General features: G+C 46.9%; 74 protein-coding genes (2 of these 74 cut by a window edge). 34 read left to right on the plus strand and 40 right to left on the minus strand.

The window, feature by feature from the left end; all coding sequences use genetic code 11:
* A protein-coding gene (locus K9M52_RS03850) for an IclR family transcriptional regulator (RefSeq protein WP_224070744.1) crosses the window boundary here: on the minus strand, positions 1-334 show its start. 533 nt of this gene lie to the left of the window's left edge; the window shows 334 of its 867 coding nt (coding positions 1-334); its start codon is at positions 332-334; its stop codon lies off the left edge, out of view.
* 54 nt (positions 335-388) lie between these two features.
* Between K9M52_RS03850 and K9M52_RS03855 the strand changes: the two genes are divergently transcribed.
* The 14 genes from K9M52_RS03855 to K9M52_RS03920 all read left to right on the plus strand — a co-directional run bounded on the left by K9M52_RS03855 (position 389) and on the right by K9M52_RS03920 (position 15,968).
* On the plus strand, positions 389-1,528 hold the full coding sequence (locus tag K9M52_RS03855) for an ABC transporter substrate-binding protein (RefSeq protein ID WP_224070745.1): 1,140 nt from the start codon (positions 389-391) through the stop codon (positions 1,526-1,528).
* Positions 1,528-2,661 carry a CaiB/BaiF CoA transferase family protein gene (locus tag K9M52_RS03860; protein ID WP_224070746.1) on the plus strand — a complete coding sequence of 378 codons (1,134 nt, stop codon included), beginning with the start codon at positions 1,528-1,530 and terminating at the stop codon, positions 2,659-2,661. Before K9M52_RS03855 ends, K9M52_RS03860 begins: the two co-directional genes overlap by 1 nt.
* A gap of 30 nt (positions 2,662-2,691) precedes the next feature.
* Positions 2,692-3,861, plus strand: a complete 1,170-nt coding sequence (locus K9M52_RS03865) for a CaiB/BaiF CoA transferase family protein (protein WP_224070747.1) — start codon at positions 2,692-2,694, stop codon at positions 3,859-3,861.
* A 6-nt stretch (positions 3,862-3,867) separates the two neighbouring features.
* Complete coding sequence (locus K9M52_RS03870) at positions 3,868-5,112, plus strand: extracellular solute-binding protein (RefSeq protein ID WP_224070748.1); 1,245 nt, start codon at positions 3,868-3,870, stop codon at positions 5,110-5,112.
* The gene (locus K9M52_RS03875; protein WP_224070749.1) at positions 5,113-6,237 is read left to right on the plus strand and encodes a Gfo/Idh/MocA family protein; all 1,125 of its coding nucleotides are present in this window, start codon (positions 5,113-5,115) and stop codon (positions 6,235-6,237) included.
* 22 nt (positions 6,238-6,259) lie between these two features.
* Positions 6,260-6,718: a MaoC family dehydratase gene (locus tag K9M52_RS03880; protein WP_224070750.1), complete on the plus strand. Its 459-nt coding sequence runs from the start codon at positions 6,260-6,262 to the stop codon at positions 6,716-6,718.
* A gap of 3 nt (positions 6,719-6,721) precedes the next feature.
* Complete coding sequence (locus K9M52_RS03885; RefSeq protein ID WP_224070751.1) at positions 6,722-7,798, plus strand: L-rhamnose/proton symporter RhaT; 1,077 nt, start codon at positions 6,722-6,724, stop codon at positions 7,796-7,798.
* A 595-nt stretch (positions 7,799-8,393) separates the two neighbouring features.
* On the plus strand, positions 8,394-8,816 hold the full coding sequence (locus tag K9M52_RS03890; RefSeq protein WP_224070752.1) for a hypothetical protein: 423 nt from the start codon (positions 8,394-8,396) through the stop codon (positions 8,814-8,816).
* A gap of 26 nt (positions 8,817-8,842) precedes the next feature.
* Positions 8,843-10,816 carry a GMC family oxidoreductase gene (locus K9M52_RS03895; protein ID WP_224070753.1) on the plus strand — a complete coding sequence of 658 codons (1,974 nt, stop codon included), beginning with the start codon at positions 8,843-8,845 and terminating at the stop codon, positions 10,814-10,816.
* 5 nt (positions 10,817-10,821) lie between these two features.
* Complete coding sequence (locus K9M52_RS03900; RefSeq protein WP_224070754.1) at positions 10,822-12,057, plus strand: ferritin-like domain-containing protein; 1,236 nt, start codon at positions 10,822-10,824, stop codon at positions 12,055-12,057.
* Between the two features lie 94 nt (positions 12,058-12,151).
* On the plus strand, positions 12,152-13,150 hold the full coding sequence (locus K9M52_RS03905) for a heme-binding protein (protein WP_224070755.1): 999 nt from the start codon (positions 12,152-12,154) through the stop codon (positions 13,148-13,150).
* A 25-nt stretch (positions 13,151-13,175) separates the two neighbouring features.
* A complete protein-coding gene (locus K9M52_RS03910) occupies positions 13,176-13,907 on the plus strand; it encodes a Dabb family protein (protein ID WP_224070756.1) in 732 nt (243 codons plus the stop codon).
* A 49-nt stretch (positions 13,908-13,956) separates the two neighbouring features.
* The gene (locus K9M52_RS03915) at positions 13,957-15,429 is read left to right on the plus strand and encodes an FAD-binding oxidoreductase (protein WP_224070757.1); all 1,473 of its coding nucleotides are present in this window, start codon (positions 13,957-13,959) and stop codon (positions 15,427-15,429) included.
* 20 nt (positions 15,430-15,449) lie between these two features.
* A complete protein-coding gene (locus tag K9M52_RS03920; RefSeq protein WP_224070758.1) occupies positions 15,450-15,968 on the plus strand; it encodes a cupin domain-containing protein in 519 nt (172 codons plus the stop codon).
* A 64-nt stretch (positions 15,969-16,032) separates the two neighbouring features.
* Here K9M52_RS03920 and K9M52_RS03925 read toward each other — a convergent pair whose 3' ends face one another.
* Together K9M52_RS03925 and K9M52_RS03930 are read right to left on the minus strand one after the other, a co-directional pair.
* Positions 16,033-18,126 (minus strand): aceric acid hydrolase, encoded by a 2,094-nt coding sequence (locus K9M52_RS03925; protein ID WP_224070759.1) that lies wholly within the window; start codon positions 18,124-18,126, stop codon positions 16,033-16,035.
* A gap of 68 nt (positions 18,127-18,194) precedes the next feature.
* On the minus strand, positions 18,195-21,797 hold the full coding sequence (locus K9M52_RS03930; protein ID WP_224070760.1) for a glycosyl hydrolase: 3,603 nt from the start codon (positions 21,795-21,797) through the stop codon (positions 18,195-18,197).
* A 405-nt stretch (positions 21,798-22,202) separates the two neighbouring features.
* Between K9M52_RS03930 and K9M52_RS03935 the strand changes: the two genes are divergently transcribed.
* Positions 22,203-23,078, plus strand: coding sequence for an AraC family transcriptional regulator (locus K9M52_RS03935; RefSeq protein WP_224070761.1), 876 nt, complete (start codon positions 22,203-22,205; stop codon positions 23,076-23,078).
* Between the two features lie 109 nt (positions 23,079-23,187).
* Here K9M52_RS03935 and K9M52_RS03940 read toward each other — a convergent pair whose 3' ends face one another.
* The 30 genes from K9M52_RS03940 to K9M52_RS04085 all read right to left on the minus strand — a co-directional run bounded on the left by K9M52_RS03940 (position 23,188) and on the right by K9M52_RS04085 (position 90,194).
* On the minus strand, positions 23,188-26,637 hold the full coding sequence (locus K9M52_RS03940; protein ID WP_224070762.1) for a glycoside hydrolase family 2 TIM barrel-domain containing protein: 3,450 nt from the start codon (positions 26,635-26,637) through the stop codon (positions 23,188-23,190).
* A 23-nt stretch (positions 26,638-26,660) separates the two neighbouring features.
* A complete protein-coding gene (locus tag K9M52_RS03945) occupies positions 26,661-29,219 on the minus strand; it encodes a glycoside hydrolase family 2 TIM barrel-domain containing protein (RefSeq protein WP_224070763.1) in 2,559 nt (852 codons plus the stop codon).
* A 30-nt stretch (positions 29,220-29,249) separates the two neighbouring features.
* On the minus strand, positions 29,250-30,425 hold the full coding sequence (locus K9M52_RS03950; RefSeq protein WP_224070764.1) for a glycoside hydrolase family protein: 1,176 nt from the start codon (positions 30,423-30,425) through the stop codon (positions 29,250-29,252).
* Between the two features lie 65 nt (positions 30,426-30,490).
* On the minus strand, positions 30,491-33,532 hold the full coding sequence (locus K9M52_RS03955; RefSeq protein WP_224070765.1) for a family 78 glycoside hydrolase catalytic domain: 3,042 nt from the start codon (positions 33,530-33,532) through the stop codon (positions 30,491-30,493).
* A gap of 58 nt (positions 33,533-33,590) precedes the next feature.
* Positions 33,591-35,849 (minus strand): alpha-L-rhamnosidase-related protein, encoded by a 2,259-nt coding sequence (locus tag K9M52_RS03960; protein ID WP_224070766.1) that lies wholly within the window; start codon positions 35,847-35,849, stop codon positions 33,591-33,593.
* Between the two features lie 9 nt (positions 35,850-35,858).
* Complete coding sequence (locus K9M52_RS03965) at positions 35,859-37,457, minus strand: sodium:solute symporter family transporter (protein ID WP_224070767.1); 1,599 nt, start codon at positions 37,455-37,457, stop codon at positions 35,859-35,861.
* A gap of 31 nt (positions 37,458-37,488) precedes the next feature.
* Positions 37,489-38,571, minus strand: a complete 1,083-nt coding sequence (locus tag K9M52_RS03970; protein WP_224070768.1) for a Gfo/Idh/MocA family protein — start codon at positions 38,569-38,571, stop codon at positions 37,489-37,491.
* Positions 38,572-38,575: 4 nt separating this feature from the next.
* Positions 38,576-40,672, minus strand: a complete 2,097-nt coding sequence (locus K9M52_RS03975; RefSeq protein WP_224070769.1) for a right-handed parallel beta-helix repeat-containing protein — start codon at positions 40,670-40,672, stop codon at positions 38,576-38,578.
* Between the two features lie 21 nt (positions 40,673-40,693).
* Positions 40,694-42,223: an acetylxylan esterase gene (locus tag K9M52_RS03980; protein ID WP_224070770.1), complete on the minus strand. Its 1,530-nt coding sequence runs from the start codon at positions 42,221-42,223 to the stop codon at positions 40,694-40,696.
* Positions 42,224-42,279: 56 nt separating this feature from the next.
* Positions 42,280-43,470, minus strand: a complete 1,191-nt coding sequence (locus K9M52_RS03985) for a sialidase family protein (protein ID WP_224070771.1) — start codon at positions 43,468-43,470, stop codon at positions 42,280-42,282.
* A 55-nt stretch (positions 43,471-43,525) separates the two neighbouring features.
* Positions 43,526-44,257: a DUF3826 domain-containing protein gene (locus K9M52_RS03990; protein ID WP_224070772.1), complete on the minus strand. Its 732-nt coding sequence runs from the start codon at positions 44,255-44,257 to the stop codon at positions 43,526-43,528.
* A 24-nt stretch (positions 44,258-44,281) separates the two neighbouring features.
* Positions 44,282-47,161, minus strand: coding sequence for an alpha-L-rhamnosidase (locus K9M52_RS03995; RefSeq protein WP_224070773.1), 2,880 nt, complete (start codon positions 47,159-47,161; stop codon positions 44,282-44,284).
* A 19-nt stretch (positions 47,162-47,180) separates the two neighbouring features.
* On the minus strand, positions 47,181-50,207 hold the full coding sequence (locus K9M52_RS04000; RefSeq protein ID WP_224070774.1) for a glycoside hydrolase family 2 TIM barrel-domain containing protein: 3,027 nt from the start codon (positions 50,205-50,207) through the stop codon (positions 47,181-47,183).
* A 42-nt stretch (positions 50,208-50,249) separates the two neighbouring features.
* Positions 50,250-51,749 carry a sialate O-acetylesterase gene (locus K9M52_RS04005; protein ID WP_224070775.1) on the minus strand — a complete coding sequence of 500 codons (1,500 nt, stop codon included), beginning with the start codon at positions 51,747-51,749 and terminating at the stop codon, positions 50,250-50,252.
* Positions 51,749-53,596: an exo-alpha-sialidase gene (locus K9M52_RS04010; protein WP_224070776.1), complete on the minus strand. Its 1,848-nt coding sequence runs from the start codon at positions 53,594-53,596 to the stop codon at positions 51,749-51,751. Before K9M52_RS04010 ends, K9M52_RS04005 begins: the two co-directional genes overlap by 1 nt.
* A gap of 41 nt (positions 53,597-53,637) precedes the next feature.
* Positions 53,638-54,666: a glycoside hydrolase family 43 protein gene (locus K9M52_RS04015; protein WP_224070777.1), complete on the minus strand. Its 1,029-nt coding sequence runs from the start codon at positions 54,664-54,666 to the stop codon at positions 53,638-53,640.
* 336 nt (positions 54,667-55,002) lie between these two features.
* Complete coding sequence (locus K9M52_RS04020; RefSeq protein WP_224070778.1) at positions 55,003-56,475, minus strand: glycoside hydrolase family 140 protein; 1,473 nt, start codon at positions 56,473-56,475, stop codon at positions 55,003-55,005.
* Positions 56,476-56,540: 65 nt separating this feature from the next.
* Complete coding sequence (locus K9M52_RS04025) at positions 56,541-59,798, minus strand: DUF6298 domain-containing protein (protein ID WP_224070779.1); 3,258 nt, start codon at positions 59,796-59,798, stop codon at positions 56,541-56,543.
* A gap of 55 nt (positions 59,799-59,853) precedes the next feature.
* Positions 59,854-61,533 carry a pectate lyase family protein gene (locus K9M52_RS04030; protein ID WP_317197280.1) on the minus strand — a complete coding sequence of 560 codons (1,680 nt, stop codon included), beginning with the start codon at positions 61,531-61,533 and terminating at the stop codon, positions 59,854-59,856.
* A 211-nt stretch (positions 61,534-61,744) separates the two neighbouring features.
* Complete coding sequence (locus tag K9M52_RS04035) at positions 61,745-63,418, minus strand: pectate lyase family protein (protein ID WP_224070780.1); 1,674 nt, start codon at positions 63,416-63,418, stop codon at positions 61,745-61,747.
* 308 nt (positions 63,419-63,726) lie between these two features.
* The gene (locus K9M52_RS04040; RefSeq protein WP_224070781.1) at positions 63,727-64,404 is read right to left on the minus strand and encodes a DUF3826 domain-containing protein; all 678 of its coding nucleotides are present in this window, start codon (positions 64,402-64,404) and stop codon (positions 63,727-63,729) included.
* A 522-nt stretch (positions 64,405-64,926) separates the two neighbouring features.
* Positions 64,927-66,396, minus strand: coding sequence for a RagB/SusD family nutrient uptake outer membrane protein (locus K9M52_RS04045; protein ID WP_224070782.1), 1,470 nt, complete (start codon positions 66,394-66,396; stop codon positions 64,927-64,929).
* Between the two features lie 21 nt (positions 66,397-66,417).
* A complete protein-coding gene (locus K9M52_RS04050; protein WP_224070783.1) occupies positions 66,418-69,690 on the minus strand; it encodes a SusC/RagA family TonB-linked outer membrane protein in 3,273 nt (1,090 codons plus the stop codon).
* A 706-nt stretch (positions 69,691-70,396) separates the two neighbouring features.
* A complete protein-coding gene (locus K9M52_RS04055) occupies positions 70,397-74,173 on the minus strand; it encodes a malectin domain-containing carbohydrate-binding protein (RefSeq protein WP_224070784.1) in 3,777 nt (1,258 codons plus the stop codon).
* Between the two features lie 29 nt (positions 74,174-74,202).
* Positions 74,203-77,199 carry a glycoside hydrolase family 95 protein gene (locus tag K9M52_RS04060; RefSeq protein ID WP_224070785.1) on the minus strand — a complete coding sequence of 999 codons (2,997 nt, stop codon included), beginning with the start codon at positions 77,197-77,199 and terminating at the stop codon, positions 74,203-74,205.
* 50 nt (positions 77,200-77,249) lie between these two features.
* Positions 77,250-78,860: an MGH1-like glycoside hydrolase domain-containing protein gene (locus K9M52_RS04065; protein ID WP_224070786.1), complete on the minus strand. Its 1,611-nt coding sequence runs from the start codon at positions 78,858-78,860 to the stop codon at positions 77,250-77,252.
* A 57-nt stretch (positions 78,861-78,917) separates the two neighbouring features.
* On the minus strand, positions 78,918-81,845 hold the full coding sequence (locus K9M52_RS04070) for an alpha-d-galacturonidase (RefSeq protein ID WP_224070787.1): 2,928 nt from the start codon (positions 81,843-81,845) through the stop codon (positions 78,918-78,920).
* A gap of 280 nt (positions 81,846-82,125) precedes the next feature.
* Positions 82,126-84,672, minus strand: coding sequence for an Ig-like domain-containing protein (locus K9M52_RS04075; RefSeq protein ID WP_224070788.1), 2,547 nt, complete (start codon positions 84,670-84,672; stop codon positions 82,126-82,128).
* A gap of 190 nt (positions 84,673-84,862) precedes the next feature.
* On the minus strand, positions 84,863-86,827 hold the full coding sequence (locus K9M52_RS04080; RefSeq protein WP_224070789.1) for a RagB/SusD family nutrient uptake outer membrane protein: 1,965 nt from the start codon (positions 86,825-86,827) through the stop codon (positions 84,863-84,865).
* 31 nt (positions 86,828-86,858) lie between these two features.
* Positions 86,859-90,194, minus strand: coding sequence for a SusC/RagA family TonB-linked outer membrane protein (locus K9M52_RS04085; protein WP_224070790.1), 3,336 nt, complete (start codon positions 90,192-90,194; stop codon positions 86,859-86,861).
* A gap of 677 nt (positions 90,195-90,871) precedes the next feature.
* Here K9M52_RS04085 and K9M52_RS04090 point away from each other — a divergent pair.
* Genes K9M52_RS04090 through K9M52_RS04100 form a run of 3 tightly spaced genes read left to right on the plus strand, consistent with a single transcriptional unit; the run spans position 90,872 to position 93,339 of the window.
* The gene (locus K9M52_RS04090) at positions 90,872-91,549 is read left to right on the plus strand and encodes a response regulator transcription factor (RefSeq protein ID WP_224070791.1); all 678 of its coding nucleotides are present in this window, start codon (positions 90,872-90,874) and stop codon (positions 91,547-91,549) included.
* Positions 91,546-92,832: a sensor histidine kinase gene (locus K9M52_RS04095; protein WP_224070792.1), complete on the plus strand. Its 1,287-nt coding sequence runs from the start codon at positions 91,546-91,548 to the stop codon at positions 92,830-92,832. The genes K9M52_RS04090 and K9M52_RS04095 overlap by 4 nt, the downstream gene beginning before the upstream one ends.
* Positions 92,833-92,892: 60 nt before the next feature.
* Positions 92,893-93,339: a PepSY-like domain-containing protein gene (locus K9M52_RS04100; RefSeq protein ID WP_224070793.1), complete on the plus strand. Its 447-nt coding sequence runs from the start codon at positions 92,893-92,895 to the stop codon at positions 93,337-93,339.
* A 99-nt stretch (positions 93,340-93,438) separates the two neighbouring features.
* On the opposite strand, the gene K9M52_RS04105 is transcribed toward K9M52_RS04100, so the two are convergent.
* Complete coding sequence (locus K9M52_RS04105; RefSeq protein WP_224070794.1) at positions 93,439-94,023, minus strand: 5' nucleotidase, NT5C type; 585 nt, start codon at positions 94,021-94,023, stop codon at positions 93,439-93,441.
* Between the two features lie 68 nt (positions 94,024-94,091).
* Between K9M52_RS04105 and K9M52_RS04110 the strand changes: the two genes are divergently transcribed.
* The 3 genes from K9M52_RS04110 to K9M52_RS04120 all read left to right on the plus strand — a co-directional run bounded on the left by K9M52_RS04110 (position 94,092) and on the right by K9M52_RS04120 (position 97,920).
* Positions 94,092-94,841, plus strand: a complete 750-nt coding sequence (locus K9M52_RS04110) for a DeoR/GlpR family DNA-binding transcription regulator (protein ID WP_224070795.1) — start codon at positions 94,092-94,094, stop codon at positions 94,839-94,841.
* A gap of 331 nt (positions 94,842-95,172) precedes the next feature.
* Positions 95,173-96,771 (plus strand): glycoside hydrolase family 28 protein, encoded by a 1,599-nt coding sequence (locus tag K9M52_RS04115; protein ID WP_224070796.1) that lies wholly within the window; start codon positions 95,173-95,175, stop codon positions 96,769-96,771.
* A gap of 30 nt (positions 96,772-96,801) precedes the next feature.
* Positions 96,802-97,920 (plus strand): glycoside hydrolase family protein, encoded by a 1,119-nt coding sequence (locus tag K9M52_RS04120; RefSeq protein WP_224070797.1) that lies wholly within the window; start codon positions 96,802-96,804, stop codon positions 97,918-97,920.
* A 20-nt stretch (positions 97,921-97,940) separates the two neighbouring features.
* Here K9M52_RS04120 and K9M52_RS04125 read toward each other — a convergent pair whose 3' ends face one another.
* Positions 97,941-98,924 (minus strand): GlxA family transcriptional regulator, encoded by a 984-nt coding sequence (locus K9M52_RS04125; protein WP_224070798.1) that lies wholly within the window; start codon positions 98,922-98,924, stop codon positions 97,941-97,943.
* A gap of 178 nt (positions 98,925-99,102) precedes the next feature.
* Here K9M52_RS04125 and K9M52_RS04130 point away from each other — a divergent pair, with 178 nt between their 5' ends.
* Positions 99,103-100,020 (plus strand): SRPBCC family protein, encoded by a 918-nt coding sequence (locus tag K9M52_RS04130; protein WP_224070799.1) that lies wholly within the window; start codon positions 99,103-99,105, stop codon positions 100,018-100,020.
* Positions 100,021-100,075: 55 nt separating this feature from the next.
* On the opposite strand, the gene K9M52_RS04135 is transcribed toward K9M52_RS04130, so the two are convergent.
* Both K9M52_RS04135 and K9M52_RS04140 read right to left on the minus strand, forming a co-directional pair.
* Positions 100,076-101,227, minus strand: coding sequence for a hypothetical protein (locus tag K9M52_RS04135; protein WP_224070800.1), 1,152 nt, complete (start codon positions 101,225-101,227; stop codon positions 100,076-100,078).
* Positions 101,228-101,251: 24 nt separating this feature from the next.
* Positions 101,252-103,198 carry a beta-N-acetylhexosaminidase gene (locus K9M52_RS04140; RefSeq protein ID WP_224070801.1) on the minus strand — a complete coding sequence of 649 codons (1,947 nt, stop codon included), beginning with the start codon at positions 103,196-103,198 and terminating at the stop codon, positions 101,252-101,254.
* Between the two features lie 625 nt (positions 103,199-103,823).
* Here K9M52_RS04140 and K9M52_RS04145 point away from each other — a divergent pair.
* From K9M52_RS04145 to K9M52_RS04155, 3 genes are all read left to right on the plus strand, one after another.
* Entirely contained in the window at positions 103,824-105,170 is a 1,347-nt protein-coding gene (locus K9M52_RS04145) for an alkaline phosphatase family protein (protein WP_224070802.1), read from the plus strand.
* A 33-nt stretch (positions 105,171-105,203) separates the two neighbouring features.
* Positions 105,204-107,054: a cytochrome-c peroxidase gene (locus K9M52_RS04150; RefSeq protein ID WP_224070803.1), complete on the plus strand. Its 1,851-nt coding sequence runs from the start codon at positions 105,204-105,206 to the stop codon at positions 107,052-107,054.
* A gap of 93 nt (positions 107,055-107,147) precedes the next feature.
* Positions 107,148-108,854, plus strand: a complete 1,707-nt coding sequence (locus tag K9M52_RS04155) for a Calx-beta domain-containing protein (RefSeq protein WP_224070804.1) — start codon at positions 107,148-107,150, stop codon at positions 108,852-108,854.
* Between the two features lie 272 nt (positions 108,855-109,126).
* Here the strand turns inward: K9M52_RS04155 and K9M52_RS04160 are convergent, their stop codons facing one another.
* Positions 109,127-109,561, minus strand: a complete 435-nt coding sequence (locus K9M52_RS04160) for a VOC family protein (protein WP_224070805.1) — start codon at positions 109,559-109,561, stop codon at positions 109,127-109,129.
* Between the two features lie 1,144 nt (positions 109,562-110,705).
* Here K9M52_RS04160 and K9M52_RS04165 point away from each other — a divergent pair.
* The 3 genes from K9M52_RS04165 to rhuM all read left to right on the plus strand — a co-directional run bounded on the left by K9M52_RS04165 (position 110,706) and on the right by rhuM (position 111,971).
* Complete coding sequence (locus K9M52_RS04165; protein ID WP_224070806.1) at positions 110,706-111,224, plus strand: hypothetical protein; 519 nt, start codon at positions 110,706-110,708, stop codon at positions 111,222-111,224.
* Positions 111,225-111,306: 82 nt separating this feature from the next.
* Positions 111,307-111,534, plus strand: coding sequence for a hypothetical protein (locus tag K9M52_RS04170; RefSeq protein ID WP_224070807.1), 228 nt, complete (start codon positions 111,307-111,309; stop codon positions 111,532-111,534).
* Positions 111,535-111,641: 107 nt separating this feature from the next.
* On the plus strand, positions 111,642-111,971 hold the full coding sequence (rhuM, locus tag K9M52_RS04175; protein ID WP_224070808.1) for a RhuM family protein: 330 nt from the start codon (positions 111,642-111,644) through the stop codon (positions 111,969-111,971).
* A gap of 231 nt (positions 111,972-112,202) precedes the next feature.
* On the opposite strand, the gene K9M52_RS04180 is transcribed toward rhuM, so the two are convergent.
* Together K9M52_RS04180 and K9M52_RS04185 are read right to left on the minus strand one after the other, a co-directional pair.
* Positions 112,203-113,006 carry a hypothetical protein gene (locus K9M52_RS04180; RefSeq protein ID WP_224070809.1) on the minus strand — a complete coding sequence of 268 codons (804 nt, stop codon included), beginning with the start codon at positions 113,004-113,006 and terminating at the stop codon, positions 112,203-112,205.
* A gap of 157 nt (positions 113,007-113,163) precedes the next feature.
* The gene (locus K9M52_RS04185) at positions 113,164-113,559 is read right to left on the minus strand and encodes a hypothetical protein (protein ID WP_224070810.1); all 396 of its coding nucleotides are present in this window, start codon (positions 113,557-113,559) and stop codon (positions 113,164-113,166) included.
* A gap of 100 nt (positions 113,560-113,659) precedes the next feature.
* On the opposite strand from K9M52_RS04185, the gene K9M52_RS04190 reads away from it, so the two are divergent.
* From K9M52_RS04190 to K9M52_RS04210, 6 genes are all read left to right on the plus strand, one after another.
* Entirely contained in the window at positions 113,660-113,866 is a 207-nt protein-coding gene (locus K9M52_RS04190) for a hypothetical protein (RefSeq protein ID WP_224070811.1), read from the plus strand.
* Positions 113,867-113,875: 9 nt separating this feature from the next.
* Complete coding sequence (locus K9M52_RS04195; protein ID WP_224070812.1) at positions 113,876-114,097, plus strand: hypothetical protein; 222 nt, start codon at positions 113,876-113,878, stop codon at positions 114,095-114,097.
* 34 nt (positions 114,098-114,131) lie between these two features.
* The gene (locus K9M52_RS04200) at positions 114,132-114,383 is read left to right on the plus strand and encodes a hypothetical protein (protein ID WP_224070813.1); all 252 of its coding nucleotides are present in this window, start codon (positions 114,132-114,134) and stop codon (positions 114,381-114,383) included.
* A 30-nt stretch (positions 114,384-114,413) separates the two neighbouring features.
* Positions 114,414-114,539: a hypothetical protein gene (locus tag K9M52_RS19025; RefSeq protein WP_262902424.1), complete on the plus strand. Its 126-nt coding sequence runs from the start codon at positions 114,414-114,416 to the stop codon at positions 114,537-114,539.
* A gap of 79 nt (positions 114,540-114,618) precedes the next feature.
* The gene (locus K9M52_RS04205) at positions 114,619-115,161 is read left to right on the plus strand and encodes a hypothetical protein (RefSeq protein WP_224070814.1); all 543 of its coding nucleotides are present in this window, start codon (positions 114,619-114,621) and stop codon (positions 115,159-115,161) included.
* A protein-coding gene (locus K9M52_RS04210; RefSeq protein ID WP_224070815.1) for a hypothetical protein crosses the window boundary here: on the plus strand, positions 115,161-115,343 show its 5' portion. It continues 66 nt past the right edge of the window; only the first 183 of its 249 coding nucleotides appear in the window; it begins with the start codon at positions 115,161-115,163; its stop codon lies off the right edge, out of view. The genes K9M52_RS04205 and K9M52_RS04210 overlap by 1 nt, the downstream gene beginning before the upstream one ends.

Genomic DNA, 115,343 nt, shown 5'->3' on the forward strand with positions numbered 1-115,343 from the left:
GGTGTGATAAATTAAATAATTTCAGGGACTGTTTGTATTTGCCGGATATTTCGTCCCGCAGCAAATATCCCCGTTGCTCCAGGCAAACCAGCATTCGATAGATCTCACTGGGGTTCTTATCGATTCCCTGGGCGATATCTGCCTGAGAAAGCGGTCTGCCTTCTGCAGATATAAATTCCAGAATATCAAGCCCCTTTTCCAGGGCGGGTGCGTGATATTTCACTTCAGCTTCGTCGACAGTCTTCTTTTTTACCATTCTTTCTATCAGTTGTTCGTATATAAATTGTGAATTTACGCCAATAAGGGCGAACAAAAATAATATTTTTAAGGCCATTTTTGTTTATTTGTGAATATTATATTTATATTTGAATAATTAAACTCAGAAAACTTGGCTCAGATTTTATTAAAAGGGATTACCTGGGATCATAGTCGGGGATATACGCCGCTTGTTGCTACTGCTCAGCGGTTTATGGAACGGCATAAAGAAGTAGAAATTATTTGGAGCAAACGTAGCTTGCAGGATTTTGCCGACAAACCGATTGGCGGGTTGGCGGAGGAGTATGATTTACTCATCGTTGATTATCCATGGATTGGATACAGTGCCGAAGAGAAGCAATTTCTTCCCCTAAATACCTATTTACCGGGCAGTTTTTTAAAAGATCAGCTGCAGGGCAGCGTGGGCGCCTCTTATGAGAGCTACACCTATTCAGGGCAGACCTGGGCAATACCTATGGATGCGGCTACACCTGTAGCCAGTTACCGGCCGGATATTTTTCAGAAAAATAACTGGGCGATGCCCAAAAACTATGAAGACGTTTTGGATCTGGCAGCCCGGGGACAAGTCATATTGCCCGGCATTCCGGTAGACACATTGATGAACTTCTACATGTTTTGTTGCTCACTCGGTGAAGCGCCTTTTCAAATGGACAACAAAGTCATCAGTGAAGCCACCGGATTACAGGCGCTCACTTTATATAAATCACTTACAGACAAAGTTGACCCGGTTTGCTTTACACTCAACCCCATCAAAGTCTACGAACAACTTTCTACAACGGACGCGTACAGTTATTGCCCCTTCGCCTATGGCTACTCCAACTATGCCCGACCGGGGTTTTCGGACCATGTGCTTCATTTTGCCGATTTAGTCAACCTGAATGGCCAACCGCTGATCTCGACAATCGGCGGTACGGGGCTGGCAGTTTCCCAGCACTGTCAATATAAATCAATTGCGGTCAAATACCTGGAATACGCCACTCACCCTGAGACGCAGGCACATCTCTATTTTGAGGCCGGTGGACAGCCTGCGCATTTAAGTGCCTGGACATCCCGCGCCAATAATGCGGCCACACATCAGTTTTTTCAACGCACTTTACCCACACTCAGGCGCGCCTATCTGCGGCCGCGATATAAGGGTTATATCCACTTTCAGGATAATGCCGGAGATATCATCCGGTCATATCTTATGAGCGGCGGCAATCCAAAAAATGTATTATCTCAGTTAGATCAACTCTTAAATCATTCCCATTAATGGCTCCATTAGAAAATCTGATTGTACTGGAATTCTGTCAATATATGTCTGGTCCGTCTGCCGGACTGAGAATGGCAGACCTGGGAGCAACTGTCATTAAAATAGAAAGACCGGGCAGCGGGGAAGGCGGCAGGCAATTAGCGATAAAAAACCTGTTTGCCGGTAATAACAGCGTACTGTTCCATACTATAAACCGCAATAAACAATCGTACAGTGCCAATCTAAAAAACCCGGAAGATCTGGAGAGGATCAAAAAGCTGATCGGGAAGGCTGATGTACTCATCCATAATTTTCGGCCCGGTGTCATGGAAAAACTGGGACTGGGCTATAAAGAGGCAGCAGCCCTGAATGCACGGCTTATATACGGAGAGATCAGTGGTTACGGGAAGCAAGGTAAATGGAAACATAAACCGGGACAAGATCTGCTATTGCAGTCTGTATCAGGATTAACCTGGCTTTCAGGCAACAAGAATGATCCGCCCATCCCGTTCGGATTATCTATCGCTGATTATATGTGCGGTACGCATCTGGTTCAGGGCGTTCTCGCTGCGCTCGTCGCAAGAGCAAAAACAAATAAAGGCATGTTGGTAGAAGTCAATTTACTGGCTTCGCTTATAGATTTCCAGTTCGAAGTGATCACGACCCATTTAAACGACGGCGGCAGGTTACCTGACAGAGCCGCGTGGGGCAATGCGCATGCCTATCTGAGTGCTCCTTACGGTGTCTATGCTACCAAAGACGGCTATCTGGCCATGGCTATGGAGAATCTGGAATATTTAACGAGGGCGCTGGCGATCCCCCACATTAAGCCGTTAATCAAAGACGGCTTTGCCCATCGGGAGGAGATCATGGAAGCTATTGCAGGCGCCCTGAAAAAGCAAACGACTAAGCAGTGGCTGGCCATCTTTGAACCGCAGGATATCTGGTGTGCAGAAGTGCAAAATTATCATCAATTTACAGGGCACCCCGGTTACCAGGCCATGCGCCTGGAGCAGGAGATCCAGCTTCCTGACGGAATGATGCTGACAACGACGCGCTGCCCGATCCGCATTGACGGAGAATTATTTACCAGCATGCGCCCTGGCCCTGAAGTCGGAGCGCATAACAGGATAGTGGAAACAAACTTATTATAATATTAAAACCCTTATTTAACCTAGCAGCAGATGAATAAACCCTTGGACGATATATTGGTAGTGGATTTCAGCCAATTTCTTTCTGGTCCTTCAGCCAGCCTCCGGCTCGCTGACCTGGGCGCCAGGGTAATAAAGATAGAAAGACCTGTAACAGGTGATATCTCCAGACACATGTATATTTCCGATGTAGACATGAATGGAGCTTCCTCTGTCTTTCATGCGATTAACCGTAACAAAGAAAGTTATTCGGCCGATCTCAAAAACCCGGATGACCTGGCCAGGATTTTATCGCTGGTTCAAAAAGCAGATATCGTGATGCACAATTTCCGGCCGGGCGTCATGGAACGATTAGGGTTGGATTATGCCACCGTAAAAAATATCAACAACTCCGTTATCTATGGAGAGATCAGCGGTTATGGCACTGAAGGCCCCTGGAAAGACAAGCCCGGGCAGGATCTGCTCTTGCAGGCACTCTCAGGCATGTGCTATCTGAGTGGCAATGGCGATATGGCACCGGTTCCAATGGGAATATCTCTTGTCGATATAGCCACTGGCGGGCATCTGGTACAAGGTATTCTGGCCTGTCTGGTGCGCCGGGCCGTTACCGGCCAGGGAGGCCTGGTGCAGGTCAGTATGCTGGAATCCGCCTGCGACCTTCAGTTTGAATCAATTACCTGTTATTTGAACGATGGACGTGAACTTCCCGAGCGAGGATTAAAAAATAATGCCAATGCATACTTGGGAGCGCCTTATGGTATCTACAAAACAGCTGACGGGTATTTAGCGCTCGCCATGACGGCTGTGGACCAGCTGGGCGCACTGATTAATTGTAAAGAATTATGTAAATACACCGACACACAGCAATGGTTTACGCTTCGTGAGGAAATAAAAGCTATATTGAGTGCGCATTTACTTACAGCCGTAACGCGCCATTGGCTGGACATACTGGAGCCTGCCGATATCTGGTGCGCAGAAGTATTAAACTGGCGGGACCTGTTGGCAGATACGGCGTTAAACAATAATAAAATCACTCAGTCAGTGACCATGCAGGATGGCTACACTTTTCAGACGACACGTTGTCCGATCAATTTAAACGGAGAGGCACTACTGTCAGACAAAGGCACACCGGCACTCGGTCAGGACAACCAGATAATTGACGGCACCCTCCTTAAGGAAAATATGAAGGGCCTATTAAAATAATTTACTATGCGGGCAGACCAGTTTCATTTTGCGATACGAAAATTCGAGCCATTTGAAACCTTTCTCAAATTGCGCTGGGAGGAATACTGCCAATTGAGCGGCTGCAAACTGCAGTTAATCGCTGAGGCGATGGACCTGCCAGAGTTACACGCGAGCCTGCTGACAGAAAATGGGCTCAAAAACGGCAAATGGGATCTTGCGCTGGTCAGCTCTGACTGGATGAGTGAAGCCTGTGACCGCGAAGCGGTACGCCCCGTAGAATCGTTGATATCCGACAAGGATTTTTTTAATGCCTGGCCCTCCTCTTTACTCAGGTCACAAAAACATCAGAACAAACACTATGGCGTGCCATTTCACGATGGCCCGGAATGTCTGATCTACCGTAAAGACCTTTTTGAAGATCCGGCACACTGCACGGCATTTCTTGCTCGTTACGGTTACATATTAGAACCGCCCAAAAACTGGCAGAGCTTTCATGATGTGGCCCGTTATTTCCAGCAGGCTGATACAAATCTATATGGTACCGCGCTGGCGGCCTTTCCCGATGGCCATAATGCGGTCTATGATTTTTGCATTCAGGCGTGGACAAGATCAGGAGAGTTTATGCAACCGGACGGCAATGTGAATTTTCAATGCACCGCCATTGAGGATGGCCTGTCTTTTTACAGAAAACTGAGTCACGATAGCTCAGCCTTACATAGAGATTCACGGGAGATGGATTCCGTAAAACTGGGCATGGCCTTTACCCGTGGCGAGCTGGCTATGATGATCAACTGGTTTGGATTTGCGACCTATGCTGCGCTTCTTAAGAACAGTCCGGTAGCCGGGAAAATAGGTATTGCACCTATCCCCCATCAACCCAATGCACAGCCCGTAGCACCGAATTCCTACTGGGTATACGCAGTCGGCAGCGGCAGCACACATGCGGCCGTTGCGATGGATTTTATCCAGTTTGCGACACAACCGTTAAATGATGTAGCGCTGACGCTTGGCGGTGGTATCGGATGTAGAAAATCCACCTGGAGTGATGACAGCGTCAATGAACAAATACCTTTTTTTAACGACCTCGAGTCATTACATGATCATGCCAGGGAACTACCGGATCTGGCCCAGTGGCCTGCCATTGCGGGGATCATTGATGAGATCATGATCAAAGTAGCTAGTACCACACAGCCGATAGCGGAAATCCTTTTGGCCGCACAGTCAGCGGTAGAAGAACTTCAAAAAAATACACAGCCAAAAACAGTTTAGATGCAAATCGACAACCATTCAAATATAGAACTAAGCATAACAGACCAGGTGAAGGTAAAACTAAGAACCTCCCCTCCCGAGCAGCCGGTACCTATCATCATTATCGGTGCCGGCGGCATCGTCCGGGATGCCCATCTGCCTGCCTACAAGGCGGCAGGGCTGCCCGTATTTGGCATTGTTAACCGTACAGTGGCAAAGGCGCAGGGTCTGGCTGCTGATTTTGATGTACCTAACGTATTTGCAACGATTGAGGAAGCTGTTGCTAAAGCACCTGAACAGGTCGTATATGATATCGCGCTGATGCCGGACCAGTATATGCATACCCTCGCTGCATTACCGGACGGCGCTACAGTACTTATTCAAAAACCAATGGGCGAAACACTCGCAGAGGCAAGTGCACTGCTTACGCTGTGCCGGCAAAAAAAATTCAAGGCAGCCATCAATTGTCAGCTCCGATATGCGCCTTATGTACACGTAGCGCGCCAAATGATCGAACAAGGATTGCTTGGTGATATCTATGATATGGAAGTCCGCCTGACAACCTATACACCCTGGGAAATATTTCCGCATGTAGCGGTCAATAAAAGACTGGAAATACTCTATCACTCTATTCATTACATGGACCTGATCCGAAGTTTTCTGGGGGAACCGGCCAGTATTGTCAGTAAAACTTTCGGCCATCCCAAGAAACAATTTTCTTCTACAAGAACAACCACCATCCTGGAATATGGCCCTAATAAACGAGCGGTCATCAATACGAACCACGATCATAATTTTGGCCCGGACCAGCAGGAAAGTTTTATCAAATGGGAAGGCACCCGAGGTGTCATAAAGGCCAAAATGGGCTTATTGCTGGACTACCCCAAAGGCACTGCCGATCAGTTTGACTACTGTCTTCTAGAGGAAGGACATCCGCCGGCCTGGCAACAACTGGATCTCAAAGAGACCTGGTTTCCGGATGCATTCAGAAATATTATGTTCGCGCTTCAAAGGTTCCGGGAAGGCAGCGACCATTTTCTTTCTAATCATGTTGAAGACGTCTATCACACGATGGAACTGGTGGAAGCCGCCTATCAGTCCAACAGGCTGGATGGGCGCCATGTGCCGGTTTCCGCGCTGATTTAAATCATTTTAACCCATTAATTCTATGCATATACATCAACAGTTCTACGAAGATTACCATATCGGCGATAGCCGGACCAGTCTGGGACGGACGATAACGGAAACAGATATAGTATTACATGCCGGACAGACAGGCGACTTCTTCCCGCACCATATGGATGCGGAGTGGTGCCAAACGCAGCCCTTCGGCAAAAGGATCGCGCATGGCACACTTATCTTTAGTGTTGCAATCGGGCAAACAGCTACCCAGATCAATCCGGAAGCGTTTTCCAAAGGCTACGACCGTTTACGCTTTATCAAACCCGTGTTTATCGGAGATACCATTCATACCAAAGTGACCATCACAGAAGCCGCCCAGGATAAAAAACCCGGTTATGGTAAGATAGTAGAACACGTGGAGGTATTTAATCAGCATAATATACTGGTTATGGTTTGTGACCACATATTGCTGGCCAGACAAAAAACAATCACTTCAAATTCATAAATTATGATGGCACCTAATCCGATTGAAGGCATTGGCTTGCACGCCATTGGCGCCACTTCTGCCTCGACCTGTTATCTGCCTTTTCATAAGACCCGTAAATGGTCCTGGGTTTCTTACTGGCTGGTCCAGTCATTATTTGCCTGGATTCTGACGCCGCTTATTCTTGCATTAGTTACGATTCCTGATTTCTTCGGCATTATCAGTCAGGCGCCATCCGGCGTGCTTTGGTTAACCTTTTTGTTTGGCGGCTTGTATGGATTTGGCGGCATGTCCTTTGGCTTCGCCACGCGCTATATAGGCTACTCCCTTACCTATGCCATTTCAATTGGAATTTCCGCGGTACTGGGCACGATCCTGCCACTGCTGATGGAGGGAACAATTGGAGCCTACTTCCGTCAGCCAGGCGGCCAGACGATCGGCATCGGCATGATGATCGCTATTATCGGTGTCGGACTTTGTGGCTGGGCTGGATTTAGAAAAGAACAGGAAATTAAAACGAAGACCCCGGCCGCACAGACCCAATCATTCAATATGCGGATCGGGCTATTGCTGGCAATCGCTGCCGGCATTCTCTCCGGCATATTCAATATCGCCCTCGAATATGGCCAACCCATATCTGATATGGCTGCCAAAAAAGGCGCCGGCATTTTTGAGGGAAATGCCAAGCTAATTATCGCTACCAGTGGTTGCTTTGTCGTAAATTTTATCTGGTTTACCGTTCTCGGCCTAAAACAAAAACGATTTAAAGAATTCTCCGCAGAAAACTACAAGCCGGAAGTTGAGGCGGCCCGACGCCCAAGTGGCGTCCCGCAATTAATTAAAAATCTTTTGTGGTCTTCTCTGGGCGGCATTCTGTGGTGCATGCAATTCTTCTTCTATGGGCTAGGTCACGTTAAAATGGGAAAACTTCAATTCGCCAGCTGGGTCATACATATGTCTATGCTGATATTCTTTAGCTTTCTGGTGGGACTTGCAATGAAAGAGTGGAAAAATGTCTCACGCAAAACCTATGCTACACTTCTGACAGCCCTCGTTACCCTGGCCATCTCTTTTGTTATCATGAGCTATGCCGGCATGTAACAACTCGTATTAATTTTCGATTGTATATCCCACACTTTAAACACCTGAAATGCCCTGTTTATACGCCTCAGACGGTTATATAAGTGGCGCATCATTGCCTGTTAACGCCACGAACAATGACAGTTTTTGTCAATGCGTTTTAAATTTCCCTACCTAAATGAATAATAATTACAATAGTTTAAAAACTATTCTCTAATTTTATTAAAAATATTTAAGCTGTCATACAGGTATGAGTAGCTTGACCTTGTGACAAAACAGGCAGTACTAAATATTGGAATGCTATTTTCTCTGCTGTAAGTGAATTGTGATTGATCGGTGGTAAATTATTTACCCACATCTTCTTGTTTTTTTTGCGCAATTATCCATAGGATACGGATGACAGCACACAGCCACCCATTCAAGTTGGATTCGCTGATGTGATGCTATGTGCCCGATGGTGGCTTCAATACGAAACTGAACCGTAAAAGACTGTGTTCAATACCCATCCGGATTATCAGACCAGCACGCTGTTTATGCATCGTCTGCAAATCTGGAATAGTATCTTAAAATACCTATTTAAATAATATTACAATTAATCTCATCTAAAATTCCTCCCATGAAATCAATTGACAATGGCATAGCGATATTCCGGGACATTTCTGTCCACTTAACGGGTTTCACCTCTATGGAGTTAACAGGGACCGGGATGCTGGAGACCTATTATCACGTCATGGTGAATAAAAATAACCTGGGCGTCGTGGAAGATTTTCTGGCAGCTGCTGCAAAGATCCTGGCTGAAAACAGCAAGGATCCGGCAAAGCTAAGATCAGCGATCCTAAACAATCTCATGCCTGACGGGCTGTATAGCGGACTCGCCCAAAATATCATTACCATGTGGTATTTAGGCAGCTGGGTAAATGAAATCATCAGTCCTCAATCATACGTGCAGGGAATGATCTGGTCTGTTGCCAACGCGCACCCGCCCGGAGCCAAACAGCCCGGCTTTGCTTCCTGGAACGTAGCCCCTCCCCAGCTATAATCATCCATTTTCAAAATAATTAAACAATGACGCAGAACAAGACTTACGATGTAGTCATCGTCGGATCTGGTATATCAGGCGCTGTTATTGCCAAAACCCTGACGCAGGCAGGTAAGCGTGTTTTATTGCTGGAAGCCGGATTAACGGCAGGCATGAATTTAGACCGCAATGGCAATTACCTCAATTATGTAGACTACCTGAATACCTTTTATCAGGCCGAGATAAAAGTACCGAATTCACCCTATCCCAATATAAAAGACGCACCTTCAATCAATGTAATAGACATGCAGCCCATCACTGCAACCAATAGTCCAAGTACGACGGGCTATCTCGTTCAGGCCGGGCCACTGCCATTTGCGAGTGATTGTTTGCGCGGCCCCGGCGGCACTACCCTGCATTGGCTGGGATCCACTCCCCGGATGCTGCCCAATGATTTTAAAATGAAAAGCCTTTATGGAGTTGGGGTGGACTGGCCGATCAGTTATGAGGACCTGATGCCTTACTATGAAATGGCGGAATTTGAAATAGGCGTCTCAGGCAATGTCGACCAGATCAAATGGCCGGAAGCTAGCACAGAAAAGCAGCAAGTAGCACTAAAAAACAAATATTACGGAAAAAACTATGTCTTTCCGATGCAGGAGATCCCGACCAGTTACCTGGATAGTATATTCACCGGGCTGGTCAAAGAAATCAACAACAACGATCCGGTAAAGTTCAACGGAAAGAAAGCGACCATAGGTTTCTCTACAACGCCCCAAGGCAGAAATTCTGTGCCTAACCCGCAATATCCCTATCGGGACATCCTGTGGAACCCCAAGAAGAAAAAACTGGAGTTCCAGACGAAAAAGCGCTGGAATATTCAACTAAACGGTGTCGTAGATATCCCCGAGGATGAAAAATACGAGTATCTGCCGGTGGGATCCACCTGGGATCCCAACACGGGCCTGAGATGTGAAGGCAATGCCAGTTGTGTGCCCATATGCCCTGTACAGGCTAAATACAATGCTTTAAAAACACTATTCAAGGCTGACCGTACAAAAACAACCATCAAGACACAGTCTGTTGCTTCCAAAGTGCTGTATGATGAAAAGACAAAAGAAATCACGGGTATCGAATACAAGACCTATAATACGGCCAATTCACTCACCTATGAGACGCATGTAGCCAAAGGTAAGATATATGTTCTGGCCGCAAGTGCTATAGAGAATGCAAAAATATTACTTGCATCGGGCATTGCTAATTCCAGCGATCAGGTCGGGCGCAATTTAATGGACCATTTATGCCTTTTGACCTGGGGATTACTGCCGGAGAAAGGCTATCCGTACCGCGGTCCGGGCTCAACTACCAATATGTCTTCATTCAGAGACGGGCCTTTCCGCAAAGAGCATGCCGCCTGGATCTGCCCCATAGACAACTGGGGCTGGGCCTGGCCCGTTTTTTCACCGGGATCTGATCTGGCCGTCGCCTTAAGTAAAAACATATTTGGTCAGGAACTGCGGGCGCTGCTTGCCGATTCAATACCCAGACAATTATTACTTCATTATGAATGTGAGCAGGCACCAGAGCCTGGTAACCGGGTCACCATCGATCCTAACTACCGTGATGCGATCGGCAATTACCGGCCCGTGATTCATTACGACGCATCTGATTATATGAAAAAAGCGTTCAAGGCTGCAAAAGACCTGAACAACCAGATATTCAAGGACGCCGGCATTCAGGACTATACGGTCTACAGCCCGACCATTGCCCAGGACTATGTAGGGTATGAAGGGCAAGGATATAATTTCTGGGGAGCCGGTCATATTGTCGGCACGCACCGGATGGGGAGCTCTAAAAAAGATTCCGTGGTGAATGCGGACTGCAGAACCTGGGATCATGACAACCTCTACCTGGTCGGCTGCGGTAACATGCCTACGCTCGGTACTTCCAATCCGACACTTACCACAACCGCACTTACTTTTAAAGCGGCTGAAGCTATTCTTAAACAATTAGAAAAATAATTTAAATGACTACTCCATTCAAGCAACCCAATGATTCAAAGCGCCAGAAGCTAATACCGGACAATGCATTTCCTGAATTGCAGGCAAAAGCAGTTATGGCCGTCAATAGTATAGAAAGCGAAGTCGTCGCGGCCGACGATGATACGATATTTGATGCAAAACTGGCGGAGCTAAAACGCATGTTGCAAACAGCACTGGAATTAGAGCATTCAACCATCCCTCCTTATCTGTGTGCTCTATACTCTATAAAGCCAGGCACCAACCTGACGGCTACCGAAATCATAAAAAGTGTCGTTTTGGAAGAGATGCTACATATGATCATGGTGGCCAATCTGATCAATGCTGTTAATGGCAAGCCATGTATCGGCGCCAAAGAAACGGATAACGACGGAAATTTCATTCCTGATTATCCTACCCCTTTACCCGGCAATGTAGACCCTAAGCTCAATGTCAGCCTCGCCTGCTTTTCAAAAGAGTCGATCAGGACATTCTGGAAAATCGAACATCCCGAGGGCGGGTTTGCCATCCCGGAAGAACTGTTGCAGAAAGGTGAGAAGAGCTACCCCTCTATCGGCGCATTTTATGAAGCATTGGTAAAAGATATCACGGCGCTGGAAACCATGGCCAGTCAAAAAGGCAAGACCATCTTCACCGGCGACCCCGCCAGACAAGTCCCTTCCGAACATTATTACGGAGCCGGAGGCAAAATCATTACCGTATTTAACCTTGAAGATGCTAAAAACGTAATCGGAGAAATAGTCGGCCAGGGGGAAGGTACGCTCGGCTCTATCTTCTCCGAACCATTTAATCCCGGAGATGAAAGATACCTTATGTTTGGCCCCACCGTTGAAGAGTATGCCCATTACTTTAGGTTCAAGGAGGTGCACTATGAGCGCTACTACGCGCCCACCGATTCGGCACACAGGGACAGTCCCAACCACGGCCTGCCTACCGGAAAGAAGTTCGAAGTCGACTGGGAAGCGGTCTGTAAGATGAAACCGAATCCCAAAATGTCGGATTATCCCAAAGGCAGCCCACTGTATGAAAAAACATACGATTTTAATAAAACCTATTCTGCCCTGCTGGATAATATTAACGAGGCCTGCAACGGCAGACCGGCCGCGCTGAGAGACGGCATCATGTTAATGTATGATCTGAAATATAAAGCGATCGAATTAATGAATATCCCCCGCGAAGACGGTTTAATGGCAGGGCCGAGTTTTGAATATGTAAAAAGCTAGTTGAGTGTCCGTCCAAAACATTACCAATAGTATCCTACGCTTTGCTTAACAGATGACAAGCATAAATGATCACATCACCATTAAAAATTAGAAAATGCCTGATAAAAATCCATTAGATTTACTAAACCTTGGCGGTTTAGATAAAATAGAAGAAAAAATAGATAAAGCCGCCTTGAGCAAGGCCACCACCGAACCTACCTTGGGCAATATCGCCACATTGCCGGGCACTTGGGTGGGAACAGGTTTTAACATCATTGAAGTGCCCAACATGAATCAGGCTAAACCCGGCCCTCCGCCACCTGACAAATTCAAGGTCATACTTAATGCAACTTCCGAAACATTAATATTCAGCCCGATTTCGGGAGACATTATAAACCGGGGCAACGCGCAACAAGATATCAGTTTTCTGGGGCTGCACTACCTGCAGAATGTATCTGACGTAAATCTTCCCGCAGGCAATAACGGGATTCATCTGGAGACCGGACTATTTCTCAACCTTGTAGCCTCCAAGGACCCCTTACAGGGGCCAACGATTACGCGGCTTGGCTCCATTCCACACGGGGATTCCATATTGGCGCAGGGCAAATCCTTTGTCGTGGATGGGGGGGGGCCGCAGTTTGATATAGCGGATCCGACTCCGTTTACCATCGTGGACGGAAAGCGGGTCAATGATACGAGCGAAAACTACCTTAGTATTCTCAAGAACACCCCGCCGCCGCCTGGCATTTCTCCTGAAATAGTCATGAACCCTAACCTACTTTTATCAGAGGCCATCAAAGGACAGAACATTATCAAGACGGTGGTGATTTTGCTGGATGCCAATCCGATAGATGGTGTCAGTAATGTCCCTGCGTCTGATCCGGTGGGCGGCATCACGAATATCCCCTTTGTCAACGTAAATGCAAATGCCAGCACGGTCTCCGCGATATTTTGGATAGAAACAGTACAAAATGCCGATGGCAGCACTTTTCTTCAATTGCAATACACGCAAACGGTGATCCTCGACTTCCCGGTATTCGGGGCAGATCCCAGCCAGGTGGTCAATATTAAATGGCCTCATATTTCCGTGGCGACGCTTCTGTTACAACCCTAACCTTTTACTTTTAAAATTGGGGACCATGGAAACTGCAATGCCTATGCTGATGCATAGCACTTATTTTAACCTGGGCGTCAATAATACGCCCGATATTACTTCCGCGTATATGGCGGAAGCCCTTGAATATTTGTCCATCTCACCCGGGCTGGTCAGCTTTTGGATCGGTACCCGGGCTGTGGATATGGACCGCCCGGAAAATGACCTGGCCTTTGATATTGCCATGCATCAGATATTCAGGGACGAGACTTCTTTTAACCTCTATAATTCAAACGATACCAGTCATCAACAGTTTGTAACGGATGTGGACCGCTGGGTACCTAGTACGACCAGACGGGTGATGGACACGTACCTGACTCATCTGACATTCGGCGGCAACACGTCAGCTATACAGGATGTTGCCCGGGACAGGAATTTTCCGCAGAGCCTGTTTCACAGTATTTACTTTTCTCTGACAGACAAATCTGCCGGAAGCATTGCCGCATTTACGCAACTTTGTATAAAATATCTCTCAGCACATCCCGGTATTCAGCAATGTTCAACAGGCGGGCTTACTGACATCAAAAGAGACGTCTCTGTGCGGAATTTTGACGTGGGCATGGATCTTATTTTCGAAAGCCGAAAGGCCTATGATGAATACCTGTTAAGCCCGGGGCACGCGGCTTTCCTTTCAGCCACCAGGCCAATGATCAAACAAACCTATATTTTTGATTCCTACTTGAAGTACCAGTCCAAGACATATAGCCTTACAAAGTAATGATGCCAGCCATAGGCATATCTCATTAAAATTATAAAATAATTAAATTATGCTCTCATCAGCCATCAGTCAGCTAAGCCGTGAACTAAGCGGTTATATTTTACAGCCGGGCGAAGCGGAATACGAAGCCGCCATACGCATCGACAACGGTAGAATCCAATTCAGGCCACGCCTGATTATTTTCCCCGCGGTCATAGAAGATGTCAGGCTGGGATTCAAATTTGCAGTCACACACAATCTGCCGTTCTCCGTTAAAGGAGGTGGTCATAGCGCTGCCGGCTATTGTATGAATGAAGGAGGCGTTGTCATGGCTATGAAGAATCTTAATAAAATCACTTTCAATCCGAAAAATGAAAGCGTTACCGCAGAAATGGGCGTCATCTGGTATGATGTATATAAGTTCATGCAGGAGACCGGCACCGGCCTTGTTCCTGTTGGCGGCGGCTGCCCCACGGTTGCCCCGCCCGGTTTTATGCTGGGGGGCGGTTATAGCTTTGTCTCCAGATCTTATGGCATGAGCATCGACAATCTGCTAAGTTTGAAAATTATAACACCGGACGGGGAGTTAAGACATATCGGCGTCCACAGTAGCGCGCAAGATGATATTGATCTGTTCTGGGCCTGCCGCGGGGGCGGTGGCGGCAATTTTGGCATCGTTACGGAAATGGAAATGCGGGTCAGGAAACCCAATAGCGAGAAAATGCTCGTGGGCCAGATCAGATATCCCCTGGAGCAGGCTGAGGAGGTGCTGGGCTATTATAATGACTGGGTGGAAGGCCTGCCGGACGCTATGGCTGTCTACGGTTATATGGGCAACCAAAAAGATCTTATAGACAAGACCACCAATATCAAGGTCATAGGTCTGACACCGGTTTTCAACGGCGACTGTAAAGAAGGCGTAGATCTACTGCAAGGCTTACTCAAACTAAAACCCATCAATGCGGATCTATATAATATGACGCTGCCAGAGTGGGAGTTTTACAATGGATACACCACCATTGTCGACGGCAGAAGCTCCTATATACGTTCCTCCGTCCTGCCACCGAAGGGTATGAACAACAAAGTCGCCAAAGTCATACAGGACGCCATGAAACACGCACCCTCTCCCGACAGCTTTGCGGTCTGGACGCATGCGGGTGGCGCTATTGAGAAGGTACCGGCTGACGGCACCGCCTATGTCCATCGGCAGAGCCGCTTCATTCCGGAAATAAAATCTATCTGGGACTTAAACAAACCCGGAGATACGCTGGAAAATGTTGAGTGGGCCTATTCTTTCTTTGAGGCGCTAAGCAAGGCCGGCAATGCTACCGGGGCCTATGTCAATTACATCGACCCGCTATTGCATGACTGGCAGCAACAGTATTATGGCAGTAATTACAAGCGGCTCATGAATATCAAAAAAACAATAGACCCCAATAATTATTTCCATTTTCAGCAAAGCGTCGGATCTCCTTTCAATCCATCAAAGAAGCTGACAGACCTGAGTCCCCTAAACCGGACGCAGCTTATCCCAGATGCATAAACAATATAAAACACCGTCCTATGACTCCACAAGAAATTATCGACCTGTTACACCTCAAACCTAATCCGGAAGAAGGCGGCTATTATGCTGACACCTATACGGCGGCCATAAAGATCCCCAACAGAGATCTGCCCGGATTTGCGCCCACCAGGGAAGAGCGTGCTATATGCAGTGCTATATACTATTTTCTGGAGCAAAACGACTTCTCGGCCATGCACAAAGTTACCGGAGATATGCTCTACCATTTTTACAACGGAGATCCCGTTGAAATGCTCCTGCTATATCCCGAGGGCTTTGCCAAAAAATCGGAAACCTGTATATTCAGCGGTGACCTGCGTATCTGCAATAACCCGATGAAACTGATCCCCGGCGGTACCTGGTTAGGGTCGCGTTTGTTACCAAAAGGTTCATATGCCTTAATGGGTGTTACCATGTCTCCGGGATTTAATCCCGCCGACTACACGATTGGGAACCGGCAGGAACTCATCCGGCAGTACCCGGAACAAGCGCAACTGATCACAGCGCTGACACGGGACTAATCAGGGGAATAACAATCTTTTGCACCTGATAAATATAACAGCTAAATACCGCTGCCACACGGCCCTATTTGGCCGCAAGTGGCAACCATACTTCCATATCCGCACGGCCTCTGTTTTCCCAGCTGTAGTACGGAATCAGGCGAACCTTAACCGGCCTGCTGGCTTTATTTGTCAGGGGATAATAAAGCGCATTTTTATTTTTTGCTTCGGGCTTCAGATAAGCTGTTGTTTCCAGCGTGGTAATCTGCTGTGGCCCGATCTGTATCTGTCTGGTTACCCACTCGCTGTTTTTATCGATGGTAACATCCGTAATATCCGTACCAGCCGGTAAGTCTTTAGATTCCAGGCAATATACAATGGGGCCACGTTGAATGGCCACCTGCCCCCTATTGGCTTCTACCAGCGGGTTAGCCGCCATTAGTTTTACTTCCATCGGTAATTCAAGCTCAATTGTATCTCCGGATTTCCATTTTCTTGTAAGAGGAAAATAACTGCCGGCAACGATATCACCTGTCACTTCTTTACCGTTTACGCGAATACTGGCCTCATGGGCCCAGCCCGGGATTCTGAGATGCACAGTAAACAGTCCCTCAGGCATCTTTTTAAGCGCCAGCATAATATTTCCATTCCAGGGATAGTTCGTCACTTCATGAATGGAGATCGTTTCACCGTCCGCAGTTTTTGTGGACAACTGATTAGCGCCATAGAGATGTAAATACAAGCCATCTTTTCCTATGCCGTACAAATAATCGCTGGCTTCCGCAATCGTCCTTACGACGTTGGGCGGGCAGCAAAAGGAATAGCCGATATAGGGATCACGGGGCAGTTCAGACCAGCGGAGCGTGAAAGGCTGACTGCGGTTATAGGCCAATGGATTGGCATATAAAAATGTTTTACCGTCCAGGCTAATGCCGGATAATACACTGTTATACAAAGTCCGCTCTAACACATCCGCATATTTTTCATCTGCCGTTATCTGTAACATACGCCAATTCCAGAGCATATTGCCGATATTCGCGCAAGTCTCATCGTGGGCCGTATAATTGGGCAATTGATAGGGTCTGCCATAGGCCTGTGCCACCTGCTGAATTTCTGAGGGGTGATAGGAGGTGCCGTCCGGTGATACGCCGTCATAAAGTGCCCCGCAACCACCGGTTATATACATTTTTCGATTCACCACATCCTGCCAAATGGCCCCCAATGGCTTTATCAGACTACTGTCCCCTGTTTCCAGAAAAACATCGGCAGCACCCGCATAAAGATAGTTCGCCCTGACGGCATGACCTACAGCCGTCTTTTGTTGTCTGAATGGGATACGGTCCTGATTCTGGTCAGTTCCGTTGGTCACGCCGTCACGAAGGTCCATCAGCTTTTGAGCTAATTCCAGGTATTTTTTCTTGCCTGTGGTCCGATACAGCTCAATCACACCCATATAATGCGCCGGACAAATAGCACTCCTGGCAAGTGTCGGCGAAGAGTGAGTATAATACTGCTGTAGAAAACCTGCCGCTTTCTCCGCCACATTCAACAGTGTTGTTTTGCCGGTCGCCCGGTAATACACACAGGCCGTTGTCATGAGGTGACCCAGATTATAGGCCTCGAAACTGAGGGTATCGCCAAAGACTTTTAAAGAGTCAGGATGTTCCCGGGCCGTAATCTGTACCTGTGTTCCCAGATAACCGTCCGGGCGCTGCGCTTTTGCGATCACACGGATAATACCATCCATAAGCTTACCCAGCTCGGGAGATTTTGTGTGTGCATATACCGCCGCGGCCCCTTCCAGCCATTTCAGGAAGTCTCCATCCATAAACGGAGGACCGATATGAATACCCGTATCCAGTCCTGCAGCGATCTTAAAATTTTTATACCCGTGGCTAAGCGTATCATTATTAAACAAATGCCACATATTGGGAATCATAGAAGTATCACAGACCTTAAACCAATCCGCCCAAAAACCGCTGGTCCATTGCACATCCTGCATGGGTACACCTTCCAATTTAGCAAAAGGGCTATTTTTCGTATCTGTGATCCCTGCTTTCTGATCTAATCCCTGACTCCTGGCTGTGGAGGTAAACAGTAGGAGAAGCATCAGGCATGCATAGATTACAAATGTACTTCTTACATTTATTCTGACCGACCCAAATTTTGACTTCTTCATTAGAGAACATTAAATTATATAAATATTAAAATGGTTTAATTATCAGTGATCAATCCTACAGATCCCTTCTATTGATCTTTAGGATAAACATCTTCCACGATCAAACGGACCGGTCCCAATAAACCTGCCGGCAGCGGGCCACGTTTTTCCAGATTGAATGGTGCGGTAGTCCAGGTCTGCCTTTCGGATGCAGGCAATTTCTGATCGGCGATAATACGGTTGGACCATGTATTGGCCACTTTTATTTCCAGATGATTGTTGCCTACTTTCAGCGCTTTTGTAATATCTACCTGATAGGGCGCCGTCCAGGCTACGCCACAGTCTATGCCATTTAGACGAATACCGGCGATATTATTGACCTTTCCGAGTGTCAGAAAGGCTATTTTATGACTCAGTGAGCCGCCACCGGCTGCACCTTTCCAGTTAAAGTTCAACAAATAAGTAGCTACACCTGAATAGTGGCGGATACTCTCCAAAGCGTTCTGTGTCCAATCCGTTAAACGGTCAAACAGGACCGGCTCTGCCGGCCCGCCACGCCTCGGATCAAACTGCACCTTCCAGGCACCGGACAATTCCAGTGTTTGCCTTGATTCATTAACTTCTTCAACGCTTTTACCCGTGGCGCCGGCTGGCACGGTCTTGCTTTTTTTCAATAAAACAAATACCGACCCGTTTGCTGGCAGTTGCAGGCCTACCGTTGTTTTTTCCTTATCGGTTTTCCAACGGCTGACAGGTAAATAACGGGCCTGTACCGGATCATACAGCAACGGCACCTTCGCCCCTTCTCTTAAGGTTATTTGAAATCGTCTGGCAGTGTCTGTCTGATTGGCGACAAAATAAAGGTCTGTTGCGCCCACAGAATCCAGATTGGGCACATCGCTATTACTTTTCAAAGTCGTTTTATCTACATGATCCAGCTGCCGGTGATTCCAGGCAATGCCTTTTAGCGGCAGGCCTTTCTCCCCTGTCGCCTGAAAATCTCTTTCAATACCTATCCCATTAAAATCCTTTCTGGTATAAGGACCATATAATACCTCACCCTTTCCTACTTTTCTGACATAACCGGAAGAGGAATGATCATCAAAAAAACGTCTGGTTCCGATCAGTTCCTTTATCAACGCTCTGAGCGTATCGCCTGAATATATACCTTCCGCCTGTCCTTGCGGAAACCTCGGATACCGGTCCACCAAAATACGGGCGCCTGCCTTGACAAGTTGCAATAGTTTTCTGGCCACCACTACGCTCATATACTGGTGATTGGGATCCATCTTATCCAGTCTTGGCAAAACAAGTATTCCATAACTGGCACCTCCGGGAAGTACAATGCGCCCCGACCGAACGGTCGCCAGACGCAAAAGCGCATCACGGTTGATCGCATCGTATTTATAGCCATGTAGTGGATCCACCCAATCCTTGGCTGTTGTAATCCCGGCAGAAGAAGTCACTTTTTCCGGAATATGCTGCATGGGGTTCCCTTCGTTAGTCAATCTTTTTCTTTCTTGCGACAATCGCTCGTCGCTGAAAATTCCGGGCAACGTGGATACCAGCCTATCGGGCAAGACAGCTCTTGAAGGAAGCTCTTCCCCGTTGAAAACAACGACATCTGTTACCGGAACACCCTGTTGTAACAAGGCCTGACACCTTCTCGTATAGTCCATCCAACCATGGGCCATGGGCCACCAGGTCTGGTTGCGCTGAAAATACAGGCCGACGCCGCCGAGTGTCATTCCCGGTTCCCTGTTCAGCCATGGATTTTCTCCGAAAACATGAAACACCAGACGGTTGACTCCCAAAGCATAATGGTGGTCCTGCAAAGTCTTTAACATAGCCGGATACTCATCCCATTTATTCCTGAGTTCAGTAAAAGCCTCCGCCTGAATAATTCTCCTTCCATAGATATGGCCTCCCGAAATCGCATCCCGTATATCATTAGGCTTATCATGTGTCGGGCTTCGCAACCAGAATTCCCCCATCGGAAAATCAACCTGATCAAAATGCCGGATCCCATCGGCAACCATAATAGGTGCGGTGCATTCAGCAGCCACTTTATATCCTTTGGAATGTGCCAGATCCGCCAGCGTCGTAAAATAATTTTCGTTCAGTAAATCAGCAATGGTCAGCCGTATATCATGTAAAAAATCTTCTGATTTCCGGGCCGACCCCACGGGATAACCCGCCATAACCGGCAGATAATCGAGCGGGTCATAGCCGCGCTTTTCCTTAAACGCCTTTCGAAATACCGGCGACCAGTTCTGGGAGCCGCATTCCCAGCTATCCATATAGAAGACTTTCAATACCCGGGACGATAAGTCCGGTCCCAGTCGCCGAATGACTTTACCAAACCAATTGTCAAACTGTAATTGTACCGCTACCGGATTGAGCTTATCACATTCCAGCCCCTGGCCACCGCCGGCGGTGGCATTCTTCATACCGGTAGAACTGTGACCCATCCTTAAAATGGTCCATTGCCCTGCAGGGACTTTCCAGCGAAGTCGGCCATCCGGCTGCAGCGCATCTGTAATATTCAGCAACCGGGGCCGCGCAATACAGTCATTATCGGGAATCAGTACTGAATCCGCCCTATCGGAAATCCGCCACACCGCACCTGATTTACCCTCGAAGTGGGGTATTTGAGAACGGGAACCTAATCTAAGGCCCGTCAGCTTTAAACTGGGACTCCATTTTGCATCATCCAGATCCTCGCTGCCGGGTTCTGTTCCGGCAGGATCATATACGAACCGAAAATATCTTGACCTTACAGCCGGGATCGTATAATGCACCGGATAGGTATAGTCTTGCCATCCGCTGCGGGCTGGTTTCAGCCTTGTAAAAAACCGGTAGTTTTGACCGTCGTCGCTAATCCATATGCTCAGCCTTTTTGCCTGAAAAGTAACGCCCTTGGTTGTTATATCCACCGTCCTGCAGGTAAAAGGTTCCTTAAAGCGGTATTCAATCCAACAAGGTTTCTTATAGGAAAAGTTCTCAGTATTGCCCGGAACGACCAGCTTACCGGCATCCTGCCCTTCAGCGTTAGTTCTTACTTCAGGTCTGATGTTATCGGTTGAGCTGTCTCCCCCCCTCAAAGCGGGAAAGGCATATACCGCGATATCCTCATAGTAATTTTCACGAATATTTTTAGGCCGGGGCAATACTAACGGTTGGGTACTGCCACCTTCGATTGTTGTGTCTGCCCAAACCACTCTTTGCATGGATAATTCCGGGGTGATCCAGGGGCCCCCGGCAGTAGCAAACCCGTCTCCCACATGCATTCCTAATTTAAGACCCAGGCTATCGGCGATCTGGAAGGTCTTTTTGATCTTTGTCCACCAGACCGGTGTTAATTGCACAACAGGCGGATCTATCAATAAAGAATCCGCCTTACCCCTTATACATACCAGATAGGCACCTGCAATGCCTTGCTCTTTCATCGCGATCAGGTCTGCCCTGATCCCCGCTTCAGAAACGCTGGCATCCATCCAATACCACAACACCCAGGGCTTTGCCGGATTATAATTCTCGCCTGCCGGGATGACGGCAAAATGTTGCTTACGTAAAGCAGGTTGCCCGCTTAATTCACGTACCGAACAAAGGCTGGCAGGCAAAAGCAATATAAAAAGCCATTGAAAGTATTTTCTCCTTACATAATTACTGTGCATACTAAATTTGATCAAAATGATCCCGGGTTTTATTTTAAGTGATATTACCTGTCCGTATTTAAGAAAAATAAGGGTTGTTTCGTATGTCCTTAAAACGCTGAACGATTCGTGTAAATTTACAGATTCGACACCGAAAAAACCTTTAATTTATTAGCATTTTTTATAGGATAATTTATCCATTTATTGGCGAATTTACTCATATTCAGCTCTTTAATATCCCGGCATCGATTGCATAGATTCCAGGCGGGATTAGGCATATCTTTCATAAATTTGTTAATGACATTTAGGGTGGTTATTTCACGCACCTGAATCAAGATTTAAAAGCAAAAAAGTAATTACAAAAAAGAAAAAAGGTTCTTCTATAAGAACGATTTTTCATCACTTATCAGGTAATCCGTCTTTCCTAAATATTTATAGATCATGAAACCCCAATTCCATAAAGTACCCCTGCTGGCCAATAGTTCTTATGTTGCACGACATGAATACAAGCGTCAACAAACAGAGACCAGCTGGCATTACCATCCGGAGATGGAGTTGGTATATATCAAACGTGGCAGCGGGTCGCGCTATATTGGTAATAATATTTCTCCGTTTGCTGCCGGAGAAGTTATATTGCTGGGTGAAAACATACCGCATATCTGGCGGTTCAACAAAGACAATTCCGCAAAAAGTTTCCAAATGGATGCGGAAGCCCTGTCTATTCATTTTCATCAGGAATGCCTGGGTAAAGATATTTTTCAATTGCAGGAAGCCTATCTATTGCCCCGCCTGTTCGAAAAGGCAAAGAGCGGGCTATTGATTGAAGGCGATGCCAGAGCAAAAGTAGCCACACTGATGCAGGAAGCATTAGAGGCAACAAATCTGGACCGGATCATCATCTTACTAAAGATACTGAAAACCCTGGCCGAGTCATCTGATTTAAGCCCGATTTGCATTTCTCACAATGTACCGCCGAAATCAAGTGAATATGATCAGGCCAGACTCAATGAGATCTGTGCCTATACGCTCTCTAACTACAAAAATGATATTACCCTGGAAGAAATATCTGCGATCAGTCACCTTAGTACCACTTCTTTCTGTAGGTATTTTAAATCCATGACCAAGAAGACCTATTATAATTTCCTCAATGAAATCCGGGTCAGCCAGGCATGCAAACTACTGATTGAAGACAAGATCCCTACCAATATCATCTGTTTCGAAAGCGGATTCAATAATATTTCCAACTTTTACAGACATTTTAAAAAAGTAACGGGTGTAACGCCCTTTGAATATAAGAAAAAATACCTGAGTTGCTAGACGGCAGCTTTCTGTAAATTCAGGCATAAAAAAATCCTTTAGTCGATGCATTTCACTAAAGGATTTTTTACTTCTGTCCAGACGGCAGTGGCGCCTGTCTCGTCGTGCCCTATTGCCTTTTGTACTTAACGGGGCCACTTATGCCTATATCCGGGATCAGATAAAAACCATATTGATAATTTTTAGCGGGTATCATGTATTCAGGCAGTGGCATGGCGATGGGGCTCCAGCTATCATTGCCACCGACCCCCATTTGTTTCAGGTCAATATTCAGTGTAATATAACCGGCATTTTCCAGATCAGTCGTATGCCGCGCTTTATTAATATTTGCTTCTGTATAAGGCCAGGCACTCATACTCAAAAGGCTATCGGCGACTACCCTCAAACCGAGGCCTCCGGATGAAGGCTTTTTTGCGGAGGCCAGATACATCCACCGGACATCGGTCCGGTTAGCACTTTCCTGCGGTACTACGTAAGGTTCCATAAAGGCGGCGGAAGCTAAAGGCATTTGATATATCCCGGCCATAAAGCCGGTCCTTCGATCAATATAATTAGCCAGCGGCCCCCTGCCGTACCAGCTTATATGAGACAGGCGCTCCTCAATCCCCATCTGCATCCCTATCTTGGGAAGATCCGGCAAACCTTTTTGAAGCGGCCGGAACTGTTGTTGCACATGTATCAGGCCATCCGGATATATCCGGTAAGTAACAACGACACTTGCCTTACCGCCCAAAACGCTGTAATCAGATTGAAGGGTTATCTGACCCGTGGCAGCCGTTCCGGCTTCAGGCGGAAGCACACGTATATCTTTCAGTCTAATCTCAGGATGGTACCAGGGTGCCAGTAATTTATCCGATTTCCAGCCGCGTCGGTCATTATCTGTCAGCGGACGGCTAAAATGCGGCATCAGCGGTGCCTTGACAAAATCAACACCACCTCTGTTATAGCCATCCATGGCGCCGTTTTCTCTGGAAAAGCTGGCTTCAAAACCGTCGCCCCTGAGTAGATAATGACTGACCGTTTCCTGAATTTTCAGTGCAGCATATTTTTCTTTCTTTTCCACCGGTTTTGCTAACAGTGCCGGCCCCGATGCCGCAGTTCTTACCACGGGTCCGGTAATAGCCAGTTGATCCTGGGCGATTTCAAATCCCGAAGGCGCCCATAGGGTCTCTTTTTTCAACGTCCATCGAATATTCAAAAGATACTCATGACCGGCCGTATCTTTTATGAGCGGCGTCAACCACGACGCCAGCGCGACATTTCGCTGGCCGCCAGCCCTTAGACCGGCTAGTGAACCGGGAATCGATTTATGTGCAATGGCTTTTCCATCACGAAGCAGCGTCAGTTCACCGGCATACTTCGATAAGTCCTGCTGCGCACTGCGGTTCAGAATGGACACCGTATAATGGCCGGTGTCAGCCCAGCTGCAATGCACCGGCTGAAAAACATGTTTGCATTCATAGATAGCCGCTTTGGGCCGGCCATCTGCCGCTACAATACCTTTAATCGTAAAATCATCATAATACTTTTCACCAAAATCACCACCATACGCATAGTAAGGTTTCCCTTCCCCAGTCCGTTTCAAAAGTCCCTGGTCTTTAAATTCCCAGATGCACCCTCCGATCACTCTTTTAGTGGACCGGAATATATCCCAGAACTCTGAAAGGTTTCCGTTGGAATTTCCCATGGCATGGCTATATTCCACAAAGAAAATAGGCCGGTTGTCCCCATTTTTCTGTCCGGCCAGTAAGGCGGGTGTAAAAATACCGGGATACATTCTCGAAACAATATCTACATAGGGTTGATCAACCGGATTTTGAAGACGGTGGGAATGATCCACCGGTTTAGGATACCTGGGATCTCCCGGCGGTATATAGCCTTTTGCCTGTGGCGTCCCTTGTGCAGGTTCATAATGAACCGGGCGTGTAATATCAAAATCATGCACCCATCCAGCCATTGCAGCGTGGTTGGGCCCACGACCCGACTCATTGCCTAGTGACCAGATAATCACACTGGGATGATTCTTGTCCCTGTTGACCATCCGTGTAACCCTTTCCAGATACGCCGCCGTCCATCTGGGGTCGTTACTTAATTTGGAACCCAGTCCATGTGTTTCAAGATTGGCCTCATCGATGACCAGTATGCCATACTGATCACAGAGATCATAAAAATAAGGATCATCCGGATAGTGACTGGTGCGGATGCAGTTAAAATTAAACCGCTTAATCGTCTGTACATCTTTTCGAATATCTGCCCTCGACAGGGCTTTACCTTTTACAGGGTCATGTATGGGCCTGTTCACGCCATATAAATAAGTCACTTTTCCATTGATCAGCAGCTTGCCGGACGCTTTAGAAAAGGCCACCGAGCGAAAGCCCACTTTTGTACTTTTCGCCTCCAGCAGCCTGCCCTTACCATCATAAAGGCTAAAGACCAGGGTATAGAGATACGGGTCTTCATCACTCCATAAATGCGGATGATCAACCGGCACCTCCATCAAACCAAACTTCACATTATCCAGTCTCGGATAGGACTCATTGACGATCGAATCAGCCTGCATCTGCCACGGAGCTTTCAGGCATGACTTCCCGCGGTTGTCATAAAGCTGCACTTTAAACATGGCATGTGGATCTACCGTATCACCTGTCAGGTTTTCCAGCCTGGGCCGCAGCTTTAAGATCGCATGTGTGAAACTGCTGTCTAACGCCGTTTGATAGAAAAAGTCAGCGATTCTAAGTTTGGGTTCAGCCATTAAATAGACTTCCCGCTGAATGCCACTTAGCCGCCACTGATCCTGATCTTCCAGATAAGCTCCGTCTCCCCACCGAATCACCTGAACAGACAGCCGGTTCTCTCCAGACTTAAGATAGGGCGTTATATTAAACTCTGAGGGCAGAAAGCTGTCTTCGCCATATCCCACATACCGACCATTCAGCCAGACTTTAAAACAAGAACTGACACCGCCAAAATGAAGCGTTATATTCAAACCATTCCAATCAGCGGGAACCGTAAAAGTGCGTTGAAAACAGCCAACGGTATTGTCTTCTGAGGGAATGTAAGGCGGATTGACGGGCCTGAACGGATAGACTGCACTCTTGTAAATAGGCCTTCCATAACTCTGCATTTCCATACTGGAGGGAACCGTAATGGTGTCCCAGCCATCGACCTTATGTTTGTAGAACCCGCGAACCATCTCGCTCAAAGTATCTTTGGGTGCCGGGCAATATTTAAAATCCCATGTACCGTTCAGGCTCAGATATCTGGAGGCAGTGCGGTCTCCCCTGAGCGCTTCCTCAACGGTAGAAAAAGAGTAAGCTGTCGCCCGCGACCGGTCTCTGTTCACTGAAGTCGTCTGCGGCACTTCATAAGGCGGAAGCTGCCCGGCAGTTGGCTGGGGGGAGATAGCGGTCGGTGTACCGTCCACCAGCTGCGCCTGCGCACCGGTAACGGAAAAACATAATAACGTTGCGGCTGCCATAGCTGTTATCACTGTTTTGCAGCCGCCTGATATTGCCCTTTGATTCTTCACGATTTTTGTTCTGTTATTTCGTCGATTCATAAATTTAACACGGCTCCGCCGGCTCACTCTCCAAAGGATACTGTAGCCGTTTGATCCGTCAGACCTTCGCCTGTAATATGCAGTTTAAAAACACCTTTTCCTGTAGTAGGCCGGATAACGGCTACACATTTACCTTTCCATGTGTTATAATCCTTTGACCGAAAAGAATGCAGATCCGCCTGGTAGCCGTTATTAACACCCACCAGTGTCGCCGCACCTTCCACATCAAAATGCAAGGTCCGGTCATTATCCGGCACAGCAGTGCCGTCTGCATCCTCCAGCTGTATCGATACATAACAAAGATCGCCGGCAACGCCTCTGAAGGTAGCGCTGTCGACCTTCACCTGAATTTTCCGGGGCGCACCGGCCGTTTTAATTTCCCGGGTCAATACGATTTTGCCATTCCTGGAAGATACAGCTTTTAACACACCAGGTTCATAGGGCACCTTCCAGCTGATATGAAATTCATTATCGCCCGGCTGACCATCTGTTTTGTGTCGCTTTCCCAGAGACCTGCCATTTAGGAAAAGTTCAACCTGATCGGCCTGGCTATAATAACACCAGACATCCACCACTTCACCTTTATGCCAGTTCCAGTGCGGGAAAATATGCAATACCGGTTTAGCCGTCCACTCACTCTGATAGAAATAGTAAACATCCTTTGCCAGTCCTGCCTGGTCAATGATACCGTAATAAGAACTTCTGGCCGGATAAGCAAAGGGCACAGGCTCTCCCAGATAGTCGATACCTGTCCAGACAAAGGTGCCCGCAATAAAGGACCTGTCCTTAACCGCGCGCCAGGCATTTTCATGCGTGGTTCCCCAATAAGCGGCCACTTTATCATAAGCGCTTACCGTCCAGTCGTCGTTAATATTTTCTGCAAATTTCTGTTTAGGCCCGGAAGGCATATACAGGATGGAATCTTTCGGCATAGGCGTATACACGCCTCTGGTCTCCAGTGCTGATACGGTTTCGCTGGCTACAAGGGCCTTACCGGGAAACCTTAAGGGTAAACTGTCATAATCGAATGGTTTGTAATTAAATCCCAGCACATCCAAGACATCTGCTTTGGCAATATTATTTTTATCGGGATGGGTCTCCGTAAGGCCGGCGATCACCGGCCGGGTTGTATCCAGGGACTTTACCAGTGCCACCAGTTCCCTGGTCAGCCTGATCCCACTCGTATCAAACTGCTCTCTGATTTCATTACCGATCGACCACATAAATACGGAAGGATGACGGCGGTCTCTTTTGATCTGATCCGCCAGGTCTCTTTGATGCCAGCGTGCGAAGTCCCTGGAATAATCATATTTGGTTTTCTTCTTCTGCCACATATCAAAAGCTTCATCCATCACCAGAAAGCCCATTGAATCACAAAGATCCAGCATACCCGGAGGGGGTGGATTATGCGCCGTTCTAATGGCATTGCAACCCATCTCTTTTAACAATGTCAGCTGCCTGAACATCGCACTGTAATTATAGGCCGTCCCCAATACGCCATAGTCATTATGCAGGCAGACACCTTTAATTTTGGTGGGCTGTCCATTGAGAAAAAAGCCTTTCCGGGGATCAAAATAAAAGTGGCGAATCCCCAAAGGTAATCGCAGGCGATCCATGACGCTGCCATTTTGCTTTAAAGTCACTTCCAGCGTGTATAAATAAGGGTTGTCCGGCGACCACAGCCAGATATTTTGAAGCGGCCAGCTCCAGTCCAATAACCCGGTACCTGCCAGTTTCTCCGGTCGCCAGCTTTCTTTTTTCTGAGCGACCATATGACGTTGGCGGTCATAAATGGCGGTTTCAATTTCTACAGGCCTTAAGCTGGGCAGCGTATAACCAAACACCAGATGCTGGTTTAATATGGCTTTTTCTGCTTTTTTTGCGGCCTCATCTGCAGCACCTGCCCGCGGATCGACTGTAGCGTAAAAGAAACTTTCCCGCGCATTAATCGATACTGGCCCCTGTTTCAACAACCATACATCCCTGTTAATTCCCGAACCCGTATACCATCTGGAATTAGGCTGTCTGCTGTTATCTACACGAACTATAAGAATATTAAGACGTCCGTCAAAATACAAGTAAGGCGTCAGGGTATAGTCAAAAGAGATAAACCCGTTAGGCCGCTGACCCAGAAAATGCCCATTCAACCATACTTTACTGTAACGATATACACCGTCAAAACGAATAAGAATGTTCTTAGTACTATCTGCAGCAGGTAACACAAATAACTTACGGTACCATCCGATCCCTCCCGGCAATGCACCTCCCTGATTGCCAGCGGGAGACTCCCGGCTGAACGTTCCTTCAATACTCCAGTCATGCGGCAGGGTCACTTTCCGCCAAATAGCCGTATCTTTTTCCGTATAGTGAGTTGTATCTATAAATGCCGCCAAAGAGTCAATACTGCCCAGATGAAAATCCCAGCCCCGGTCAAAAAGCAGTTTTTCCGTTCCGGCTGCATTTATCGATGCTCCGGAGCGGCACCCTGGTAACAGATAGGTCAAAAGAGCCACTATTGCCATCTTCAACATTCCCCTTGTGCTATCATATCGTATCTGTATCTTACTTAATCCCACTTTCATGCTTCTAATAAATAATTTTTCTTAATTATTTTACTTCGCTTTCTTTTTTTTAACGGGAGGTGCTACGAAATGCAGTTCACTTGTTCCCAGGTCTTTAGACGTAGCAACCGCAATACCCCGCTGCCCCGCCTTATTAACGGCACAATAATAATGATACACCACGCCTTTATGTTTTAAAACAAAGGATTTATGAGCGAACATATTATCATAGTCCTTCGAAGGTTCAATTAAGTTTTCGCCTTTCCAGTCAGTCCAGTGAATCAGGTCATAGGAGCAGGCAAATCTGTTGAACGCACCACCCCTGTCTTTCCAGAAAGCGCCAAAATAAAACATCACATAAAGATTGCCGATCTTCTGGATCACCGGGTCACCGGTGATTCCCTGAAAATGATCCAGTACGGGATCTTTCAGGTACCTCTGCCAATGAATCATATCATCTGATACTGCCATACCGATTCTTTCCGCGCCTCTTGTTTTGGAAAGACTGTCACCATTCGCATTATAATACATGATAAAGGGATGACCGGTATGTTTTTCCTTATCCCAGATTACCGTGCTTTTGTATTGGGTGTGATTCTCCCACCAACGTACATCTTTGTCGGTAGACATCAAGACCGGATGGCCCAGTCTCCTCCACGGATGTACCCTGGAAGGGTCTTGCTCCGTCCAGGCGATGCTGAGTGAAAGCAGCCCTTTTTCATAGCCGGTACTATTGCCGCCAAAATACGACATCCAGTGTTTCCCCTGATAAGACTGCCACTGATATTTACCGCCCCATTTCATGGACCCCAGTGCAATATAACCGGCTTTCTGGTTCGCATCCCAGTCCGTACTGTCTGAGAAAGCCATCAACTTCCCCTTCGTATCCCAATGAAGCAGGTCTTCGGATTCGGCCAGCCAGGTTTCATAACCACGTCCGTCAAAGACAATGTACACCATATACCATTTGCCGTCTTTTTGGAAAATGCTCGGACAGTCCATCTTTTTATCATTGGACCGGGGAACCATCACCAACCCATATTTATAAGGTGTTTTGACTTGCTGATACACAGACTGCATCACCTTCTCGGATACAGGCTTCACTGTTTTTTTCTTTTGCGCCTGAACGGCAGAAACCATGCATATGGATGCTATACAAAGTGCCCCTGTCAGCAGACGGCTAATGCATCGCAATTGAACCTGTCCGCATATGTTCGAACTTCTCATTTTACTTTCTGTTGTGTAAGGATTATACATTAAACTATAGTGTGAATACTGATGCAGCCTGCTGTTTATCTTCGCATATTTACTGTGTAAATATGCGTTCCACTACCTGCATTCAGCATGAATACTTTTTTATCTCTTTTGGTTGTGACTATTTTAACCGTCAAAGTTCTTTCGGCCTCTTTCAGTGTTGATCCTGCCATATATGGCAGCCTCACCTCAGCGTGAAGACCGGCCGGGATGTGTAATTTTACCTGAAAGCCGTTTTCCTGCCGCTGCCAGTCAACCTGTATCTGTCCGTAAGGCGTCTGATAACCACCTTTTGCCCAGTTAAGGCCGGCCACCATCTGCGGGGCGATTATCAGTTGAGGGGCGTCGTCTCCCTGCCCGGTCACTGCCATATCCAGGCGGATGCCGAGAATACCTGAATAAAACCATTCCATAAGATGCCCCAGCATAAAATGATTGTTGGAAACAGAAGGCAGTGCCTGCCAGGACTCTGTAAGCGCAGTAGCCCCCCTGGCGATCTGATAACCATACCCCGGCACATCACTGCGGTTATTCATCTTAAAGATCAAGTCATTATATCCCTCCTGCTCCAGCACTCTGATAAGATACCGGTACCCGATATCGCCCGCCGTGAGTGCATAATTATTTTTGACGATACCGGTTACCAGGTGGTCCACCACCTGATCGTGCAACGTGTCCGGCACGAGCCCCATAAAGAGCGCCATGGCGTCCGATGTCTGGCTGCCGCTGCCATAATAAGCCTGTTTCTGGCCCAGGCTATCTGTACCGCTATGCAGGAACTTCCGGTTAAAAGCCTGACGCACGGCCGCTGCCTGGCTGGTGAATTTTCCCAGGTCATTTTCTTTAGCAAGTAACCTGGCTGTTTTCTCCAGTATCTTTAAATCATAATAATAGATCGCCGTTGCGGTCAGTCCCTTCGGTGTTAACTGAGAGGTACCCGGCCGCTCCGGTCCCAGGTCATACCAGTCACCGAGACCTTGATATAAGATATTTTCCTTCGCCTTGCGGTCGAGATAATCGATATAGCGGGTCATCATCGGATAGCTTTTTTTCAGTTCACTGCTGTCTCCATACCACTGATACAAATACCAGGGAATGATAATGGCGCTACTGCCCCATTCGGGGGAGTCCCGGAACATATCGCCCCCCCAGGTAAAAACCGTAAACTCTGGTGCTATCTCGGGAATCAGTCCTTCGGGGGTTTGTGCGCTGCGCATGTCTTCGAGTGATTTTTTCAGCAGATGCTGTATCTGCCAGTTATACCGGACAGAGCTTCCCATCAGGTGTACCTGCTCCAGCCAACCTAGTTTTTCCCGGTGCGGGCAATCGGTAAAAACACTCATCATATTACTTTTCATGGCCCAGCGGATAAGCTCACTGGTCTTATTCAACAGGTCATTGGAACAACTAAAACTTCCGGCAGGCGGAGCACTGTTTCTGAGGTGCCAGGTTTCTAACTTTTGTACAACGGGCAGTCCGTCCGGATTGGGCTTTCCTGCCGGAACGGCGCCATCTACCTGTATATACCTGAATCCGTAATACGTAAATGTAGGATGCCACTGTTGCGGCCCATCCTTTGCTAAAACATACACCAGCCGGTATTTTCCGGTGGCCTTTTGATTGGCGCTGTTATTGTCATTGATGAGTTCAGCGGGTGTAAGCGTTACAGTATCTCCCCTTTTGCCATTAAGCCAGACAGCGGGAATGCCTGAGCAGTTCTGTCCCATGTCAAAAGTCCATCCGGGCGTCTTTGTACCCTCTGATACCGGATACAGCTCTTTTGGCGAAAAAATCTCCATCACCTTAATCGGATCGATACGCTGTAAACGAAGCGCACGCGGCGTATCCGTGACGAGTTTTGCAGGCATCCATCCATGGGCAAGCGCGTCAAAGCCCACTTTATCCCAGCCAGCCTCACGTAGCCTTCCATCTTCCAGTTCGCCGCCATAAATGCTGGAAAACTGAATAGATGAAACCCCGGTTTTCCAGGTCTCATCTGATACTATATGCTGTACCCTCCCCGATTTGTATCTGATGGTCAACCGGCAAATCATTTTAGGATAACCATATTGGACGAGCAATTTCTTATACCACCTTTTAGAGCCGGGTATATAATAAAACCCGTTCCCCAGCTCCACGCCCAAAGCATTAACGCCTGCCTGTAGTTTGTCTGTAACATCAAGACCAACATACAGGGCTTCCTTTTGATAATTGGTCCATCCGGGATCTAAAAAATAATCTCCGATTTTCATACCGTTTAATCTGGCTTCAAATTGTCCGAGCCCTGAAATAAATAACGTAGCTTTCTCAATCTGGCCGGGCTTATCTGTCAATGCAAATTCTTTTCTCAAGAGTGGCAGTGTGTCGTTATCGGTTCCAAATGGCAGCTTCCGCACTTTACCATCCGGACCTTTTACTTTGACTGCCGTATCGCCGGGAAGGACCCGCTCTTTTCCCGTCATCTGCGTGCGTCCGATCCACCTGGCCCGGCCCCAGTCCCCCCGGCTGAATAAAGCTGTATGGAAAGAATCTGTTCCGCTCCAGGCACTGGCATTACCTGTCCCGTTCCAGACCCTGACACACCAGTAATAGGTCTGGTCGGGTTCTAAAGATGCACCTTTGTATGAAACAGGTAACAAATTACTTTTGTGCTGCTTGCCGGTATTCCACAAAAGCCCGTCAGCTGCGGATGCAGCCGTCTGCTCCAGCAGTAACCTTTTTGCTTTTTCAATGCCTGTTTTGGTGCCCACCAGCACCTGATAAGCCTGCAAACCTTGGCCGGCCGCATCTGCTGTCCGCTTCACCAGCCAACTCAGCTGCGGGTACTGACCCACAAAAATCTTATCCCTGCTCAGTCGCTGATTCACCTTTAATTCCCCAACCGGACTGCTTTTACCCTCCGTCGTTTTTTTGTATGAAACGACCGGTTGCGCGCTCAATGATCTCTGGCAGCAAATGAGTATGGCGATACAAGAAAAAATAGACAGGAGGCGCCAGCTCATGGCCGCCCACGCAGACGGCGCTCCCGGTTGCCGGCTGCAGCCACTGATCGTCATTGTATGTCTACCCGTTTGCACCATCGTTTTAATTTTACTGAACAATACGCAGCCATGCCGTTTTTGGAGCATCATGCACTGCTTAAATAGCTTCGTAATTTACGACATATTGCTGACCAGGCCGCAATTGCAGCTGGTAGGCGTTTTTGCCGACCTGCTGAATTTTCCCCTGGCTGCAGGATGGTTTACGGCGGCTTTCAATCAGCAGTGTGCCTACGCCTGCACCGGCCGAAGACTGCAGCTGCATTTTTGTCCGGTCACAGTACACCTCTATGTCACCGCCCGCAAACGGCACGGTGCCTTTCATCCACTTCAGGCCGCCCAGTTCAGGTTTCACCTGATAGGTTCCGTACCCCGGACTGGTAGGCGTTACACCTAAATAATACTTTCCCAATAAATAAATAGGGCTGGCACCCCAGGCATGACAAAGGCTTTTCCCGAACGGACGGCCGTACATCGCGTACTGCGCATCACCCTTCGCTGCGGGATCGTACTGCTCCCAGAAACTTGTCGCACCACGTGACAACATACCGCCCCAATAATCTCTCATTTCCCGGGTAACGACATCTTGTTTTCCGGCTGCACATAAAGCCTCCAACTCATAGAAACGCATATAAGGGGTATGGATCGCCTGTACTTTGGGATTGAGCAGCACATGTGTCACCACTTCCTCCTTTTGCTGCGCATTGAGGTAATTCAGCAATAAAGCAAACATGTTGGTATACCTGAACACCGTTTCATCCTTCTGACCCTTAAACAGGCTATGGATAAAAGCATGCTTGTCCTTATCCCAGAACACGTCAAATAGTTTTGCTTTAAGGTCTGCGGCCAATTGGCTGTACTGAACAGCTCCCCGGGTGTCACCGGTCACTCTGGCACAGGTAGCCATAGTCTCCAGGCTCTTGCAAAATAAAAGCTGCTCAAAGCTAAGCGCACCTTGCTTTGTCAGATGATCGGCCCAGTCTATAAACACCCAATCACCGGGGAGCCCTTCCATAAAACCGTCTTTATCTCTTCTGGAAAGACAATACGCCATAAGGCTCTGCATCTTCGGATAAATGGTTTTAACCAGCGCACTGTCTCCGGTATACGTAAAATAATCCTGTACCCCCATAAACCAATAAAAACTATAATCCATTATCGTATTGATATGGCTGGTCACCGGGTCTTTTCCTCTCAGCGCAAACAACGTTCTTTTGACAGTGGGCTGATCAAAATACAGATAATAATTCATCAGGTAGCTCTGATAGGCGTCTCCGGACCAGATCCAGCGATCTCTTTTGATCCCGTCTATAAAAAACTCACGCGTATTCAGATGTAAGGTATAAGCCGCAACATCCCAGATCCTGTTGATCAGCATATCTGAACAACTGAATGTACCACGCTCGGTAACCGGAGCGTATTCATAGAGCATATCCACCTGACCAATCTGCATGCCTTCTGCCGGTGCAATCTGCACATAACGGAATGCTTTTGTAGAAGCTGTCATGGTATCAAAGTTTTGTACATTTTTTGTCAGCTGTATGGTATCCAGGGTCTCACAACTATCAACAGACAATGCCTCTGCAGCAGATTCGCCGTAATAGATCCTGACAACGCCACTGCCTTGTATCCCTTTTAAGCGAATATAACCAAAGGTCTCACGGCCAAAATCCAGGAGCCAGTTTCCATTAGACAGGCTGGTCTTTTTCACGGGCACCTCTGGGCGCGTCGGCAAATGAAACTGGGACGGCTTTGCTGCCGCCGAATTAAAATTCCAGCAGGCAGCTTGCTGGTAAGTTGTACCGGATTTATCCGAAGCCTTACCGGAAGCGTCGATCCACTCTTTATCTTCAAAGGTCACCTGCCAGCTGCTGTCGGTACGCACCTGATCACCTTTTACAAAAATAGCGGGGACAGCTGCCTGATTGTATACTTTCAGGCTCAGCCGGTGTTTGCCCGCCGGAAACCGGATCTCATTTAGATTACCAGTCACCGCCTTGCCGTCTATCTTTACATTATAGCGGCCTTCCGCCGCAATATGAATCGTTTCAGGAGCTGCCAGATCAAAATCCTTGTGAAATTCTACCAGGACATAATGGCTGTCCATTTTCCAGAACACGGGCAAGAAAGCGCCTCTTTCCGTACGCCTGTTCTGCATTTTATTCGCCAGCCAGATGGCATAATCACCCGGATACCAGATCCAGGTCGCCTGACCGGCGACATCCCGGTCCACTTTTACCGTTGGCACCTCTTTAGACAAAGAAGCTTTCTGCGCCGGCAGGACCGAGGGAAATAACACCCACAGCATTAACCCCACAACAACTTTGTAACCTGGTCTTCCGAATCTAAATATGTTCATTACAATAAATTAATGTCCGTTAAAATAAATATATAAAGCGATCATTACAATGCTCAGTATTATCCAGCTATACACTACCATTTTCGCAGGTTTTTTATGTTCAAAGGCTATCTGCATTTTCTGGCCGCCGGCCATTGATACAGTGCCGCCCCTTCCCCATTTGGAAACCGCAAATAAAAGCCCGGAAAGGATCAAAAAGATATAAAAGGACAGCAGCAAAAAATGCGGCCATACGGGATAGCTCTTCGCCGGAAATACCCATAAATAGAGAATGCCTATCAATACGCTAAAAGCGGTGCCATAGGTTAATACATAATTTACCGCCCTGGCGCTCGTTCTTTTCCAGAGAATCCCGAATAAAAAGACCACGGACATGGGGGGCGCCAAAAAGCCAAGGATCGACTGGAAAACATCAAAGAGGTTCAGCCCTTTTATAGAATTGATCGCCAGTGCCACGAGGACAGACAATACAGCGCTGCCGACCGTTACCCATCTCCCGATACGGATCACTTCTTTATTGGTGGCCTGCGGCTGATATTTTTTTACGAAAATATCCATCGTAAAAACGGTGCTGACGGAGTTGAGCGAAGACCCGATATTAGAGACCAGTGCGGCGATCAGTACAACGATGATGAGCCCTTTCATGCCCGCGGGAAAAAGTTGCGTCACCATGACAAGATAGGCTTCATCCGGATTGTTCAGATGCGGATAAAGGATAAAGCAAAGAATGCCCGGCAGGATAAAAAGCGGCACATCCAGAATTTTCAGCCAACCGATAAAATTCGCTCCGAGCTGTCCCTGCTTAAGATTTTTAGCGCCCAACACCGACTGGACCATGGATTGCTCCGTGCACCAGAACCAGATCCCCATAACGGGATATCCCAGTATAATAGCCGTCCAGGGATAGTTCGCGTCGTCTGCAGGCAAGAAAAGATTCCAGTAATGCCCGGGCGTTCGGGCCGCCAGCTGACTGAGTCCACCGACCTTTTCAATACCGAGTATCACCAGGATCAGGGAAACTGCGATGAGTAAAATCATCTGGAACATATTGGTGAGGGCAATGGCCTTAAGGCCCCCGGAAGCGGCAAAAAAAGTAGCCAGCACGATCATGGCCAGTATGGACTGCCACATGGGGATATCCAGCAGCTGCTGTACAAGAATGCCACCCGCAAAAAGTCCCAGAGATAACCAGGAGATCAAAATCGTAATCAGTGTGTACCAGGCCAGAAGATTTCTGGTTTTGTCCCCAAAATGCAGTCCCATATACTCGGGCAGGGTCGACACTTTTGCGCCCAGATAACGGGGGGCAAAAAAGAGCGCCAGAAGGCCTATAAATACAAAGGCATACCAGGCGAAATTACCCGCCACAATTCCTGTGGAATAACCGATGCTGGCCGAAGCGATCAACATGGAAGGCCCTACATTCGTGCCCCACATGTTCAGACCGATACTAGACCAGCCCAGCGTATGCTGGGCCAGAAACAGGTTCTCATCCTGCTTTCTTTTTTTAATAAAGCTTACGTAATACCCCAGGCCAAAAAGAATCACCAGGTATAAGGCGACGATAATAAAATCAATGGGCTGAAGTGCGTTATAAATACTTTTCATATTTCGGTTATCCGTGCATATGTTTTACCCGCTACAGCGCCGGCAGACCATATTTTTCTAGTAATGAATCAATACGAACTGGCAGACCTGTCTTCAGCGACTGATCCATCGCCTGCAATACAGCCACCGTACCTATACCTTCCCTGATATCCGGATAAGCCGGCTGGCCTTCCAATATGGCCCGGGCCACGTATTCCATATAGTTCTGATATTCGCCGGCGTGATGGCTTTTTCCTTCAAATCTAAAATAATGTTTCAGCCGGTGCTCCCAGGTCTGGATCAGCTCCTGTCCATCCTTATCCGTAATCGCATAACGCAGATCCATATAATCCCCCTGGCTGCAGCCATGGGATCCCCTCAGGATGCAGCTCATCTCACTATCTCTTGTTACGGGCTGTACCGGTCCGGTATAACAACCGCTGACCCGGGCCACGCGGCCATCTTTGGCCCTGAAAATAAAGTGCATGGTATCTTCATGGTGTAACCCGCCGGCTTTCCCGTTCTCACTTAACATACCGTAACCCATCACCGTCTCCAGATGCGGCAGGTACCAGCGGATAAAATCGACCGGATGGCTCAGCCCGCCATAGAGCCATTTAAAGGCGTCTTCACGCGCCCAGGGTTTTTCCAGGAACCACCGGTGATCAGCATGATAATAGGCTTCGATCGTCATCAGTGCGCCGATCTTGCCCGCTTCATAATCCGCGCGTTGCTGGCGCATGGGTTCGAAAAATCTGGAGCTTTGCCCCACAAAACATCTAAGTCCCGTTTTTTCTCCCAGCGCCAAAAGATCTGCGGCGTCTTCCAGCCGGTCGATAAACGGCTTGGTGCAGATGACATGTTTGCCGGCTTCAAGCGCCTGCCGGACATGCGTCGCATGCAGATGATCAGGCGTGTAGATGGCAACGATATCCAGATCGGGTTGATCCAATAACTCCTGATAGCGGGTGGTATATGCATGGAATCCGAACTCCCCGGCCCTCAGGCGGCACATGTCTTCACTTAAATCGCAAACCATCCGCAAATCAAGTAAAGAACTGTTCAATGCCGCAGACATGGCACTTCTGCCCTCTCCCAGTCCCAGTATACCAATACCTAGTTTTTTATTATCCATTTGTTTATTTTTTTTCTGTCACCGGCACTGGCTGAACAGGCCACGCCCGGTCTGTCACCCTTTCGGCCAGTAAATATTGATAGCCCGGCTGAAGGCCGGCCTGATGTTTAATAGAATCTGCTACCCGGGGACCGTTGTTTTCCCAGGTATTGCCCGGCCCGTTGGCGTTTTTCATCACTTTTAATGCGGGACTCCAATTATCTTTGATCGTCATATAGGAAGAACCCTCATCCAGATAATAATAAAACCAGTGTGCTGGGTCATGCGGATAAGGCGCCTTATAAATTGAATCGATATAGTTGCCCTGAATAAGTGTGCCTGGCTGGGCGGAAAGTGTATATAAACCTCCTACGTCATACATGCGTTTCGCATAATGTGTCACTTTATTATCCAGTATTTTATTTTCAGCAAGGGCACTGATCTTTTTGGTCCATCCCCATCCTACGCAAATGCCAGAATAAGAAACGTCTGACACTTCGTTATGCGCTATCAGGATACCCCGCACAATCCCGGCACTGATGCCCACACAGCCCCAGTCCTCATTGGTGACATCGGTCACCAGGTTATTGACGATCCTGTCATAGCGACATATCAGGTCCGGGTTTTTCGGATGATAGGGAAGATGGGTTTCATAATTTTCAGGAGAATAGGTACCTACCTGTATCCCGGTCCCGCCGATATCTTTCAATAAATTCCCTTCTATGAGCGTGCCTTCTGTACCGATAACAAGATCCAGGCCGGTAGAAGCCAGATGCCGGAACTGGCAGTCTTTCACCATTGCATGATGGGCATAGGCCAGCTCTACCGCCGCAGGTGGCCGGCCAATCCAGGCCTGATTTTCGAGGCTGGCTTTTTCAGGCGTTCCCGGTTGTTTTAACTTATAGGCTTCCAGTAAATACATACCTGCCTGCAAGGGGATATGGCCTTTTTCGGAAGGCCTGAGCCAGGTACTGTATTCAAAATTAATACCCTGTAGCTGGAAATTATTGACGGGCTGTTCAGCAGTCCCTGCTACTTTCAGTAAAGTGGTGAGATAAGGGACCACAACAGTCGCATGGGCCAGATCCTCACCCTTCCTTGGCATATAATAGAGCTTTTGTGCTTTCCTGTCCAGATACCATTCTCCGGGGCTGTCCAGAAATCCCGGGGCATTTGTCAGATAAAAAGCAGAATTACCCGTTTTCTCGGAGAGCCAGGGAGCAGGCCAGGGATGTTCTGATTCAAGCCTGGATTCCGGTTCGTAGAAGTGCAGCTCAACACTGTCGCCCGCGACCTTTGCTGATTTGATTCTAAGATTTGCAATGGCCCACCACTGGTGGATCACCATTTCCATACCGGCAGCCTGACTGGCGTCAAAGCCCTCCGGTCGGGGGATCCAGCAGCTCTGGTCCTTATGGTCCCAGCTCAGGATCCGCCCCATGTTGTTTCCATAGCTGCCACCGTTAAAGCATTCGGCACGAACCGCTTTATGGCCTTCCACCCAGAGCTGCCTGAAATTAAGATCAGCACCATGGTCCTTTGGCAGTGTGGCGACATAAATGGTCCGCGCAGCTTTTTGTGGCAGGGCCTGAAACAGCGGGTCGGAAGCTTTTATTTTTTCCCAGCCGCTTATTTTAATACCACCCGTGAGCGTTGCCTTTCCTCTGTGTACCGCCGCGATCCTGGTAGGGGCACTTTCGGTGCCGCCGTCCTCTGGCCGGATCATCAGTGTCTCATTCGGGTAATACCTGCCATCCTCCAGTAAGATCTGCACACCCCGGACCCGGCGGCCGTCCGACGACCTGTTTTTTCCCAGCCTGCGTACTTCCCTGGCTTTACGGATGGCCATCACGAGGCTCTTAAACGGGCGGTCTTTCACGCCGCCGGTGAAAATGTCCGCATTTGCATCACTGCCCTCAGGCGAGACGTAAATGGTGTACCAGTTTTCACCGTTGCTACCGGATACCGCTTTTTTTTCAGAAGAGGCCTGTTGGGCATGAACCGGTACAATGCTTGCTGTCATGATACACAGCAAAACCGCCGGTGTAAGGATGGCTGCCACAGATCTCGCCTTCATGACAAATGCCTTGGCGGCAAGATCCCTGTAACGTACTATTGCCATAAATTGATTTATAAGACTCATTTATTTGTTACTTACTTTGTTTGTGACGGGCGAGTGATGAACGGCTTTTTCACCCGCCGAGCGGATGGCCGCATGATATACTTTTACGAGCTCATCATACCCCTTGATCGCATCTTTTGGCAGATCCTGCCCATGGTCCCCAAAGGCGTATAAAGCCTCCTTGGGCTCAATATGCACAAATGACTCATCAATGCTTCCACCGGTTTCAATACGCTGAATGGGCAGGTGAAAATACCGGGCTACAAAATGATAAAGAGGTATTCTCTTGGAAGGCCCGAAATCATGCCCCTCGTCGGGTAAGTGCACGTTGGACACTTTATCCTGCTGGTCATAATATCCGTATATTTTCTGCAGATAAGGAAAGTCATGCTCCGGCATATGCTGGGTCCAGTCGCTGCCGTCGGAGATCAGCAGCTGCGGATGGGGCGCTGCCATCGCAGCCAGTTCCACGTTGTCAGTCCCTCCGGCGCATTCATGAATCCCTCTGCCGCTTTCACAGGGGCAACCGCCATAGAAATAGGAGGAGACCGCCACCACCGGCGCGCTGAGCTTTATGCGGGGATCCATCGCCGCCATCAGCACCGTATGGCTTCCGCCCCCCGAGCCGCCGCTGATGCCTATCCGGGACGTATCCACGCTTTTCAGCCCCCTGACATAATCCAGCAACCTGATGGCGCCCAGGGTCTGAACGGTAATTGACAGGCTTTTACGGTGGTCTTCCGGCTGAAATTGTAACAACGATTCCCCCCAGGCAAATAAATCATAACTGATGGCCATCGCTCCTAATTTGGCCAGGGTCGCACATCTGATCTGACAATCCTTCCGGTAGCGTTGATCTGGCCAGTGCCCGTCCGGGCTGAGCATGACAGGCAATTTTCCTGTATACACACTTGGCCGGTAGATGGACCCGTTCAGATACAGCCCAGGCAGTATTTCCAGGGCAAAATTCTGCACCGTATAGCCCTTAAATTGGCGCAGTGGCGTCAAGTGTATAGGCGTGCCTGGTGCCGGTGGCATGGGAGAAAGGCCTACAGCCGCGTATAGTTCCCGGCGGAGGGAATCCTTTCTTTTTTCCCAGCTGGCCCTGTCGTGGTACCTGCCGGCAATCGCATCCAGCTGCGCCCAGCCCTCTTTGACAGGCCACCTGTAATATTCATAGGCCTTTAATTCATACTTATTCTGACCGTCCGGATTCACTTTTAAATCCAGCGGCCCCAGCACTTTGTCAAAAGTCTCTTCCAGTGTGGGCCTGAAACGCCAGAACGCATAGGTCACCCATTTATCTTTCACCAGCGCGTCCGGATAACGGATTTTCACATGAAACCTGTTTTCTATCAGCTGGATCACCCGGGCAAGCGGCAGCCTGTACAGACTATCGGTATTCTGGTGCACTTCCCTATAAAGCGGTTGCTCAGACTGTGCATAAAGACACCCCCCGCCGGCGGCCCGTATGGCCAGAAAGCCGACCGTCATCAACAGCATCCTGAATAGCTGCCTGTAGCCTGACGGCCTTTTAAAATATACTACCATTGCTTCTGATGTTTAATGCTGGCTTTGCCGGCCAGGCTTCATGGATAAAGATGTATTTAATCCTCCGGTACCGGTGGAACATATCCGGGGATCGCAGGCCAGATACTGTCTTTGATGGGTAAGGTCTTTAATTTTGACGGATCGATTACGGTATGCCCGATCTTTTTACGGCGCCAGGTATAGACGACATGCAGCTTACCGTCGCTGGCCTGGATAATATAGGGATAAGAATACTGGCTGATAGGTGAATCCTCTATAATCGCAGCAGCCGACCAGTTTTCTCCATCCTTGGACACGGCCAGATTCAAAGGCGTTCTTGCACCTTTATATTTGCCGGGAGGGGGCAGTACATGGTTATATACCAACGCAAAACTGCCATCCTTTAAAGTCACGGCGTCGATCCCTGAATTATTATTGGGCAGGTTGGTCTTGGTCAGGGGGCTCCAGGTCTGCCCGTTATCCTTAGACCAGGACTGTAGTATCGCGCGGTCCTTGCTTCTGCAGAGCAGCTGAAGGCTGTGATCCGGGTGTACCAGAATCGCAGGCTGTATGGCCCCGGTGAGCTTACCGTTATCGATGGGCCCGGTCATCTCCCAGGTTTTACCAAAGTCGGTGGTTTTCTCGATGTGGACGTGCCAGCCATCATTTTCTGTGCTGGAAGGGCATAACAGTGTCTTTCCATCGGCCAACAAGACAGGTTGATTCTTTATGGGGCCCAGGAAACCTTCGGGTAACGGATGGGGTTTTTCCCAGGTCACGCCATTATCACGGGAGCTAGTCATCCAGCCCTTCCACTGGGAAGGCTTGGGGCCGACTTTATAAAAGAGCAAAAGATCTCCGCCAGGCACCTGATATAAAACAGGGTTCCAGGTAGGATATCTCAAAGTGTCATTTTGAATGCCATTCGCTACTGAAACAGGAGCGGTCCATTTACCCGCCACCTGCCTGCAGACATAAATCTCTACGTCAGGGTTACGTTCCTTGGTACCGCCAAAAAAAGCAGCGACCATACCGGCCGGCGTCTGGGCGATCGTTGCCGAATGACAAGAAGGAAAGGGGGCCGTGTCATATAAAAATTCCTGGCTGATCACACCATCTTTCCAATAGACCCCGGCCGTGCTGTCGGCACCGGTTTTCTCAGCCGTTCCCGTCTGGCCGCAGGAACCAAAACACAACAGCAGGCTGGTACCAAGGGCACCCAGTATCAATGAACCCAGCTGTCTTTTACTTAAAAATCTAACAGACATTTCTTATTATTTTATTCGTGAAATAATGGACTTATGAACGTTATGTAAAACAAATCTATTGCTGCCCGCTTTTCTTTGCCGCTTCCCTGGCTTTTTTTTCTGCCTTGACTTTTCTTACATAGTCTCCAAAAAGCTGATGCCAGTTACGCCCGTGCTCATTCAGATATTTTTCATTCTTGGTTTTATAAATCTCGAAAATAGCCGATATGGACTTCATGCTTTTGTAATCAATCGCCTGTTCCCTGGCTTGTTCTAAATTGCTCAGTATAACGGCCGTTTCTTTCTCGGTCAGATCCGGCACGATTGCCTGGTATCCTTTTAGTGTAAAAGCCACTTTCCCAATCGTATAACCGTCCAGTATTCTCGCCACCTGTTCATTTGTCAGGTAATGATGCAAGCTATCCATCAAAGTCTTGTGGACGGAGGATGGCATGGCTGACTGGGCGATCATTTTACGGTCCAGTTCGGATAGCTGATCACCTGTTCTGGGGTTAACACCTGCCGGCACGTCGGTGTAAAAATGTGTCTTATTCCAGCTGTAGACGGCCGTTAAATGCTGCTCCACAAAACCCGTCACTTTAGCCGCTTTGGCAGCGTCCTGTAAAGCCAGCGCGTCCACCCATTTGCCGGCCTTCTCGTGGAGCTGTGCCTTCTGTTCGTTACTCAGTACCGGCTGGGCGACTGATTGTGCCCATAACGACTGGTTGGCGCCGAAGAGGAAGACGACCGCTGCCAGCACACGGGCCACCACAGCGTTTATGATGCTACTACTCGTTTGTTTTTCCATCTCTTTTTAACTTTTTTCGATTGTCTAATTATTTTGAACAGGTAATTTTCCTTCAAACATATAATGCCCCGATCCCCTTTCTAACAAGGCGGCTCCACTGCTGTCTGATAATCCCCGGGGTGTCCTCCCCGCCTCTTTGATCTCCCTGAGTCCCTCCGGAAAATGTAACCGGGCCGTCGTCCCGGCTGGAATCCTGACCTCCCACTGCCATTTGCCGCCGGCTTTCTGCCACCAGCTACCGATCGGGCCATAAGGGCACTGATACACCGCCTTCACATAATTCAAGTGACCCTCAATATCGGGAGCGAGGCGAATCTTCTTAAAACCGGTCGCCCTGTCGTCGCTTCGGATGCCGGCCTGGTTCTCGTACAACCAGATTAGTAGATCTCCCAGCAGCATTACATGATTTTGAGAGTTCATCGCCGGGTTGGCTGTGTTGCCATTCCAGAGTTCCCAGATCGTCGTCGCGCCACGGTCCACCATATATCCCCAACCCGGGTAGGTCCTGTTGGCGGCTATCTTCAATGCCAGATCATTACGGCCATAGCGGCTAAGCGTTCTAAGCAGCCATTGGATACCGATAACCCCTGAACTGATATGATTATCGTAGGTGACAGCGGTTTTATGAACGATCTGTCTGAATATTTTTTGTACATCTCCGGGCGCTGCCAGACCAAAAGCCAAGGCCAGCAGGTTTCCGGTAACGGTATTATTACCATAATAACCTTCATTTGCATGAAAGTAGCTATGATTAAAGGCTGTTTTCATCTCCCGGGCCATGGGAGCGAATATAGCCGTATCCTGCACAGTCCCGTTCAGCGGGGCAAACAGGCTCATCAGCTGCAGGTCGTGATAGAATGTAGCGGTAGCGATCAGTCCGCCCGGTGTAATTTTAGCTGGGTTACTGCTATGGATCACCTTCAGAGAATCAGGCGGCACACACCAGTCACCATAACTGTCCCGGTCCATCAGGCCATTTTTTGCATATTTATGATGCATATACCGGATCCAGGTTTTCATAGAGCTATAGTGGCGGCGGATCACGGCCGAATCACCATACTGATGGTATAACATATCCGCTACGGTCAGATAAGTGGAAGGCCAGGTCACATCATCCTTATAATACATCCAGAAACTGGGGGCTACATCCGGTATGCTGCCCGTTATCAATTGGGCATCCTGGATATCCTGCAGCCATTTATCATATAAAAGCTGATTATGAAAGGCAAAACTCTCACCGTAGGCACCCGTGGTCCGGTCGCCGAGCCAGGGCTGCCGCTCATTGCGCTGGGGACAATCTACCGGCATGCCTTTATAGTTGGATTTGATGCCCCATACGGCATTTTTATAGATCTGATTGATGGTCGTATCAGAACATTTAAAATAACCACTCTCGGACAAATCATCATAGATGACTTCACCGGTAAATTTCTCCAGCAGATTATTTTTAAATGCAGCGGGACTGCCGGGATAACCTTTCACCTCGACATATCTAAACCCGTGATAGGTAAATGTCGGGGACCAGCTTTCCTTTTTTGTTCCCTTGATAATATAATGATCTGTTGACCTGGCATCTCTCAGATTAGCGGTATACAGACGGTATCCCTCACTTTCTTTTACAACACTTTCCGCGAACCGGAGCCGGATCGTATCTCCCTTATGACCGCTTCCGTCCAGTTGCATTTTTAACCATCCGGCCATATTCTGGCCCATGTCCAGAATAAAGCTGCTGTCAGGTGCATCCGCAGACCGCAACACCTTTACGGGGCGGATGCGCTGCATGATTTTCATCAGCGGGTTAAACTGCGCGGTCCACTTTCCGGCTGGCGCCTCAACCAGCTCCGCTGCGCGCCAGAGACCGGCCTCAGGGTCATAACCCGGCTGGTCCCAGCCGGTGAGTTCCATTCCGGCATCATAGAGCGCTCCGTCGTATTCATTATTGTTTCTGATGGGACCTTTTCCTGTAAGCTGCCAGCTGGCATCACTGACAATATTTTCGACACTGCCGTCTGCATAACTGATCCGCAGCTGAAAATAGAGTTTGGGAAAGCCAAAACTGCGCCATTTCCAGGGTTTATAATCCTGGCGCATGGCAAAAAAGCGCCCACTGCCCAGTACGACACCCACCGCATTATCACCGGTACGCAAGAGCTCTGTTACATCCAGTGCGTTGTATAAAACCGTCTTGGTATAATCTGTCGGCGCAGGTGCCAGCACGGCGTCTCCCGCTTTTTTGCCGTTAATATGAAGTTCATACAGGCCGAGTCCGCTGATGTAAGCTATAGCGCTTTTTATCTGTTTATCCGTCTTAAACGTTTTTCTCAGATAACGGGCAGATAATACCGGAAACTTGGTAACACGGTCCCAGCCGAAGGGATGATCATATCCAATCCAGCTGCCCAGCTGATCGGAAAATTTCAAAAAGCCCATACGCCAGTGTTCCGGCCGGCTCCACCCCGAGTTGCCCTTAGTTGTCCAGATACGTACCCGCCAGAAAAGCTCCTGAAAACTGCCGGGGGCTTTGCCGCCGTAGGGAATCTGGAATTGTTCGTCAGAGATTACTTTTTTGCTGTCCCAATAGTCAGGATGTCCGTTTTCCAGTGCCTCAAGGCTCGTGGCCACCTGGATCTGGTAGGCCGTCTGTAAAACCTGTTTCACCTGTTCACCGGCCGTGATCTGCCACCCAAAACGAGGCGCCTGATCCAGGTTTAGTGGACGGACCTGATAATTACAACGAAGATGCCTGACCTGGATAAGACCGTCGCTGCCAGCCCTGCCTGCTTCCGCCCTGCCGGTAACAGGCAGGGCCAGCCATACAATAATCATACAGAACAGGCTCGTCAAAAGTGAAAGAACATTTTTGATACGATGCAGCGGTTCATATGTAAATGCATTACGGTTCAAAACATCGGATAATTAGGGTTTAAGAATTTGTGGGTGCACCAAAAATAAAATATAGTGTCAGGGGCTTAGCATAGTCCTTGGCTTTCCCGTAATCATAATACATATTTTTTCTGCCGGAGGGGCCCATGTTTTCCGGAACCTGCGATTTGGTGCCAATCGGATCGATCCCGTGCATAAATGAAATATTTCCGGCCGGAAATTTAGGGGCCGTATTATAGGGCTTCTTGGGCGACTCCGGCGTATACAGTCTCAGGAACACATCTTCACTACCGCAGAGGACCGTTATGGGAAGCGTCCGGGTTTGAAGCTGCATCCAGTAAAGATTTGAGAAATACCCTTTAAACTCCGGATACACCATTTTGGGATTATTCTCTCCGGTAATGGTATTATTGTAGGCGTTTTCCCACCGACCTAAATAAACACCTTCCATACGGTTTTTCCAGACCCTGTAGGGGCCGGCGCCCATACGGGTGACACCGGTGACCAGGTTTTCGGGAAAATCAAAACTTACACCTAAATAGTCATAATCGTATTGATGGGGAAAATAACCGATATCCATTTTTAGCACGCCATCCGGATAGATCACCCAGGTCAGCCGCTGCAGATCGCTTTGCTTTTCAAAACCAGCCTGAAGCACTATGGAATCCTTCTTGTTTTCAAGAGTAAAATTTTTAAGTTTCGATTCCCCTTCGCAAAGAACGGGACCGTTATTAAAAGGAATTTCCCGGCCTGCGATCAGCACTTTTTCCAGCAGGCCGGTCTGTCGGTTAAACTGATAGCTAAAAGCTTTACGGGATGCTTTCCCGGCGGGCCCCTGAATGACGAAACGATCAGCCGCCTGGTCAATTTTCCAGTCACCGGCCGGTTCGGTCGGTGACACTTCGGCTAACTTCAATTCTTTTAAAACAGCAGTCGATTTCCAGCCGGGCGTATGGATCGGATAAGTTTTAATCAGTACGATATTACTGTGCGAATCACGGATCGTTAATCTGAGATAATCCGCCTGCTCAAAATCTGCGGGAAGATCCAGCTGCAGATGCCCCCACTTATGCGGTGCCACATCAGGCAACGCCTGAGCGTTTACCAGACCGCTGTCCAGCACCTTCGCCCTGGAAACGGTCGCACTGTAATCGGCAGACAGCTGGTTAAAGCCGGCAGCTTTGTCCCTGATTGAAGGAGCACCGCCACTCATCAAGGCCCACTGGTAGGTCAGTTGCTTTAAATTGGTATAGTCGTAGCGGTTTTCTATCCGGAACCGGCCGTCAAAAGCCGGCGTGATCTCCCGGTGTTCAATAAAGACCGGTGACCAGACCTCTTTGATCGCATAGTAACTGCCTTCTTTCTCATGATAGGGTCCGACAATACCATCAGGCCCGTGGTCGCCATCTGCGTCCAGCAGCCCGCCTTTATCGGTTCTGACGACCGCTTCGTCAGCGAAAACCCAAAGGAACCCACCGGCTGATAAAGGGTTAGTCCACATTGCACGCCAGTAATCTCCCAGTCCTGCCCCCAGCCCGCCATCGTATAGACCATGCAGGAACTCCGTGGGAAAAGTAATCTCATGACCATGCAAATGTGTCCCGTTACCATAGTCATAGTTAATATAATGCTGCGTGTCCATATGTCCGAAAATGGCCCAGGGATGGATGAGCGGACGTTTCTGCAGATCATAGTCTGCAAACAGATGATCCAGATCAAAATTAAAGCCGCCCTCATTTCCATTATCCCACATAATGATACTGGGATGGTTCTCGTCTTTGACGATCATCTCCCCTACCAGTTTGGAGCCCACTTCTGTATCATAGTTATGATGCCAACCCGTCAGTTCATCCAGCACGAATAGCCCCAGCGAATCACAGGCATCCAAAAAGTGATCATCGGGCGGGTAATGAGACATGCGGACCGAATTCATGTTCATGTCTTTTAGCATAAGCACATCCCCGATACTTAACGCCTTGCTGGTCGTCCTGCCGGTACTGGGCCAGAAACTGTGGTGATTCACCCCTTTAAATTTTATTTTAATGCCGTTAACATAGATACCGTCTCTGGGCCTCACTTCCACAGTCCTGAAGCCGATTTTCTTTTCCACTTCATGCACCACCTGACCATTGATCAGCGCCTGCACCCTTAGGGTATACAGATGAGGCGTTTCAGGGGTCCATGGCTGTATTTCATTCCCGTAATGGCCCTTGATTTCAAATACTTTCAGGTTCTGCCCGGCCGGCTGTGCAATAACATCCTGCGGCCGGTTATCCCGGCGACTGATCGCTCCACTTAACTGAGAGCCGATCTGATGGCCCTTGCTATCCAGTAACTGGCCGCGTAACTGTAACCCACTGGCCTGATCCGCTATATTCTTGCCCGGAAGATCAATATGCACCAGTGCATTAAAATCACCATTTCCTTTCGCATCGACTGAGACACGGTTAATAAAAGTAGGCGGTAAGGCTTCCAGATAAACCGGCCGGAAAATTCCGCCGAAGATCCAGAAATCCCCTTTTCTTTCGGCCTTATTCACCGATGGGTTCGCGGAGTTCTTGGCAACGGTCACTTCCAGCTTATTGGCCTTCCCGTAACGTAGCAGTCGGGAAATATCATAGCGGAATGTATAAAATGCCCCCTGATGAACAGGACCGGCTGACTGACCATTGATTTTAACATCGGCGTCTGTCATAACGCCGTCAAATACGATCCTGACCACTTTCCCTTTCCAGGAAGAAGGCACCTTAAATTCATGGCGGTAAATACCTTTCTCATTGATCCGCAAACTGTCTTTATCCAACCCATAATTATAACTGCCAAACCCCTGTAATTCCCAGTTAGACGGTACGGCAATTTTCGTCCACTTCCCACTATTTTGACCCGCTGTACAATAGAAATCCCAGGGCACCGTATGATCGCTACCTGTACCTGACAGCATCAAAACGGACGTCTGACTTGCGCTGTTAGGGGTATGCTGGCGGGATTGCGCCTTTAGCCCGGCAGTCGTCACCAGAACAAAGGCAGTAAGTACACTTAACGGCCGATATAGCTTCTTTATATTCATGTAATTTCTATTTTCTATGTTCTTTTTCGCATGGTCCTGTGCTTACTTCAGCACTACGCCGGCATAAGGGCTGTCGGTCCTGAACGGCACAGCCGGCAGCCCGGCCTTATTAAAAAAATCAGGTTGCGCTGTTTCTGTCCAGGCAAATCTTGCCGCTGCGGGATGTAGTACTTCCTTACTGGTCAATTCAATATGGTCACCTGTAATGACCGCCCTGGCAGGAAAAAATTGTCCATCCCGTCCCGCCAGCTCAAAATAATTCAGCGGGCCGCCGTCTTTAGCGACCAGGCCTCCACCCGTATGCGTAAAATAAAGCGTCATTTTATTGCCATCGACCGCATGACGCCGATAGACAGGACCGCTGTATTCCACAGGTTTTTTATAGGTCTTAGCCAGCGCAATGGCAGCCAGGCGCTCACCCACCGCCCATTTGCCCGGTGGATGTATGTTCTTAAGGTTGTCCGGCAAATCTGTCGTGACTGCCATACCGGTTTGTGGGATCTGTAAACATAATGCCTGCGCCTCCCAGAATTTAGGCAAGGTATACTGCGTTAAAGGATAATCACCTTTATTACTGCCATAATAAAAAGGCGCAATCTGCACATAATAAAACGGCAATTGCTGATCCCCCCACTCTGTGCGCCACTGACGGATCAGGGCCTGCATTTTAAAAGCGTACTGCAGGCTATCGTTCATAAAACAATTGGTCTCTCCCTGATACCATAAAAATCCCCGGATCGTAAAAGGCGCCAATGTTTGCACCAAGGTAGGATAAAATTTGCCTGGCCGGCTGTAATCAAAGTAAAGCTGATCGCTGGCAGGATCAATAGCTGTAATCTGCCCTGCTAACCAGGGCTCTATGGCACTGCCGGGAATCGCGTTAGCGATCATGCCAATGGGTACATGCAGTTCCTTATAGAGTTTGCGGGCAAAGAAATAAGCGGCGGCTGAAAATGAGCGAAGCGCAGAATCTTCTGCCACCGACCACCCTTCATGCGCCGGGTGCCGTTTTGCCATCGCCTTTCTGAGTCCCAGGAAGATCCGGATCTGATCATTATGCGCATACTGAAGCTCGTCTACCGGTGAATGCGAAAAGCCTTCAGGGGGCGCTACTTTAGTCACCTTACTGTTTTTGCGCATGGTATATTCCATATTGGATTGCCCGGAACAGAGCCAGACTTCACCGGTCAGAATGCCATGCAATACAATCCTGTTGCTCCCTTCAATGATCATGTCAGCCGGGCGGGCGGAGGCAGCCATCGGCTTCAGCGTCACCATCCAGTTGCCTGATCCGTCTGCCATGGCACGCACCTGTTGGCCCCGGAAACGCACGGTTATTTTTTCCAATGGTGCTGCCTGCCCCCAGATAGCGACAGGCTTATTTCTTTGCAGTACCATATTATGACCAATCACCTGGGGTAAGCTAACAGCTGCATGAGCGGCACCGGCCAGGCTCATACACAACAAGGCCAGCGCACCGCAAACGCCATTGCGCACGTAACTTATATGCTGTAGGATCGCTTTATTTTTTATCTGTATCATTATTGAGCCTCCGAGGTCTTGAGCGATGTGATATAATAAGCAGCTTCCTTGTCTATCTTGCCCGCATCCGGCAAGTCATCCTCAGGATCAGTCGGTGTATCCGCATTAGGAAATCTTCTGACATCTCCTGTCCTGAAGCAGATCCGGCTGATTTCATGTACGGGGGCAAAGAACAGGTTCCGCATTTTATCCTCTCCATTGATGTTCACTGTATAGAAACGGCTAGCGGTATTGAGTGAAACCCTGATATGATATACTTTACCGGCATCATAATGCATGATCTCTTTATTGCGGTAGCCTGCTTTTGTATAAAAAGAGCCCAGGCTATCCAGACTCAGCCGAACGGCGGCAGCACCTACGTTGTTCTGAAACTCAATATCCAGATGGCCATGATCATTTTGACCGGCAATAAGTGTGAACTCCGCTACAAGCTGCCTGGAAGCGGGAATCACCCTGGTCGCTTTGGCATAGTCAAAATGGTCCGCATCTTTCAACGCCAGCGCTTTGTTGCCATCTTTCATCTTCACGATCCTGACAGGTGCCATGAGCGGACTAAAATAATTCCATTGTTTAAGCTCCTTGCCATCGGGCATGTCGTTAAACACTTCATTGGCCTGGCCCGCAGGCTGATCTGTAACGGGCACGGGAATATCAGCGACCCACATATCTTCTTTATTCATGCTGTAGGTCACCCAGAGATCTCCCCCGGGCACACGGCCATTCCCTTCTACAATTCCTCTGGTATATTGCGGCCCATAGGACTTATAGGCTCCGCCATAGCGCATGGACGTAATCTCCCCGTTCACCAGCATTAAATTGGTATAATTGAGCCCGTCCTCACTGGTAGAGATCGCCAGCGGCCACCGGAATTCCGAAGGATTATATACCGTCGCGTATTTACCGTCACTGGTGCGCTGGCCCCAGATCTTCGCGTTCGCATTCACAAAGCCGGGCGCACGTACCGCATTTTCAGGCCAGCTGTGGCCACCATCCTTACTGATAGCCGTCAGGGCATATTTCCAGAGCCCCACTACTCTTCCGTCGGGAAGATGGTAAAAACTGAAGGCTTTATAATTCTTTTTTAAAGGGATTAGAGGATCTTTCCGATCTGTTTCTTCCTCCCATTGCATCATCATCAGCGGATCTTTCATGAGTTCTTCACAACCCGCTACAAACCCTTTGTCTTTACTTTCCTTATAAAAAGGATAAGACGTATTTTCAGCGGTCCATCCCGGGTTATAATGAATAAAATAAATGGGGCCCCAGCTGCCATCTTTGTATACCTCCCGGACCACGCGGCCAATACCTTTTCCGTCATTCGGATCATCATGGGCATGCAGCACGATGCCGTAGAAACCGAGCACAAAAAGACGCCCTGATTTCGTCACGTAAAAACCCATGCGCTGATGCATCACTGCATCCAGATTTTTAGCCTCCCCTTCAACACCCGGTTTGGTGGTTCCATCCGGGATCCGGTAAATCGGAAATACAACTTTGGGTTGTGTCCAGTCCTTGCCATCCTTTGATGTCAACAACAGTGTCTGGCCGGGAGGGACGCTTTCTCCCACTTCATCGCTCAGGTACTCAACATAAAACTGGTTATTCCAATAGGCCATCATCGGCTGATGATTGTAAGTCCAGCCATATCCCTCGGCCATTTCGGGATGTTGCCTGTTGGCCCGGAAGATCTGTTGATTATGTACGCCGATCGCCATAGGCAGGCGGCCATCATGATAATCTACATTTACCTGCCTTTTACCTGTGTAATGGACGGTATCCTGCGCCTTTAATTGTAGCGTAAGGACACCGGCGAAAATAGAACCTGCAATTATTATACTTCTTATCATTGTATGAACCCGTATTTATGGATAGCCGTAGCGGCCTGTCTTTAGTGATTTGTTTTGGCCTGAGTACTTTGCTTTAACGATTGTAAAAACTTTCTGGTAACCGGTACAATCGTACCGTGTTTATGCCCCCCGGGAATACTTATCCGGGACGAAACGTCTTCAAAGTGGATGAAATCCTTTGTCCGGGCTGCCCCGAATTTTCCTTTCCGGTACCAGTCATAATAAATCAGATACTTCCCATGTGTTTTTAAGACAGAAGGGCCCTCGCTAAACAATGGTGTAAAAGCGGGAGACGGATTTTTAAAGGGGCCTAGCGCCGAAGGTCCGAACGCGACTTTGATATCCCGCTCAGGCCGGGTATTATCTTTAAACACCAATACATAATCATCACTGGCTCTTTCAACCAATGTTGCATCGATACTGCTATAACCCGGATCATAATATAGTTTAGGCGTACTGAACTGTTTAAAATCTTTTGTAACAGTATAGTATAACCTGTGATTGTTGTCTTCGTCTTCCTGCCCTTTGGCGAATTTATAAGGAATCGTAGAGGCCCATACGATCAGAAAATCTCCTTTGTCTTTTCTGTAAAAGAGCTCCGGCGCCCACACGTTTACGGTAGCCGGTTCGGCGGCCATGATGGGTACGACTTTTTCCGGGGACCAGTGTATTAAGTCTTTGGAACTGGCATAGCCAAACCCTTCATTGCCCTTCCAGGCCAGTGTCCACACCAGGTGAAATACGCCATCCGGCCCCTCAACCATGGAAGGGTCACGCATAATTTTATCCTCACCCGCTGTGGGCGGCAGGAAAATACCCGGGAGACTGTCCCAGTGGTAGCCGTCCATGCTATAAAGGAGCCTCAGTCCTTCATTAGCGGGTTCATGAAAGGAGGTATACAAAAAGGCTTTTCGCTGACAACCGGTCCCGATGGCCATTAATAATGTTGCCCCGAGTATGGCAGACAGCCACCGGCCTTTGCCGGCCTTACGGCGCTCCATGAATGGTAACAGCCCCGACAGGCGATTGGAAGTATAACCGGAAACGGATGTTTTGTTTAGTCGCTGCATTACTTAATTTAATATATAAAATTCTCCTGATTGCCCACCGATGCCTTGCACGCTTATCGTCCTATTTTTATGCTCGCATTTATTCCACAAGTCAGACCTTCCTTTCCAACACATTAAAACGTACCGGGCGTACGTTTTAATGTCGCATAGATTTGTTTTTTGCAGCAGGTATAAAACAAATCAACGTTTGTCACTTTATATATCAAAAGTACATTTATATATAAATAATATCTTCTAAAATATTATCATTAAATAATCATTTATTATCACAAAATGGGCTATCCGGCCACATTGTGCTGGTGGATAGCCCATTTACTTAATTTGAGAATAGTGAAGTTACCCGGCGGACTGATCGATGATCAGCACCCAGTCATTTCCATGCGCTTTTTCACCCGGAGGGTGGGCACTGTATTTTTTGGCGGCACCGATTTCCTGCTGCCTGACAGTCTCCCCGTTTCTCGGATTAAACCAGCTCACCTGAATTTTCCCCTTCCCGGCATCAAACCCGCTTAGATCCACCTGAAAGTCTCTGCCATTCGGTGTATAAAACAGGGCATATCCTTCTGCTTTGGTAGCGGCCACATAATCATAGCGTGTGCCCTGGTCCAGGACCATCGTCGTGTCGGGCACCCGGGTAAGATAGGATGACCTGTCAAGCATTAATTTTTTCAAATATATCAATTGACCTGCGGCCGTGTCCTGCAGTGCCGCTTCCCAGCCCTTGGTTACACCATAGGCGCCTGCGACACCTGTTGACGGGTCATAAAACTGCATAACGGCATTGGCACCATATGTAAACCCACAAGCCCCTGAAAAGACGGACCAATAGGCATATCTTCTGATCGCCGCAGCATCCCATCTGGGTTGCAAAGAATCATGAAGGCCCTGCGGAATGCCTTCATAGGAAGGTTCCGCATCCAGCGTAGGCTTTGCGGGTTTCTGCCGGTAATCGGCCTGAACATATTTGTAATTGTCTTCCCCATATTGTAAAGTGCCCGGCTCATTATCCTGGTCATATCTGCGATGACCGGATTGGAAGCAATTAAAATCCAGCCAGGATGCATTATGAAACCAGGTGGATGACTGTGTCCTGCCTCTTGGATGAAAGCTCATCAACTGCGCCGGATTCGCACCTTTAATCGTGGTGCCGATCGCCTGCCATATATCCATCGAATCGGTTCCGAGTACATCCCCTCCATTGAACCATACCACATTTTTTGCTCCGTGATATCTGCCTGCCAGAAAACGGGCATAGGCAGTCGCTTGCGGGATGCTGACCTTGCCGGATTTGACCACAGACCCCCACACCGGAACCAGGGCCACCAGCATATGAAGACGGTCAGCCCGAGCAACCAGAGAATCCAGCCCCTGCCAATAGTTCAGCGTATCAGTTCCGGGGCTGGTTATCGTATCCGGCCGGCTGAGATCCTTATCCAGTAAAGCTGATCTGCCATAAATATTTCTCTCACCCAGGTCATGGATCACCATCACCTGAATGACATTAAACCCTTTTTGCGCCCTGTCTTTCAGATAAGTTATCACCTGGTCCTGCCCCAATTTACTGAGCAGCAACCATCCCGTATCACCCAGCCAAAAAAACGGATGACCTTGCTGATCCACAAAATAGCGATGATTATCTGATACCCGGATAGGGAAGACGGGCCGTACAGACAGGTTACTTTGCGCCTGCTGTTTATTGCCCGCCGGCGAGTGGCAGGCACTCAATGAAACAGACAGCCCCAATACAAAAAGCCACGCTTTCTGTAGGCTCCGCCCCCCGAACATACATGCATTCTTTAATACATTCATAATTGAAAGTTGTCTAGTCAATAAATTGAAATATTTTTAAATTACACGTTCCCATGCACCTCTGGTTATTGAGCTTTGAGCCAAAAAACGGTATCGTTGCCACTGGCCGTCAACTGTAGTGCGCCGGCTTCAGTGGCTTGTTTGTTATGACCGCTTTTTATCTTTCCCGTTGCCGGATCAATAGCTGTCAGCTGATAGCGTTTTTTCAGATCTTTGTCTAATAGAGCTGCCTGATGTCCCTTTTGAACATAGATTATATAATCGCCCTTATCGCTGCGTAAGCCGCAGGCGCCATCCGCCGCCTTGCCGGAAGCAGCGTTCAGACCTACCGGACGCATGTCCGCCGCGGCGGATAAAAACGAAGGTGATAACGCGGCAGGCAAATCCGGCAGCGAGCCGCCGGCCATAAAACTGGCCCAGCCCAGTCCGGCGGCATTATCAGCGGAATACATTACCGCCTTGTCCGGATACCTGTCCCGGTACTCCCTGACGGCGCGGTACACCTGTTCGAAACTTGTGTTTTTCGGTTTAAATAATCGGGCCTGTTGCCGGGGCGCCAGATTTTTTCCGCCTTTCGGTGCGTAAGCTGATCCGTCTTTCTGATAGTACCAATACCGGATATCGATAACTTTAACAATAGGATTTAGTCTTGGATCGGCCAGTATGCTGTCCTGTACGTCTTTAGTGGTGCTCAGACCGATAAAGGGCGCATTTTTCCCTGTTCTGTTGTTTTTCTTTTCCCAGTCCCCGATCGTTTGCAACCAGAACCGGACAAAATGCGTCGGGCCGGTAAATTCTTCACAAATAAACTGAATGACGTTATGGTTATCTTTGAAGTTGGCGAGGCACTGATCAATAAATGCCTGATGTAAACCTCTTCTTGCAGGATTGGTTTCATCATAAAACTGCTCTGCCATAAAAAGACGCTTATCCGCTGCATAGTGCACCGGTTCAGGAAAGCCGGTATGATTAATATTATTGACAGGGCGCCAGGGAAAATCCGCGTAATGCGCGCCCGCTTCAATGATATTATGCTGAAAATAATTATGATGGATCAGTACCAGTCCTTTCTGGTCCGCCAGATCAGCAAACCGTTTTAGCCTTGACCAGTAAAAGGGATTATATTTGGTGAGGTCATACTTACTTAGACCATCCCAGGCCGTTCCCTTTCCGCTTCTGGCAAAAGGTAACTCATAAAAAGGCGGCCAGACATTTCCGTTTTGACGGCGGACTCTTTCATGGTCGTCTCTTCTGCGGTCATACCAGAGCCCGTAATTTTGTTCCATCACTCGTATATGTCTTCGCTGCATCTGATCGGTAACCGTGTCCAGATTATCCGTCAGGCCGGTACCCGTTCTTCCCGGCACGAAACGCGTGATCGCCGGTTTGGCTTTCGCGACAAAATCCCGGGCGACGGTACCAAACCACCAGGGCGTCTGTTGCCGGCCGCCCGTCAACACCTGTCCGCCGCGTTCCAGCCAGCCGTTTTTAAGCACCATCGGCGTCACGGCAGCGGCCTTTTTCACAGGTTCCAGCCCGATCTTATAAATGCTTGGCGCCCCCCCAGCCGCTACAGGCAAGGGATCGCGGCTGATCAGCGTATCGATCCAGTCTTTCATGGTCATGGCAGGCGTATAAGCCTCCGCTGTCAGGGCGGCCGCCGCCTCTTCGGTCGGGCTGCTGCTGGCTTCTCCTTCAAAAGGCATTAGGTCTGCCTGCTGCTGTACATCCCTGCCCAGTCTCTGGGCAAGCTGCGTATAATAAAAACTTCTGGGGGACATCCAGTTATTGGATTCTGCCCAATAGCCATCGCCGCCAAATTGTGCCCAGGTGCCAAAAGCATAGTTCTGGGCGGTCGGCGGCCTGGCCACATTAACCCTGGAAGCATAACAATTCCAGAGCAACGAATTGGCCGCATTCCAACCAGCACCTTGTTCATTCTGGCCCAGATTACGGAACTCCAGGGTCTGTCCATCCAGCCGTACCAGGTCAAACAGAACACCTGAAGCCCAGCTGTTCACCGAACCGCTGTAACTCAACGCCTCTTCTCCCTGGCACTGTACAAAAGCATTCGGGCCTGCGGCACAAAAGCCGACAGAGAAATCGTGATATCCCTGTTCACTGTACAGTCGCTGAAAAAGATTCTGCTGGCCGGTCGTACTAAAGACATAGCGCCGTTGTCCGCCGATTTCAGAAACAGGATCTGTCGACTGGCAATCTTCCACCGTAAAACGCTGTGCCCCTTCCAGTAGGCTGACCGCTGAACCGGCAAAATATTGGAAATGAATACGCCGGATCCAGCCGTCAATTGCATTATTCACGACGATGGCCATCCACCTGTGATCTTCATCTTTTTGACGACTATGATCATAATCGGACACCAGGTGCAGATTTTCAACCCCTACATGACTGATCCTGCCCGGCCATGTGAACCTGGCGACCGTGGCAGTACCATAGCGTTTATCCAGTGCTGTGGTCAGTGGTGCATCCAGGGCGATACCGGAATCTGTAACCGCTGTCACCCGGCGGCTCCAGAAAATATCCTCCGCTCCCGGCTTCCAGCCGAGCGCAGAGACGTCGCCGCCAAATGTACGGGTGCCTAACTGATCAATCCAGGCCTCAGTGCATGGCCGGTGAATAACGACCTGATCTCCCTGCTTAAAAGCAGCAGGATCGGTCAGTCTTAAAAACCGCGCGTTCACGGCAACATAATCCTGATCAATCGTCACGGGCGCCTGGTTGACGCTGTCTTTCTTACCTTCAATAAGAATCAGGGGCGACCGTCCAGTCCCATCTCCTGACAATACAGTTCCTTCTTTGCCAGGTCCGGCGCCCCGCAAAACAACACCTGAATGGCGGATATGCAGTGTACCGCTTATGTGATAGGTACCCGGGGCCAGTAAGACAACACCTCTGAATCCCGAAGCCTGGACCGGCAATTTACCGACATAGTCAATAGCCGATTGCAGCGCTGTGGTGGCATCTCCGGTACGTAATGGCACTGTGACTTTGACCGGAATATCATCCGGAATAGAAGAATCGGACGCCTGGTACCCGCAGTAGGAAAAATCAACAATGCGGTTACCGAGTGAATCCGGATGGTAAACGAATTTTCCTCCCTTTTGCCACTCCAGTGGCGCTATGGGTTTGTTTTCTTTTTTATTTTTCTGGCCATAGCTTACTGCTATTGTCATAAGGCAGGTTAATGAAAAAGCCAGGCTATATTTTGCAACCAGGCAGCAGTATACAGTTAAAGCAGGGAAGATATTTCCCTGCTTTAACGTATATACATTACGCATCTGATTGCGGCTAGTATGATTCATACTCTAAAATTACAAATTGATGAATAAATCAGCGAATCAGGGTAATCATTGCTTTTTAAGGCCGGACACGTTTAATCGGCACCAGACTGTTCAGATACACTTCAATGTTCGTGTAGCCACCGCCGTTTTTAGCGAGTTTACTGGCGTCTGAATGATCATTCGCATTCAGGCCATGTTTGGTCTCATAAGCATCCGGGATACCATCCTGATCGGCGTCAGCATAAGGCGTACCGTTATACTCAGGATAACCGCCGACCTGACTGATGTCACTGATAATTCCTTTCTTATAGGAATCCTGGGGCATCCTGCGTTTGATGTACGGTGTCACTCCTGACTTTTCATCTTGTTCAACATAGACAATTTTGCCCGTTTTTACTTCTTTTATCACACGGGTGTCTACCGGATCCCTTTTAGGTAAAAATGCGCCCACATTGTCCAATACGTAATTGTAAGCCTTTTTAGCACTGAGAATACTGACATTCCCCTTCAAGGCAAATGGCTGATCCACTTTAATCGCCTTGGTGAATTCACCGGCATCGGGCATATCCTCGATCTGTACACCGCCGTTCCAGTTATTTTTTGTTACAGCCTTATCACCGTCCACATAATTGCCGTGCACATATGCCTTACCATACATTTTCCTTTTCTGTGCATCTCTTCCCGCTTCCGGTTTCAGGATACGATGACTGATCGGCTCATCTTTAGGTGTAATGGGCCCTGGCTTATAATAGTTATTAATAAAATTATACTCGGATCTGTGATCTCCCCCATCTACACTACGGTTCCACCAGTTAAAGATCACATTATTGACAAAACCAAAGCTGCCATACATACCTACGGATGGATTACGGGCGACATTATTGGCCCATAAGTTTCTCATAAAAGTACTGTTTAGACCGCCCAGTGTACTACCGAAAGCATGATTATACGTATCCAGCCCTTCTGAGAAAATAGAGTTCTGTATCGTGACATTAACGGTCGGCAGTTTCAGGGCCTTGCCCTGGCGGTCATAAACATGGCGGTAAATGGACATATTCTCATCCAGGCCCCAGCTCGCTGAAACATGGTCGATCATAATATTACCTACCGGATTACCACCCAGTCCGTCATCTCTGCGGCCCACATCCGTTGCCCCTCTTCTGAAACGCATAAAGCGGACGATTACATCATGGGTATCGATCCATACGGACTCTCCGGCAATGCAGATGCCATCACCCGGAGCAGACTGACCTTCGATGGTCACATATGGCGCCCTGATGATCACCGGGCTCTTTAGATGGATGATGCCAGCCACATTGAATACAATCGTTCTGGCACCGCCTTGCTCACAGGCCTCCCTAAAAGTACCGGGGCCGCTGTCGGCCAGGCTGGTTACGACAAAGACCTTACCTCCTCTTCCGCCAGGCGTGTAGGCCCCGCCACCCTGCGCTCCGGGAAAAGCAACAATACTGGCTTGCTTCAGATCCTCCGGTTTGGCTGCCCAGGGCACATAAGGTTTGCCTTCCCTGGCTTCTTTTTCAACAATTGGCAGCGCTTTGGCCCAGGCAGCGTCAGATAATTTCTTGGCCACAGCCAGCGCACTGTCCGATTTCGCCTGTACAGCCGGCGGGATTTTTGGATACTGCGCCTTAGCGACAGCTCCTAATAATAAAAATGAAGCCAACAACCCCATGCTTCTACAGGCACGTCCTTTGTGCATATCTAAACGCGTTAATGTAACAGATAACTGATTCATAATAGTAGTTCATGCAACCTGCCGGTGAACGGACAGGCATACTGATTTTTAATTGAGTAATAAAGTACCGGTGATCCCTCCATGATATAAACAATAACATGGAATGGATGTGTTCCTTTTGAGCGGACTCAAAAGAAACACATCATTTCTGGATTCCATAAAACCAATCTGACCTTGCGGTCCAACAACTAATCAAACAAAACAAAAAAAACTATGATTTCTGATAGTCCGGACGCACCGTATTAATAGGCACCACACTATTCAGGAATACTTCAATATTGGTGTATCCGTGACCATTTTTTGCCTCTTTGGGCGCATCCGAAGCGTCATTCGGATTCAGGCCATTTTTAGTTTCATAGCTATCAGGCATACCGTCATGGTCGCTGTCTTTATACGGCGTTCCGTTATAGTCGGGATAGCCGCCTACTTGTTTAATTTCTGTAATGATACCCAATTTATAAGAATCTTTGGGCAGCTTACGCACCTTGAACTGATAGTCATTATCGGTATTGATTTCTTTATAGGTAATCTTACCGGTGCGCACCTGTTCTACCACTCTTTTATCCACCGCATCTCTGACAGGCAGTGTGGCGCCGACATTATTCAATACATACTGCAAGGCCTGTTTTGCCGGCAAGATCGTTACAGGCGCATGCGGGAAAGGCTTATCCCACTTCATATAAGGGAAATATTTTTTAGCGCTGTCCAGACTCATCAGATCACCGTCAGTTCCTTCCATCTGAACACCCCCATCCCAGTTATCTTTTGTTACACGGTCATTGCCATACATGATATTGCCATGGACATAGGCTCTGCCAAATACCTTATAAGGTAATTTACTACGGCCTGATTCTGGCTTAAGAATCCGGTGGCCGACAGGATCTTCTTTTTCTGTAACAGGACCGGGTTTATAATAGTTATTGATAATATTATAAAGGGAGGTATAGTCTCCACCATCTGTAGAACGATGATGCCAGTTAAATACGACGTTATTGACAAAATTGAATACCCCATTCCATCCGATGGATGGATTACGACCCGTATTATCCGCCCAAAGGTTCCGTGCCAGCATGCAGTTTTCCCCGCCCATGGTGGATCCAAATGCATGATTCCAATAATCCAGTGATTCTGCAGAAATACTGTTTTGAACCGTCATATTCGCGGTACCGTGTTTTTCCTCTTTTGAACCGTCCCCCGGGTCAAACATATGTCTGTATATGGACATATTTTCATCCAGGCCCCAGCTGGCGGAAACATGATCAATCATAATATTACCAACCGGGTTTCCGCCCAGCGCGTCATCTCTGCGGCCTACCCATGTCTTTCCTCTCCTGAAACGCATATAGCGTAAAATCACATCGTGGGTATTGATCCAGAATGATTCACCGGCAATACATACACCGTCACCGGGTGCCGTCTGCCCTTCAATCGTTACATAAGGTGCACGGAGTATAATAGGGGTTTCCAGATGGATAATACCTGCTACATTAAACACAATTGTTCTGGCACCGCCTTTTTCACAGGCTTCCCGGAAAGTGCCCGGGCCATGATCCGCCAGGCTGGTCACGACATATACTTTTCCGCCTCTGCCGCCTGCCGTATGGGCTCCTCCGCCCTCTGCACCGGGAAAGGCCAACAAATCTGACTGTGGCAGATCGGTCGGCCTTGCCGCCCAGGGAATATAGGGTCTACCTTCCCGGGCTTCTTTTTGTACGATTGGATAGGCAATTTGCCACATGGAATCTGAATGGGCCTTAAAACCATCAGTAAAAACTTTGATGGAGTCACGCATTTCAGAAGTGATTGTCGGATACTGTGCCTTTAGCATCTTGGAGCCGCCGACCATCAGCGTGCAAAAGAGCAAAGGCAAAGAATACTTTTTCATTAATTAATTTTAACTAATTTTGTTTTTAAATTTGTTACGCTTTTCAACTGGCACTACAGCGAATACCAGGGACGATCTATCCCCGAACTTATCCAATTGCAGCAGGACAAAAGTTCTTTCATTCGATCCAGTTGGTAAAAATACAATAGGTCCTTAATCACTCCTCGACTATTGTATTTTTTGGCGGCACCTATTTACTAAGTACCTGGCTAAGACGCTCAGTTGATCCTTCGCACTTTTAGTTTTCACCTGCAGATCAACAAGGAATCATATGGCTCGCAATCTATGTTTGAATTGATTAACCTAGTTTATTTTTTGGCGGACTCCCTTCGTTTCTTCCAGGCGATCTCCGCCTCTTTCATATCAATACCAGCTGATGACAGGTAGTTATTGATACGGCCTTTGTATTTACCAAACCACCAATGTTTTTCTTTGGAGCTCCCCCCGTCAATGGCATGCTCACGTGCTTCCACCAGCCAGGCCATGATCTGATCTTTTTGCTTTTGGGAAAGATCGGGTAGCATCTGCGTGTAAGCCCGATAGGTCACCTCCAAGGTATGATAGGTGAGTCCGTCTTTCACTTCATCTACCTGATCTTTATTCAATAATTCGTTCAGTCGGCCTACAAACGCCGGATGCAGACGGGCAACACTTTGTTCCGCTTCTGCCTTTACGGCCTTAACAGCGTCTTTTTTGGCTGTTTCGGAAAGCTGGCTGTCTTTTATTTTGCCTGTCTCACTGACCTGTATACTGTCAATCCTGTTAAGATCGAAGTATTGTTGTTCGATCACCCGGCTCACCTTTTGCACCTTTGCAGCGTCCTTTAAGTGAAGTGGCTCAACAATCTTTGCCACTCTCCCCTGAATCACTTTCACATACGCAGGATCCTCCTGGGCTGTCGTATTGGTGAATTGAGCAGAAACGACCTGCAATGAACCGCCAGCCACCACGCTACATAAAAATAATTTTGAAATAATGCTTCTCATCCTGATAATATTTTCTTTGCTTATTTAAACCCCGTTGTGGGATAACAAATGCTGATAAGTCGTTTGGAGCCCCCTTCCACCCACTTAACATACATTTGTTATTTTTCAATCCCACACACTCAAGGTAAAATGAATGGTTAATGATTAAGTGAATTTTTCCTGATGAATCTCCTGGATCCGGTCATGTAATGATAAACATTTAAATTGACGTTCAATGTTTATATGTCAAAATTACTTTTATATATAAATAAAACCTTCCAATATATTTTCAAGAATTTATACAAAATTGTCAAAACAAGGCCAAATCCTCCGTCTTACCAGTGGACAACACCGGCCGGTAAACGGAAAACTTAGACACCGGCAGCTCCAATTGGTTTATTATCAGAACAATAGAAACAGCCTAAAAAACAGGCTGTCTGCTATACAAAAACAATTGCTGAGCCCGGCCATAAAACAAAGTATCCATTGTTCTGTATAGGAATCAATGGATACTTTTACGCAGGAAAATGCGCAATGCCAGTCTTAGTTATTATAGCCGGGGTTTTGCGTGATGGCGCTGTTTTGTGTAATGACATATTCCGGAATGGGAAATAATAGTTTTTCCGCCGTCAGTTTTTTCCCTTTTTTAGTGAGTACTTCAAGCGCCCTCCCTGTCCTTTTAAGGTCAAACCAACGGTGAAATTCCAGCCCCAGCTCCACCCGCCGTTCATGCTCTACGGCCAGCGCCAGCGTAGGGTACTTGTCACTGGGATAGCCGGAAGTCCCATACAGCGGCATGCCGGCCCGGGCCCGGACTTCATTGAGGTAGTCCGGCTTCCCGGTCGCCTCCGATAACAGTAACAACAAATCTGCGTATCGCAGTACGACAAAATTATTGTTGCTCATTTCATTGCCTCCGTCAACCGCTGCAGTGGGATCCATCCATTTTCCGGGAAATTTAATCGATATAAAGTTCCCCTTAGCATCCCTGTAGCCATCTTCAATAGAAACGGAGCGCCTCGGATCACCCGGTTCAAAAGCCTGGTAAAAGTCATCCGTCACTTGATTGATACCACCGCCATACTTCGTAATAACACCATTATTGACCGGCGCATAGGCTGTCCAATAAGGACTATAGGGCGCGCTGGCGGATCCTCCAAGGTACTGGATCTCAAAAATAGATTCAGCGGTATTTTTTTTATCCGGCCCGAAAAGATCGCTATAATGATCGAGTAAACGGTAAGTATGACTGTCATAGACGGCCATTAGCTGAACAGTGGCCAGATCTTTCTTTCCCAGGGAAAGGTATACCTCACCCAGGAGCATTTGAGCGGCTCCCTTGGAAGCCCGGCCAACCATTGCCACCTCCTTTGCAGCAGGCAGGTTCGCCACAGCAAAACTTAGGTCTTCTACAATCAACTGATAGGTTTCAGCAACTGTCGAGCGTAAGACCTGATAGCTTTCCGCTACCGAAAGCGGTGTAGTCACCAGCGGTACGCCGCCAAACAATTGAACCATCTGATAATAGTAAAGCCCCCGTAAAAAGCGCATTTCTGCCTGGACCCTTGCAGTAAACGGCTCGTCCAGTCCCGCATTCTGTATTTTGGATAGTACAATATTGATATTATAAAAAGCTTTATAATAGTCTTGCCAGTACTGATAGATCATGGTATTATTGGGTTGTACCTGATAATCCCGGATAGCCCATTTATCTGCCTGATTACCCGCAACACTATACATGGTGGCATTATCAGACATCATTTCGGTATAGGATGCTGCATCCTCGGGCGCAAATATCGTATATAAGGTGGCATAGGCCGCATTCTCCGCTACCTCAAAATCCTCTTTCGTTTTATAGAAATTATCGGCATTGGCATTGGAGACAGGTGTCAGGTTCAAAAAATCTTTTTTACATCCGTGCAGGAGCAAAAGGAAAATTCCCATTCCCCAAAGGGTTACACGCATGCTCCTCAAACGAAGCGTTGCAATATTTGTATATAGATCGGTTAACATGATTTAAATTTTAGTGATGCATTAAAATTCCAGATTAACACCAAAGGTGATGGTCCTGGGAAGTGGATAGGAGCCGTAGTCAACGCCTACAAAAGCGCCCGATGGAACAGCATTTCCAGCCGCCTCTTCGGGCACATTAGGTGTATAGGTGGTGTTCTCCGGGTCATAATTGCGATAGTCGCTAAAGAGGTAGACATTCTCCGCGTTGATATACAGCCTGACGGCATGAAAGGGACCGTTTTTAATCCACTGCTGAGGTAACCTATAAGCCAGCAGTATATTCTTAAGCCTGACGTAGGTACCAGAGGCGACCCAATAATCGGAGAAATTCTGCTCCATAGTGGTGGGATTAATGGAAGGCCTGAAGTGCACACCATCACCGGGTGAGGCGGCAGATTTCCAATAGTTCGCAACGTCTTTAAAAGCATTCCGGCCGCCATTCCAGATACCCATATAACGGGTCAGCTGATTGACAATCTGCCCGCCGAAGCGTCCCTGAAACATAAAGGAGAATTCCAGGCCTCTGTAGCGAAAGGAATTGATGATACCAGCCGTAAAGTCAGGCTGGGCATTCCCCAGGGTGGTCCTGTCCCCTTCATTGATCTTTCCATCCCCGTTGACATCCACTACAATCGGTTCTCCCGGTCTCGTGCCTTCTACATGTGGGCTGCCGTCAATTTCAGACTGGGTGTTATAGACGCCATTGAACTTATACCCATAGAAATTGGATATGGGCTGTCCCACTTCCGTTTTGACCGTTACCACATAATCAGTAAAGATGAGCGGCGTATTGCCCGGACCTAACTGCAGGACCTTATTGCGGTTGAAAGACAAATTAAAATGACTGTCCCAGCTCAGTTCCCCGGTGAGGTTCTTTGTCTGCAGCCCCAACTCCAGGCCGCTGTTGCGTACTTTACCCACATTGGTCAGCTGGGTATTAAATCCGGTAATGTCAGGAATAGGTACATTGAGTAGCAGGTTCTGTGTAATCGACCGGTAATACTCCACACTGGCAGAAACCCTGTTTTGCCAGAAGTTAAAATCGAGCCCCAGATTAAACTGCCTGGTTTTTTCCCATTTAAGATCCAGGTTGGACAAATTATCCACGGCCAGTCCGCTGGCTATTTGGTCACCACTGACATAATTGGATGTACTTAACAGTCCGATGGAGCCGTAATTGGGAATCTGATTATTACCCGCCACACCATAGCTGGCCCGGAGTTTAAGCAGATTGATCCAGTCGGCACCCCGAAGGAAGGGCTCATCTGAGATCACCCAACCGGCTGAAACAGACGGAAAATATCCCCATTTGGTGTCTTTGCCAAACCTTGAACTGCCATCCCGGCGAAGCGTGGCCGTCAACAGGTATTTTGTATCATAGTGATAGGTGGCTCTTGCCAGTAAGGACAACATCGACCATTCTGAAGCAGTAGAGGTACCGGAACTGGCGGTTCCCGCATTCAGCGTCGGCACCAGATCATTCGGGAAGTTACCGGCGGTAAGGGACATAAACTCATCTCTTTGATGTTGGGCGGTAAAACCGGCCAGGGCTTCCAGATGATGCGGCCCCCAGCCCTTCCCGTAGGTAAACGTATTTTCTGTCAGCCAGTTCAGAGAATAGGCAGACTCCGCATATCCCTGGGCCGGGAGATTGGAGGAATAGCCATACTTCTGGTTCTTATTTCGGTAAGAGTTGGCTCTAGAATTCATCAGGTTCGCGTTCAGGCTGGTTCTGAATTTCAGGTCATCTAGTATCTGATACTCCAAAAATCCGGTAGCCAGCGTATTAAAAGTTTTTTGCTGATCCTTGATTTCCCGCGTCAGTGAATAAGGGTGCCACATAATAAGGTCGCTATAGGGGGTAAAACGGTACCACTCCGAGTTAGGATCTCTGAAGCCCAGGTTTCCATTTTCGTTATATACCGGAAAAATAGGATCACTCTGTAATCCGAGGCTCACGACATCGCTTTTACCGGCTGTGCCCTGCGTGCGATCAAATATGCCCGTGAAAGAAAGATTCAAGCCGGTCAGCACTTTCTCTGAAATCCTGTGCCGGATATTTGAACGTAGGGACAAGCGTTTGTAATAATTTCTGTCAAGCACCGCCTGCTGGTCCAGATAACCGGCAGAAAAAAGAAAATTGGTTTTCTCCGATCCACCGGATACCGACACTTCCCCATGCCGGGTGGGGGCGGTCCGGAACATGACGGACTGCCAGTTCGTTCCTTTGCCAAAGCTGCCAGGATCATTTATAAAATCCTCCGGGATCCTGTAGGCTGGTGATCGTTTATCATTAGGATCGGACGCGTTTCCTCCAGCGTCTACCCAGGCATTGTTATGTGCGTCTACATAATATTGAATAAACTGCTGCGCATCCATTACATCAATTGTGCGATCGACATGCTGTAAACCATACTCAAAAGTAGCATTGACAACAGAGCGCCCTTTCTGCCCCAGCTTTGTCGTAACGATAATAACGCCATTGGCCCCTCTGGATCCATAGATCGCCGCTGACGAGGCATCCTTCAATACATCGACAGACGCGATATCCTGGGGATTGATCAGGTTAAGATCAAAGTTCTCCATCGGCATGCCATCCACGACAAATAAAGGATTCGTTCCTGCCGTGATCGAGGAGGTTCCGCGAATCTTGATCATGGGACCGGAACCGGGCGCTCCCTGGCTTTGTGTGATACTGACCCCTGGAAGTGCTCCGGCCATGGATTGCGCCACGTTACTGTTGGAGCGGTCTTTAAACTGATCGTATTTTACGGAAGCAATGGAACCGGTAACTGTTTTCTTGCTCTGTGTTCCATACCCCACGACCACCACATCTTTCAACACGGCGCTGTCCTGGCCATCCACCATCACGATGACCAACGGCCGCGTCGGCGTTTGCGCCGTCACCGTAAAAGTTTGAGCGACATAGCCAACATAAGAAACCTCTATTTGACTACCGGCAGGGGCCGCAAGACGAAAACGCCCCTGACTGTCCGTACGATCGCCGACAGAGGTCCCGATCACTTTAACACTGGCGCCCACTAAAGGTTGCCGATCCCGACTGAGCACCCGTCCTTCTACGGGAAGGGTGAGCTTACCCGTGTCCTGATACATCGAAGCCCCATAGCCCGCCAGATCGGGCCGAAAGGGCTCGCCATGGGCAGCTGCCCCATACAAGATACCGGCAACCCCCATCGCGGCGATCCATAGCCGGCAATAGCTGCTCTTAAAAAAATGGGGGCCGCCTCTGCCGGACATAAGACGAGTACCCCGGATGTTTGGTAATTTTTTCATATTCATCCTTTTTGGTGAGTAAATGAGATTTGCTGTTGGGTGTTTTAAAATCACTTAAGGCCGGTGACAGTATCATAAAGGCAAAAGCGTCCCTGTCCGGTCTCAATGACCAGTTCTACCGGAACTTCGGTATTGCATACATAACCTGACGGAAGTAGACTGTCGGCGAATAGGGTATCTATGCAGACAACCCGGCCACCAGCTGAAAAAAGATGTCTGACACCGGCCCGGTTATCTGTAATATGTTTTCAACGCTAAAGCCGAATAGCATTCCAGTAGGAAAACAACGCTGTTTTCACCGGGCATCTAAGCCAAGGTGCGTTTCTACAGATAACAGCTTAGCCACCTGCTGTTGCGTTTTCCATAGTTTTTAAGCGTTAAAAAAAAGACTTGCATTGGGCCAAGTGCCCCGTTATTTCATCATTAAAATATCCTGATTCAACCATCGTAATTGCGGTAAAAAATTTAAAAAGATCCGTTATAGTGACTTCCCTGATTATACTGCCGCGGCACTTTTCAGGTTGTATGTTCATTTAAACGGCAACACCCGATCCTATGACACCAAACTACAAAATAAATCGAACATTCAAATAAGGCCGACTGATAATATCCAATTTATGCGAATATTCAATAAGAATAATGCGAATACTTGTCGGTATTTTTTTAATGCCTGCCAACGCTTACGCCATGATCATTTCCTGCCTTTTTATCGAAGTTTTAATGAATACATATAGACAGGTGCATTCGTTTTTTTCCATGCTACCACCAGCTGATACCTGCCCGCATTGATCATGGTGGGCGTCATCAAAAAGCAGTTATTCCATTTGCCTTCTTTGGTATGCGTCAGCCAGACAGCTGACTCAGCCATCACTTTGCCATCTGCCGCGACAAGCTTCAAAGTGGCCTGCAGGCTGTCCTGCCCGGGACAAGCATATTTTACATGAAAGGAATGAAAGTCGGCCACGCCCGTCACCAGTGGCCAGGCAATTGAGTCTGCCTGATTATCCGGAACACCGGCTGCCGCAGCCCTGAATAAAATACAATCCTTGCCGGCTCTCTTTACACGGGACGCGCCGCGGCTGAATAAGGCACTGGTCACGTCATAGGTAAATTCCTTTTTCTGATCATAAGGCGGCTGCATGTTGCTGACCGGCTTAAAGGCAATCAGGCTCGTTTTCCACCAGGGTTCTTCGCTGAGAACTATTCCCTTAGAGACCTTTTTTTTATAAACCTCAAGGCTATCTTCAATCCCGCTGCCGTTTTGAATCAAGACTTCCGCTTTCGTATGTGTATTGATAAACTTATCCGCTTCAAGTTTTGCAGCCAGCTTCTTATCTGCGCCCGGAATACCTATGTACCAATCTAATGGTGCATTGACGATCCATTGAACACGCTGTTTTAAGGCAGATTGTGGAACGGTATTTTTGCCTTCCTTCACCCTGTCTTTTCCCACAGCGGCGGATTGCAGCCATTCAGCCCCATATAAACCGGCAGGAAGTCCGGAGAAGCTGACCGGCAATGGCGGGTTCTTATCCCCGCCCGTTTTTAACAGGTGATTATCTCCGGTACTTAGCCAGTCCTGTAGCCTAAACTGACTGGACTCCTGTCCTTTTCTATCCTCATTTAGCAACGACACAAGCCCTGCCGGCGCATTTACTTTTTGCGGCTCACCTGAGGCAGCACCTTTCTTTTTGCTGGCGATAGCGATGGCTGCAATAATGGCCTGCCCGCTATATGTTCTGGGAAAATCAATACGGATATGGCCATCCTTTACATGAACATCAAGGATCTTCTTAAGTGCTTTAAGGCGACCCGCTTCCCTGAAAATGTCAAAATGAGCCAGTCGCAGCTGAGCGTTGACAGCGACATCAAAATCCCGCCAGCCCGTGCAATCCATATTGCTGCCTATCCCCCACCAGGGTTCTGCAAAATACAATTCCACGCGGTAGTCTCCACTGGGCACAGGGAAATCAAAATTCAGTTTGTCCCTGCCATAGCGAAATGTCTGAAAGAGTGCATCGTCAAGCGTTCCCTTAATCGGATCCGTTATGCTCCGCTGACTGGCGAAAAAGGAAGGAAGACCTTTGTAGTTGGCTGTCCAGGATAAAGAGCCATAGCTTTTCGGCGTCCTGGACCTGTCGGGCGCCCACCGGTTACCGAAATGATCTGTATAGGACTGCCCTCCGCAATTAAAACGATACAAATAATTGTAACCGGCGGCAGGCGCTAAGATATCCGTTGACACGTCTTCGGATCGCACCCTGCTTTCGCGGCTACGCCACTTAGGGTCCTCCGGTAAATTTCTTAAGCGGACCAGATCGGTTACCCGGGCCTTCCCGTTATAATAACCGACTGCGAAGAGTATATTATAATTCAGACGGACATTTTTCCAGGTAAAATGAGTACCTATACCCCCGCGCGTTCTTGTACCTAAAACATGCATACCCCGGCCATTATAAAGCCTGACAGAGTCACAGTTGGAATAAACGATAATATCTTTTCTTTCCCTGGTGCTATGCCACCTGCCGGGCCAGTCGTGGGAAGCAATATGCACCATGGGCGCGGTATCCGCTTTCGTAAAATTAGACTGATAAAGATAGACGGCCTCTGTGGGTTCCTCCCAGGAAGTCAGCAATCCTTTATAGTTGACAGGGCCAATCTTATCCAGATCCCGGTATCCTTCTCCGGCCTGCACTCTTCCGGGATTATCATGAGAATTAAAAAGCCAGAGAAACTGCCCGCAAACACTATCACGTACTTTCCAGGCCAGCCTGATCTTCTTTTCCATCAGCGCGCACCAGCTTTCAATGCTATACGCTCCTTTTTCTTTAAACCCTCCTTCCGAATGAACATCCATTGTCCGCCATCCGCCATACTCACCGACCAGCACCTCTTTTTTCAGATCTTCGTTATAGGTATCGGGATCCCCCCCATAGGTGCCGCTCCAGTTCTGGGGAACGTCCCAATCAGTTCCTTCACCGCCATTACAAGTCGTGATCAGCCGTTGGCTCGAAGCAGTCGGATCCAGAGAACGTATCAGCTGAACACACTGCTTTGCAAAGTCTGCCGGCAGCCGGCTTTCGTTTTGCAAACCCCACATAATATTGGAAGGGCTATTTCTTCTTTCCAATACCCAGTCTCTCAGCAGGCTGAGGAAATTCTTCCTGAATGCCGGCGTATCAAACCAGATATGCGCTGAAAATTGCGGCCACCATAAGACACCGTCTTTATCCCAATAGTATTGATAGCGCAAATTATGAGGCTGGTGTGCATCCCGGAAAGCATTGAAACCCATTGACCGGATCATGGCGACACGGGTAGCGATCTCTTGTTTTGTAAAAGCATGGCTATTGCCCAAAGCATGTTCATAACCGGCAATACCATTAATAAAAACAGGTTTTCCGTTTAGCAAAAACCGCTTAGGACCCTTTTGATCAAGTGCGGGCCATTTGATCCACCGTATCCCGTAGGGTGTCTCCAGTTCATCCAGTACGGTGCCGGACGCCTTGTCGGTTACGGTGGTCTTTAAGGAATACAGATAAGGGGACGCCAGCGACCATAAATGAACCACTCCTGTGAGGCGTAGCCTACAACGAGCGACCCGCTGCGCATCAGCACCGCTGTCAAGCGTCGTGTTATTTTCCGCAACTTTTTTTCCTGACCTGTCAAGTAAGACCTGCCGGACTACGACAGACTGAGCTGAATCCGCATAGCTTTTGACAGTGGTAGCGACATACAAGGTGGCCGCTTTTTCATTGACCGTCGTATCATTATAAATATGGACGCCAAATGGAACAATACGCACCTTACCGGTACGGATCAGATGCACCGGCCGGAAAATCCCCAGCGGCTGACTTCCTTCGGAAAATCCGACTTCATCGGAACATCCACCGCAAACCCAGGGCAGGTCTCTTATACCCGCCGGATGTTCGACCTTTAAGGCCAACAGATTACCGGCGCCTTTTTTATTGAGCCACTGAGTCACTTCCAGACTAAAGCTGGTCCTTCCTCCCGCGTGTTTCCCAATCAAATGCCCATTCAGATATACCGTTGCATAAGAGCTGACTCCTTCAAAAAACAAGAAATAAGACTGTCCCGGTTGATAGACGGCATCAAATGTCTTCCTATACCAACCGTCCCCATGGCGATTACCGTGCTTTTCCCGGATATAGCCGCCATAATCATCCCAGTTATGCGGCAATTGAACTGTCTTCCAGTTTTGATCTTTATAACCTAGCCCCTCAAATCCTTTATAGCGAGACCCGCCGCTGCTATCTGTCACCGTCTTCCAATCATCATCCAGTAAGCGGTCCTGCCTGAATGAAGAACTCCAGGGTAATTGACCTTGCAGCTTGCCAACGATCATCAGACAGCCGATCAGTATCAGTAAACAACAATAGCGTTTTACGCTACCTCGCAGGAGGTAATACTTCGCATATCTTTCTTCACTGCTTCCCCTCACTGTCTGCCCAATTTGCATCATCGATTTCTTTGCTGTTTTAACCTATTGTCTTATTGAATTCCGTTCATTTCTTCCAGATCCCCATTCAGTGTGTAAAGTGTCCCCGCTGCCACGTGCAGCTTTTTTGCCAACTTTCCATAATGCAATACACAAGGTCCGCTTTTTATCCCGCGGATCTGTACTTTGTCCAGCCGGTGATCTTTCCACCAGATATTGAGTGTAAAGCCTCCTCTTGCCCGGATTCCTCTGACCCAGCCCACAGCCAGGCTATCGGGCAAGGCAGGTAATAGATCTATATAACCGTTTTGACTTTGTACCAGCATTTCCGCGACTCCGGCCGCCCCACCAAAATTGCCGTCAATCTGAAAGGGCGGATGTGCATCCATCATATTATGATACACGCCACCACGCTCCCGGCCGGCCGCGCCTTCTGCCGGACGTAATAATTCTTCCAGTAGTTTCAAGGCATGATTGCCCTGTTTAAATCTTGCCCAAAGGTTGACCTTCCATGCCAGCGACCAGCCGGTGCCGCCGTCTCCACGGTAGATCAGTGACTGTCTAGCGGCACGCATCATGGCAGAATCCTTATCCCAACTGATATCATTACCGGGATAAACGCCCCATAAATGAGATACATGGCGATGGGTGTCTGCCGTATCATCTTTATCCTCCATCCACTCCTGCAATTGCCCGTATTTACCCTTCTGATTGGGCGCGATCTGTTTGTATTTATCTGCCAGATCTTTTCTGAAGGCTGTATCCACGCCTAATATTTCGGCCGCTTTGATGCAATTACTAAACAGGTCACGAATCAGCTGATGATCCATCGCAGGCCCCGCGACCAGCCCGCCATGCTCCGGTGAATTAGAAGGCACAGAAATCAAATAACCGGTTTTGGGGTCAGGTATAAGAAAATGCTGATAGAATTCGGCGGCCTTTTTCATCAGCTTATAGCCGGTATCTCTTAAGAAGGCTGTATCTTCTGTAAAGAGAAAATGTTCCCAGACATGATGACTGAGCCAGGCTGACCCGCCTACCCAGATTCCATGTTTAGCAGCATCGATCGGTGCTGTTGCCGCCCAAATATCTGTATTATGATGGAGCACCCAGCCGGGTGCGCCATATTGTTCACGAGCGGTAACGGCGCCCGCTTCACTTAGATCCTGGATCAATTTGAAAAGTGGCCCGGTACAGGAAGACAGGTTCAGCACTTCCGCCGGCCAATAGTTCATTTCCAGATTGATATTGGTCGTGTACTTACTGCCCCATGGCGGTGTAAGCAAATTATTCCAGATCCCTTGCAGGTTCGCAGCGCGGCCACCGGGCGGTGTGGCACTGATCATCAGGTACCGGGCATACTGTGTATAGAGCGTTATGAGCCCGAGATCGCTGCTGACCGTAAACTGCCGGATTCTTTCATCCGTCGGCAGATCCCTTCTGGATGTTGTACCCAGTCGCAAATCAAATGTATCAAAGAGTTGGTGATAAGCCGCCTCATGGCGTTTATAAAGCGCTCCATAATTGCCATGGCCGATAGCCTCAATCTGCCTGAGATAACCCAGACACAGGCTATCAGGATGCCCCGAAGCGTCATTATAATTGACAAAATTGGTCGCAGCCACGGTATAGAGCGTCGCCGCATCCGCATCTATAACCTCAATCGTACTATCCGTCACTTTTAGTTGGGCCGCTGCCCCTTCAGTCTTTATCCTTAACGCACTGTAACCATGGAGGACACCGTCTTTTACCTGTACTTTGAGGCCGATGGTCTCATGATCGATCTTAAAAAGCTGATGATCGCCATGCAGCGTGGAGAAGCGTGCCTTAAAATGAACGGCCTTATGCCTGTCTGCTTCTATCCGCATGACCATTACAGGATCTGCCGCACTCGCCCAGTAATGGCGCGTAAAACGGATATCATTTTTCTTATAGGAAACCGCTGCGGTGGCAGTGCGTATATTGAGTGAACGTTTATAGTCTGAATACCCGCCGCCGGTCAAGTCCTGCAGGTAGATATCACCAAAAGGTTGATACCTCGCTTCATACTGCGGAAAGAATGGTGGCCGGCTGTCCTGAATCCAGTACTTCCAATCTCTGGAAATTGCTATGCCCGATGCAGGTGTTTTGCCAGCTGGATATAACACAAAAATCGGCCGGTCATTCTTTACACCGGTAAAACCGCCTTTATCAAAAAAGTTAATGACCTGAATAGCCAGTACATTCTTGCCTGCATGCAGCCATTCTTTCTTTAACAGATAATGCCTTTTGGTAGAAATACCTTCATCACGGCCCACATAATGGCCATTGACATAACAATAGTCCTGATCCCGGATGCGCCCCAGATCCACATACAGATCCTGACCGGCCATATCTGCCGGCACCTCAAAATCTACCCTGAACCACAAGGCGCCGTCAACACCCTGCAGCCCGCCGGTTTCCCAACCGTTGATGAGCGGTAAATGCATTGTCTTCCAATGGCTATCATCCAGGCCCGGCGCAGCTGCGGCGGTATCTTTACGTACTTTTTGCAGCCAGTCTTTCCTTAATTGCTGATATTTTTCCGGGTCGTGGTCGTTAATGCCCATAAAATGCGCCTCCCCCAACGCTTCCGCTTCTTTTTGTCTGCCGGCAAAAATCAGCGACCGGATTGCAGGCAGATACTTGCAGGCCCCATGATGGGCATAGTCTCTGGGGCGGCCATTCCAAAGCGTAGACTCATTAAACTGTATATGATCCGTATCCACACCAGCGAAGATCATCGCACCGATATGACCGTTTCCGATGGGCAAAGCGTCTGTCCAGTGGGCGTCCGCCGCGGGTTGGTTATACCATAATATCAGGGAATCGGGCGCCATCTGAGTATAAGCCTCTTTAGGCCCTCCTGCACCGCAGCTCACCCACAGCAGCATAACACTCCATATAGCAGAAAACAGCAGACATTGTTTACAAATGCCCATGCAATTCGGGGAAGTCTTACTACGGCTGTTCATTTTAAGCCCGGCTTTTTCGGGGAAGCCGGATCGCGCATGATTCAGGTTCGTTTTCATATTAATAAGGTGCTATGTTTTAAATTAGATGCGGTGTAGTGACTGCGCTCTTATTTTAGGGAGACCGTAATGGGTGCCAGTTTTCTGCTTCGGGCACGGACCTTTCCGTCCACAAAAATCTGCAGGCCTTTTCCATGCCCGTAATGACGGCCATCCTTGTCCCAGAGGACTGTAATGGCATGTCCGTGATAGCGGACATTGTCCAGGCAGAACCAGGCCCACTGTCCTTCGGGAATGAGGGGCCGAATGGCTAGCTTATCGCCCAGAGCAGGTTTGATTCCCACCAGATCGCTGATAATCAGATCAGCAAAACCGGAATGGTTGTAATACCTGCTGCGTGGATTATTGCGGAGCCAGAAGCCCGTCTTTTCATCCTGGTATTCCCCGATAAAAGGTTTTCCGTCTTTTTGCTGGGCCCAGGCATATTTATGAAGCGCGTCATAAAATACACGGGCCGTCATATGGTTATGGTGCTTATAGTTATTTAATAAATTAGACAGCCCCTTCAGGGTCTGCGTCGTGGCATAGGGCCAAACGGCGCCATCCCATTCACAGCCATGTCCCGATCCGTGTGTTCTGAAAAGAGGATGCCTTCTCTCTGCGGTTGTAATCCCCCAGGGTGCGCTGAAACCAGTAGTATCAGTCAACTGTTCCCAGGCTTCAGCATACTGCTTTTTATCTGTCGGCAGGTTAAAATACCAGGGAATGAAGCCTATTTCTTCCCGGGCATCCGCAAACTTTCCATTCGGATATTTTACCTCAAAAAATGTTGCTTTTGCATTCCAGAGGCTATCCAGCACCATCTGTCTCAGATCCCTTGCTTTTTTCCGGTAATAGGCTGCTGCCTGAGGCTGCCCCAGAATTTGATTGATACGGGACAAGGCCAGCGCATTACCATACATATAGCTGTTGATGGTCGGCCGCCTGTTTTTCTGGGTACGGGAACCGCTGATGGATTCTTCCATGGCGTCCCGTACGTCAAATTGCCAAAACAGGCCGTCAGGCAATTGTTTTTCGGCCTCCCATTTCTTGTAGTCAGCAGACAAGGCGGGTAACATTTTCTGCAAAAATGCGCTGTCCTGACCTACCAGGAATAAACCATAAACGGCGTCATCGATCCAGGTGCTGAACCGGTGAAATCCGGGCTTTTTTTGTTTGGGATCCGCGAACATCCAATAGGACGTGTACGCCTGAATATATTTTGGATCATGCAACCAGCGTCCCTCATAGATCTGATGTCCCAGTGCTGAGCTAATACTGTTAAAGGCGCCTCCAAATTTTACCGGCGTTATAAATTCTGTAAATATAAACCCATAGGGGGTTTTCACCAGGTGCTTTCTAAAACTCCACCATCTAAAATAATAGATTTTCTGTAGTGTTGTATCCGGACAGGAAAACAGTGGAATATTGTCGCTGAGCCACTGATAAGCATGGGCGTTGTCTACATAGTTAACAACATCTCCGCTATCCTGCGCATTAAAACTGGCTACATCTTCCTGCATAATGGCCGGCCGTAAAATCACAGGCCCCTTTTCGCCGGGCTGCCCGCTGTTCTGACTGACAGCCGGCAGGCTTATAATACTTAGTAAAGCTGCTGTGGTATATTTAGCGACCAAAGAGACAGCCGCATATTGTCTTTGTCTACGCCAAACTGATTTCATACATAATTTTTATATCGTTATCGTTGTGCTATTTACTGCAGATCTTATAATATTTCTTTATCTGAACAGCCAGTCCAGATCCGGCTGACTGCCTGTTGCTCCAAGCCCGGCATCAAAAGCGGGAATATCTTTTGCCCGCTGGATAAAGCCCAGCAAAAGGCAGATACCTTTTCCCAATTGTAAGTCATGGACGCCCTCCCTGAAACTGTAGCTATGGACATTGATGCCCGGAAAACCGCGCAGTATACCTGCATTAGCGATCGTGGTGGCCGCCTGACCATAGTCGTTGGCGCTGGCATCTGTCTCTAACTCCGGTTCTTTCAGATAGGCTTTATTTTTCCGGGTAAAGAAGCCGACCAGTAGTCTGACAGGTTTATCTGTTTTAAAGTATAAACGTGTACCGGCCTGGATCTGTCTGGCGCGATCTACCTGAATGCCCTGAAGGCCCTGTAATATTCCGGCTACGGTATCCAGTTGAACAAGGGTATCTTTAAAGGGACACCCTTTTTTGCCGACGCTGAACATATCAGCTGAAACATTATGATCCTGCTCAATATAGTAGGTACCCAATGTTTCTTTTTGATCCTTGCCGGTATCCATGCTTTTAGGCGGATTCAAAAACCGGACCTGTGCCGGCTTCAATGTCACCACCGTCGCTTTCTGGTCTGACCGGCTGGCACCATGCAGTTTTAACGCCTGAATATTTTTCTTAAAGTTGTCGAGTTCCTGCTGATAGACGGGCAGCAGGTCCGACCATGTTTTATTCTGGCCGTCTTTACCTGTCAGGGGAATTTTCCTTGCACCCGTCTGTAGGCTATTAGCATATAGATAAGCAGGTCCTGCAACAGCCGCCAGTTTTCTGAAGGCCTCAACACTGGACGAAAGTAGCGGCAGGGCAGACTCAAGATCCTGTACATCATGACTGTAACCATATCTTAGTATATGAAGAGCCGCCATGACTTTCTTGCTATAAAATTCTGCAAGATGCTGATAACAGATCATGTCATTTTTCAGCCGGTTAAATTCAGCGCTGTTCCGTCCAATTTTCTTCTCCGCAGCCTGAATCGCCGCTACTGCCTGCCTGGCATGAACCAGTACTTCTTCTGCGATCTGAACCGGAGTCTCTCCCACATGCTTTTGATGCAACCATTCTCTTTTCGCATATTCGGTGATCATCTCCCCCTCAGGTGATTCCGAGTTATACAGCAGTGTAAAAAGATTGTATTTTTCCGGATCAATGAGTTGACTCATCAACATACCCAGGCTCAAGGTCTGCCGGTTGCCATCGGTAATACCATAGCGCCTTAACAGCTTGGGGGCGATTTCTCCGGACGCTTCGTAGGCACGCAGTATTTGCGCTCCCGTTGCAAGATCACAACCATATTTTTCAGATAGCCGGCCGGCCCAATAATTTTCTTCCGCTATGCGGTCGCGGTCGGCATTCCAGGCATACCTGGCCCACTCGGCATACCAGATCCAGTCCCGGTTAATCTGCAGCAACCTTGGGTCCGCTTTATCCGCGCTGTAAGGCCAGTCCCAGTAAGACGCCTGCGGATACAGATGTAAACCGTTAGAACCATAGATCTTATGCATCGCCTGCACGCATTTTTGAATGAAATCATCAGCGCCATAGCGGAAGGGTTCAAGATTGGCCAGAATGTGCACATTCTCTATCTGAACGGGAGAAGCCGCGCTTAGCTTACGGTGCAGTTCCGCCCAGGGTCCACGAGGCTGGTAAGTAGTCAGCGCCTCTCCGTTATACTTAGCCATCGTATACAGATTGCTGTAAATAGGTTTGGCCGCCGCCATCACAGCTGGACCGTCCGCATCATGGGCCCGCAAAATAATGGGCGGCTGTATTTTCTGTCCGATTGCTTTTAGGCCATCTTTTACGCCGGGAATAATCGTCTCTGTAAACCATTTAGTATCATCCGGGCCCACCCCTTCCATCGCCTCACCAAGCGTAACCAATAGCCCTACATTCGGGTATTGCTTGACAAAGGCAGCGATTGACTTTCTTGTATAATCGGCAATCAGGGGCGTGATCGGCCGGTTCCGGTCCTGTGTTTTAATATGGTGCTTTTCTGCAAAAGGTTTGGAAACGATAATATTATAAAAGGCCTGGATCACCCAGATACCTCTTTTGTTCGCCTCTGTCGTTAGAAAATGAAACATCTCCTGATTAGCCGCAAAAGTCGCACTATCCACTTCTACCGCGTCGGGATAATCTTTTAAACGGACCAGGGAAGCAAAGGGATGACCGGACCAAAGGTAAAGTGTATTCATGCGGTTATCCACCAGCATATCCAGATATCTGATCCATAGTTCCTTATCATAAAACCAGGGAAAGCTCTCCCGGGTATAAGGATATTCATAGGTTCCGCGTCCGGGCAACATATAAGGCTTCTGTAATCCTATACACGCACCTCTTAGCGTCATTTGCGGCTGATCACTAAACCGGATCCCGCGAAACAGACTATCGATGTCTTTTAAGGCCGCACTTGCCGACCCAGCTTTGGTCACCTGCCGGGTGATCCGCTCATACAGCTCCAGACAACCATATAAGGCCCCCGAACCGTCTGCCCCGGCGATCAGGACATTGCCGTTTTCAGCGCCCTGTATGGTAAAACCTTCCTTAGCGGTATCCAGATGAGCAGAGGCCTGCGCTTCATGAATGATTTGCCCGATACCTGGCGCGCCGGCAATACCGATATCGATATATCTGCGCCCCGGCTGATGCTTTTTTAACGATTGCCTAAAGGAAATCAGTTGTGTCGGGTAGCCTGCTTTCTTCAGTGCTGCGACAATGCGCTTGGCACCAAAGGCGATCCGTCCTGTCGCCTCTTGTTGATAACGGATGGTATATAAAGGAGCCTTTTGCGCGAATGAGGCAGTCTGGCAGACAATTACGATACCCATCAGCAGAAACATTCTGCCCAACTGTCCTTGTATATTCACAGATCTCCTTCTATCTTTAAATCGCATAATCCACATTTTAAATTTCATTAAATCCAAGTAAAGACTCCCGACACTTCTCATCCGGAGTGCTATGACCTTTTGACAGCAGCAATCGAGATCTATTATCTATTCATTAAAACAGGAAAAAAATTGCCGGATGCGTTTAAAAGGCGCCAATGGTCATACCCGACCGGCCTTTGGCGCCTTTTTATCCTTCTGCAAAATAATAATCTGTCAGCCATATACGTGTACAAAGAGGAAGAGGATAAATCCTACACCACGGGTAAGAGGCTGCCAGAGCGTTGAACTATTTACTTAAGTCAAAGCCGATTAAAATGTTCACCCTGCGCGTCATAGAACTTCCTTCACGATCTGTTACCGTAAAATCAAACCCGCCTAATGACAGCTTTGAAGACTGCTTTGTTGCCGGTGTAAACACCAATATACCGTTATGATCTACTGTTGCAGTCCCACCCTTCACGTTAGTCAATGTAAAGGCCGGTGCGTCGCTATAGCCTCTGGCCAGTTCTTTTAAGTCGATATGTAGCGGCTCTGCCTGCGCTGTTGAATAATGTTTATGTGCCATCCAGTCCAGGTATCCGTCCAGTTGGGTAAAGCCGTCCTTATCCGGATCGCCGTTGCTTTCAGTCAGATTCCCTTTTGCACCCTTAGGATCCAGTCCATGGATCGTCTCCCACCAGTCTGGCATACCGTCCTGATCTGTATCCCAACTGTCCGGGCGGTGAACCGTCGGATAATCTTCGTAACCGCCTGCGTCGGCCACTTTATCGGGGAATCCCTTTTTATGTGTAACGCTTCCCACCACAGAAGTAGTACCTGCCAGCGTCTCGCGGATGATCCGCTGATCATGCTCGTCTAAAACAGGTGCATTACAACCTACATCGGATAAAACGCTTTTATAAGCATCCACCGCAGACTGCGTCTCAATATAAGAAGGGAAAAAAGGCTTATCAACATACGTCGCATAGCTGCTGGTGTCTCCATTGCTGTGGCTTACTTTCCGGCCGTCTGCCTCGTTAGAAAGATCAAAGTGTCCCGGCATGACGTTTCCTGCAAAATAACAGCGTTGTGTGCCCTTGCCTACCCCTTCATGTTGGGCATTATAGGCGTAAAAGAAACTGGTTCCCGCACCGGGCTTATAATAATTACCCACAAAATTCACTTCATGTGCCCCTCCGTCAGTAGCGCGATGGCCCCAATTATAAACAACATTATTGGTGATATCCATTCTGCCACCATAATGCCCATCTACCAAACCACCGCCCAGGCTCCAGTTTCTGCCATAACAGTCGGCCAGTAAATTATGATGAAAGCTGCCGATATCTCCTCCGATCGTCGCAGCAAAACCATGCTCCTTACCTTTCGGATAATGGTCATGTCCGGCTGCATTCAACGCCTCAGAGATCAGTGTGCGTTGCAGGGTGATATTGTGTGCCCCTCTGGAACTAAAAGATTCATCAATGGTCCAGCTGATCGAACAGTGATCCACAATGCTGTTATTCGCACCCGTCAGTCCCATACCGTCAAAGGTAGGTCCGTCGCCCAGCCTGACCCGGACAAAACGGGCCACACAATCATTGCCTGTTATCCCAAAGGGGGCTGACCGGATACAGATCCCTTTGCCGGGTGCGGTCTGGCCTGCCACCGTTACGTTCGGTTGGCTGAGGACCAATCTGGATTTTAACGTTATCATACCCGCTACATTAAATATAATCGTCCGGGGACCAATATTATTAGTCACGGCCGCTCTTAAACTACCGGGGCCGTCATCATTTAAGTTGGTCACAAAAACGATCTTGCCGCCTCTTCCGCCGCGCGCAAACCGGCCATAGCCTTCGGCATCAGAAAATGCCAACTGCCTTGTTCTGAATTCCCATACATTTCCTTTTATGGTGCCCGAATCTGTTAGTTCATCCACACGCCAATAGTAAGTATCCATACTATAAAGATCAGAGACCGCATAGCTGTTTTGCGTTGCAGGCTGGTTGCCTTTAAAACAGGGAGAATCATGATCAGCAGCGGCCACTTTAACTGAGTCTGTTCCAAAATAAATATCGTGTGACCGGGCCGCTTGAGTCCCTTGCCATTGTAGCACATACCCATTTTGCCCGTTCGCCTCCACATGTTCATCTCTGTTAACAGGCGCCACAGCCATCGCCTGATCCGCCGGATTAACCCCGTCCAGCTGGAAACCATTAATGACGATTTTATGGTAAGCCCCAATTGTCTTGTTGTCAGCTACGAAACGGATCGTTACTATTTTATCTGCTTTAGCTTCTAATTGTAAAACCGCAGTTTTGCTATCAGTAATTTTGGAGGCACGTATAGAAGGGATCAGACCCGCCACCTTCTTTTGTCCATCCACGTAAATGTCAATGGGGCACTGCTCTCCGGCCTTCAGGTCATCAATGATATTGTGATAAGTAATCAGCGTATGCTTTCCGGGTTTTAGCCCCTTAATCTTCAATATAATTTCTTCTGGCTTTGCTGCATCTTTGCCACTGTTTTCATCACTGCTGAGCTCCAGCCCGTCGTCAGAAAACTTAGCTTTCTGAGGCCCTCTCACGCCCACTTTATACCAGGTGGCCGTTAACTTCCGGTCTGCGCCGGCGGCAACAATAAAGCTGATATGATCTTTCACTAATGTATCGGGCCCGCCATTGGTCACCTCCCAGGGGGTATATCCGAACTGTGTCACTTCAGCTGTTTTCCTCCCAAACATATTAAAGTCTACTTTCACGACAGAACGTTGTGGGCCTTGATGACAGCCTACCAGACCCATGCCCAGCAAGACTAATGCATAAGCACTATTTTTTACAAAGAATCTAAACATTTTTTTTGCATTATTAATTGAATACTTGCAGCAGGATTCAATAATTATTGCTGTAGGCTTTGGCTTTTAGCTAAAACAAACATTTCCGGCAAGGGAAGTATACCTCCCCGCCAGAAATGATTTGCAATTACGAAAACCAAAATCAAGAATAAACCGCTATTATTAAAAAACAACTTTATTATTTCTCCCTTTATTTTTGATAGTCAAAAGTTCCAGGCGCCCCTGAATAATCCATCCAGCCTTCAGTCTGCTCCAACCAGCTGTTCATACCAAGGACAGAGCTGGGAAGGCCGGAGATATAATAATTGGGCTTAAACTCAATCAGATTCGCATTTCCATTCACCTGATCCCATGGTTTATCCAGCGGCGTCATCACAAAATGCGCCTGGTATATTGCCTTCAGCTTATCTAATTGTTCCTTAAAATCCGCTGCATCCGGATCGATCAGTATATTTCTTTCTTCAGGTGTCAATGGATCAGCCTGCGGATCGCCTTTAGCCTGCCAGTAATATCCCTCACGCGCCGTTCCATTAATGGGCTTTAAACCAAGTTTCGTGACAGTATTACCACTTTTTGCTGTATTATCATACAGCATCCAGCGCTGCACATCCCAGAAACGCTTACCCTCATAAGCGAGTTCCACTCTTCTCTCATATAATACCGCTTCAATAGCCTGATACTTCGTAGACAGATTACCGACACCATAATTATTATCTTCGGGAATGCCCACTCTTGCCCGGATTTTACCGATATACTTGACCGCATTATTGATATCCCCGGTAGCCGCATAACATTCCGCGATATTCAGTAACAGTTCTGCATACCGGTATGCTATGATATTCGTTCCTGAAAATTCATATCCGGTGCTGTCTGCCTCTGGATCGGAGTTCTTCCGTACGATAGCAGGGCTATTCGTCTGATTACCTCCGTAGTAGTTAATCTTTCCCTTGTCGTCGTACCATCTGTAAAACCAGGTACTTTTGTTTTCATTTCCCTTTACGCCCCATTTCTCACCGGAGAATTCAAAGGTGCGGTAGAATCTGGGGTCCCTGTTTTCAAAGAAAAAGGTATCGACATATCCGTTTTCAGCCGTCGGACGCTTGCCATTAGCCAGCGGAAATAAATCCAGCATCTGCTTGGTAGCAGAAAGCCCGCCTGAGCCGCCATAACCCGTAGGCCGAAGCTGATCTTCCCAGCCGTTACCATAAGCACTGGATTCAGAAGTTTCCGTACTGAAAAGGAACACCATGATCGCTCCTTTATTGAAATCCGTATTGCCCTGCAAAGACATTTCAGACCAGTCTTTGGCACTGGAGCCATATAGCCCGTAACCCGCTGACGATAATTTAGTTTCTGCATCGAGGCCTGCCTTTAATGCATCTTGCCATTTTTTACTGGCTGGGTTATCCCAATCCTTATTAAATAACGGACTAGCGGCAGTCAGCAGGACCCTGCTTTTCATCGCCAATGCTGCCGCAGCGGTAAATTTCCCGTAGTTCGTACTTGGTTCATCCCAGATCATAGGTAAGAGCATCGCAGCTGAATCCAAATCGCTGACGATCTGGGCAAAACATTCAGAAGAGGTCGACCTGGGTGTCTGAATAGACACATCCGTTGTACTATTATTTTGAACCGTCGTTACAATCGGAACGCCTCCATAGATCCGTACCAGGTCAAAATATTGTAACGCCCTCAGGAAGTAGGCCTGCCCTTTAGCTGTTTTCTTAAAATCAGCAGATAAAGCGGCAGATACCGGATCGCCCATTTTTTCAATCAAGTCACTACAATAGCGGATGCGGGTATAGGGGTTATTTTTTACACTTGAAGATGTCTGGCCGTAATAGCTGTCCGCATCATTTGCAAACTGCAGGTCTCGGTTGGCGTCGATATACTTGGGTATCGTACCACCGATTTCTTCCGTCATATTGGACCGGTCGTTATTGTACAGCCCGACCACAGTTTTCAGCGGATTATTATAATCCGAAAAATAATAATTATACAGGCGGGCAATGTACCAGGAAGTCAATTCCTCGTTGGAGAATACCTGGTTCTCTCCATAATCATTATAAGGTTTCATATCTTCCAGAAATTGCTTGCTACAACCCGTAAAGGCCAGCAGTACAACAGTGGAAAGTAAATAGAATATTTTTTTCATGATATAAAGTCTATATTGGGAAATTTAGTTTTTAAAAGCCAACATTCACACCCAGTGCCCATGTACGAAGGGTTGGATAGCCTACATCTGCCGGGTCATACATGTTTCTGAATTTCTTCGGATAGGGGTTGTAAAAATCCCAGAGATTATTGCCTGAAATAAAGAAGCGGACGCTACTTAGCTTGGCCTTATTCACCAGCTTTGCGGGCATTGTATACCCGAGGCTCAGTGTTCTGACGTACATTCTAAAGGTGGGCAATAGGAAGAAATCAGAATTAGCACCGCCAAACTCTTCATAATAACCCATATTCGGATACTTGCCGTTCGGATTAGTGGTTTCGTCATACATATCGGTCAGATAGATCGGCTGAGACCACAATGCAGAAGTACTGGAGGTCGACTGACCGATGTAGTCCAGAAAGTTCGCGCCACCCCAGGAAGTAGAAAGTTGTGCTCTTAAAGAAAGGCTCTTCCATCCCACACTGATATTGGTAGAAATACCATAGGTCCGGTTGGATTTTCTAAGCTTTACAAAATCTTCTTTCTCCTGGATACGGCCATCAGGACCGGCAATGGTTTGATTATCCGCGTTCAGTACCCCACCGACATCTTCATAGACCAGCATACCTTTTTTCAGGCCAGATTTATCATCAATATCAAAAAATGCTGGCGCTGCTCCTTCCACACCAGAGTTGGCCGCATGCTGTGTTAGATAGTTCCAGTAATTGTCGATATCTGCATCTGTCCTTAAGATACCATCTCCGCCGGAAGTCTGCTTCCAGGTTCTATAGCCCCAAATGGGTTGAATTCCATAATTTTCCTGAGCCCTGCTGTCACTTACTTCTGAAGGATAGTCAAAGGGCAGATCATACATTTTCTTTACTTTATAGTTATTGAAACTTGTATTCATGCCAATGGAATAATTAAAATCTCCCTTCTGATCCCTCCAGGTAACGGACAGCTCAGTACCCCATGCGTTTACAGATGCGTAATTCTGTTCTGCAAAAGCTCCACCAACAGAGATCGGCGTATTGTTGGCCTTGGACATATCTGTCAACATATTGGTGGTCGAGTTAAAGTATTGATCAAATGTCACTGCTAGCCGGCTTTTTAAGAACTCCATATCCAGTCCAAAGTTGCGCTGCAAGGTCCTATCCCAATGTACGTCCCGGTTGGGAGATACGCCAGGGGTCAGGCCATGGACAAACATACCACCCTGTTCGCCGAATCCAAAGCCTTTATCCTGCTCTCCTTTATATAATTGGAGCCATCTCCAGGCCTTAATGTTATTATTACCTGTAATACCCCAGGAGGTACGGATTTTTAGGAAGTTCACCCAATTAATATGATCCTTAAAGAAATTTTCATCAGAGATCACCCAACCGGCAGACAGCCCCGGGAAGAAGCCCCAGTAGTTTTCCGGAGCAAATACCGTAGATGCATCCGTGCGGAACACGAAATCCAGCAGGTATTTATGTTTATAGTTATAGGTAGCGCGACCCAGATATGACAGGTTACCACTTTCATATTTATAGGTAATGGTATTGCTTGCATTCAAATCCCCTGCAGACACAGAAGTTCCGTTATAGGCACCAGGGATTGGATTTTCATAGATCTGATAGCGGTCCTCCAGGTAGTTGGTAGACTTCTCCACAGATACCATCGCTGAAATATTATGATCACCAAAACTTCTGTTATAGTTAATAAAGAAGTTCGACTGTTCATTTTTGGAAGTGGTATTGTCATAAGTCACACGGGAGTTTGCATCATTCAATTGATGCTTCCAGTGAGTGGTTTCTGAAAACAGATGTTGGCCCTCTTCAGTAATTTTATCCGCCTGGTACAGCAGTTGCGGCATCATGATCTGTTCGGTATTGCCCGACGCCTGGGACAGGCCGTAATTCAATTTAAAATTCAGGCCCGGAATAAAGGGCACATCATACTGTAAGGAGACATTTACGTTGTAATTGAAATTCTTTTTGATGGTCTTAGACCCGTTGTCCAGTAAGGCATAATAGTTCCAGTTCGTTAGAGACCGGTTGCCTCTTATGTTCCCCAGACGATGCGGGCCTAACGGAGGAGAAATGTATTGATCTTCCCCATCAATATTGTAAATCCAGGGAATATACTTTGGCATATGCAGCAGTACGCTGTAGTCATTTTGTTCACCGCCATTGGCATAACCGTCACTGAAATTGATCTTGGTAAAGGACTCTTCCACATTAGTATTGGAAGCAGCCAAGGTAGCGCCCAGGTGGAGGCCACTCATCAGTTTAATATCGGTACCTGCCCTGTAGGTCCAGCGTTTAAAGTCCTGATTACCCAGATTGGCGCCCTGGGTATAGTAGGAAGCGCCCATAAAGTACGTCGCGTTGTCTGATCCGCCGCTGATATCCAGTGAGTGTTGCATCGTACCCGCTGCTCTCCAGTCATTGCCCAGCCAATCATAGTCCAGCGTATCCATCATATTCAGTTCCTGTTCAGAATACAGATTCTTTTCTTCATAGCCATGCGCTTTTAGAAAACTATTGGCATACTCACCGTATTGTCTGGCATTCATTACCTTTCCATGACTTACGGCATCATTTCGTTCAAATTTACCACTGTAGCTCACTCTGGGTGCACCGGCTTTTCCGCGTTTTGTTTTAATGACGATGACACCCTGTGAGGCTCTTGATCCATAAATGGCCGCACTGGCATCCCTGAGTACGGTAATGCTTTCTATTTCTGAAAGATCCAGCTGGTTAAACCGGTCTAAAGAAGGAAGTCCCGTCTGTGGATCCAGTTGCAATACATCATCGATGACGATCAGGGGTGCCTCATTGCCGCCGTCTTTACCCCAGTTAAACTGCTGGCGGATGCTGACGGTCGCCAGTGTACCCGGCCTTTGCGCCCCGCCTGATACATTCAGACCGGGGATCTGCCCACGCAGCATTTCACTGATGGACGCGACCGGCATATCCTCAATTTGCTTCAGATCCACGGTCGCCATGGACCCCGTGATATCTCTCTTGTTTTGCGTACCATAACCCACAACGACGACGTCGTTCAATTCTGCAGAAACCGTTGAATCCATCTTGACCGTAATAAATGTCTGGTCTCCTACCGGTACCTGCACTCGTTTGTATCCTATGTAGGATACCACCAGTATAGAGTCTGTCGGCAAAAGTTTAATGGAAAAGGTGCCGTCAGCTTTAGAACTCACGTTACTTGGTCTCCCCTTGGCGCTGATAATGGCACCGGGCAAATGTTCTCCTGATTTACCATCTACGACGACACCGTCGACGGTTCTCTCCTGTGCAAACAAGGCGGTGCAGCACAAAGACAGCAAGAGGAAAAAAGCCAATCTCATTTTTTGTCTACCCATTTTTTACTTTTTTTTCTAAGCAGTGAATAAATGAATGCATTTTAAATTATGTGATAATTGAAATTGATTGAAAGTGTATGTTTAGGATTCCTATTTTGTTGTATGAACAACTGTAAAAACAGACAACAGCAGGTTCACACAAACATTTCGTTAACATTTTATCACTTCCCAAATCACCATTTGATAATGAAATAATAATTTATACGTCAAAGATAAATTCATATATAAAAAATAAATTACAGATTATTTACATTATTTTATACAATATTTTCATTTATTAGCATTTTTTTTAAATGACGGTTCATTTCGCGGGAATCTTACTTAAAAGCTGACCATTGTTCATTAGTCAATTTTATTGATTTAATTACTAAATAATTACACTATATAATTTATATACATATAAATAGCTAACCTATTAACAGTGAGGCGCTAAGCGTCTTAATTTCCTGGCTGATCTCAAGCAAACTCGGATTTTATTCAGAAATCATTAACAGTCAATCTAATAATATCAAAAATATCCGCATTATATCTATATAAGCAGATTTCTTTTCAAATCTGGCTTTGCGCACTACGGTTTAGCAAAAAAGCGTTTATCCAAATATCCGCGGCGTAGATTCCAGCGTATGAGGTCTGCCGGATTCCAGATTCTTTCCAGAATATTCTGGTATTTTTGGTACATGAAAATTCTTGTAATTGAAGATGAACCTGATCTGCTTCAGGCAGTTAAGACTTCTCTTGAAAAGGAAGCGTATACGGTGGAGACAGCTAAAGATTTTGAGGCAGCTCTGGAAAAAATCAGCATTTATGAATATGATTGTGTATTACTGGATATTATGTTGCCGGGAGGTAATGGTTTAGCATTACTGCAGGAGTTGAAAGCCGCCGGTAAATCAGAAAATGTCATCATTGTCTCTGCCAAGGATTCTCTGGATGATAAAATTAAAGGGCTTGAACTGGGCGCAGACGATTATCTTACCAAACCCTTTCATATAGCGGAACTCAATGCACGTGTAAAGGCCGTATTGCGGCGAAAAAAAATGGGTGGCAAAGAGAGCCTGGACGTAGGTAATGTTCAACTCTATTTAAACGACAGGCAGGTATTAATAGACGGAATCAGCTTAAACCTGAACCGCAAAGAATTTGACCTTTTAAACTATCTTCTACTTAATAAAGACCGTCTGATCACCAAAGAAGCCTTGGCAGAGCATGTGTGGGGAGACAATATAGATCAGGCTGACAATTTTGATTTTATTTATTATCAGATCAAAAATCTCAGAAAGAAACTGCAAACAACTGAAGCGCAAATTGAGATTCAGGCAGTATACGGCGTAGGATATAAATTGATCGCCCTATGAAACTACAAAATCAGTCTTTAAAATACCTATCTATCTCTATATTCCTGATCATCGGTATCTGGGCAGCTATTTTCTATTACATCATACAGGATGAAATCCATGACAGCCTGGACGGCAGTCTCAGCAATCAGAAAATGCAGATTATCCGGCAAAAAACGTTGGATACGTCCCGCGATCAAATACTCCGCAGGGAAGGCAATTATTTTATCAGAGAAGTTTCAAAAAACGAAGCATTTGCCGTTTTCGACAGCTATACCGACACGTCCATCTATATACCTGCCAATAAAGAACAGGAGCCGATGCGTATGCTCTCTACCGCTTTCCAGGCAGGTGATCATTTTTATACATTAAAAGTCTGGTCTTCTGTTGTTGAAGAGGATGACCTTATAAAGGATCTTTTCTGGGCAATGGTTTGGCTATATGTCGTATTAATTGTCAGCGTTATTATCATCAATAATTTTGCACTTAAAAGACTGTGGCGCCCTTTTTACCAGATACTGGGACAGTTAAAGGCTTACCGGATTGAAAAAAACGAACCCCTTGCTGCTTTAGAAACCAGAACAGCAGAGTTTGCAGAGTTAAAAAAGGCCGCAGATTCGCTGACAGAACATGCCAGAGAGGTATTTAACAGTCAAAAGCAATTTACAGAAAACGCCGCCCATGAACTACTGACGCCTCTTGCAGTCCTCACCAATAAAATCGAATTGATGCTGGAAAAAGGGGACTTAGATGAACATACAGCGGTAGAGCTAACAGATATTTTAAGTATCATACATCAATTAAAGCAACTCAATAAATCTCTGCTGCTGTTAAGTAAAATCGAGAATAAGCAATTCATTGAAAACAAAAAAATATCCTTAGGGCAACTCTGTCATGAGGTACTGGAAAACCTGGAGCCCTATGCAACATATAAAAATGTTCAGGTGCGTTTTCAGCAGCAGCAGGCCGTCGAAATCGACATGAATTCTATCCTGGCTCATGTGTTGGTCACAAATCTGATCAAAAATGCTATTTTTCATAATAAAGCGTCCGGGCAGGTAAGTATAACGCTAACCGCCAACCGCTTAACGATAGCCAATTCAGGCGCCACTGCACCTCTGGACAGTAAGGCCGTTTTTAAGCGCTTTTTTAAGGGAAGCACCTCCCATAGAAGCACCGGGCTGGGGCTTTCTATTGTAGCTGCAATAGTGAAAGTGTACCAATTGACGATCCGTTATTACTACGCCGATGAGATGCATCATTTTGAAGTAGACTTTAACAATTCAGGCCGGTCTCCCGGTTAGGATTCCCAATTGTTTCCAGAATCCCTTTCTAGCTTTGCATTATAAACAAAACGAAAAAGCATGAAAAGTATGATTTTAACGATGGCAGTGGGCCTATTATTATCCGCAGGCAATCTTCTGGCGCAGGACATCCCACACAGTCACGTACCTTCCGTCATCGTCAACAAATTTTCCGCGCAATTTCCAAAAGCCAGGGACATTGACTGGGAACAGAAAGGCGAACTCTATAACGTTGAGTTTGAATTAGGGCGTAATGTGGATCATGAGATCTGGTATGATAAGAACGGCCAGATCGTTAAGCACAAAGAGGAGATTAATAAAAGCAGTTTGCCTGCCGGCGTCACGTCAACACTGCAACGGGATTTTAAGGGTTACAGAGTGGATGACATAGAAAAAATAACAGAAGGCACTGCCGTTACCTATAAAATGGAGCTTGATTCTTTTACCAAAGACTGGAATATCATCATGGATGCGCGAGGTAAGATTCTGCAACAAAATGCAGACTGATCCTGCCGATCATTCACAATACAAAAACCTCTAAGAACCGGATGCCCGAACTGCATTCCGTCTTGGAGGTTTTATTTTATATGGCTTTTAAAAAATGAATTAATTATCTTTTACCAGATTTAACGCCTTATTTTCCGCCTGCTCTTCTGCAAACCAATCCAGGACTTCCGACCAGGCCCGCACCCTGAAATGATGATTGAGTTGTGTATTATGATAGGCATGAAACATGAGGGTCTTACCTTTAAATACATCCAGATTCTTGCAATAGTCGTCAATCATGTAATCCGTGTTAATGATGCTTTTATCCCCGCAAAGAACAATATGGCGCCAGTCAATAAAAGGAAAATATTCTTGCAGCCACTCATATTTCTCATACAGGGACAGTGGAAATTCCGTGGCAGCAGATACCACATATACTTCATAATCCTCCATCAGTTTTTTAACCGCAGCAATGGCACCCGGCATGACTTCGAGATTTCTGAAAAAACCAGGTGTATTCACAATGCGCCGCTCAACTTTATCTTCAGGAAAAGCTTCCGCGCCAGATAAACCCTGGATGCCCTCCAGCGTGACGGCCGCACCGTATTGTTCATTATAAAACTTAACTAACTGAGGTTCAACATTCGCGAGCACTCCGTCCATATCGATGGCGATGGTCTTACGCCGGTTTTCTTTTGTATTCATAGAACGAATATAGTAACAAAATTGCATTAAATTGCATATTATAGCATTTTTTTGCATAATATTGCATCATGATAAAAGAAGAAAGGCTGAATATCATCCTTAACCTGCTTACCAAAGAGCAGAAGGTTTTGCTTTCTGAACTCAGTGGCAAACTGAGCGTATCAGAAGATACTATCAGAAGAGATATAAAAACGTTGTCAGAGCGAGGTTTATTAAAAGCGGTCAGGGGCGGAGCCGTCCCCCACTCTTCCGTACCACGTCACTATAGAGCCAGGGAGCATTATGATGAGGCATCCAAGGACATAATCGCTATGAAAGCTTTGTCATTTATGGAAAATGACCAGGTCATCCTTTTTGACGGAGGCACATCTACGCTCGCAGTTGCTGCTCATATACCGCGGGACCTGCAAATAACCGTTATCACCAACAGTTTTCCTATTGCCAATATATTAGAAGATCACCCGACCGCAGAAGTCATATTTGCCGGAGGGCGGCTCAACAAAACGGCCTACACAACAATGGGCGTCAGCACTTTGAATACTTTTCGTACGATTCGGGCAGACATCTGCTTTTTTGGAATTTGCAGTATACATCCGACGCTGGGCGTAACCACTAAAAACTATGAAGAGGCACAGCTTAAAAGGGCCATGATAGACATGTCTAAACGAACCATTGCTTTGGCCACCTACGAAAAAATCAATAAGGCAGATTCTTATTTTATTTGTCCTGTGACGGATATCGACACGATTATTACCAATACATCTCCGGATCATGCTGATTTAGCTGCATTTGAGCAGGCGGGCGTTCACCTGCTTTAAAATTAGCTAAAAAAATGCGGCTTGAGGAGAGCAGGACAGTACAGGACAGTCAACAATAGCAATTTAATATCTTTACTTTCACATTATTCATCAAACCAGACCATAACAAGCCCCCTGTTATGGTCTGGTTAGTGTTCATGTCCTGTACATGCTATACATCTGTATAGGCTTACAGGCTATGAGAGAAAAAAGCAATTTCCTAATTTATCATCATCAACTAACTTCCTGAAGCGTGACGAAGGAGGGGTCAATTTTTTTTATTATGCCTTTTCAATTTTCTAAGGGGGTAGCAAAAAATCCAGCCAAATTTAGTAGTGCTCAAAGCGCTGTTATGGGAATACTTCCTATCTGTGTTTTACTGTTTTTTTCCTCCTGCCATTTTTCCGGAACCTCTAAAGTCAATCAGGCAGCACTGGCTCATATGCCAGACTCGTCCAAGGTAGGAGCTGCGCATCTGCCGCCAGAAATTGCACCGGTTAACGCGCCGTTCAAGACGCGTGATTTTCAAAAACCAATCTTTCCGAAAGACACGGTCAATATAATGGCCAATGGCGCCATTGCAGGCAAAAAGGCTACTGAAGCCATACAAAAGTCTATTGATGAGATAAGTGTCAAGGGTGGTGGTACAGTGATCATTCCCGACGGTAAATGGTTCACGGGCCGCATCAGCCTCAAAAGCAATGTCAACTTGCATCTAAATGATCACTCCGAACTATATTTTAGTGGCGATGTAGAAGATTATCAACCTGCTGTCTTCACGCGAAGTGAGGGGATTGAAGTCATGTCCCTGGGCGCATGCATATATGCCAACGGTCAAGATAATATCGCTGTAACGGGAAAAGGGAAAATATTTGGCCCGGAAAAGGGCGGTACGGTAAGATCGCAGGTAATGGATTCAGTTGTCATAGAAAACTTCGTTTCCTATAAAACCCCTGTGGAGAAAAGAGTCTATGATGGCCGTAACGGAGGCTATATCTTCTTACCGATGCTCATTTCTCCTGTTAATTGCACGAATGTCTATATAGAAGGCGTTTCGCTGGCCAACACTGCCTTCTGGAACATTGTCCCAATCTACTGTGACGGTGTCATCATTCGGGGTGTTACGGTGAATTCCATTGGCATTCCCCGGGGAGACGGCATGGACATTGAGTCTTCCAAAAATGTTTTAGTTGAATACTGTACGCTTAGTTGCGGCGATGACTGCTTTACACTTAAATCAGGGCGCGGAGAAGATGGCCTTCGGGTCGGCAAGGCAACAGAGAATGTCGTTATCAGGTACTGCCTGGCCAGACAGGGTCATGGCGGCGTAACCTGCGGCAGTGAAACAGCGGGCATGATCAGAAACCTATATGTCAACAACTGCGTATTTGATAAAACCAATGTAGGGATTCGCTTCAAAACCCGGCGCCCGAGAGGCGGTGGCGGCGAAAATCTCTTTTATGAAAATATTCGCATGAATCAAACCGGCAAAGCCTTCCAGTGGGATATGCTGGGTGGCCGGCAATATGTAGGCGACCTTGCCGACAGGCTGCCGGCAAGGCCCGTTAACCCGCTCACCCCGGTCTTTAGAAAAATTTCCATGAAAAACATCATTATCCGGAATTCCGAGTGGTTTGCCAAGATAACAGCTATCCCGGAAAGCCCGCTGTCAGATGTAACCATGGAAAACATGCAGGTAAAAACAGAGAACTTTTTTAAAGCTGCAGATCTAAATAGATTTACTTTGAAAAACGCTGTCATCACTACCGCTGATTCTTCCATCACTTTACTGGACGCGCGCCATGTAACTTTCGACAACGTTGATTTTAAGGTCCCCGGCCAGACCTTAACAATGAATATATCGGGCCCCGATTCAAAAGATATTCTTTTTCAAAACTGCAGTCCGGAGAAACCAGCTGGCTGGAAAACGAATACCTGGGCAGGTAACTAAAATAAATATTCACCCGTAAAACCAGGAGAAATGGCAATAAGAGGTTTTTATACCCGTCTGTTTATCGCGACCGCTTTAACGATCCCTTTTTCATTTATACCGAGTTCAAGTCAGGCGCAAAAGACCACCGGTACTACGAGCGCCAGTCCTCAGCACTTACCGACAACACTGAAGCTGATCAGTGCACATCAGGGTCCCGTCATTGATGCACGAAACACCGATGTTATCTCCAGCGGTAATCACTCGGGATTTGAAACCGGGCAAGTAATCAAGATCGGCGGAACATATCATATGTTTATCAATGAGATGTTTCAGCGACCACATAGGGATATGCGCATTGCTTACTGGACAAGTCAGGATGCCATTCACTGGAAACGGCAATCGACCATTGTAAACAGCATTCCGGGCAGAACAGCCACCAACCCGCGGTCGGAAGTCTGGGTCACGGGTGTTGAATACAATCATGATGAAGATGCATGGAATATTTTTTATGTTGCCTACAGGGCCGGAGATCAGGCGAAGGGAGAGATTGCCGGCAATGATTATGCAGGCAGAATCTGGAGAGCGAAGTCCGTTGTAAATGGCCCAAACGGCATCGCAGGCCCTTATGCGGATATGGGTATTGTCATGGAACCCGATCAAAACAGCCAGCAGTGGGAAGGGCAACAGGCAGTTGCTTGCTTTAACCCTTATAAGGTCGGCAATACCTGGTTTGCCATGTATGATGGCCATAACCACACACCCAGAGGGCCATGGCCTACCGGTATGGCCTTTGCACACAAACTTGAAGGTCCCTGGACAAGAATGCCGGAAGGTTTTAATCCCATTGGAGTGGCAAAGGAGTTTATGGAAAATGAAGTGGTTTCCAGGTTAAAAGATGGCCGCTATTTAATGGTCTTTGATTCTTTCGGAGATCAGGAGATCGGATATAGTATATCTGATGACGGCATCCACTGGAGGGACGAAAAGCGGATCAAAGTGCAGGTTAAAGGCGACTTATGGGCGGAAAAAGGTGATCACTCCACCCGTACGCCCTTATGCGCCATTCAGGAAGCAGACGGTACATTTACAGTGATCTATACGGCCATGACTATGCGCAATAATAAAAAGTTCTTTGCCGTAGGTCAGTGTAAGCTTGCTTGGGAATAACCGTTCAACGGAAATGAAATCTATATAGCAGCCTGCTTATTATACTTCAGCTTATAATCCAGGGGAGATAATCCGGTCATTTTCCTGAACACTTCCCTAAAAGCTTTGGTATCGGCATACCCTACTTCATACATGACCTCATGGATATTCTTGGGTGTTGTCTCCAGGGCCTTCTTCGCTGATTCAACCCGGACACGCTGGAGGTATTCCACGGGCGTATTGCCAGTGGCTTTAATGAAACGCCGGTCAAAGTTTCGCCGGCCAACAGCAAATTTCCGGGAAAGATCTGAAAAAGAGATCTTCTCCGCATAATTGTCTTCTATGTATACCTGAACATTTTTTACGACAGAATCTTCATGAAATTTCTGTCCTGTAAAGATGGAAAACGTGGATTGAGAATTTCTGTCTATTTCAATCTGGAATATTTTGGCACACAGGATCGCCGTCTCCCGGTCATAATATTTCTCAATCAAATAGATGATCAGATTTAGAAAGGAATAGGCACCTCCATTGGTATAAATACCTTTTTCATCTGTGATAACCTGGTCAATCTGCAGATGCACTTGAGGAAACATCTTGCTGAAGCTGTCGGCTGCTGCCCAATGGGTCGAACAGGTTTTGCCATCCAGCAAACCGGATGCAGCCAGTAAAAAAGCACCGGTGCAAATCGAAGCGACTTCAGCGCCTCCATTAAACATGTCAGCGACCCAGTCAATTAATGGCTGGTTACATTTTACTGTCTCTACATAATTATGATTCAGAGAAGGGATGAGAATCAGATCCGTTGCAGCAATTTCAAAAATATCTTTCTGTGGCCTGACAGCAAATAGTCCTTCATAAAAGCATACTTCCTTTGACAGGCCGGCTAACTCTATCTTAAACGGGGCTTCTTTCCCACGTTCCTTCCACAAGCTATTCGCTCTGGAAAAGATTTTATAGGGGCCAACAATACTGCTCAAATTATTCCCTTCTCCATTGGGTACCAAAATAGTCAAATGTTTCATTGCACATCCTTTTTCCAAAGGTACGGCATTTATCTGTCCAAATCGCCCCCTAACAAAGTCCATTTTGCACCCTTAGTAACTACAGAACTGTTTTTATTTTTGTATTGCCAACGTCGTAATGGGCTACTTATCACGGCTGGCCTATGAATCACTTTTTTAACTACCTAAAATTCAAATTATGAAAAATCAGGATTTTACAACCCGTTTCTCTGTAGATCAGACCCCAAAAGAAGTTTTCAATGCGATTAACAATGTCCGCGGCTGGTGGTCAGAAAATATCGAAGGAGATACAGACAAGCTTAACAGTGAGTTCAAATACCACTATCAGGATGTCCATCGTGCACAGATGAAAATAACGGAACTGATCCCTGACCAAAAAATCGTCTGGCATGTGCAGCAAAACCATTTTAAATTTACTCAAGATCAAAAAGAATGGACCGGGACTGATATCGTCTTTGACATTTATGAGAAACAGGGCAAAACGATCGTAGATTTCACACACAAAGGCCTGGTTCCGGCTTATGAGTGTTTTGATCTTTGTAAGGATGCCTGGACACATTACATCCAGGGAAGTTTAAAAGAGCTAATCACCAGTGGCAAAGGGAGCCCTACCCCCAAAGAAAATGACGTTTCCGCCCAGCCGGCTGCAACGCCGTCCCGCACTTCAATCAGTATTTGTCACCGACTTCGTATTGACGTTCCGGTAGAGACCGTTTTCAACGCCGTCACCACTCAGGAAGGATTGTCGGCATGGTGGACACCGGACACAAAAGCCCGGCCAGAGGTCGGCAGTATGCTGAGATTTGGCTTCGGTCCCGACTATTTTAAGGAACTACGGGTCGAAGAACTGCATCACTATGATAAAGTAAAATGGCTGTGTCTGAAGGCCCAGGAAGAATGGATCGGCACGACAATTTCTTTCGATATGGAGCCTCATCCAAAAGGTACTGTATTAAATTTTCATCATGACAACTGGAAAGCCTACACCCATGAATTTGCCGGTTGTAGCTATGCCTGGGCCTTGTTCCTCAGAAGTCTGAAATTGTTGTGCGAGACAGGTAAAGGCTTGCCCTATCCTGAGTTCGATAAACAGTGAGCAAAATCCGGGTGATCTTGAATATCCCCTATTTAAAGTCACCCGGATTTTTAAATTAATGGACCCGCTCAAAGGCTATCTGAGAACTACCCACCCATTTATATTTACATAGTGTGGTCTGCTGTTGGCCATCGCTGGATTTTCCATTGTGAGAAATGTAAAAATAGCCGTCTCCCAAAGGGAATAACCCTGTAGAGCCCCATTTAAAATACCATCCGTAAATACCGGTTCTGGCATCATGCATTCCACCATTCAGCAGTGAAAGGAATTTGACACGTTGTATTTTATTATCCGAATGAACAGCTCCTTTCTTAGGCTTTGTATGTCCGTCAATCACAAACAGATTGTAATTAGGGTTACCGGCCTTGCTGCCCGCGTATACAGCCGCAAAGAAATTGCCTGTAGACGGATCATAGGCTAAATTCTGAATACCGTAATTGGTATTCCCGGTCTTTACAAAATACTGATCCAATGGCTTATCCGGCCCGGAGCGGTGCGGGCTACTTTGTGTCAGCTGCTTTCCATACCGGTTCCACCAGTTCGTATAATCAAACTTTAACAAGACCTGATTGTCATTGTCGTCCCTGGCCGTATCTCCATAAATCCCATAGGCGACATACAGATACTTTTTACCCCCTTCAGGGCTGCCGATAGACGGTGCCAATGTGACGCCATCTATACCGGAGCAGCCAAAGCGGTGCTGAACAGTACCCGAATGCAATTTAACCTTAGCTGTATAATCCTCTGCCACAGATTTCAAATTTACAGTGCGAAGCACCTGGCCGTCGGAAGCGTTGATATTAAGTTTAGTTATCTGTTTTGTATCGAAAATAGCGATGTAAAAATTGACAGTTCCCGTCGATTTCACGCCAAGCTTTTTGCGGATTCCGTTTCCTATGGCATCATCTTTATATTCCAGGGACCCATATATTTTTCCCGTCTGGTCATCGAAGGAGAGATCACCTAAATGTCCCACAAGTCCGGTAACACTGCCCACCATATGTCCTTCCATATCGAGTTTGATCAATTTATCCGTAAAAGAAAGGTAAACAAAGCCATTTGCCTGGTCAACTGCCATACCCTGTACATGAAAATCGCCCTGTTTGCCAGAATAGAGGCTATCTGGTAATATTGAAGCACGATATTTTTGTGCCATGGAGGCCAGACAAAATGATTGAAATAACAGTATCCATATTACTAGTTTCATAAAAAGCATCCGCAGTTTAAAGGATCAATAACTATTTTTACTTCTTTTTCTCAGGTCCTTGGTCGTAATGGTGATCAACCGCCCGATTGGCTTCCCCTCCCGGTAACTGATCACCCGTAGCATGGCTGCGTCTTTAGGCATATTGAATGGCTCATCATATTTTGGATAGAAATTATCCGGAAATGAATTATCCACACTATAATACAAATCAATATTATTGAGTTCCTTAGACAGTGTAATCTTAAGCGTACTGTCTGCATTCAGCGTCACGGCGATATCCGGATCATACATACTTCTTGCATATTTTACGCTGTCGGCATCCAGTCTTGGAAATTGCGCTTCTACTCTTTCCACAAAAGAAGTCCAGTCCCTGCTGTCCTTCGGGGACCACAGGGCTTCTGCAATAGCAAACGCCCGAGGCCAGGTCATATACTGCGCGTGCCGGATATTATAGAGTTGTTCTGCCCACAGGTTCGCCTGTCCACCTTTAATATATCTGGCATCTGCACCTGCCGGAACCGGGTCGAACTCATAGGCTTTCTTTAACCGCAGGGAAGCGTATACCCTGGGTTCAATCGCCGGATCGCCTTGCATATAATCCAAGTAAGCATAAGTAGTCGGGCTCATAATCACATCATGATGCATCTGCGAAGCCTTAATGCCTCCTTTCTCTCCTCTCCAGCTCATGATCGTCGCATTCGGGGCAACACCTCCTTCCAGTATCTCATCCCACCCGATCACTTTTTTCCCTTTGGACTCAACGATCTTTTCTACCCTTTTCTCAAAATAGCTTTGTACTTCGTCCATATTTTTTAAATCTTCCCGCTTCATAAGAGCCTTAATAGCCGGATTGATTTTCCAGAAGGTCTTGGCACATTCATCTCCTCCTATATGAATATAAGGAAACGGGAATAAGGCAGCGACTTCGGCAAAGACCGTATCCAGGAATTCATATACTCTGGGATTGGCCGGACAAAGCGTATTGTCATAATGGGCTACAATGCCACTGTCTGTCCAGTCCATAAAGCCTTTTTCGCCTGACCTGACATGATATTTATCGGCTCCCGGTGTACAAGAGAGCTCAGGATAAGAAGCGATCGCCGCCATGCTATGCCCAGGCATGTCCAGCTCAGGTAAAATGTTGACAAAATGCGCTTTCGCATATGCAATCACCTCCTTGATATCTTGCTGCGTATAGAACCCGCCATAATCGTATTTATCCTCAGGTGTGACGGGAGAAAACGTTCCAAAGTATCCCGTTTTCTTCACATTCCAGGCACCTACACTGGTAAGTCTGGGATAGGCTTTGATCTGTAACCGCCAACCCTCATCATCTGTCAGATGCCAGTGAAACATATTATATTTATAACGGGACATCTCGTCGATATAGTCCATCACCTCCTGCTTGGTAAAAAAATGTCTGGCGACATCCAACATGAGTCCACGCCAGGCGAATCTCGGATAGTCCGTAATGACCGCACAGGGAATATCTATTCCCTTATGGGCTTCGTTACCCATAGCGCCGCTCGCCGGCATCATCTGCATTAAAGTCTGGATGCCATAATATAATCCAGCCGGCTTATTGGCCATAATGCTTATCCCCTTTGGCGCCACAGTCAGCCTATACCCTTCCTCTTTTAGTTCTGCATCCGGCCGTTCGAGGAGTATAAATTTTACATTAGCCCGGTCCTGTTCTGCTTCTTTAATCTGTATTGCTGCACCGATTTTCGCCATCCTGGCTTTAAATTCCTTTTTTACGTACTGTAGCCCTTCATGGGTCTTTGTCTTGCCATAATACACATGAATATCTGCGGGGAGCAGATAATTGCCCGATTGCCTGCTGACAGACACCGGTTCGGGAATGACTTTGATAGCTGTATCTTTATTTTGTTGTGCTGCCAAAGCATTACAACAAAAAAATCCTATGAAGGCTGCCGCCATCAAGGGCAGCAAATTCAACTTTTTAATCATTTTAATTTATTTAGGATAGTACAAACGATTCTAAAAACGACCTGACCACAGACTGCTGTTTGTTTCGATTCAAACAATCCGCTCACAATTGCCCATCGGTACAGACTTACATCAATTCGGTCTGTAAGATAGTAAAAAATCTATTCTAAACACATGGGAAGAGAAATTGATCCTCGCAGCGCATTCAGAGAATTTAAATTTTAAATAAAAAAATTTCTCCATATTTATAATTCTCAATTGCCACTGCTTGTACCACGATACGGCCCCTTATATTAAAATCAGCTACTTTCGACAGTAGCTCCTGCCACAGGCTATCCTTTGTATTGATTACAATCGGATAACAGGATATAAAATTTCAATCCCCTATATTTGTATGAACAAAGGGAATTGTGATGAAACAGCAGGATGACTGGAAAAGAAGCAATCAAGCCTAAGCAGCATGAACGGCGTCCTTTCAGGTACATCTATCAAGAAGCCTTGTGGCAAAATTTTGGATTGATCACTGAGCAGGCTATTTGTTATGAGGTAAAGACACGTAATGAAGTGTCCCCAATTCTGATCACAATTAAATCATTAAAGGCAATTAAAAACAATTGATAATTCATCTATTTTAAAAACAAAAGACATGCGTCCTTCACGATTATTGTATTTGGGATTAATTACACTTAGCATCGCCGGCTGTGGAACAACTAAGAAAGTGCAACAACAGAAAACGGCTTTCAACGACGGCATTCATCAAATCAAACATGTAGTGGTCGTCTACATGGAAAATCATAGCTTTGATAATCTATATGGAGAATTTAAAGGTGCAAATGGTATTAAAAACGCTATTAAAGGCAACTATGTACAAGTGGACAAAAAAGGAACGCCATATACGTATCTGCCGGAGATTCCAAGAAATAACTCCTTCCCGACCAATCTGCCGAATCAACTGTTTAACATTGATCAGTATGTACCGAATGATAAAAAAACACCCGATGTAACCCACCGGTTCTATCATAACCAGTTGCAGATAAATGGAGGGAAAATGGACAAGTTTGCTGCCTACAATGACTCCAAAGGGCTTGCAATGGGTTATTATAGCACAGAGAAACTTCCCTTATATCAATTTGCCCGCGACTACACACTTTGTGACAACTTCTTCCAAAGTGTTTATGGCGGCTCCTATTTCAATCACGTCTTTTTAATCTCTGCTGCCGTTCCCGTCTGGCCCAATGCGCCTGCATCAATGGTTGCGAAATTAGACGCCAATGGAAATATGATCAAAGATGGTGTCGTCTCTCCCGATGGATATGTCGTCAACCATGTCCTTTCCAGAAACAAGCCTTATCCCGCTAATTCAGATACCAGTAAACTGTTACCTTCCCAAAAAATGCCTACCATTGGTGACCGTCTCAGCGAAAAGAATATTTCTTGGGCATGGTATTCTGAGGGATGGGATGACGCCGTTGCCGGCAGGAAAAATAACTTTGCCTATAACCATGAACCTTTCCTGTATTTTGACAATTATAAGCCAGGTACAGAAGGCCGTAGACACATGAAGGATCAAAATGATTTTATAAAAGCCGCCAAGGAAGGAACACTTCCGAGTGTTTCTTTTGTAAAACCCGGAGGAGGCAACGACGAACATCCTGGCGGTTCTGCCGTGTATTCTTCTGAACAGTTAGCTGTCAATCTGATTAACGATGTATTAAACGGGCCTAATGGCAAAGATGCACTCGTCATTCTGACCTATGATGAATTTGGCGGTTTCTTTGACCATGTCAATCCACCAAAGATTGACAGATGGGGACCAGGCAGCCGCATTCCGGCCATCATTATCGGACCGTTCGCTAAAAAACGCCATGTAGATCATACACAATATGAAACGGTCAGCATTCTTTCATTTATTGAGAAGAGATGGAATATTGAACCACTGGGCAGCAGGGATAAAAATGCGGACCCACTCACGAATGCGCTCATCTTTAAATAACTTAATGCAAGACGAAAGTGGAGGCAGAGGATCATGTATAGGAAGACCGGGATAGCATTCGTTTTATTAATAGGGTTTTTTATTGCCAGCTTCACTTCAATTGACATAAGTCTCGAAGATGCTGCCAGGCCCAGTTTCCGGGAACGGGAGATTCATAACCAGGTTTTTCGCGGAATCAGGGGTTTCCGTAATTATATTAAAGACAGCCTGTTGCAAGAGGTAAGCAGAAAAGATCCGGACGAAAAAAAAATCCGGCACTGTTTTATAAAGGCCAGATTACTTTTTAAGGAATTTGAATGGGCCGCCTCCTATTTTACAGCTGATCTGACTAAAAGACTGAACGGCCCACCAGTTCAGGAAATCGAAAATGCAGATTTATTGGATCCTTCCCTTGCCAGGGGCTCGGATCCAATGGGCCTGCAGGTGGTTGAAGAATATATCTATCCCCATATAGATACGCTTCACCAAAAAGAATTAATAGCCTCTGTGAGACATCTAGTGACCAATACCGACTATCTGATCTCTTACTATACAGATCACAGCTTTGCGGACTGGCGCATATTGGACGCTGCCAAACTGGAAGTTTTCAGGGTTGTCACGTTGGGTATAACCGGTTTCGATGCAGCCTTATCGCTCAATAGTATAGAGGAGTCAGCAGTCTCGCTCAAAAGCCTGCAACAGGTATTAAAACACTATGTTCGCAAGAAAAACTCATCCAGTTTACTACAGACACTCAATACTTCAATAGACTACCTAGATCAACACGCTGACTTTAACAGCTTTGACAGAGCCGCATTTATTACAGCGTATGCCAACAAGATCAGCACCGGTATTGCCGCACTTCAAAGAGATCTGCCTGGCCGTAAAATCAAATATAACCGCATGCTTAATCAGGAAGTCAATACCTTATTTGACTCCGGCGCCTTTAATGCAAATGCCTTTAGCCCAGGGCCAAAATTTCACATGACGGAGGCAAAGGTCAGGTTAGGAAAAAGGCTCTTTTTTGACCCCGCACTTTCAGGCACCAAGACTAGAAGCTGTGCGACCTGTCACAAGCCTGAATTAGACTACACCGACGGGCGCACGACGCCTACCGATATAAACGACCCTGGGAAGCACCTTACAAGGAATGCACCTACCCTGCTTAATGCCGCGCTGCAGTCCAATTATTTCTATGATATGCGGGCATTGACGCTGGAAGATCAGATAATGGATGTCATTGGTAACAAGGAAGAAATGGACGGGTCCATGAAGGCGGTGATCCGCTATATCTCTAGTGACACCGGCTATAAAAATTCATTTGCGAAGACATTCCCTGCCGATAAATGGGGTGACACCGTTCAGGCGGAGATGGTAACCAATGCCTTGGCCTCCTATATCAGAAGTCTGGTGAAACTCAACAGCCGCTTCGACGAATACATGCGTGGTAAGAAGCAGGCCCTTTCGTCACAAGAAATAAAGGGATTTAACTTGTTTATGGGCAAAGCAAAGTGCGCTACCTGTCATTTTGCACCATTGTTTAATGGGATCACGCCCCCAAAATACGTACAAAGTGAATCAGAAGTTTTGGGTGTTCCCCGGTCCCTCACCGATTCCACACTCGATCCTGATGTAGGCTATTATGGCATTATCGGTGTCGCGTCCTATAAGTATGCCTTTAAAATACCCACTGTCCGCAATATAAAAAAAACCGGCCCCTATATGCATAATGGCGCCTACCCAACACTAGAACAAGTAATGGAATTTTACAATCATGCAGGCGGCGTCGGATTAGGTATACATCTGCCCAATCAGACACTTTCAACCGACTCGCTAGGGCTTTCAGATCAGGAACAGTCCAATATAATCGCTTTTATGGAAAGTCTTGAAAGCAAGCAAAAATAGCAATCGACAAAACAGACAGATTCCCGATTTTTTTCTAAAAGCTGCTTTTTTTCATTATATTAGTTTAAATTGCATATAATAAATAAAAACTGCATGAAACCATGTAAATCAAAATGCGCTGTGCAATGCCGACCTGCACTTTTTAGCGCCCTGTTTATGTTTGCCGGCCTTTCCAGCGTATTTAGTCAATCCCGTCCGGAAATTATTATTAAGAAAATATCGGATGCCATTGAAGGCGGCACGAATGGTCAATATAGGGTGGCATTAAATGCACCACTGCCGGTTAATGAAGACATCCAGGTTAGTTATACGCTATCGGGGACAGCCGTAGCCGGGACAGATTATAATCTTTCCAATCCGGTATTTACAATAACGATTCCAGCTGGAGTTGTAGAAACGGTTCTCGAGGTGGATGCATCCAATGACGGTCTTATCGAAGGGCCTGAATTCGCTGAATTGCAACTTACGTCGGCAGTCGGCGCCAGTGGAGCCTATACAATTGACCCCGCGCGAAACAAAGCAACGGTTACGATCGTTGACGCCAACGCGGCATCTTCTACACCTCTTCAGGTAATTACAGGAACAAATGCAATGGAGCCTGCCTCCAACGGAAGTTTTACCGTCAAACTGGCCGGCGTGGCGACCTCGGCCTGGCCTGTCAGTGTAGCATATGTACTGTCTGGCACGTCGACCCCTGGGCTCGATTATCAGGCACTTGGCACCCTCACCATCCCAGCCAATACGAACGCCATTCAGGTTGCTCTCGCACCCTTCGATGATCACATTATTGAACAAACTGAAACCTTTACGTTTACCATTCTCAGCGGTTGTGCTACAGACGGCGGCGGAAATGCTTTTATCTTCCCACCGGATCCTGCCAATAGTAATATCACGATGAATATTGGTGATGACGATAACATTGCGCCGAATCAAATAGTGAGCATTCTAAAAACAGCTGATGCGGCAGAACCTGCCACCAATGGGAGTTTTGAAGCAAAACTTCCGGGGGACTATGTATCTTCCGCCAACATAACGCTATCAGCCAATGTTACAGGGACAGCCACGTCAGACGTGGACTATTCTTTAAGTGCGCTCACCCTGCCTGCCTATTACAATACGGTTTCACTGCCTGTATCCGTGATCGATGATATGATCAGTGAGCCGACAGAAACTGTCATTTTAACTTTGAACACCAGTACCGATGGCAACGGTGCTTCCTATACGCCAGATGTTACCAATGGAACCGCAAGCATGACGATTACAGATGATGACAGTCCACTACCATTAAAACTGGTAAGCTTTACCGGTAAACGCCTTAGTAAGGATAATATTCATCTAACCTGGAATACAGCATCTGAAAACAATACCGACTACTTTAATGTCCAGCGCAGTCCGGATGGCGCAAAATTTTCAACAATAAGAAGGATAGAGGCCCATGGATCGGGGAACAATTCTTATAGCGCGGAAGATAATGACCCACTGGCGGTTAATTATTATCGGTTGCAGATGGTTGACCGGGACAATAAAACTGATTACAGTGAAACTATCCATATAGAAGGTGCAGGGCAAAACACCGCAACAACGATTTATCCCAACCCCGCCAAAGGGCAGGTAACCCTGAAAATCGGCAGTAGCAAACTGCTAAATACTAAGGCAGTTCTATCCACCGTATCAGGGCAAACAAAACAAATAATTCATATTACTGACAAAACGCAAGACATTTCTCTTGAGCATTATGCCGCCGGCATATATTTTCTGAAATTTGAAAATGGCGAATGCATAAAATTGATCGTAAAATAAGAGCTGCATTCAATCATTGGTTATAAGATGGAATCAGCATCGAGCATCATACTTATAAATGGCTCCCTGCTGATTCTTCACATACTGCAACACTTAGACAACAATAAAAGAACATCATCTATTAAGCGTCAAAACTATTTTTCGCCGAAGTAAAAACAAAAACATACAGCCTTCGATGAAAGAGGAATTTTGACCGGTCACTTTATGCCAAAGAGGCTGTATACCAAAGCGCACCATCCACGGGGCAAGGATCCTCTTTTTGTCGATTGCATTTAGTCATTGTATTTAGAATCGAATTCCACGATCCATTCAATCCCATACTTATCTCTAAACATTCCACCGTATGTTCCCCAAGGGCTGTCGCCCATAGGTCCTTCTACCTCACCTCCTGCCGATAATCCATTGAATATTTTGTCGGCTTCTTCCCTGCTTTCTACGCTGACAAATATTTTAGACCTGTTTTCATTTTCATTTACCCGTCCCATAAACTCCGGAACGTCGTTACCTATCAGTATGTTGTGTTGACCAATAGATAAGCCGATGTACATTATTTTATTTCCTTCATTTTCCGGAACCTGAAAATCAGGACCGGACAAATCCTTGAAACGAACGAGCTTTGTGAACGCGCCGCCGAAAACCGACTTGTAAAAATTGAATGCTTCTTCGGCATTGCCATTGAAGTTGATCCAGGGATTGAGTGTTCTCATAACCTAAATTTAATGTTCTTTAATTTTTCCGGTCATGCTACTTAGCATTTCTGCTATCAATATGACTGGCTATTTTCTTAAAATTTCATTATTCATTCGCTCCTTATAATTTTTCAATTCGCTCTTCCTTTCTTCCAACAACTGCTTTTCAGTTGGCGGATACAGCTCAATTTCAATAAAAACCCTTGAAAATATACAATAATGGCGCTTTCCAAATCTCATTCATAATACGCCATTTCCATAGTCCGGTTCCAATTCATCGGCAACAAACATGTAAGACATTTACCGTCATTTGCTTTATCTTTTCGTCCTGCTTTTCTTCAAAAATGCGTTTACTAATATGCTAATACATCGGTGTTGGTTGCTGGTCAGCAGCCGAATTGTATTGTCCTTGATTGGACAATGATCGCTTTTACATCTGCAATAATTGATTGCTTTACAAGCATTATCCTTTTTAACCGATTTAGTTGTAAATATACAAAAATCCTCTCATCGTGGCTTAATACCAACATCCAAATATTCAGATATCTTATGCAACATATTCCAGGAATACCACATATAAAAAACTACAGCAATTTAATTAATTATCAAACAGAAGATGGCGCACCCAAGATTCTGGCCTGATAAACCACCCCGCCTCATAGCCACTATTGCAGACGCGCCGTCGCTCCCTTTCCCGCTTTCAAATAGACATCTACGAAGGAAATAACTTCAAGAATCAACAATAATCCGCATTATCAAACAGGACTTGTCCAGTTACTCTAACTTGTTGTAAGTAGGATTCTCGTTGCTTCGAAATTCGTTCTGTTTCAGCCAGGCAGAAAGCTGGTTGACATTCCGGCATTTGTAGCACTTTATATCAACACCGATTAGTGTGGTATAGAATACGCCGCGGCCTATACATGCATCCGCTACGAATCAAGAGATCTTCTGCACCGCAATACGCTACAGAAGTATGTAGGCATATACACTACCACCGATGAAACACATTTCATAAATGAATCTTCTTATGGCCTCATCCTGAGTTTTTCAGCCTTTCTTTCAGAAATATTATCTATATTCGAGTTGATAAATTGTATTACACCAATCAACTTGCATGCAATTATAAATGAGACAACTTCGCCCTCTGATCATTATCGCCATTATGTCTAACCTGCTGACAATTGGCTTGTATAATTATGCTGCTAATCAACCGGGAGGCAGTGGCGCTTCATTTGCTTTTATTCTATTGTGGATGCCTGCAGTTTGGGGCATCACTATAATTCTTACTATTTTTCTGATATTAAAGCGACGAAAGAGATTATTTGTAAACGGTACAACAAAATGGACAGTGGCAACATTGTTGTTTTGCACGCCTATCCCTTTGTATTTGAGCTATCGATTGACCCATCCAACACCAGAGACACTGCTTTCAGGAGGTTCATATACTCCAAAAGACGGCAAAATATACAAATCTGAAAATTGGTATTATACATCTAACTACCGACAACGATATGTTGACATGTATTTCGTAGCAGATTCAATAGAAGAAAGATCCAAAGGTGAAAATGCATATAAAAAAGACAGTACGTGGATATATTTCACAAGAACAGGCGACACGCTAAAGGTCGAAAATTACAAAAATGGGCAGCTTATTTCATCTAAGCAATACGCAAATAAATAACTGCACCCAACAACAATAAACAAGATGTCAAAGGCAAGAGTCTGATGAGCCAAGTTTATGAGAAGCCAAACGGTAAGTGTTAATGGCAGAAAATTTTCAAACACTTATAGATTATTTCAAGCGTGAAGTAATACCACATATGCCAGAGGCTTGGATTAATATTGATACCGTGAAGATTGGTTATGAGATATCTTTTAATAAATACTTTTACAAGCATACGCCTTTACGTAGTATTGAGGCAGTAAAGAAAGAGCTTTTAGCTTTGGAAAATCAAGCTGACGGGGTACTACAGGAGATTTTAAAACATTAAATAATGGAACAAGAAAGTAATATCATTATATATCAGACAGAAGACGGCGTCACTAAGATCGAAACCAGACTGGAGGATGAAACGGTTTAGCTAACTCAAGCACAGCTATGCGAATTGTTCCAAAATCAAAGGCAACGATTAGTGAACATATTAAACACATATTTGAAGAAGGGGAACTACAAGAAGAAGTGGTTGTTCGGAAATTCCGAACAACCACTCAACATGGTGCCATTGAGGGAAAGACGCAAAAGCGGGAAGTGAGATATTACAATCTGGACGTGATTATCTCGGTAGGCTATCGAGTCAAAAGTCTTCAAGGAACGAAATTTCGCCAATGGGCAACGGCAAGGCTGCATGAATACATTGTTAAAGGGTTCACAATGAACGATGAACTACTGAAACAAGCAGGTGCGGCAATTATTTTGATGAATTATTGACTCGAATCAGGGGTATATGGTCATCGGAAAAGGTATTGATTATGATCCTAAGAGATCAAGGCATAAGACATTGTAAATCACTCTATTAATGTCATAAAAAAGGAAATGATCCAAATCGGCCATTTCCTTAAGCGGAGAGTGAGGGATTATCACACCGCCATAATATTTTCTATAAATGCTTTATATACAACTATTTGCGTGCCTGTTTACTTGTTTGAATTTCCATATTTTTTAATCGTTTCCGTTTTTTGTACCCATTTGATCATACCAATTCAATTGAAAATCGAAAGCGTCTTCGCCGGTTTCCATCACCCTGCGATATCCAGCTACTGTATTAATTTTCAAGTCTTTATTTTTAGCCGACTTCCTATCGAAGAAAAGCCAGACAACAAGTTCTTTCATAGTCGCATAATCTTCGTTTAGCATATTCCGTTTGACAGAATCAGCTATGTGTGCCATTGTTACTTTCAGAACGTTTGTATCCCTAACGGACGGGGCAACGTATGCGTAAATATCCTTTTGCTGATTGTCCGAAAAATCCAGCCTGGCAATACCATAAGGTGCCGGTTCGTAGTGAACTTTATGGGTTGCCTTTTGCAAAAGATCGGTTTGGGGATATACTATGCTATATTCATCCACGCCAGTGCCAACGGTAGTTAAATAGGATCCAATTGTATTAGACAGTAGTTTTTCCTCACGCGCCGATTGCTGATCCCAGAACAACCAAACCTTTACTTGCTGATCGTCCTCCCGTTCATAGTCAGGTAAGGCATCTTTTACCGAATCCGCTATGTGGGACATAGTCTCCCGCAACTGCAACGTGTCCTGTATGCTTGTGTCGATCTTGACATACACTTGCATTAGTTTATTTGATTCCCTGTATCTGATCACATCATAAGGTGCAGGATCGGGGGTCATCATTGAGCCACCGATTGCAGCAATTATGAAAATTCCAAGTAAAATAAAGACCGTATAAAAAAGAACTTTAAACCACTTAGGTTTATTTTTCAAATTATTTTCGCCCATCTTTCCCATAGCAATTATTTTAATTCGTTTGTAATCAGCTGTAGCCCTACATTTGCGCCCTATTTTGAACTAAACAACTGGGAACTAGCTTACTGACTAACTGATTTTCCATTATTCCGATCTAGCGTAAATGCGTTAATCCGACGCTTAATTTATGAACGTGCGCCTATGCCCCTTTTACCCTTGGGACTGGTTTTTTGTGCGATACACCGTCCATGTCCTGTGTGCGTTCCGCCAATTCTCTTTTTAAGCGTTGAATTTCAGCGATTTGCATATCAATGATTGCGTTTTTATCATCAACAATTGTCTTGTAGTTTTCAATTACTTGATCTTTCAACCGCAATAACTCTTCAAAATGGCCTGGGACCTTTTCCGCATCCGCATCCTTTTTAATGGAAGTAGTTCCATTAAAGTAGTCAATCAGTTGTTGCAAATCTTTAGGCTTGGGCAATCCCTTGCCTTGCTTCCATTTAGCCATTCTATCATACGGTATTCCAGTATTCCTAGACACTTCCTTAAGGTTTAAGGAAGATAATTTCTCAATAGCTTTTTCTGGGGTCATCTAATATTTTTTAAAAAACTTCCAAATAAATTTGGAACTATGGAACAAGTTCCTATCTTTGTGTCACACAACGACACAAATAAAACCAATGCGCGAAGATATGATAAAAACTAAATATGACAGCGTGAGGGCATTAATTATAAAGAACCTTAGTGAAGAAACTAGTCTTTCGCCCTCATTTGTCCGTCAGGCCATAAGGGGAGATCGTGACAGTGAATCCGCTGAAAAGATCAAAAAGGAATATAAAAAGCGTTACGCTACCGTGACAGCTGCTTTAGGTAACCCAACATCAGTTAAATCCAGATAAACCTTTTATATGTCTCTCTATACCTCAATATCAGACAAAGAATTATCAAACGAATTAAGGGGCTTGCGAATGCACCTTGAAGGGTTTTCTAATAGGAAGACTTTGGAAGTATTGAGTGAGGTAGAGCGGCGGTTAAGGCGCGGTCTGGATGTTCCGGATAAGCCAAAGACTAAAAAGGAGCAACGGGAAGAAGCTTACCAGGCGGCTTTAGCAAAACACCTGTTTGCATAGGTAATTCTATTGTATTCCATCAAAACCATTTCACATGAATTTTCAGGACGTAAGCATCGGGTTAGAGGTTGTCAGATCTAAAGGGATCCCATTTGTCGGCGACAGGGGAACGGTTGTCGACTTTGACCACATTAATGACCGTGTTCGTGTAGCGTGGGAAGATAGAAATGCAACCTGGGTATTCCCTAATGTGATTGAGCCGACCAGTAAGCCCTATAAGGTAGCATCGGTATATATGGATAAGATAAAGAAACCTGCTTTTCATTGGGTTTACAAGGCTTTATAGTTAATCACCATTTCACCAAACCAAATTAAAATGAAGAAAGCATTGATCGTAATGGCTACTATTTATGTGGTCCCAATGATTGTATTTCTGATCTGGATTGTCCGGAACTACAGAAAGGCGAAGAAAATGGATCATGACGACTGGAAAGGAATTTAAAAATATTCACACAAACAATGGAGAAACAGGCGGGACCTATTTCTATAGGTCCCAATAATCCCCAAAACACAAAGTAATTATGGCTAAATACCATCTGATAACAAAAAACGGCGAATTCGTCAGCGCATCCAAGGATGTCAAGGAACAATATACATTCAATTCAATTACGGGTAACCTGGTGCGGATCACCACGGACCAAAACAAATATGGCAAGATCCTAAAGCTTCACATGATTAGCGAATCTGAATACTGGATTATTAGCATGTTCGTAAATTCCCGCGCTGCCTTTGCCTTCCTTATGACGGTCCCTAACATTTGGCTGTCTGACCCGTTCACTATCACCATTGGCAAAAACACATCTACAGGGAAAGACCATCTATCAATAATGCAAGGGCGTTGGTCCCGCAAGTGGTTTACAAATTGGCCCAGCCCTTTGCCGGGACTGGCGGAGCAAAAGTCCGAATACATATTTGACTACATGGTTAACGAGATCATGCCCGCACTGGACCTACTGCCTAACCCCTACCCTTATAATATCTGGTATTCGCCGCCATCCAGAGCAACCGTTTACGGCGGCTACTTTGACCCAAGAAAATCTAAGGTCCGTAAATCCCAAATTTGATGGAAGGCGATAAGGTCTATCTGGTTAATGACCAGGTCACAGTTAAACGGGTAATAGATGGACGGGCCGCAGATCTGGTTACAGTAGTTGCCGATCACCTAAATGTTCTGATCGTGGCAAATGAAGCGGGGGTCCGGTTTTCTGTGAAACTAGCAAATACCACTTATGTAAATCCATATAAT

It is taken from the genome of Arachidicoccus terrestris (genome assembly GCF_020042345.1).
GTDB lineage: Bacteria > Bacteroidota > Bacteroidia > Chitinophagales > Chitinophagaceae > Arachidicoccus > Arachidicoccus terrestris.

What these genes read in the sequence shown, in the direction of transcription:
- K9M52_RS03895 (WP_224070753.1), top strand. Translation starts at nt 8,843, where the DNA reads ATGACGCAGAACAAGACTTACGATGTAGTCATCGTCGGATCTGGTATA.
- K9M52_RS04050 (WP_224070783.1), bottom strand. Translation starts at nt 69,690, where the DNA reads ATGAAAAAATTACCAAACATCCGGGGTACTCGTCTTATGTCCGGCAGA.
- K9M52_RS04200 (WP_224070813.1), top strand. Translation starts at nt 114,132, where the DNA reads ATGAATTTTCAGGACGTAAGCATCGGGTTAGAGGTTGTCAGATCTAAA.
- K9M52_RS03970 (WP_224070768.1), bottom strand. Translation starts at nt 38,571, where the DNA reads ATGGATAATAAAAAACTAGGTATTGGTATACTGGGACTGGGAGAGGGC.
- K9M52_RS03905 (WP_224070755.1), top strand. Translation starts at nt 12,152, where the DNA reads ATGCCTGATAAAAATCCATTAGATTTACTAAACCTTGGCGGTTTAGAT.
- K9M52_RS04085 (WP_224070790.1), bottom strand. Translation starts at nt 90,194, where the DNA reads ATGGGTAGACAAAAAATGAGATTGGCTTTTTTCCTCTTGCTGTCTTTG.
- K9M52_RS04005 (WP_224070775.1), bottom strand. Translation starts at nt 51,749, where the DNA reads ATGATACAGATAAAAAATAAAGCGATCCTACAGCATATAAGTTACGTG.
- K9M52_RS04180 (WP_224070809.1), bottom strand. Translation starts at nt 113,006, where the DNA reads ATGGGAAAGATGGGCGAAAATAATTTGAAAAATAAACCTAAGTGGTTT.
- K9M52_RS03890 (WP_224070752.1), top strand. Translation starts at nt 8,394, where the DNA reads ATGAAATCAATTGACAATGGCATAGCGATATTCCGGGACATTTCTGTC.
- K9M52_RS04015 (WP_224070777.1), bottom strand. Translation starts at nt 54,666, where the DNA reads ATGCAGCGACTAAACAAAACATCCGTTTCCGGTTATACTTCCAATCGC.
- K9M52_RS03860 (WP_224070746.1), top strand. Translation starts at nt 1,528, where the DNA reads ATGGCTCCATTAGAAAATCTGATTGTACTGGAATTCTGTCAATATATG.
- K9M52_RS04130 (WP_224070799.1), top strand. Translation starts at nt 99,103, where the DNA reads ATGAAAAATCAGGATTTTACAACCCGTTTCTCTGTAGATCAGACCCCA.
- K9M52_RS03945 (WP_224070763.1), bottom strand. Translation starts at nt 29,219, where the DNA reads ATGAAAGTGGGATTAAGTAAGATACAGATACGATATGATAGCACAAGG.
- K9M52_RS03915 (WP_224070757.1), top strand. Translation starts at nt 13,957, where the DNA reads ATGCTCTCATCAGCCATCAGTCAGCTAAGCCGTGAACTAAGCGGTTAT.
- K9M52_RS04110 (WP_224070795.1), top strand. Translation starts at nt 94,092, where the DNA reads ATGATAAAAGAAGAAAGGCTGAATATCATCCTTAACCTGCTTACCAAA.
- K9M52_RS04105 (WP_224070794.1), bottom strand. Translation starts at nt 94,023, where the DNA reads ATGAATACAAAAGAAAACCGGCGTAAGACCATCGCCATCGATATGGAC.
- K9M52_RS03975 (WP_224070769.1), bottom strand. Translation starts at nt 40,672, where the DNA reads ATGGCAATAGTACGTTACAGGGATCTTGCCGCCAAGGCATTTGTCATG.
- K9M52_RS04150 (WP_224070803.1), top strand. Translation starts at nt 105,204, where the DNA reads ATGTATAGGAAGACCGGGATAGCATTCGTTTTATTAATAGGGTTTTTT.
- K9M52_RS04055 (WP_224070784.1), bottom strand. Translation starts at nt 74,173, where the DNA reads ATGATGCAAATTGGGCAGACAGTGAGGGGAAGCAGTGAAGAAAGATAT.
- K9M52_RS03865 (WP_224070747.1), top strand. Translation starts at nt 2,692, where the DNA reads ATGAATAAACCCTTGGACGATATATTGGTAGTGGATTTCAGCCAATTT.
- K9M52_RS03980 (WP_224070770.1), bottom strand. Translation starts at nt 42,223, where the DNA reads ATGGTAGTATATTTTAAAAGGCCGTCAGGCTACAGGCAGCTATTCAGG.
- K9M52_RS04195 (WP_224070812.1), top strand. Translation starts at nt 113,876, where the DNA reads ATGTCTCTCTATACCTCAATATCAGACAAAGAATTATCAAACGAATTA.
- K9M52_RS04095 (WP_224070792.1), top strand. Translation starts at nt 91,546, where the DNA reads ATGAAACTACAAAATCAGTCTTTAAAATACCTATCTATCTCTATATTC.
- K9M52_RS04100 (WP_224070793.1), top strand. Translation starts at nt 92,893, where the DNA reads ATGAAAAGTATGATTTTAACGATGGCAGTGGGCCTATTATTATCCGCA.
- K9M52_RS04170 (WP_224070807.1), top strand. Translation starts at nt 111,307, where the DNA reads ATGGCAGAAAATTTTCAAACACTTATAGATTATTTCAAGCGTGAAGTA.
- K9M52_RS03960 (WP_224070766.1), bottom strand. Translation starts at nt 35,849, where the DNA reads ATGAACATATTTAGATTCGGAAGACCAGGTTACAAAGTTGTTGTGGGG.
- K9M52_RS03990 (WP_224070772.1), bottom strand. Translation starts at nt 44,257, where the DNA reads ATGGAAAAACAAACGAGTAGTAGCATCATAAACGCTGTGGTGGCCCGT.
- K9M52_RS03910 (WP_224070756.1), top strand. Translation starts at nt 13,176, where the DNA reads ATGGAAACTGCAATGCCTATGCTGATGCATAGCACTTATTTTAACCTG.
- K9M52_RS04060 (WP_224070785.1), bottom strand. Translation starts at nt 77,199, where the DNA reads ATGAAAACGAACCTGAATCATGCGCGATCCGGCTTCCCCGAAAAAGCC.
- K9M52_RS03985 (WP_224070771.1), bottom strand. Translation starts at nt 43,470, where the DNA reads ATGTCTGTTAGATTTTTAAGTAAAAGACAGCTGGGTTCATTGATACTG.
- K9M52_RS04000 (WP_224070774.1), bottom strand. Translation starts at nt 50,207, where the DNA reads ATGAATATAAAGAAGCTATATCGGCCGTTAAGTGTACTTACTGCCTTT.
- K9M52_RS04190 (WP_224070811.1), top strand. Translation starts at nt 113,660, where the DNA reads ATGATAAAAACTAAATATGACAGCGTGAGGGCATTAATTATAAAGAAC.
- K9M52_RS04165 (WP_224070806.1), top strand. Translation starts at nt 110,706, where the DNA reads ATGTCTAACCTGCTGACAATTGGCTTGTATAATTATGCTGCTAATCAA.
- K9M52_RS04140 (WP_224070801.1), bottom strand. Translation starts at nt 103,198, where the DNA reads ATGATTAAAAAGTTGAATTTGCTGCCCTTGATGGCGGCAGCCTTCATA.
- K9M52_RS03885 (WP_224070751.1), top strand. Translation starts at nt 6,722, where the DNA reads ATGATGGCACCTAATCCGATTGAAGGCATTGGCTTGCACGCCATTGGC.
- K9M52_RS03870 (WP_224070748.1), top strand. Translation starts at nt 3,868, where the DNA reads ATGCGGGCAGACCAGTTTCATTTTGCGATACGAAAATTCGAGCCATTT.
- K9M52_RS04040 (WP_224070781.1), bottom strand. Translation starts at nt 64,404, where the DNA reads ATGAGAAGCATTATTTCAAAATTATTTTTATGTAGCGTGGTGGCTGGC.
- K9M52_RS04025 (WP_224070779.1), bottom strand. Translation starts at nt 59,798, where the DNA reads ATGAATCATACTAGCCGCAATCAGATGCGTAATGTATATACGTTAAAG.
- K9M52_RS04020 (WP_224070778.1), bottom strand. Translation starts at nt 56,475, where the DNA reads ATGAATGTATTAAAGAATGCATGTATGTTCGGGGGGCGGAGCCTACAG.
- K9M52_RS04080 (WP_224070789.1), bottom strand. Translation starts at nt 86,827, where the DNA reads ATGAAAAAAATATTCTATTTACTTTCCACTGTTGTACTGCTGGCCTTT.
- K9M52_RS04160 (WP_224070805.1), bottom strand. Translation starts at nt 109,561, where the DNA reads ATGAGAACACTCAATCCCTGGATCAACTTCAATGGCAATGCCGAAGAA.
- K9M52_RS04070 (WP_224070787.1), bottom strand. Translation starts at nt 81,845, where the DNA reads ATGCGATTTAAAGATAGAAGGAGATCTGTGAATATACAAGGACAGTTG.
- K9M52_RS04155 (WP_224070804.1), top strand. Translation starts at nt 107,148, where the DNA reads ATGAAACCATGTAAATCAAAATGCGCTGTGCAATGCCGACCTGCACTT.
- K9M52_RS03880 (WP_224070750.1), top strand. Translation starts at nt 6,260, where the DNA reads ATGCATATACATCAACAGTTCTACGAAGATTACCATATCGGCGATAGC.
- K9M52_RS04185 (WP_224070810.1), bottom strand. Translation starts at nt 113,559, where the DNA reads ATGACCCCAGAAAAAGCTATTGAGAAATTATCTTCCTTAAACCTTAAG.
- K9M52_RS04205 (WP_224070814.1), top strand. Translation starts at nt 114,619, where the DNA reads ATGGCTAAATACCATCTGATAACAAAAAACGGCGAATTCGTCAGCGCA.
- K9M52_RS03925 (WP_224070759.1), bottom strand. Translation starts at nt 18,126, where the DNA reads ATGAAGAAGTCAAAATTTGGGTCGGTCAGAATAAATGTAAGAAGTACA.
- K9M52_RS03920 (WP_224070758.1), top strand. Translation starts at nt 15,450, where the DNA reads ATGACTCCACAAGAAATTATCGACCTGTTACACCTCAAACCTAATCCG.
- K9M52_RS03900 (WP_224070754.1), top strand. Translation starts at nt 10,822, where the DNA reads ATGACTACTCCATTCAAGCAACCCAATGATTCAAAGCGCCAGAAGCTA.
- K9M52_RS03935 (WP_224070761.1), top strand. Translation starts at nt 22,203, where the DNA reads ATGAAACCCCAATTCCATAAAGTACCCCTGCTGGCCAATAGTTCTTAT.
- K9M52_RS04115 (WP_224070796.1), top strand. Translation starts at nt 95,173, where the DNA reads ATGGGAATACTTCCTATCTGTGTTTTACTGTTTTTTTCCTCCTGCCAT.
- rhuM (WP_224070808.1), top strand. Translation starts at nt 111,642, where the DNA reads ATGCGAATTGTTCCAAAATCAAAGGCAACGATTAGTGAACATATTAAA.
- K9M52_RS03965 (WP_224070767.1), bottom strand. Translation starts at nt 37,457, where the DNA reads ATGAAAAGTATTTATAACGCACTTCAGCCCATTGATTTTATTATCGTC.
- K9M52_RS04075 (WP_224070788.1), bottom strand. Translation starts at nt 84,672, where the DNA reads ATGTTTAGATTCTTTGTAAAAAATAGTGCTTATGCATTAGTCTTGCTG.
- K9M52_RS03875 (WP_224070749.1), top strand. Translation starts at nt 5,113, where the DNA reads ATGCAAATCGACAACCATTCAAATATAGAACTAAGCATAACAGACCAG.
- K9M52_RS03950 (WP_224070764.1), bottom strand. Translation starts at nt 30,425, where the DNA reads ATGAGAAGTTCGAACATATGCGGACAGGTTCAATTGCGATGCATTAGC.
- K9M52_RS03940 (WP_224070762.1), bottom strand. Translation starts at nt 26,637, where the DNA reads ATGAATCGACGAAATAACAGAACAAAAATCGTGAAGAATCAAAGGGCA.
- K9M52_RS04030 (WP_317197280.1), bottom strand. Translation starts at nt 61,533, where the DNA reads ATGAATCAGTTATCTGTTACATTAACGCGTTTAGATATGCACAAAGGA.
- K9M52_RS04135 (WP_224070800.1), bottom strand. Translation starts at nt 101,227, where the DNA reads ATGAAACTAGTAATATGGATACTGTTATTTCAATCATTTTGTCTGGCC.
- K9M52_RS03955 (WP_224070765.1), bottom strand. Translation starts at nt 33,532, where the DNA reads ATGGTGCAAACGGGTAGACATACAATGACGATCAGTGGCTGCAGCCGG.
- K9M52_RS04120 (WP_224070797.1), top strand. Translation starts at nt 96,802, where the DNA reads ATGGCAATAAGAGGTTTTTATACCCGTCTGTTTATCGCGACCGCTTTA.
- K9M52_RS19025 (WP_262902424.1), top strand. Translation starts at nt 114,414, where the DNA reads ATGAAGAAAGCATTGATCGTAATGGCTACTATTTATGTGGTCCCAATG.
- K9M52_RS04125 (WP_224070798.1), bottom strand. Translation starts at nt 98,924, where the DNA reads ATGAAACATTTGACTATTTTGGTACCCAATGGAGAAGGGAATAATTTG.
- K9M52_RS04010 (WP_224070776.1), bottom strand. Translation starts at nt 53,596, where the DNA reads ATGATAAGAAGTATAATAATTGCAGGTTCTATTTTCGCCGGTGTCCTT.
- K9M52_RS04035 (WP_224070780.1), bottom strand. Translation starts at nt 63,418, where the DNA reads ATGAAAAAGTATTCTTTGCCTTTGCTCTTTTGCACGCTGATGGTCGGC.
- K9M52_RS04045 (WP_224070782.1), bottom strand. Translation starts at nt 66,396, where the DNA reads ATGTTAACCGATCTATATACAAATATTGCAACGCTTCGTTTGAGGAGC.
- K9M52_RS04145 (WP_224070802.1), top strand. Translation starts at nt 103,824, where the DNA reads ATGCGTCCTTCACGATTATTGTATTTGGGATTAATTACACTTAGCATC.
- K9M52_RS04090 (WP_224070791.1), top strand. Translation starts at nt 90,872, where the DNA reads ATGAAAATTCTTGTAATTGAAGATGAACCTGATCTGCTTCAGGCAGTT.
- K9M52_RS04065 (WP_224070786.1), bottom strand. Translation starts at nt 78,860, where the DNA reads ATGAAATCAGTTTGGCGTAGACAAAGACAATATGCGGCTGTCTCTTTG.